The 100,973-nt window shown below is 67.4% G+C and carries 93 protein-coding genes and 2 pseudogenes; 27 read left to right on the top strand and 68 right to left on the bottom strand.

Annotated elements, in window-relative coordinates:
• Positions 1–327: 327 nt before the first annotated feature.
• Positions 328–816: an aminoacyl-tRNA deacylase gene (locus BUB20358_RS08745; RefSeq protein ID WP_006764287.1), complete on the bottom strand. Its 489-nt coding sequence runs from the start codon at positions 814–816 to the stop codon at positions 328–330.
• A gap of 430 nt (positions 817–1,246) precedes the next feature.
• Here BUB20358_RS08745 and BUB20358_RS08740 point away from each other — a divergent pair, with 430 nt between their 5' ends.
• Positions 1,247–1,534, top strand: a complete 288-nt coding sequence (locus tag BUB20358_RS08740; RefSeq protein WP_006764286.1) for a YciI-like protein — start codon at positions 1,247–1,249, stop codon at positions 1,532–1,534.
• Between the two features lie 10 nt (positions 1,535–1,544).
• On the opposite strand, the gene corA is transcribed toward BUB20358_RS08740, so the two are convergent.
• Entirely contained in the window at positions 1,545–2,522 is a 978-nt protein-coding gene (corA, locus tag BUB20358_RS08735; protein WP_006764284.1) for a magnesium/cobalt transporter CorA, read from the bottom strand.
• A gap of 179 nt (positions 2,523–2,701) precedes the next feature.
• Here corA and cydX point away from each other — a divergent pair, with 179 nt between their 5' ends.
• Positions 2,702–2,836 carry a cytochrome bd-I oxidase subunit CydX gene (gene cydX / locus BUB20358_RS08730; RefSeq protein WP_035972344.1) on the top strand — a complete coding sequence of 45 codons (135 nt, stop codon included), beginning with the start codon at positions 2,702–2,704 and terminating at the stop codon, positions 2,834–2,836.
• Positions 2,833–3,447, top strand: coding sequence for a P-loop nucleotide/nucleoside kinase family protein (locus BUB20358_RS08725; protein ID WP_035972342.1), 615 nt, complete (start codon positions 2,833–2,835; stop codon positions 3,445–3,447). The genes cydX and BUB20358_RS08725 overlap by 4 nt, the downstream gene beginning before the upstream one ends.
• A gap of 95 nt (positions 3,448–3,542) precedes the next feature.
• Here BUB20358_RS08725 and BUB20358_RS08720 read toward each other — a convergent pair whose 3' ends face one another.
• Positions 3,543–4,643 (bottom strand): saccharopine dehydrogenase family protein, encoded by a 1,101-nt coding sequence (locus BUB20358_RS08720; protein WP_035972340.1) that lies wholly within the window; start codon positions 4,641–4,643, stop codon positions 3,543–3,545.
• A gap of 506 nt (positions 4,644–5,149) precedes the next feature.
• Positions 5,150–5,614, bottom strand: coding sequence for an Lrp/AsnC family transcriptional regulator (locus BUB20358_RS08715; RefSeq protein WP_035972336.1), 465 nt, complete (start codon positions 5,612–5,614; stop codon positions 5,150–5,152).
• Positions 5,615–5,926: 312 nt separating this feature from the next.
• Between BUB20358_RS08715 and BUB20358_RS08710 the strand changes: the two genes are divergently transcribed.
• Both BUB20358_RS08710 and BUB20358_RS08705 read left to right on the top strand, forming a co-directional pair.
• Entirely contained in the window at positions 5,927–6,475 is a 549-nt protein-coding gene (locus BUB20358_RS08710; protein ID WP_035972334.1) for a Spy/CpxP family protein refolding chaperone, read from the top strand.
• A 119-nt stretch (positions 6,476–6,594) separates the two neighbouring features.
• Positions 6,595–7,026 carry a PGDYG domain-containing protein gene (locus BUB20358_RS08705; RefSeq protein ID WP_006764280.1) on the top strand — a complete coding sequence of 144 codons (432 nt, stop codon included), beginning with the start codon at positions 6,595–6,597 and terminating at the stop codon, positions 7,024–7,026.
• Positions 7,027–7,066: 40 nt separating this feature from the next.
• On the opposite strand, the gene BUB20358_RS08700 is transcribed toward BUB20358_RS08705, so the two are convergent.
• From BUB20358_RS08700 to BUB20358_RS08665, 8 genes are all read right to left on the bottom strand, one after another.
• Complete coding sequence (locus BUB20358_RS08700) at positions 7,067–7,429, bottom strand: DUF3022 domain-containing protein (protein WP_006764279.1); 363 nt, start codon at positions 7,427–7,429, stop codon at positions 7,067–7,069.
• A 13-nt stretch (positions 7,430–7,442) separates the two neighbouring features.
• Entirely contained in the window at positions 7,443–8,231 is a 789-nt protein-coding gene (locus tag BUB20358_RS08695) for a YhfC family intramembrane metalloprotease (RefSeq protein WP_035972332.1), read from the bottom strand.
• Positions 8,232–8,285: 54 nt separating this feature from the next.
• Positions 8,286–9,329 carry a LacI family DNA-binding transcriptional regulator gene (locus BUB20358_RS08690; RefSeq protein WP_006764277.1) on the bottom strand — a complete coding sequence of 348 codons (1,044 nt, stop codon included), beginning with the start codon at positions 9,327–9,329 and terminating at the stop codon, positions 8,286–8,288.
• A gap of 341 nt (positions 9,330–9,670) precedes the next feature.
• Positions 9,671–10,636, bottom strand: coding sequence for a 2-hydroxyacid dehydrogenase (locus BUB20358_RS08685; protein WP_006764276.1), 966 nt, complete (start codon positions 10,634–10,636; stop codon positions 9,671–9,673).
• Positions 10,637–10,640: 4 nt separating this feature from the next.
• Positions 10,641–11,921 (bottom strand): MFS transporter, encoded by a 1,281-nt coding sequence (locus BUB20358_RS08680; RefSeq protein ID WP_006764275.1) that lies wholly within the window; start codon positions 11,919–11,921, stop codon positions 10,641–10,643.
• A gap of 161 nt (positions 11,922–12,082) precedes the next feature.
• Positions 12,083–13,075, bottom strand: coding sequence for a sugar kinase (locus tag BUB20358_RS08675; RefSeq protein WP_006764274.1), 993 nt, complete (start codon positions 13,073–13,075; stop codon positions 12,083–12,085).
• Positions 13,076–13,112: 37 nt separating this feature from the next.
• On the bottom strand, positions 13,113–13,877 hold the full coding sequence (locus BUB20358_RS08670; RefSeq protein WP_035972331.1) for a TIM barrel protein: 765 nt from the start codon (positions 13,875–13,877) through the stop codon (positions 13,113–13,115).
• 158 nt (positions 13,878–14,035) lie between these two features.
• Positions 14,036–14,929, bottom strand: a complete 894-nt coding sequence (locus tag BUB20358_RS08665) for a LysR family transcriptional regulator (RefSeq protein ID WP_006764272.1) — start codon at positions 14,927–14,929, stop codon at positions 14,036–14,038.
• A 111-nt stretch (positions 14,930–15,040) separates the two neighbouring features.
• On the opposite strand from BUB20358_RS08665, the gene BUB20358_RS08660 reads away from it, so the two are divergent.
• Both BUB20358_RS08660 and BUB20358_RS08655 read left to right on the top strand, forming a co-directional pair.
• A complete protein-coding gene (locus tag BUB20358_RS08660) occupies positions 15,041–16,114 on the top strand; it encodes a YeiH family protein (RefSeq protein ID WP_006764271.1) in 1,074 nt (357 codons plus the stop codon).
• Positions 16,115–16,217: 103 nt separating this feature from the next.
• The gene (locus BUB20358_RS08655) at positions 16,218–17,951 is read left to right on the top strand and encodes a ClcB-like voltage-gated chloride channel protein (RefSeq protein ID WP_035972330.1); all 1,734 of its coding nucleotides are present in this window, start codon (positions 16,218–16,220) and stop codon (positions 17,949–17,951) included.
• A 19-nt stretch (positions 17,952–17,970) separates the two neighbouring features.
• Here BUB20358_RS08655 and BUB20358_RS08650 read toward each other — a convergent pair whose 3' ends face one another.
• Positions 17,971–18,591 (bottom strand): TetR/AcrR family transcriptional regulator, encoded by a 621-nt coding sequence (locus BUB20358_RS08650; protein WP_006764269.1) that lies wholly within the window; start codon positions 18,589–18,591, stop codon positions 17,971–17,973.
• Between the two features lie 187 nt (positions 18,592–18,778).
• Between BUB20358_RS08650 and BUB20358_RS08645 the strand changes: the two genes are divergently transcribed.
• The 4 genes from BUB20358_RS08645 (at position 18,779) to BUB20358_RS08630 (ending at position 25,723) form a co-directional block, all read left to right on the top strand.
• Entirely contained in the window at positions 18,779–19,888 is a 1,110-nt protein-coding gene (locus tag BUB20358_RS08645; protein ID WP_035972328.1) for an efflux RND transporter periplasmic adaptor subunit, read from the top strand.
• Positions 19,885–23,037 carry an efflux RND transporter permease subunit gene (locus BUB20358_RS08640; protein WP_006764268.1) on the top strand — a complete coding sequence of 1,051 codons (3,153 nt, stop codon included), beginning with the start codon at positions 19,885–19,887 and terminating at the stop codon, positions 23,035–23,037. The genes BUB20358_RS08645 and BUB20358_RS08640 overlap by 4 nt, the downstream gene beginning before the upstream one ends.
• Positions 23,038–23,039: 2 nt before the next feature.
• Positions 23,040–24,575: an efflux transporter outer membrane subunit gene (locus BUB20358_RS08635; RefSeq protein WP_035972327.1), complete on the top strand. Its 1,536-nt coding sequence runs from the start codon at positions 23,040–23,042 to the stop codon at positions 24,573–24,575.
• 119 nt (positions 24,576–24,694) lie between these two features.
• Positions 24,695–25,723 carry a MerR family transcriptional regulator gene (locus BUB20358_RS08630; protein ID WP_006764267.1) on the top strand — a complete coding sequence of 343 codons (1,029 nt, stop codon included), beginning with the start codon at positions 24,695–24,697 and terminating at the stop codon, positions 25,721–25,723.
• Between the two features lie 216 nt (positions 25,724–25,939).
• Here BUB20358_RS08630 and BUB20358_RS08625 read toward each other — a convergent pair whose 3' ends face one another.
• The 4 genes from BUB20358_RS08625 to BUB20358_RS08610 form a co-directional block, all read right to left on the bottom strand.
• Complete coding sequence (locus BUB20358_RS08625) at positions 25,940–26,641, bottom strand: hypothetical protein (protein WP_035972326.1); 702 nt, start codon at positions 26,639–26,641, stop codon at positions 25,940–25,942.
• A complete protein-coding gene (locus BUB20358_RS08620; protein ID WP_035972324.1) occupies positions 26,619–26,840 on the bottom strand; it encodes a helix-turn-helix domain-containing protein in 222 nt (73 codons plus the stop codon). Before BUB20358_RS08620 ends, BUB20358_RS08625 begins: the two co-directional genes overlap by 23 nt.
• Positions 26,841–26,848: 8 nt before the next feature.
• Positions 26,849–27,412, bottom strand: coding sequence for a DUF2975 domain-containing protein (locus tag BUB20358_RS08615; protein ID WP_006764265.1), 564 nt, complete (start codon positions 27,410–27,412; stop codon positions 26,849–26,851).
• A gap of 64 nt (positions 27,413–27,476) precedes the next feature.
• Entirely contained in the window at positions 27,477–28,883 is a 1,407-nt protein-coding gene (locus BUB20358_RS08610) for a sigma-54 interaction domain-containing protein (RefSeq protein WP_035972321.1), read from the bottom strand.
• 237 nt (positions 28,884–29,120) lie between these two features.
• Between BUB20358_RS08610 and BUB20358_RS08605 the strand changes: the two genes are divergently transcribed.
• The 4 genes and pseudogenes from BUB20358_RS08605 to BUB20358_RS08595 all read left to right on the top strand — a co-directional run bounded on the left by BUB20358_RS08605 (position 29,121) and on the right by BUB20358_RS08595 (position 32,536).
• The gene (locus BUB20358_RS08605) at positions 29,121–30,005 is read left to right on the top strand and encodes an MBL fold metallo-hydrolase (protein ID WP_006764264.1); all 885 of its coding nucleotides are present in this window, start codon (positions 29,121–29,123) and stop codon (positions 30,003–30,005) included.
• Positions 30,006–30,033: 28 nt separating this feature from the next.
• Positions 30,034–30,364 (top strand): annotated as a pseudogene (locus BUB20358_RS28765) (protein tyrosine phosphatase family protein); the annotation flags it as partial.
• Between the two features lie 104 nt (positions 30,365–30,468).
• Positions 30,469–31,725 (top strand): annotated as a pseudogene (locus BUB20358_RS08600) (NAD(P)/FAD-dependent oxidoreductase); the annotation flags it as partial.
• A gap of 4 nt (positions 31,726–31,729) precedes the next feature.
• Positions 31,730–32,536: a sulfite exporter TauE/SafE family protein gene (locus tag BUB20358_RS08595; protein WP_035972317.1), complete on the top strand. Its 807-nt coding sequence runs from the start codon at positions 31,730–31,732 to the stop codon at positions 32,534–32,536.
• A 153-nt stretch (positions 32,537–32,689) separates the two neighbouring features.
• Here the strand turns inward: BUB20358_RS08595 and BUB20358_RS08590 are convergent, their stop codons facing one another.
• From BUB20358_RS08590 to BUB20358_RS08575, 4 genes are all read right to left on the bottom strand, one after another.
• Positions 32,690–33,511 carry an ABC transporter permease subunit gene (locus tag BUB20358_RS08590; RefSeq protein WP_006764261.1) on the bottom strand — a complete coding sequence of 274 codons (822 nt, stop codon included), beginning with the start codon at positions 33,509–33,511 and terminating at the stop codon, positions 32,690–32,692.
• A complete protein-coding gene (locus BUB20358_RS08585; protein WP_006764260.1) occupies positions 33,508–34,437 on the bottom strand; it encodes an ABC transporter permease subunit in 930 nt (309 codons plus the stop codon). The genes BUB20358_RS08590 and BUB20358_RS08585 overlap by 4 nt, the downstream gene beginning before the upstream one ends.
• Entirely contained in the window at positions 34,434–35,594 is a 1,161-nt protein-coding gene (locus BUB20358_RS08580) for an ABC transporter ATP-binding protein (protein WP_006764259.1), read from the bottom strand. Before BUB20358_RS08580 ends, BUB20358_RS08585 begins: the two co-directional genes overlap by 4 nt.
• Before the next feature lie 87 nt (positions 35,595–35,681).
• Complete coding sequence (locus BUB20358_RS08575; protein ID WP_006764258.1) at positions 35,682–36,776, bottom strand: polyamine ABC transporter substrate-binding protein; 1,095 nt, start codon at positions 36,774–36,776, stop codon at positions 35,682–35,684.
• Between the two features lie 407 nt (positions 36,777–37,183).
• On the opposite strand from BUB20358_RS08575, the gene BUB20358_RS08570 reads away from it, so the two are divergent.
• Complete coding sequence (locus BUB20358_RS08570; protein ID WP_035972316.1) at positions 37,184–37,387, top strand: DUF1289 domain-containing protein; 204 nt, start codon at positions 37,184–37,186, stop codon at positions 37,385–37,387.
• A gap of 75 nt (positions 37,388–37,462) precedes the next feature.
• Here BUB20358_RS08570 and BUB20358_RS08565 read toward each other — a convergent pair whose 3' ends face one another.
• Together BUB20358_RS08565 and BUB20358_RS08560 are read right to left on the bottom strand one after the other, a co-directional pair.
• The gene (locus BUB20358_RS08565; protein ID WP_006764256.1) at positions 37,463–38,104 is read right to left on the bottom strand and encodes an OmpW/AlkL family protein; all 642 of its coding nucleotides are present in this window, start codon (positions 38,102–38,104) and stop codon (positions 37,463–37,465) included.
• 65 nt (positions 38,105–38,169) lie between these two features.
• Positions 38,170–39,360 carry an NAD(P)H-dependent flavin oxidoreductase gene (locus BUB20358_RS08560; RefSeq protein ID WP_035972315.1) on the bottom strand — a complete coding sequence of 397 codons (1,191 nt, stop codon included), beginning with the start codon at positions 39,358–39,360 and terminating at the stop codon, positions 38,170–38,172.
• Between the two features lie 409 nt (positions 39,361–39,769).
• Here BUB20358_RS08560 and BUB20358_RS08555 point away from each other — a divergent pair, with 409 nt between their 5' ends.
• Complete coding sequence (locus tag BUB20358_RS08555; protein ID WP_035972313.1) at positions 39,770–40,135, top strand: hypothetical protein; 366 nt, start codon at positions 39,770–39,772, stop codon at positions 40,133–40,135.
• A 278-nt stretch (positions 40,136–40,413) separates the two neighbouring features.
• Here the strand turns inward: BUB20358_RS08555 and BUB20358_RS08550 are convergent, their stop codons facing one another.
• Positions 40,414–42,006: an ABC-F family ATPase gene (locus BUB20358_RS08550; RefSeq protein WP_035972312.1), complete on the bottom strand. Its 1,593-nt coding sequence runs from the start codon at positions 42,004–42,006 to the stop codon at positions 40,414–40,416.
• A 178-nt stretch (positions 42,007–42,184) separates the two neighbouring features.
• Between BUB20358_RS08550 and BUB20358_RS08545 the strand changes: the two genes are divergently transcribed.
• Positions 42,185–42,637: a lipocalin-like domain-containing protein gene (locus BUB20358_RS08545; RefSeq protein WP_006764252.1), complete on the top strand. Its 453-nt coding sequence runs from the start codon at positions 42,185–42,187 to the stop codon at positions 42,635–42,637.
• 130 nt (positions 42,638–42,767) lie between these two features.
• On the opposite strand, the gene BUB20358_RS08540 is transcribed toward BUB20358_RS08545, so the two are convergent.
• Entirely contained in the window at positions 42,768–45,098 is a 2,331-nt protein-coding gene (locus tag BUB20358_RS08540; RefSeq protein WP_035972310.1) for an AsmA family protein, read from the bottom strand.
• A 154-nt stretch (positions 45,099–45,252) separates the two neighbouring features.
• Here BUB20358_RS08540 and BUB20358_RS08535 point away from each other — a divergent pair, with 154 nt between their 5' ends.
• Complete coding sequence (locus tag BUB20358_RS08535) at positions 45,253–45,954, top strand: ABC transporter ATP-binding protein (protein ID WP_035972308.1); 702 nt, start codon at positions 45,253–45,255, stop codon at positions 45,952–45,954.
• A complete protein-coding gene (locus BUB20358_RS08530) occupies positions 45,951–46,754 on the top strand; it encodes an ABC transporter permease (protein WP_035972306.1) in 804 nt (267 codons plus the stop codon). Before BUB20358_RS08535 ends, BUB20358_RS08530 begins: the two co-directional genes overlap by 4 nt.
• Positions 46,755–46,791: 37 nt before the next feature.
• On the opposite strand, the gene BUB20358_RS08525 is transcribed toward BUB20358_RS08530, so the two are convergent.
• The 3 genes from BUB20358_RS08525 to BUB20358_RS08515 form a co-directional block, all read right to left on the bottom strand.
• The gene (locus BUB20358_RS08525; protein ID WP_035972304.1) at positions 46,792–47,265 is read right to left on the bottom strand and encodes a PliI family lysozyme inhibitor of I-type lysozyme; all 474 of its coding nucleotides are present in this window, start codon (positions 47,263–47,265) and stop codon (positions 46,792–46,794) included.
• 264 nt (positions 47,266–47,529) lie between these two features.
• Positions 47,530–48,081, bottom strand: coding sequence for a DUF6013 family protein (locus BUB20358_RS08520; protein WP_035972300.1), 552 nt, complete (start codon positions 48,079–48,081; stop codon positions 47,530–47,532).
• Between the two features lie 163 nt (positions 48,082–48,244).
• Complete coding sequence (locus BUB20358_RS08515) at positions 48,245–49,261, bottom strand: zinc-binding alcohol dehydrogenase family protein (RefSeq protein ID WP_006764246.1); 1,017 nt, start codon at positions 49,259–49,261, stop codon at positions 48,245–48,247.
• Positions 49,262–49,383: 122 nt separating this feature from the next.
• Here BUB20358_RS08515 and BUB20358_RS08510 point away from each other — a divergent pair, with 122 nt between their 5' ends.
• A complete protein-coding gene (locus BUB20358_RS08510) occupies positions 49,384–50,319 on the top strand; it encodes a LysR family transcriptional regulator (protein ID WP_035972298.1) in 936 nt (311 codons plus the stop codon).
• Between the two features lie 188 nt (positions 50,320–50,507).
• Complete coding sequence (serB, locus tag BUB20358_RS08505) at positions 50,508–51,353, top strand: phosphoserine phosphatase SerB (RefSeq protein ID WP_006764244.1); 846 nt, start codon at positions 50,508–50,510, stop codon at positions 51,351–51,353.
• Positions 51,354–51,452: 99 nt separating this feature from the next.
• Here serB and BUB20358_RS08500 read toward each other — a convergent pair whose 3' ends face one another.
• From BUB20358_RS08500 to rimO, 4 genes are all read right to left on the bottom strand, one after another.
• On the bottom strand, positions 51,453–52,634 hold the full coding sequence (locus tag BUB20358_RS08500; protein WP_006764243.1) for a cystathionine beta-lyase: 1,182 nt from the start codon (positions 52,632–52,634) through the stop codon (positions 51,453–51,455).
• A gap of 103 nt (positions 52,635–52,737) precedes the next feature.
• Positions 52,738–53,280 (bottom strand): hypothetical protein, encoded by a 543-nt coding sequence (locus BUB20358_RS08495; protein WP_035973346.1) that lies wholly within the window; start codon positions 53,278–53,280, stop codon positions 52,738–52,740.
• A 411-nt stretch (positions 53,281–53,691) separates the two neighbouring features.
• Complete coding sequence (locus BUB20358_RS08490; protein WP_006764241.1) at positions 53,692–54,618, bottom strand: sugar kinase; 927 nt, start codon at positions 54,616–54,618, stop codon at positions 53,692–53,694.
• 3 nt (positions 54,619–54,621) lie between these two features.
• Complete coding sequence (rimO, locus tag BUB20358_RS08485; RefSeq protein ID WP_006764240.1) at positions 54,622–55,983, bottom strand: 30S ribosomal protein S12 methylthiotransferase RimO; 1,362 nt, start codon at positions 55,981–55,983, stop codon at positions 54,622–54,624.
• A gap of 585 nt (positions 55,984–56,568) precedes the next feature.
• On the opposite strand from rimO, the gene BUB20358_RS08480 reads away from it, so the two are divergent.
• Positions 56,569–56,826 carry a hypothetical protein gene (locus tag BUB20358_RS08480; protein WP_006764239.1) on the top strand — a complete coding sequence of 86 codons (258 nt, stop codon included), beginning with the start codon at positions 56,569–56,571 and terminating at the stop codon, positions 56,824–56,826.
• 298 nt (positions 56,827–57,124) lie between these two features.
• Here BUB20358_RS08480 and phaR read toward each other — a convergent pair whose 3' ends face one another.
• From phaR to BUB20358_RS08450, 6 genes are all read right to left on the bottom strand, one after another.
• The gene (gene phaR, locus BUB20358_RS08475; protein WP_006764238.1) at positions 57,125–57,694 is read right to left on the bottom strand and encodes a polyhydroxyalkanoate synthesis repressor PhaR; all 570 of its coding nucleotides are present in this window, start codon (positions 57,692–57,694) and stop codon (positions 57,125–57,127) included.
• A gap of 117 nt (positions 57,695–57,811) precedes the next feature.
• Positions 57,812–58,552 carry a 3-ketoacyl-ACP reductase gene (locus BUB20358_RS08470; RefSeq protein ID WP_035972296.1) on the bottom strand — a complete coding sequence of 247 codons (741 nt, stop codon included), beginning with the start codon at positions 58,550–58,552 and terminating at the stop codon, positions 57,812–57,814.
• Between the two features lie 117 nt (positions 58,553–58,669).
• Positions 58,670–59,851 (bottom strand): acetyl-CoA C-acetyltransferase, encoded by a 1,182-nt coding sequence (locus BUB20358_RS08465; RefSeq protein ID WP_006764236.1) that lies wholly within the window; start codon positions 59,849–59,851, stop codon positions 58,670–58,672.
• A 99-nt stretch (positions 59,852–59,950) separates the two neighbouring features.
• On the bottom strand, positions 59,951–61,825 hold the full coding sequence (phaC, locus tag BUB20358_RS08460; protein ID WP_006764235.1) for a class I poly(R)-hydroxyalkanoic acid synthase: 1,875 nt from the start codon (positions 61,823–61,825) through the stop codon (positions 59,951–59,953).
• Positions 61,826–62,186: 361 nt separating this feature from the next.
• Positions 62,187–63,026, bottom strand: coding sequence for a peptidoglycan editing factor PgeF (gene pgeF / locus BUB20358_RS08455; protein WP_035973345.1), 840 nt, complete (start codon positions 63,024–63,026; stop codon positions 62,187–62,189).
• A 6-nt stretch (positions 63,027–63,032) separates the two neighbouring features.
• Positions 63,033–64,235 (bottom strand): RluA family pseudouridine synthase, encoded by a 1,203-nt coding sequence (locus tag BUB20358_RS08450; protein WP_006764232.1) that lies wholly within the window; start codon positions 64,233–64,235, stop codon positions 63,033–63,035.
• Between the two features lie 41 nt (positions 64,236–64,276).
• On the opposite strand from BUB20358_RS08450, the gene BUB20358_RS08445 reads away from it, so the two are divergent.
• Positions 64,277–65,101 carry an outer membrane protein assembly factor BamD gene (locus tag BUB20358_RS08445; protein ID WP_035972293.1) on the top strand — a complete coding sequence of 275 codons (825 nt, stop codon included), beginning with the start codon at positions 64,277–64,279 and terminating at the stop codon, positions 65,099–65,101.
• A 113-nt stretch (positions 65,102–65,214) separates the two neighbouring features.
• On the opposite strand, the gene yoaA is transcribed toward BUB20358_RS08445, so the two are convergent.
• The 3 genes from yoaA to BUB20358_RS08430 all read right to left on the bottom strand — a co-directional run bounded on the left by yoaA (position 65,215) and on the right by BUB20358_RS08430 (position 68,561).
• The gene (yoaA, locus tag BUB20358_RS08440) at positions 65,215–67,461 is read right to left on the bottom strand and encodes a DNA repair helicase YoaA (RefSeq protein ID WP_006764231.1); all 2,247 of its coding nucleotides are present in this window, start codon (positions 67,459–67,461) and stop codon (positions 65,215–65,217) included.
• Between the two features lie 55 nt (positions 67,462–67,516).
• Positions 67,517–67,732 carry an HP1242/YdcH family protein gene (locus BUB20358_RS08435; RefSeq protein WP_006764230.1) on the bottom strand — a complete coding sequence of 72 codons (216 nt, stop codon included), beginning with the start codon at positions 67,730–67,732 and terminating at the stop codon, positions 67,517–67,519.
• A 76-nt stretch (positions 67,733–67,808) separates the two neighbouring features.
• On the bottom strand, positions 67,809–68,561 hold the full coding sequence (locus BUB20358_RS08430) for a hypothetical protein (RefSeq protein ID WP_006764228.1): 753 nt from the start codon (positions 68,559–68,561) through the stop codon (positions 67,809–67,811).
• A 160-nt stretch (positions 68,562–68,721) separates the two neighbouring features.
• Here BUB20358_RS08430 and BUB20358_RS08425 point away from each other — a divergent pair, with 160 nt between their 5' ends.
• Complete coding sequence (locus BUB20358_RS08425) at positions 68,722–71,046, top strand: Tex family protein (protein ID WP_035972291.1); 2,325 nt, start codon at positions 68,722–68,724, stop codon at positions 71,044–71,046.
• Positions 71,047–71,175: 129 nt separating this feature from the next.
• On the opposite strand, the gene BUB20358_RS08420 is transcribed toward BUB20358_RS08425, so the two are convergent.
• The 17 genes from BUB20358_RS08420 to ndk all read right to left on the bottom strand — a co-directional run bounded on the left by BUB20358_RS08420 (position 71,176) and on the right by ndk (position 89,863).
• The gene (locus BUB20358_RS08420; protein WP_006764227.1) at positions 71,176–73,089 is read right to left on the bottom strand and encodes a potassium transporter Kup; all 1,914 of its coding nucleotides are present in this window, start codon (positions 73,087–73,089) and stop codon (positions 71,176–71,178) included.
• A gap of 270 nt (positions 73,090–73,359) precedes the next feature.
• A complete protein-coding gene (locus BUB20358_RS08415; protein ID WP_006764226.1) occupies positions 73,360–73,956 on the bottom strand; it encodes a phosphoribosyltransferase in 597 nt (198 codons plus the stop codon).
• Between the two features lie 5 nt (positions 73,957–73,961).
• Complete coding sequence (locus BUB20358_RS08410; protein ID WP_006764225.1) at positions 73,962–75,308, bottom strand: adenylosuccinate synthase; 1,347 nt, start codon at positions 75,306–75,308, stop codon at positions 73,962–73,964.
• A gap of 113 nt (positions 75,309–75,421) precedes the next feature.
• A complete protein-coding gene (locus BUB20358_RS08405) occupies positions 75,422–76,570 on the bottom strand; it encodes an ATP phosphoribosyltransferase regulatory subunit (RefSeq protein WP_035972289.1) in 1,149 nt (382 codons plus the stop codon).
• Between the two features lie 99 nt (positions 76,571–76,669).
• Positions 76,670–76,861 carry a DUF2065 domain-containing protein gene (locus BUB20358_RS08400; protein ID WP_006764223.1) on the bottom strand — a complete coding sequence of 64 codons (192 nt, stop codon included), beginning with the start codon at positions 76,859–76,861 and terminating at the stop codon, positions 76,670–76,672.
• 36 nt (positions 76,862–76,897) lie between these two features.
• A complete protein-coding gene (gene hflC, locus BUB20358_RS08395) occupies positions 76,898–77,797 on the bottom strand; it encodes a protease modulator HflC (protein ID WP_006764222.1) in 900 nt (299 codons plus the stop codon).
• A gap of 15 nt (positions 77,798–77,812) precedes the next feature.
• On the bottom strand, positions 77,813–79,147 hold the full coding sequence (gene hflK / locus BUB20358_RS08390) for an FtsH protease activity modulator HflK (RefSeq protein WP_006764221.1): 1,335 nt from the start codon (positions 79,145–79,147) through the stop codon (positions 77,813–77,815).
• Between the two features lie 47 nt (positions 79,148–79,194).
• Positions 79,195–80,370 (bottom strand): GTPase HflX, encoded by a 1,176-nt coding sequence (hflX, locus tag BUB20358_RS08385; RefSeq protein ID WP_006764220.1) that lies wholly within the window; start codon positions 80,368–80,370, stop codon positions 79,195–79,197.
• A 72-nt stretch (positions 80,371–80,442) separates the two neighbouring features.
• Positions 80,443–80,682 carry an RNA chaperone Hfq gene (gene hfq / locus BUB20358_RS08380; protein WP_006399927.1) on the bottom strand — a complete coding sequence of 80 codons (240 nt, stop codon included), beginning with the start codon at positions 80,680–80,682 and terminating at the stop codon, positions 80,443–80,445.
• Between the two features lie 140 nt (positions 80,683–80,822).
• Positions 80,823–82,160, bottom strand: a complete 1,338-nt coding sequence (gene der, locus BUB20358_RS08375) for a ribosome biogenesis GTPase Der (RefSeq protein WP_006764219.1) — start codon at positions 82,158–82,160, stop codon at positions 80,823–80,825.
• 247 nt (positions 82,161–82,407) lie between these two features.
• A complete protein-coding gene (gene bamB / locus BUB20358_RS08370; protein ID WP_006764218.1) occupies positions 82,408–83,553 on the bottom strand; it encodes an outer membrane protein assembly factor BamB in 1,146 nt (381 codons plus the stop codon).
• A gap of 41 nt (positions 83,554–83,594) precedes the next feature.
• The gene (locus BUB20358_RS08365; protein WP_006764217.1) at positions 83,595–84,224 is read right to left on the bottom strand and encodes a tetratricopeptide repeat protein; all 630 of its coding nucleotides are present in this window, start codon (positions 84,222–84,224) and stop codon (positions 83,595–83,597) included.
• Positions 84,225–84,279: 55 nt separating this feature from the next.
• On the bottom strand, positions 84,280–85,620 hold the full coding sequence (hisS, locus tag BUB20358_RS08360; protein WP_035972286.1) for a histidine--tRNA ligase: 1,341 nt from the start codon (positions 85,618–85,620) through the stop codon (positions 84,280–84,282).
• Between the two features lie 16 nt (positions 85,621–85,636).
• The gene (gene ispG, locus BUB20358_RS08355; protein ID WP_035973344.1) at positions 85,637–86,941 is read right to left on the bottom strand and encodes a flavodoxin-dependent (E)-4-hydroxy-3-methylbut-2-enyl-diphosphate synthase; all 1,305 of its coding nucleotides are present in this window, start codon (positions 86,939–86,941) and stop codon (positions 85,637–85,639) included.
• A gap of 121 nt (positions 86,942–87,062) precedes the next feature.
• On the bottom strand, positions 87,063–88,079 hold the full coding sequence (locus BUB20358_RS08350; protein ID WP_006764214.1) for a helix-turn-helix domain-containing protein: 1,017 nt from the start codon (positions 88,077–88,079) through the stop codon (positions 87,063–87,065).
• A 164-nt stretch (positions 88,080–88,243) separates the two neighbouring features.
• Positions 88,244–89,383, bottom strand: coding sequence for a dual-specificity RNA methyltransferase RlmN (gene rlmN / locus BUB20358_RS08345; RefSeq protein WP_006764213.1), 1,140 nt, complete (start codon positions 89,381–89,383; stop codon positions 88,244–88,246).
• A gap of 54 nt (positions 89,384–89,437) precedes the next feature.
• Entirely contained in the window at positions 89,438–89,863 is a 426-nt protein-coding gene (gene ndk, locus BUB20358_RS08340; protein WP_006764212.1) for a nucleoside-diphosphate kinase, read from the bottom strand.
• A 250-nt stretch (positions 89,864–90,113) separates the two neighbouring features.
• Between ndk and BUB20358_RS08335 the strand changes: the two genes are divergently transcribed.
• Complete coding sequence (locus BUB20358_RS08335) at positions 90,114–90,812, top strand: Bax inhibitor-1/YccA family protein (protein WP_035972285.1); 699 nt, start codon at positions 90,114–90,116, stop codon at positions 90,810–90,812.
• A gap of 65 nt (positions 90,813–90,877) precedes the next feature.
• Here the strand turns inward: BUB20358_RS08335 and rlmD are convergent, their stop codons facing one another.
• Positions 90,878–92,182, bottom strand: coding sequence for a 23S rRNA (uracil(1939)-C(5))-methyltransferase RlmD (gene rlmD / locus BUB20358_RS08330; protein WP_249181736.1), 1,305 nt, complete (start codon positions 92,180–92,182; stop codon positions 90,878–90,880).
• Positions 92,183–92,463: 281 nt separating this feature from the next.
• Here rlmD and BUB20358_RS08325 point away from each other — a divergent pair, with 281 nt between their 5' ends.
• A complete protein-coding gene (locus tag BUB20358_RS08325; protein WP_035972284.1) occupies positions 92,464–93,318 on the top strand; it encodes an endonuclease/exonuclease/phosphatase family protein in 855 nt (284 codons plus the stop codon).
• Between the two features lie 32 nt (positions 93,319–93,350).
• On the opposite strand, the gene BUB20358_RS08320 is transcribed toward BUB20358_RS08325, so the two are convergent.
• The 9 genes from BUB20358_RS08320 to BUB20358_RS08280 form a co-directional block, all read right to left on the bottom strand.
• Complete coding sequence (locus BUB20358_RS08320; RefSeq protein ID WP_006764208.1) at positions 93,351–94,127, bottom strand: 3'-5' exonuclease; 777 nt, start codon at positions 94,125–94,127, stop codon at positions 93,351–93,353.
• Between the two features lie 3 nt (positions 94,128–94,130).
• Positions 94,131–95,216, bottom strand: coding sequence for an RNA polymerase sigma factor RpoS (gene rpoS / locus BUB20358_RS08315; RefSeq protein ID WP_006764207.1), 1,086 nt, complete (start codon positions 95,214–95,216; stop codon positions 94,131–94,133).
• A gap of 11 nt (positions 95,217–95,227) precedes the next feature.
• Entirely contained in the window at positions 95,228–96,109 is an 882-nt protein-coding gene (locus tag BUB20358_RS08310) for a peptidoglycan DD-metalloendopeptidase family protein (protein WP_006764206.1), read from the bottom strand.
• Positions 96,110–96,114: 5 nt separating this feature from the next.
• On the bottom strand, positions 96,115–97,038 hold the full coding sequence (locus BUB20358_RS08305; protein ID WP_035972282.1) for a protein-L-isoaspartate(D-aspartate) O-methyltransferase: 924 nt from the start codon (positions 97,036–97,038) through the stop codon (positions 96,115–96,117).
• Positions 97,035–97,796, bottom strand: a complete 762-nt coding sequence (surE, locus tag BUB20358_RS08300; protein ID WP_006764204.1) for a 5'/3'-nucleotidase SurE — start codon at positions 97,794–97,796, stop codon at positions 97,035–97,037. Before surE ends, BUB20358_RS08305 begins: the two co-directional genes overlap by 4 nt.
• 115 nt (positions 97,797–97,911) lie before the next feature.
• On the bottom strand, positions 97,912–99,117 hold the full coding sequence (locus tag BUB20358_RS08295) for a CaiB/BaiF CoA transferase family protein (RefSeq protein WP_035972281.1): 1,206 nt from the start codon (positions 99,115–99,117) through the stop codon (positions 97,912–97,914).
• A 47-nt stretch (positions 99,118–99,164) separates the two neighbouring features.
• Complete coding sequence (gene recR, locus BUB20358_RS08290) at positions 99,165–99,761, bottom strand: recombination mediator RecR (RefSeq protein ID WP_006764202.1); 597 nt, start codon at positions 99,759–99,761, stop codon at positions 99,165–99,167.
• 31 nt (positions 99,762–99,792) lie between these two features.
• A complete protein-coding gene (locus tag BUB20358_RS08285) occupies positions 99,793–100,119 on the bottom strand; it encodes a YbaB/EbfC family nucleoid-associated protein (protein ID WP_006399891.1) in 327 nt (108 codons plus the stop codon).
• A 94-nt stretch (positions 100,120–100,213) separates the two neighbouring features.
• On the bottom strand, positions 100,214–100,973 hold a 760-nt coding region (locus tag BUB20358_RS08280; RefSeq protein WP_174905062.1), incomplete at its 5' end, for a DNA polymerase III subunit gamma/tau C-terminal domain-containing protein.

Here is a 100,973-nt window from a genome sequence, read left to right as displayed (position 1 = left end):
CGGTCGGATAGCTTACGCGGCACAAAAGCGGACATTTCTATGTAGCTAAAAGCGGACATTACTATCTAGCCACTACAATCGTTTCTGGCGATAATGATGATTATGTAAAATACGATTCACCGGAAACCATCATGAGCCCAACGGCTTCCTTCCCGTTTTCGCAGGCTCGCTCTCGCCGACGATCTACCCACGCAGCCCGAATCTCGTCGCCGCAAGACCGACCTCAGTCGATCCGTCATCCCGCCAACGTGCAGCAGCCGCCCCGGCAACCGCCGTCGGCGGCTGCCGTCGCGAATTCGAACCGCCGCGCGTTCGCGTCGGGACAAGTCAGGACAACATCATCCCTTGCATCCGATGCGAAAAATGCGCGCGCTCGGCCGTCTCCATCAGCGACAAAAACTCGTCCTGCGTCATGTGAATCAGCGCTTCGTGATCGCCGGCCTCGAAATAGACTTCCGGTTGCTGCGCGAGACGTTCCTCGAGAAACGTCTTCATCCCGTACGCCATGCAGACCGGCGGCAACGCGCCCATGTCGCAGTCCTTGAACAGTTCGCGCAACTCGACCTCTTTCGCGAGCACGAGATGGCGTCCGGTCTTGACCCAAAGGTCCGACAGTCGAATGGCGTGCGTCGTCGGCAACACGGCGGCGACGTAACCTTCGTCGTCCTCGAGCAACACCGTTTTCGCAAGACGGTCGCCCGGAATGTGTGCGGCTGCGGCCGTCTCCATGCTCGTATGGCTGTACGGGTGATACACGACTTCGTATCGCGATGACTTCTGGCGCAGGCAATCCTGCAGGGTGGCTGACACTGGCATGGCACACCTCGTCTGGACTGAACAAACCGGCGAACGAAGTTCGCTCCGGATTCGTTCAGCATAGGTCGCATTCCGGTCGATGGAAATGGCGTCGCGCGAAGTCGGCGCGCGCACGGCCATCGTCGCGCTCCGATCCCTTTTCCGGGTCCAGCCGCCCTCTTGCCGCCCGTAAAATCGGACGTCTCGACGTGCTAGAAGAACCGCTTTCTTGCAGACAAATTGGTGTTGTAGCGCAGCAGAGAGGGCTGAACGGGAGCGCCCATGTCGGCGGATCGAGAATCAGACCGTTAGTTGCGAAGAAAGAGAAGAGCTATCGGCATGGGAGAAGCGCGTGCCGAACTCGCGGATACGAACAATCGGCTTGGCAAGACCTCCGGCGACGCGTCGGTGACCTATACTGAGCCGGCCACCGACTCATGGAGCGATCGTCATGCACTACCAGCTGATCTACGAACTCGTCGACGACTACCTGTCCCGGCGCGAACAGTACCGCGCCGAGCATCTGGCGCTCGCGCAGGCGGCGACCCAGCGCGGCGAACTCGTGCTCGCCGGCGCGCTGGCAGAGCCGGCCGATCAGGCCGTGCTCGTGTTCGAAGCCGATTCGCCGGAGATTGCGGAATCGTTTGCGCGTGCGGATCCGTATGTACAGAACGGCCTCGTCAAATCGTGGCGCGTCCGTCCGTGGCGCGTCGTGGTCGGCAAGCACGCGCCGCGCTAGCCGCGCGGCGTCACAGCCACCCTGCCCGCTTGAACCGCCACCACAACGCGAGGTCGGCGACGACCATCACGCCGATGCAGCCGTAGAAGCCGTACTTGAGGTGCAGTTCCGGCATGTTCGCGAAGTTCATCCCGTAAATGCCGGCGATCATCGTCGGAATCGCGAACAGCGCGGCGAACGAGCCGAGCCGCTTGGTGACCTCGTTCTCCGCGAGCGAAATCATCCCGAGGTTGACCTGGATCGCCGTCACGACCATCTCGCGGCGCCCTTCGATCGTCTTCACGATCCGCTGCAGATGGTCGTATACGTCGCGGAAGTAATGCTCCATCCCGCTGCAAATCTGCGGGATGCGCCCGCCGGTCAGCTTCGCGAGCGGTTCGATCAGCGGCGCGGTGTGCTGGTACAGCATCACGAGCCGTCGCTTCAGCGAGTACAGATCCTCGATGATCGCGCGCGACGATGCGGGCGTCGCCTTCGCGAAGATGCGGTCTTCGAGCGCCTCGAGCTCGTTGCCGAGCGTCTCGAGGATCGGGAAATAGCGGTCGACGACCTGATCCATCAGCGCATAGAACACGAACGCCGAGCCCTCCTGCAGCAGATGCGGCTCGCGCTCGCAGCGCTGGCGCACCGCACGGAAGTCCTGTTCGGTATGGTTGCGGATCGACAGCACGTAGTTCGGGGCGACGAACACGTTCAGCTCGCCGACCTTGAATTCGCCGTCCTCGTCGAGCTCGACCGTATGCAGCACCGCAAACAGCGAGTCGCCGTACTCCTCGATCTTCGGGCGCTGATGCCCTTTGCGGGCGTCCTCGAGCGCGAGCTCGTGCAGTCCGAATTCCTCGCCCATCAGCGCGATTTCGTCGGGCGTCGGGTCCTTCAGCGCGACCCACACGAAGCACTCGGGTTTCGACACATAGTCGCTGATGGCGTCGACGTCGATGTCGGCCAGCTTGCGGCCGTCCTGGTATGCAGCGCAGTTGATCAGCATGTTGTCCATGAGAGTGCCGTTTGCGCGTCAGTTTACCGGTTTGCCGGCCGCGCGCGGCGGCTTGCGCGGCACGCCGATATTGGTCATGATCGGGCTGCTCGCGGCGCAGCATGCTGCGCCGAGCATGTCGACGGGCGCGGCGCGAGCGCCGCCCGCCCAACCGTCAAGGAGGCAGACCCATGTGGTATTTCTCGTGGATGCTCGGCATCGGCGTGGCGCTGGGCTTCGGCATCATCAACGCGATGTGGCTCGAAGCCGAAGTGTTCTCGCGCAGCGACAGCGCGCGCAAACGTTCGGGGAGCGAGCGTCCGTGACGCACCTGGTGTTCTTCTGCGGTCACGCCGGCACCGGCAAGACCACGCTCGCGAAACGGCTCGTCGGGCCGCTGATGCGCGCGACCGGCGCCGCGTTCTGCCTGCTCGACAAGGATACGATGTACGGCCGCTACAGCTCGGCCGCGATGGGCGCGCTGACCGCCGATCCGAACGACCGCGACAGCCCGCTGTATCTGAAGCATTTGCGCGATCCCGAATACCAGGGCCTGCTCGACACCGCGCGTGAAAATCTCGCGCTCGGCATCAGCGCAATCGTCGTCGCGCCGCTGTCGCGCGAAGTGCGCAACCGACGCATCGTCGATCGCGGCTGGCTCGGGATCGCGCCCGACGTCGCGTTGACGGTCGTCTGGGTCCATACGGCGGAAGACGTCGCACGCGAGCGGATCGTCGCGCGCGGCAACCCGAACGACGCGTACAAGCTCGCGCACTGGGACGAATACCGGCAGCGCCGCTTCGTGCCGACCGGCGACGAATGCAACGGCATCGTGATGTTCGACAACACCGCGCCGACGGACGCCGACATCGACGCGCTGCTGTACCGGATCGTGCCGCCGCCGCAGGCGGCGATCGTCCCGCCGCTGCCTGCCTGAGCGGCACACCGCCCTCTTCTTCTGCGCAAAAAACGACGCCGGCAGCGCGGCTGCGCTCCCGGCGTCGGCACGGCCCTCGTGCGGCGGATGCGTCGTCAGGCGAGCGCGTGCATGCGCTCCATCGTGCCGCCGTCGTACAGCTTGCCGAAGCGGTTCGCGAGGAACGCCTTCAGCGACACTTTCTCCTGCGGGATGAAACCGCTCTGCGGCAGCTTTTTCTCGCGGAACAGATCGAGCACCGCGCACATCGCGCCGGCCGTCGTGATCTGAATCGCGCTCATGTGCATCCCGCACACGTCCTTCGCGAAGATCTTGCGCGTGAACACGTCCTGCACCAGTTGGCCATCCTTTACGCCCGTCACCGTCACGAACACGAGCACGACGTCCTGTTTCGTCGACGGCACCGCGCGGCGCATGATCGACTTCAGCGTGTCGCGGTCGCTCGACAGACGCAGATCCTCGAGCAGGAAGCGGACGAGCTCGCGATGGCCCGGATAGCGCACCGACTTGTAGTCGAGCGTTTCGACCTTGCCCGACAGCGTTTCGCACAGCGTGCCGAGGCCGCCCGACGTGTTGAACGCCTCGTATTCGGTGCCGTCGAGCGAGAAATGCTCGAGGCCCTCGAGCGGCTGTACCCATTGCTTGCGGCCGTCGCGGATCGCTTCGCACGGCTGGCAGTATTCGTTGATGAGACCGTCGACGCTCCACGTGAGGTTGTATTTCAACGCATTGGTCGGATACTCGGGCAGCGCGCCGACGCGCATCTTCACGTCGCGCACTTCGCTGAAGCCGTTCACGAGCTCGTGCGCGGCGATCCCGATGAAGCCCGGGGCAAGACCGCACTGCGGCATGAACGCGTGATCCGAGCCGTCGGCCAGTTCACGGATCGCGTGCGTCGCACGCACGTCCTCGGTGAGATCGAAGTAATGGACGCCGGCCGCCTTCGCGGCCGCCGCGACGTTCACCGCGAGGTAGTACGGCAGCGCGTTGACGAGCGCATCGCAGCCCTTCACGGCTTCGCGAATCGCGGTGGCGTCGGCCGAATCGACACGTTGCGTCGCGATGCCTTCGCGCGACAGCTTCGCGAGCGCGTCCGCATCGCGGTCGAACGCGACGACTTCGTAGTCGCCGGTTTCGCGCAGCATGTGAGCAATGGTGTGGCCGATCAGACCTGCGCCGACGATGGCGATTTTCATGCGCTTATCTCCTGATGATGGGTGGGTGTTGTACGCGTCGAACGGTGGACACAGTGTAGGGACGCCTAAAATCAGTTCCAAGACGAAGAATGATGCGAAACGACCGATAAATTCGACAAAATGACGATCGTTTTCGCCGCAACGACCAAATTTGTCGAAATTGTGCAGGCGAAGCGGCGCACCGCGACATGCGCAGCGGGCGGGCAACGCGCAGAGGCAGGTCAAAGCGCGACGGACATGCAAAACCGGCGTTGCGAGGCGCGCGACCGGCGTGTCGGAAGCGCACGAAATCGGATCGACGCGAAATCGGCGTGCTGACGAGAATGAATCGAGTGAAATGCATGCCATCCCGAGCGCGGCGAGCGCGTGAAGGGATGAGCGCATGCCTTGCCGCGCAACGGCGCGATAAACCGAAGCCGATTCAGTGACTCAGCGACGCAGTGACGAAGCGCGATCGGAATATCGACGCACGCCCCGATCGCGCGCGCGCCGCCGCTCGACGCGCGTCAGCCGCCGATCGTCCCGCGATCGATCTTGCGCGACAGGATGATCGACGTGGTCGTGCGCTCGACGCCTTCGAGCGTACCGATCTGGTCGAGCAGGTCGTTGAGCCGCTCCGGCGAATCGGCGCGCAGCCACGCGACGTAGTCGTACTCGCCGCTCACCGCGCACAGCAGTTGTACTTCGGGCATCCGGTCGAGCTTGCGCAGCACGTCCTTGCCGAACTTCGGCGTCAGGATGATGCCGACATACGCGTAGATGCTCGCATCGAGCACGTCCTGGCCGAGCCGCACGCTGTAGCCGGCGATCACGTTGGTCCGCTCGAGCCGCGCGATGCGCGCGACGATCGTCGTGCGCGCGACATCGAGCTGGCGCGCGAGATCGGCGACGCTCGCGCGCGCATTGGCTTGCAGCAGCGCGACGAGTTGCCGGTCGAGGTCGTCGAGCTGATCGAGGCGGGGTGGACGCATGAGGCGGTGTCGGCGCGCAGCGCGCCGGCGAAATGAAGGTGACGCGATGATAGCGCCGAACGCGCGTACGCCCAAACGACATCGGGCGCATCGACGACGGCCCGCGTGAACCGCCGGCGTTCGCGAAGCGTGCGGCCGGCAAGCCGCCGCGCGCCGCCCGCGCGGCGTCCGATTTCGATTCGTTTCGGATGTAAGCAAGTGTCGCATTCGCTTTCCTGTCGCGCACGACGTGCTACTAATAGCGGGCGATGCGAGCGACGTGCACGCGGCCGTTGCCGCCCCGCTCGCAGCACACCACCCGGAGAGCCAACCATGAAGAAAATCTCGCTCACCCTCGCTACGCTCGCGGTTGCAGCCAGCGCGTTCGCGCAAACGCAAACGCAGACACCGGCATCGGCCACCGCGGCGGCCGCCGCATCGGCGCCGAGCGCCGAGCAGCGCGCGGCACGCCGCGAAGCGCACATCGAGCAGCGCATCAAGTATCTGCACGACCAGTTGAAGATCACGTCGGCGCAGGAGCCGCAATGGAAGACCTTTGCCGATACGATGCGCGAGAACGGCGAAACGATGGGCCGCCTCTATCGCGCGCGGATCGAAAGCCGCAACGTGTCGGCCGTCGACGACATGAAGCAGTACGCGGAGCTCGCGCAGGCGAACGCCGACGGCGCGAAGAAACTGGCCGACGCGTTCGCGCCGCTCTACGACAGCTTCCCGGCCGAACAGAAGGCGCTGGCCGACACGACGTTCCGCAACTGGCTGCATCACGGCGGCGAACATCGCGGCAAGGGCAAGTCGGCCAGGAACAAGGACGGCAAGGCGGCAGCCGCCGACTCCGCCGCAAGCGCGCCCACCCAACCCTGACGCCCTTTGCCCTCTACCGGCGCGGGCCGTCGTCCGCGCCGCGCGTCAGCCGGCGAACGCGCGCCACACGGCGCGCTAATTTCGGGATAAGCTCGCGGCTTTTCCCGCCCTTCCCCGCCATGCTCGAACTCAAGCACATCGACCTGCGTACCGATCCGCAGGCCCGCCGCGTCGTCAAGGACGAAACCGTCACAGTTGCGTTCGCGGCCGCCGACGGCGAACTGATGAGCCTCGAAGGCCCGAACCGTTACGTCGCGGGCGACGCGCTGATCACCGGCTCGACCGGCGACCAATGGGTCGTGTCGCGCGCGCGCTTCGATGCGAAGTACGTGCCCGCCGATCCGGCGCTCGCGCACGGCGCGCCGGGCGCATACCGGAACCTGCCGTCCGTCGTGCTCGCGCGCCGGATGGACGAGCCGTTTACGATCGCGCGCTCGGAAAACGGCGACACGCTGCGCGGCGCCGCCGGCGACTGGGTGATGCAGTATGCGCCGGGCGACTACGGCGTCGTGCAGGCGCAGCGCTTCGCGCAGGTCTATCGCGACGCATGAAACGCGCGCGCCGGCATGACGCCGGCGTAGCCGCTCGCGGTCACGCGAAGTCGTCGTCGAGCTCGAGTTCCGCTTCGCGCTCGATCGCCTCGCCGGCCGCGTGCCGCTCTTCGAGCGAACCGAGCATCGCCTCCGTATACGCATGCAGCACCGCATGGCTGCGCGCGCGCTGCATCGGCTTGAGCGCCAGATAACGCGCGAGCGCGGCCGGCGCGATGCGCACGTCGAGCGTCATCCGCTTCGGCGTCGCACCGAAACGCATCGCGAGCCACTGCACCGACAGGAAGCGTCCGCGCGCATCGCTGTGTTCGACGAAGCGCGTCTGCTCCGGAAAGAGATCGCAGATCACGCGGGCGAGCGCATCGAATTCGGCGCTCGGGCATTCGATCAGATAGTCGTCCATCGCACTCCTCCGGTCAGGCCGCCGCGCGCGACGGCCGGCACGTCTTCGCGAGCACGGCGACCAGGACCGCGGCCAGCACGACGTACACGGCCTCGACCGCGCCGGCCGGCAGCACACGCAACTGGTACAGCAACGCTGGCACCGCGGCCAGCGCATGCAGCACGATCGCGACCGGCAGCACGCGCGCACGCCCGGCGCGTACGCCGCGCCACATCAGTACCGACAACGCGAGCTGCACAGCGAACGCCGCGCAGCGTTCGATCAGCAGCAGCACGATCGACGGCACCGACAGCGTCGCGAGCATCACGTGCAGCCGCACGACGGTGTCGCCGGGCAGGCCGGCGAGCTGCGCTTCGAGCTGGCCGCGGGTCGACAGCCACGCGAGATACGACCACTGGCCCCATACGAGCACGCCGACGAACCACGCTTCGGCGCCGCCGTGCCCGATCCCGTAGCCGATCGCGCGGCCGTCGCCGGCCGACGCGCCGTAGCGGCGATTCAGAAAACGCATCCCGAGATAGCGGCCGACTTCCTCGAATACGGCGGTCGCGAGCGCGCTGTACGCGACGAACGCGAGCGGCTGCGTGAGCCAGCCGCCGGCCGGCGTGCGGCTCAGCACGAGGCCGTGGAATGCGCGTTCGACGATCATCGCGAACAGCGTGAAGACGGCGACGCCGACGATCGTGTCGCGGCGGTCGAGCACAAGCGGCTTGCGCAGGTAACGGCAGACAACGAGCGGCAGCAGCGCGATGATCAGCGTGGCGGCGATCAGTACCGCCAGCGTGACGGGGGCGACGATCATGTATTTCCTTGTTCGGCCGCGGCGCACCGGCGCGCCGCGTGCCCCGCATGATACTCAGCTTGCGGTCGACGCGCGCGCGATCAGTTCGCCGGGCAGCATCGCGACGCGCGCGTCGCCGGCGTCGCCGTCGATCCGCTCGTGCACGAACTCGACGGCCTTGTAGCCGATTTCGTAGGTCGGCTGGCGGATCGTCGTGATGCCGATCAGCTCGGCCCACTCCGGATCGTCGATCGACAGCAGCGCGGCCTTCGCCTGCCATTGCGCGCCGAAACGCGCGCGCAGATGGCGCGCGATCGCGAGCGCGACCGGCGCGTTCGCCGCGAACAGCGCCGCGCGTACGCCGCGCCGCGCGGCGTCGTCGATACGCGCGTCGACGTCGGCGAGCGCGGCCGCAAGCGCGTCGGGCGCGTTCAGGTCGAGCACGATCGTCGCGGGCACCGGCAGCCCGCGCGCGGCGAGCGCCGCGCGAAACGCGGCTTCGCGCAGCCGCCGCGAGCTCACGTGCTCGAACGGCTGCACGACGAAGTGGATCGCATCGAAGCCGCGCTCGATCAGGTGCGCGAGCGCCGTTTCGATCGCGTCCGCGTTGTCGAGACCGATCAGGTCGGCTTCGAAGCCCTCGACCGTGCGGTCGACGAGCACGGCCGGAATCCCGCCGCCGCGCAGCGGGCGCAGCACGTCCTCTTCGGCGCCGAGCGCGTTGACGATCAGCCCTTCGACGCGATAGGTCGTGAGCAGCTGCAGGAAGCGGCGCTCCATCTCGACTTCGTTCGCGGCGTGGCAGATCAGCGGCATGTAGCCGAGCGCGTGGCACGCAGCCTCGACGCCCTGCAGCACTTCGACGGTATACGGATTGGTGAGGTCGGCCGCCAGCATCCCGAGCAGCCGGTTGCGGCCGCGCTTGAGCCCGCGCGCCATCTGGTTCGGCCGATAGTTGAGCCGCGCGATCGCGGCCTCGATCCGCTGACGCAGATCGGCGGACAGCACGTGCGTCTCGCCGTTCAGATAGCGCGACACGCTGGTCTTGCCGGTGCCGGCCTCGCGCGCGACGTCGCTGATCGTCGCCGGACGCGGCGTGGAAGGTTGCGAATCGGTCACTGTCGTGCCTCGCGACGTACGATCCGCGCCGCATCCGCAGCGGACGGATCTTTGTTGTTGGATACGAAAGCCATCCGGCGGACTCCCCTTTCGGTCGGCGCTGGCGCGTCGGCGCCCGCCCCGGTTATCTGCAGCGGCAGTCGGCCGCGCCGGACCCGGCCCGGAGGATGCGCGCCGTCGGACGCCGCCGGCAACGTTGCCGAATCGCCGATGCGACGAGCCGGCGATCATAACGCAGCCTGCGGTCCGGTACCAAGACCGCCGACTCTAACGGCGACGGCCGACCGCCGCTCCGAGCGCGCGCCGCGCTGCGCCGCCCTGTGCCACCTCGGCCGCGCGCGTCACCCGCGCGCGAGCGCGTCGGGATTGACGACGTTCGTGCGCAGCGTGCCGGCCAGCGCGCCGACCAGGTTTTCCGCCGCGCAGCGCGCCATCGCGTGCCGCGTTTCGTGCGTCGCCGAGCCGATATGCGGCAACGCGACGACGTTGCTCATCTGCAGCAGCGGCGAATCCGCCGACAACGGCTCGTGCTCGAACACGTCGAGCCCGGCGCCGCGGATCGTGCCCGCGCGCAGTGCGTCGATCAGCGCGGCTTCGTCGACGACGGGCCCGCGCGACGCGTTGATCAGGATCGCGCCGCGCTTCATCTTCGCGAATTCGGCTGCGCCGACCAGATGGCGCGTCTGAGGCGACAGCGGCACCTGCAGGCACACGAAATCGGATTGCGCGAGCAGTTCGTCGAGCGTCACGCGCCGTGCGCCGTACAGCGTCTCGGCCTCCGGATGCGCGGAGCGGTTCGCGTACAGCACCTGCATCCGGAAGCCGAGCGCCGCGCGGCGCGCCACCGCGCCGCCGATCCGCCCGAGCCCGACGATGCCGAGCGTCTTGCCCTGCACGTCGGTGCCGTACAGCTCGGGGCCGATGCTGCGATGCCAGCGGCCGGCCTTCACCCATTCGGCCAGTTCGACCACGCGCCGCGCGGACGCGAGGATCAGCGAGAACACCGTATCGGCGGTCGACTCGGTCAGCACGTCCGGCGTATGCGCGAGCACGATGCCGCGGCGCGTCAGATCGGCGACGTCGAAATTGTCGTAGCCGACCGAGATGGTCGACCACGCCTTCAGCCGCGGCGCGCAGTCGAGCATCTGCGCGGTCACCTTCAGGCTCGCGCCGATCGCGCCGTCGGCGTCGCCGAGCGCCGCGACGAGCGCATCGGCGCCGTCGGCCTGCACGACTTCCGCGTGCTCGCGCAGGTACGCGAGCACGTCATCGGGCAGCGGCTTGTACGCGACGATACGAGGCTTCATCGTTTCATTTTCCTTGCAGCGGCGCGGACAGCGGATGCGCTTCGCGCGCCTGGGGTTTGACGGACAGCGTGAGGATCACGGCGGCGACCAGCGCCGCGCTCATGAACGCGTACGACGCGAGCGGCGAGCCGGTCGCGCCGTTCAGATAGCCGACGAAATACGAGCCGACGAACGAGCCGAGCGCGCCCATGCTGTTGATCAGCGCCATCGCGCCGCCCGCGACGTTCTTCGGCAGCAGTTCCGGCACGATCGCGAAGAACGGGCCGTAAGGCGCATACATCGCGGCGCCCGCGATCACGAGCAGCGTGTACGAGATCCAGAAATGCGACGAACCGAGCGCATACGATGCCGCGAACGCGGCCGCGCCGACCAGCAGGAACGGCCACACGAAGCCGCGGCGCGAGCCGGCCTTGTCGGACGCCCACGACGCGACGAGCATCGCGATCGTCGCCGCGAGATACGGCAGCGCGGACAGCCAGCCGGTCGCGACCATCCCGAGCTCGGAGCCGTTCTTCACGATCGACGGCAGCCACAGCACGAAGCCGTACACGCCGATGCTCCAGCAGAAATACTGCGCGCACAGCTTGATCACCGCCGGCGAGCGGAACGCCTCGCCGTAGTTGCGCACCGGCTTGATCGCCGCCTGCTCGGCCGCGAGCACGGTGTCGAGGTCGCGTTTTTCCTGCGCGGTCAGCCACGGCGAGTCGGCCGGCTTGTCCTGCACCAGGAACCACCAGCATACGGCCCACAGGATCGCCGGCACGCCTTCCGCGATGAACATGTGGCGCCAGCCGAACTCGTGCACGAGATAGCCGGACACGACCGACATCCACAGCACGGTCACGGGGTTGCCGAGAATCAGGAACGTGTTCGCGCGCGACCGCTCGCTCTTCGTGAACCAGTTGCTGATGTAGATCAGCATCGCCGGCATCACCGCCGCCTCGACGACGCCGAGCACGAAGCGGATCGCCATCAGCGACGGAATGTTGCTGACGACGCCGGTCAGCGCCGCGCACGCGCCCCACAGCACGAGGCTGACGAACACGAGCTTCTTCACGCTGCGGCGCTCCGCGTAGATCGCGCCCGGAATCTGGAAGAAGAAGTAGCCGAGAAAGAACAGCGCACCGATCAGCGACGACAGCCCTTTGCTGATGCCGAGATCCTGGTTGATGCCCGCCGCCGCCGCGAACCCGTAGTTCGCGCGGTCGAGATAGGCAAGGCTGTACGTGATGAAGACGATCGGCATGATCGTCCACCAGCGTCGGATTGCGAGATTGGCTGCCATCACAATGTCTCCTTGTGTCGACCGGCGGTCGCGCGTTCGCGCGCTCCGGTCCCGTCCTTCGGGGAATCGACGGGCACCGGCGCGTCGGCGCCGGTCCCGGTCGGTACAACGTCGTGCATCGCGCACGACATGGGTCCGCGCATTGTGCCGTGTCCGGCATCTCATTGCGCGGTGACGGTTTCCTCGACGCAATCGGCACGATTGCCGACAGTCTCGAGCCGGTCGAGCGCCGCGCGCGTCGGCAGCCCTTCCGAGTCGCCGATCACCTGGATCGCGAGCGCGCCGATCCGGTTGCCGCGCGCGACCGCGTGCTCGACCGGCTTGCCTTCGAGCAGCGCGCTGACGACGCCGACCGCGAAGCCGTCGCCGGCGCCGACGGTGTCGACCACGTTCGCGACGCGCTCGCCGGCCACCGTGCCTTCGCGGCCGTCGGCGGTCCGGTAGTACGCGCCTTCGGCGCCGAGCTTGATCACGACGCCGCGTGCGCCCTGCTCGAGATAGAAGCGCGCAATGTCGGCCGGCGTGTCGCGGCCGGTCAGTTGCCGCCCTTCGGCGAGCCCCGGCAGCACCCAGTCGGCGAGCGCCGCGAGTGCGTTCAGCGTGTTCGCCATCGCATCGGCCGACGGCCACAGCGTCGGGCGCAGGTTCGGGTCGAACGAAATCGTCTTGCCCGCCGCGCGCATCTCGCGCGCGAGATGGAACGCGAGTTCGCACGACGTCGCCGAAATCGCCGGCGCGACGCCGGTCAGATGCAGATGGCGCGCGCCGAGCACGTAGTCGGCCACGTAGTCGTCGCGCGACAGGTGGCTCGCGGCGGAGCCCTTGCGGAAGTATTCGACGGTCGGATCGCTGCCGTCGTCGTTGCGCGACTTCAGCTGGAAGCCGGTCGGGTAGCGCGGGTCGACGCTCACGCACGATGCGTCGATCCCCTCGCGCGCGAGCGTGTCGAGCACGTAGCGGCCGAACGAATCGTTGCCGACGCGGCTCATCCAGCCGACGCGGAACCCGAGCCGCGACAGGCCGATCGCGACGTTCAGGTCCGCGCCCGCGATCCGCTTCGTGAATTGCGTCGCGTGCGCGAGCGCGCCGGGTTCGGCCGCGACGAACATCGCCATCGCCTCGCCGTAGGTCACGACATCCAGTGCTGCTTTCATCGATGAACTCCTTCTGATCCTGCTGCCGTGCGCGCCGTCATGCGGCCGCGAGCCACGCGACGCGCCGGCACGCGTCGCCCGCGAGATCGGCCACGTCGAACGGAAATTCGATTCCGCGCGGCACGTCCGGCGGCAGCGCAGCGAGCACGGCGCTCACGTGCGCGTCGTCCGGCCTGGGCGCCGCCGCGAAGCGGCGCGCGCCGTCGCCTTCGACGGCCTTGCAATGAATGTATTCGACGTGCGGCGCCAGCACGCGTGCGCAGTCGAGCGGCGCTTCGCCCGGCCACTGCCAGTTGCCGATGTCGAACGTCATCCCGAACGCGTCGGGCGTGTCCGATGCGGCCAGCGCGTCGAACAGCCCGCGGAACTGCGCGAGCGCGCCGCCGACCGGCAGCTGACCGTTTTCGACCACCACGCGGGCTCGCGCATCGCGCGACAGCGCAACGATGTCGGCAATGTGCGCGTCGCCGGAAAAACCGCCGAGCTGGAATTTCACGAAGCGCGCGCCGAGCGCATCGGCTTCGGCGAGCGCGGCACGCAACGCGTCGGCGTCCAGCGCGCCGGTGTCCGTGTACAGCGTCGCCGGCGTCGAATAGACCGACCACAGCCCGTGTCCGGTCAGCAGCGCGCCGAGTGCGGTCAGTGCGCCGGGCGACGCGTCGTCGTCCGACGCGAACAGTTCGCGCCGCACCTCGAAGCCGGCCGCGCCGGCCGCCGCCGCGGTCGCGACGAATGCGCTGTGGCCCTCCTGGCGCACGCGGTCGATCCCGAATGCGCTTGCCACGATCACGATGTCTGCCATTTTGCCCTTTATCAACGATATGGAACCGGTTCCATTTGCTTGAGACGGATGGTGCGCTTCGCTTCCCGACGATGCCATAGAGGAAATCCCTAGGCCCGAACGAGCAGCGAATGCGCGCCGCACGGCGCGCATCGCGCGTTCCCGCCGGCGTCGCCTGCTCAGCCGGCGTGCTGCGCGAGGCTCAGTTCGAGAAACTGCGCGGCGACGCGCGACGGCGCGGCGCCGTGCGGCACGAGGATCGAGAAATGACGCGTGAGCGGCACCGGCGCGAGCGAGCGCGGCACGAGCGCCGCATCGTCGTGACGCAGCGACATCGCCGATACGAAACCGACGCCCATCCCGGCGCGCACGGCCTCCTTCACCGCCTCGACGCCGGCGATCTCGAACGCGACGCGCATCGGCGCGCCGCCGTGCGCGAATGCGCGCTCGACGAGCTGCCGTACGGCCGAGCCGGCCTCGCGCAGCACGAGCGGATGCGCGGCCAGCGCGTCGAGCGTGACGCCGGATGCGTATTCGGCCGCGCCGAGCGGGTGCCCGGTCGGCACGATCGCGACGATCTCGTCCTCGTGCCATGCATGCACGGCGGTACCGGGCGGCAGCGCGTCGCCGGGCGGCCCTTCGATCATCGCGATGTCGAGCGACGGCAGCGCGGCGACCACGTCCGACGTGTTGCCGCTCATCGTCTGGATCGCCACGCGCGGCGCGCGCGGCTGGAACGCCGCGATCAGGTACGGCAGCAGATAGCTCGCCGGCGTCGTGCTCGCGCCGATCCGCAGCGTGCCGGCCTCGAGGCCGCGCACCGCGTCGCGAAACGCGCGCGCCTGCGCGAACGTGTCGCGCTGCGCGTTCGCGTATTGGGCGAGCTGCTCGCCGACGGGCGTGAGGCGGATCCCGCGCCCGTCGCGCTGATACAGCGGCTCGCCGAATTCGTCCTGCAGCAGCCGCAGCTGTCCGGACACGGCCGGCTGCGACAGATGCAGCGCGACGGCGGCGCGGCTGATGTTCAGGTGCTCGGCGACGGCCGCAAAAGTTATCAGTTGTTCCGGGGTCATGGGCATGAATTATCGGATTCCCGGATAGTTTATGTCACAAATCACAATTTTTCATATCGATATAACGAAACTAGGATTACGGCATCGCAACACGTTTCGTCACGGTGCCCCATGTCCACTGTTCCGTCCCGTCTGCCCCACGCCGCGCCGTCGATGCGCGGCCAGTTGAACGGCGTGCTGTTCGTCGCATTGTTCGCCGCCGCCGTCACGAGCCTGTCGCAGTTGCCGGCGATCGCCGGGCTCGGTCTGTCGCCGCTGATCGTCGGCATCGTCGCGGGCGCGCTGTACGGCAACGCGCTGCGCGACGGGATGCCGGCGAGCTGGGCGGCCGGCGTGAATTTCTCCGCGCGCAAGTTGCTGCGCATCGCGGTCGCGTTCTTCGGGCTGCGCGTGAGCCTGCAGGAAATCGCGCAGGTCGGGCTGCCGGGCCTCGCGGTGTCGGTGCTCGTCGTGGTGAGTACGCTCGCGATCGGCACCTGGGTCGGGATGAAGCTGATGAAGCTCGATCGCGACGCGGCGCTGCTGACCGCCGCGGGCAGCGCGATCTGCGGCGCGGCCGCCGTGCTCGCGTTCGAGTCGACGCTGCAGTCGAAGCCGCATCAGAGTGCGATGGCGGTGGGCAGCGTCGTGCTGTTCGGCACGCTGTCGATGTTCTTGTACCCGCTCGCGTATCACGCCGGGCTGCTGAATCTCGACCCGGCCGGCTTGGGCCTGTTCTTCGGCGGCACGATTCACGAGGTCGCGCAGGTGGTCGGCGCGGCAAGCGACATCAGCCCGGAAGTCGTGCACGTCGCGACGATCGTCAAGATGACGCGCGTGATGCTGCTCGTGCCGGTGCTGCTCGTGCTCGGCTGGTGGCTCGCCCGGTCCGCGCGCTCGGCGCACGCGGCGGCCGGCGGCGCACACCACGCGCACAAGGTCGCGGTCCCGTGGTTCGCACTCGGTTTTCTCGGCTTCGTGATCGTCAATTCGCTGAACGTGCTGCCCGGCAACGTCACGCACACGCTGAACGCGCTCGATACCTTCGCGCTGACGATGGCGATGACCGCGCTCGGCATCGAGACGCGCGTGTCGCAGATTCGCGAGGCCGGCCCCCGCGCGCTGACGACCGGCCTGATCCTGTACGTGTGGCTGATCGCCGGCGGTTATGCGATCACGTGGGCCGTGGAGCGCTGGCTTGGCTGAACCGCACGCCCGCCCCTCATCGCACGCCGCGCCCGACGGGAAGGTCCCGCGGGCGCGGCGCAGTGCTATCCTTCGCGTCGTTTTCCATCGCCCCCTCTCGGCCGTGCTCTCGTTCCTGCTGAAGCTGCGTACGCGCGCTCAAACGCTGTTCCGCCTGTCGGACGCCCATACGATGCTGATCTGGTCGGCGATCGTCGGCGTCGGCGGCGCGTTCGCGACCATCGCGTTCCGGGAAGGCATCGATCTGATGCAGTACGCGATCGCCGGGCACAGCGGCAGCTTCGTCCAGATGGCGCGCGGGCTGCCGTGGTACGTGCGCTTCTGGCTGCCGGCCGCCGGCGGCTTTCTCGCCGGCTGCGTGCTGCTGTTCGCGATGCGCGGCAACCGCGCGTCGGGCAACACCGACTACATGGAGGCCGTCGCGCTCGGCGACGGCATCGTGCCGGTCCGGCAAAGCCTGTGGCGCAGCGTGTCGTCGCTGCTGACGATCGGCAGCGGCGGCTCGATCGGCCGCGAAGGTCCGATGGTGCAGCTCGCGGCGCTCGCCGCCTCGCTCGTCGGCCGCTTCGTGCACTTCGATCCGCCGCGGCTGCGGCTGCTCGTCGCGTGCGGCGCCGCAGCCGGCATCACGTCCGCGTACAACGCGCCGATCGCCGGCGCGTTCTTCGTGTCGGAAATCGTGCTCGGCACGATCGCGATGGAAAGCTTCGGGCCGATGGTCGTCGCGTCGGTCGTCGCGAACATCGTGATGCGCGAGTTCGCCGGCTATCGGCCGCCGTACGAGATGCCGGTGTTCCCGGCCGTCACCGGCGCGGAGGTGCTGCCGTTCGTCGTGCTCGGCGCGCTGTGCGGCGTGCTCGCGCCGCAGTTCCTGCATCTGCTCGACGCGTCGAAGCGCCAGTTCAAGCGCTTGCCGGTGCCGCTGCCGGTGCGGCTCGCGCTCGGCGGCCTCGTCGTCGGCGTGATCTCGGTGTGGATTCCCGACGTATGGGGCAACGGCTACAGCGTCGTGAACCACATCCTGCATTCGCCGTGGACCTGGCACGCGCTCGTCGCCGTGCTCGTGTTCAAGGTGATCGCGACCGCCGCGACTGCGGGCTCCGGCGCGATCGGCGGCGTGTTCACGCCGACGCTGTTCGTCGGCGCGGTATTCGGCTCGCTGTTCGGGCTCGGGATGCAGGCGCTGTGGCCCGGCCACACGTCCGCGTACTTCGCGTACGCGATCGTCGGGATGGGCGCGTTCATGGCCGGCGCGACGCAGGCGCCGCTGATGGCGATCCTGATGATCTTCGAGATGACGCTCAGCTATCAGGTCGTGCTGCCGCTGCTGGTGTCGTGCGTGGTCGCCTATTTCGCCGCGCGCGCGACGGGCACGACGTCGATGTACGAGATCACGCTGCGTCACCATCAGGACGCGCAGGAGCGGCTGCGGCTGCGCACCACGCAGATGCGCGAGCTGATCCAGCCTGCGCAGACGGTCGTGCCGCTCACCGCGAGCGTCGCCGACATGACCCGCGTGTTTCTCGAATATCCGGTCAAGTATCTGTACGTCACCGACGACGCCGGCCGCTTTCGCGGCGCGGTCGCGCTGAAGGACATCACGTCCGACCTGCTCGATCGGCGCGACACGTCGGACAAGACCGCCGCGCACTACGCGCACACGCCGTTTCCGCTGCTCACGCCCGACATGCCGCTCGCCACGGCGCTCGAGCGCTTCATGGCGTTCCAGGGCGAGCGGCTGCCGGTGATCGAAAGCGAAGCGGAGCCGACGCTCGCGGGCGTCGTCTACAAGACGTCGCTGCTCGACGCGTATCGGCGGATGACCGGCGAACGCTGACGCAGCGACCGGGCCGCGCTCAGTCCGGCGCGCGCCCGAGCACGACGCGCGCGAAGAACCCGGCGAGCACGGCTTCGGCCGCATTGGCCGACACGTGCTGCGGATCGGCCGTGTGATACGACTGCACGCCGTCGCACAGGCACATCAGCCCGAACGCGAGCGTTTCGGCCGGCAGCAGCAGCGGCGTGCCGGCACGCTCGGCGAAGCGCTCGATGAACTCCGCCATCTGCATGCGCTTGCCGTGCAGAAACTGGTTGAAGCGGACGCGGAACTTCGCGTCGCGCGCTGCCTGCAGCTTCGCCTCGCCCCACAGCAGCGAGTATTCGTCGTCGCGAAAGAGCGTGCTGTAGTACGCGAGCGCGGTCGATTCCATCTGCTCGCGCGGCCCGCCTTCTTCGAAGATCGCCTCGAAATCGGCCCGCACCGACGCGTGGTCGCGCTCGAGCAGTTCCAGCAGCAGCTCCGACTTGCTGCGGAAATTCGAATAGAACGCGCCGCGCGTATAGCCGGCCGCCGCCGCGATGTCCTCGACGCTCGCCGCGACATAGCCCTTCTTCAGAAAAATCCTGTGCGCGGCATTCAGCAGACGTTCGCGCGTCTGGTCCCTGCTCTGCTCGCGAGTTAAGCGCTGTGTTTTCATGCCGCGCAGTCTAGCACCGTTCTCCTTTCGGATTCATCTTTGCATTCGGATACAGGTGTGTATTAGAATTCGCCACAGTTTCCGAACGGTCTCGTTCGTCTGTCCGTGCGCACCGCTGTCCGCGCCACTCGGGGCAAGCGCCGCTGCGCTTGCCGGCCTCGTTCCGCTCACCTCACCTGGGGGTTTCGTGAATCGCTCCGGTTCCCGCGCCGCGCTGCTGATCGGCGTCGCGCTCGTCGTCGCTGCCTGCCATCCGAAAGAATCCGCGCCGCCCGCGCCGCGGCCCGTCGTCGCGCTGCCCGCGCGCGCCGACGGCGCGGCCGCCGTGCGTACGCTGCCCGGCGAAATCCAGCCGCGCTACGCGACGCCGCTGTCGTTCCGCATCGCGGGCAAGATCGTCGAGCGCAAGGTGCGGCTCGGCGATACGGTGAAGGCCGGCCAGGTCGTCGCGCTGCTCGATCCGTCCGACGTCGAAAGGAACGCGGCGAGCGCGCAGGCGCAGCTCGATGCGGCCGCGCATCGCCTCGCGTTCGCGAAGCAGCAGCTCGACCGCGATCGCGCGCAGGCGCGGGAGAACCTGATCGCGACCGCGCAGCTCGAGCAGACGGAAGACAGCTACGCGTCCGCGCTCGCGCAGCGCGACCAGGCGCAGCAGCAGCTCGCGCTGGCCCGCAACCAGCTGCGCTATGCGACGCTCGTCGCCGATCATGCGGGCTACATCACCGCCGAACAGGCCGACACCGGCCAGAACGTGTCGGCCGGGCAGCCCGTCTACCAGCTCGCGTGGGCCGGCGACGTCGACGTCGTCAGCGACGTGCCCGAGGCCGCGCTCGCGTCGCTCGCGCCCGGTCGCGCCGCCACGGTCACGCTGCCGTCGCTGCCGGGCCGCCAGTTCGCGGCGAAGGTGCGCGAAGTCGCGCCGGCCGCCGATCCGCAAAGCCGCACGTACCGCGTAAAGCTCGCGCTCGCCGCGCCCGACCCGGCGATCCGCCTCGGGATGACCGCGAACGTCGCGTTCGACGGCGCGCCGGCCGACGGCGGCGCGCAGCCGATCACGCTGCCCGCGACCGCGCTGTTCCACGACGGCCCGCATCCGGCCGTGTGGGTCGTGCGCACGAAGGACGACACGCTCGAGCTGCGCCGCGTCGACGTCGCGCGCTTCAACGAGCGTACCGTGACCGTGTCGCACGGGCTGCAGCCCGGCGAGCGCGTGGTGCTGCAAGGCGTGCATACGGTCAGCGCCGGCGAGAAGGTCCGCCCGATCGCGCCGCTGCATCCGGAGGACTTCGCGTCATGAGTGCGTCCCGCGAAGAAAGCCGCTTCAACCTGTCCGCGTGGGCGCTGCGCCACCAGGCGCTGGTCGTCTATCTGATCGCGCTCGCGACGCTCGCGGGCATCCTCGCGTACACGCGCCTCGCGCAGTCCGAAGACCCGCCGTTCACGTTCCGCGTGATGGTGATCCGCACGCTGTGGCCCGGCGCGACCGCGCGGCAGGTGCAGGAGCAGGTGACCGACCGGATCGGCCGCAAGCTGCAGGAAACGCCGGCGATCGATTTCCTGCGCAGCTATTCGCGCCCCGGCGAATCGCTGATCTTCTTCACGATGAAGGATTCCGCGCCGGTCAAGGACGTGCCGGAGACCTGGTACCAGATCCGCAAGAAGGTCGGCGACATCGGCTACACGCTGCCGCCGGGCGTCCAGGGCCCGTTCTTCAACGACGAATTCGGCGACGTCTACACCAACATCTGGACGCTCGAGGGCGATGGCTTCACGCCCGCGCAGCTGCACGACTACGCGGACCAGCTGCGCACCGTGCTGCTGCGCGTGCCGGGCGTCGGCAAGGTCGACTATTTCGGCGACCCCGGCCAGCGGATCTTCATCGAGGCCGACAACGCGCAGCTCACGCGCCTCGGCATTTCGCCGCAGCAGCTCGCGCAGGCGATCAACGCGCAGAACGACGTATCGTCCGGCGGCGTGCTGACGACGGCCGACGATCGCGTATACGTGCGGCCGAGCGGCCAGTTCGACAACGTCGCCGCGATCGCCGACACGCTGATCCGCATCAACGGCCGCACGTTCCGGCTCGGCGATCTCGCGACGGTGAAGCGCGGCTACGACGATCCACAAGTCACGCAGATGCGCGCGATCGGCGCGGACGGCCGCGGCAAGGCCGTGCTCGGCATCGGCGTGACGATGCAGCCCGGCGGCGACGTGATCCGGCTCGGCAAGGCGCTCGATGCCGAATCGAAGGAGTTGCAGGCGCAACTGCCGGCCGGGCTGAAGCTGACAGAAGTGTCGAGCATGCCGCACGCCGTGTCGCATTCGGTCGACGACTTCCTCGAAGCGGTCGCCGAAGCGGTCGCGATCGTGCTGATCGTGAGCCTCGTGTCGCTCGGCCTGCGCACCGGCATGGTCGTCGTGATCTCGATCCCGGTTGTGCTCGCGGTGACGGCGCTGTTCATGTACCTGTTCGACATCGGGCTGCACAAGGTGTCGCTCGGCACGCTGGTGCTCGCGCTCGGGCTGCTCGTCGACGACGCGATCATCGCGGTCGAGATGATGGCCGTGAAGCTCGAACAGGGCTACAGCCGCGCGCGCGCCGCCGCGTTCGCGTACACCAGCACCGCGTTCCCGATGCTGACCGGCACGCTCGTCACGGTGTCGGGCTTTCTGCCGATCGCGCTCGCGAAGTCGAGCACCGGCGAATACACGCGCTCGATCTTCGAGGTGTCGGCGATCGCGCTGATCGCGTCGTGGTTCGCGGCGGTCGTGCTGATTCCGCTGCTCGGCTATCACCTGCTGCCGGAGCGCAAGAAGCACGCGCACGAAGCGCACCTGCCGGACGATCACGAGCACGACATTTACGACACGCGCTTCTACCGGCGGCTGCGCGGCTGGATCGACTGGTGCATCGAGCGGCGCTTCGTCGTGCTGCTGATCACGGTCGTGCTGTTCGTCGTCGCGATGATGGGCTTCTCGCTCGTACCGCAGCAGTTCTTCCCGAGCTCCGATCGCCCCGAGCTGCTGGTCGACCTGCGGCTGCCCGAAGGCGCGTCGTTCGCGGCGACGCTGCGCGAGACCGAGCGCGTCGAGAAGGCGCTCGACAAGCGGCCGGAGATCGACCACGTGGTGAGCTTCGTCGGCAGCGGCGCGCCGCGCTTCTATCTGCCGCTCGACCAGCAGCTGCAGTTGCCGAACTTCGCGCAGTTCGTGATCACCGCGAAGTCGGTGAAGGACCGCGAGCAGCTCGCGACGTGGCTCGAAACCACGCTGCGCGACCGGTTTCCGGCCGTGCGCTGGCGGCTGTCGCGGCTGGAAAACGGGCCGCCGGTCGGCTATCCGGTGCAGTTCCGCGTGAGCGGCGACGACATCGCGACGGTCCGCTCGATCGCCGAGAAGGTCGCGGCGACGATGCGCGGCGACGCGCGCACCGTGAACGTCCAGTTCGACTGGGACGAGCCGGCCGAGCGCTCGGTGCGCTTCGAGATCGACCAGAAGAAGGCGCGCGAGCTGAACGTCACGTCGCAGGACGTGTCGGGCTTCCTCGCGATGACGCTGTCCGGCACGACCGTCACGCAGTACCGCGAACGCGACAAGCTGATCGCGGTCGACCTGCGTGCGCCGCAGGCCGATCGCGTCGATCCGGCGAAGCTCGCGGGCCTCGCGATGCCGACGCCGAACGGCCCCGTGCCGCTCGGCTCGCTCGGCAGCTTCACGCCGGCGCTCGAATACGGCGTCGTCTGGGAGCGCGACCGCCAGCCGACGATCACCGTGCAGTCCGACGTGCGTGCGGGCGCGCAGGGCATCGACGTCACGCACGCGATCGACGGCAAGCTCGATGCGTTGCGCGCGCAACTGCCGGTCGGCTATCAGATCAACATCGGCGGGTCGGTCGAGGAAAGCGCGAAGGCGCAGACGTCGATCAACGCACAGATGCCGCTGATGGCGATCGCGGTGTTCACGCTGCTGATGATCCAGCTGCAGAGCTTCTCGCGCGTGCTGATGGTCGTGCTGACCGCGCCGCTCGGGCTGATCGGCGTCGTCGGCACGCTGCTGCTGTTCGGCCAGCCGTTCGGCTTCGTCGCGATGCTCGGCGTGATCGCGATGTTCGGGATCATCATGCGCAACTCGGTGATCCTCGTCGACCAGATCGAACAGGACATCGCAGCGGGCCACGGGCGCTTCGACGCGATCGTCGGCGCGACCGTGCGGCGCTTCCGGCCGATCACGCTGACCGCCGCGGCCGCCGTGCTCGCGCTGATTCCGCTGCTGCGCTCGAACTTCTTCGGGCCGATGGCGACCGCGCTGATGGGCGGCATCACCAGTGCGACCGTCCTGACGCTGTTCTACCTGCCCGCGCTGTACGCGACGTGGTTCCGCGTGAAGCGCGACGAGCGCGATCCGCACGACGGCGACACGCCGCCCGCCGCGCCGTCGGGAGCCTGACCATGGAATTGTCGATGAAGCTGAAAACCCGTACGCTGCGCACGCTCGCCGCGGCGAGCGTCGCCGCGCCGCTGGCCGGCTGCGCATGGTTCGCGCCGAGCGGCGAGCCGCCCGCACTGCCGTCGCCCGCGCATTACGGCGCCGCACCGCAGCTCGAGCAGACCGTTGCCGCGCACGGCGTCGCGCAACGATTCGAGGTCGGCGCGCAGCCGGTGCCCGACTGGTGGAAACAGTACCGTTCCGATGCGCTGAACGCGCTCGTCGACGAAGGGTTGCGCAACAGCCCGACGCTCGCGGCGGCCGCGCATTCGCTGGACGCCGCGCGCGAGCAGCTGCGTGCGCAGATCGGCAGCTCGCTGCTGCCGTCGATCGACGCGGGCGGCCAGGCGACGCGGCAGCGCGCGCTCGGCGTGCCGATTCCGGCGCTCGGCGCGCCGACGCTGCTGTACGACACGTTCGTCGGGCAGCTGCAGGCGAGCTACACGGTCGACCTGTTCGGCGCCGCGCGCTTCGCGAATCGCGCGCTCGGAAAACGCGTCGACGTCAGCGCGTTCCAGCTCGAATCCGCGCGCCGCGCGCTCGCCGCGAACATCGTGACCGCGTCGATCACGGTGTCGGTGCTCAACGCGCAGATCGACACGACCGAGCGGCTCGTCGCGCTCGCGAACGACCAGGCGCGCGATGCCGAACGCCGCCACGCGCTCGGCGCGGCGTCGCGCAGCGACGCGCTGAACGCGCGGCAAAGCGCCGACACGTTCGCCGCGAGCCTGCCCGCGCTGCGCCAGCAGCGCGACTCCGCGCGCCACGCGCTCGCGGTGCTGATCGGCCGCACGCCGGACCGGCCGCCGGCCGATCTCGCACTCGCCGATCTGCATCTGCCCGAGCAGGTGCCTGTCGTCGTGCCGTCCGATCTGCTGCAAAGCCGCCCCGACATCCAGGCGGCCGATGCGGGGCTGAAAGCGGCCGCAGCCGAAGTCGGCGTCGCGACCGCGCAGCTGTTCCCGCAGCTGTCGCTGTCCGCCGCGATGGGCAAAGGCGGATTCAGCTGGCCGACGATGCTGTCGGGCGCCGGCGCGATCTGGAACGTCGGCGCGTCGCTGAGCCAGCCGATCTTCCACGGCGGCGCGCTGCTCGCGCAGCGCCGCGCGGCGAAGGCGAGCTACGAAGCCGCGGTCGACCAGTACCGGCAGACGGTGCTCGCCGCGTTCCAGAACGTCGCCGACTCGCTCGCCGCGCTCGAGCACGATGCCGAAGCGCTCGACGCGTCGTCGCGGGCGGCGCTGGCCGCGCGCGGCGCGTACGACGACGCGGCCGCACGCGTGCGGCTCGGCGCGCTGCCGCCGTCCGCGGCGCGCGCGAGCGAGCTGCAGTACCGGAATGCGCGGCTCGACGAAATCCGCGCGACCGGCGCGCGGCTCGCGGACACCGCGCGGCTCTATCAGGCGATGGGCACGCCGTCGCTCGACAAGGCCGGCAACGACGCCGGCAGCCCGCAAGCCCGCGCCGCCGCGAACGGCGTCGCTGCGTCCGCGCGATGACGCGGGCTTGCGTCGGGCGCACGCGGCCTCGTCCGGTGCGCCCGACGTTCGAACTTCCGCTTGACCCTCACGTAGCGTAACGTTCGACACTCCAGTGTGCGCATCGAACGGAGGGAAACATGCGGCTGAAAGTGGGAGAACTGGCGAAACGCAGCGGGCTGACCGTCCGCACGCTTCATCACTATCACGCGATCGGCCTGCTGACGCCTTCGGCGCGCGCCGACAACGGCTACCGGCTGTACGACCGCGACGACGTCGCGCGGCTCCACCAGATCCAGGCGCTGCGTCGCTTCGGACTGTCGCTGGCCGAAATCGGCGATTACCTGAACCAGCCCGGCACCCCGCTCGTCGATCTCGTCGCGAAGCAGATCGCGTCGCTCGACCGTCAGCTCGCGCAAGCGTCGCAGTTGCGCGAGCGGCTCGTGAGCCTGCACGCGCAGCTCGCCGCGGGCACGGAGCCGGAGCTGTCCGATTGGCTCACCACACTGGAGTTGATGACCGTGTACGACAAATATTTTTCCGATGAAGAACTCGCGCGCATGCCGATGTACCGCAAGAGCCAGACCGGCGATGCGGAATGGATCGCGCTCGTCGCCGACGTGCGCGCGCTGCACGATGCGGGCGTGCCGCCGGAGGACGACCGCGTGCGCGCGCTCGCCGATCGCTGGATGACGCAGCTCGTGCGCGACACCGCCGGCGACCCGCGGCTGCTCGCGAAGCTGAACGTGATGCACGAGCGCGAGCCTTCGATGCAGACGAAGATCGGCATTTCGACCGAATTGCGCGACTACGTGCTGAAGGCCGTGGCCGAAACGAAGATGCGGATCTTCGAGAAGTATCTGAATCCGGACGAGATCCGCTTCATGCGTGCGCACTACGGGCAACGCGCGATGGAATGGCCGCAGCTGGTGGCCGACGTGCGCGATGCGCTCGAGGCCGGCAAGCAGCCCGACTCGCCGGAGGGCCGCGCGCTCGCGCAACGCTGGCTCGATCTGTTCCGCAGCTACGCGGGCGACGATCCGGCCACGCACGCGAAATTCCGCGACGCGATGGCGAACGAGCCGGCGCTGATGAAGGACGCGTGGGTCGACGACACGCTGCTCGGCTTCATGCGCGCCGCGATCGCGCAGCTCGCGCCGGTGCGCTGAGCGGTCGGCGCCGACGGCGGTGTGCGCGTCGTGACGTGCGTGCCGTGCCTGAGTTGCGTGCTGCGTGCCCTGCGCGACGTGCGCGTTGTCGTGACGTCCGTGCCGGCGGCGACGCACCGCCGTTGCGGCCGGCATGTGACGGCGGCGCGGTACGGCGCATCGGCCGGCATTCGTCGCGCGGCCCGCTTGCAAGAACGCGCAGGCGGGCCGCGCGCTTCACCACTTGCAGCCCGTATCGCGCACCGCGTCGAGCGCGAGCATCGGCAGCGCGAGCAGCCCGGCGCCCGCATACGCGTTCCGGCAATCGGCGCGCCGCGCGTTCGACATGCCGGACGCCAGCGTCGCATCGGCGGTAGGACGACGCGGTGCCGCGCTTGCCGCCGATGCGCCCAGTGCGTTCACCGTCGCCTGCGCCGCGCTGCGACCGACCGCACCCGCCCTGCCGATCGTCGCCAGATCGCGCGCCCAGTCGACATCGGGCGCAGCGCGAGCGTCGGCGCGTTGCTCGCGTCGCTCCAGCGCGGCGTTCGCGGCGTCATGCGCGCCCGTCGCATCATCGGCAAGCGAACGCGTCGTGTTACGCGCGTTCGGTGCGACCGCAGAACGTCGTGTCGATCGCGCGGTGCCGCGCGTGCTGGCGTCGGGCGCGATACGCGCGGCCGCATGCGGTAACGGCGGCGAACGCGGCGCCGGCGGCATCGCAGGAATCAACCTGACGCTCAGCGCGATCCGTGCGGACGCATCGACTTCCGGTCGAGCCGTGCCGGCCGCGCTCGACGTCCATTGCAGCACGAGCCATCCGAGCACGTGCAGCGACAGAGCCGCGACACAGGCCAGCGCGACGACGTGCGGCCGCTGCCGCCGCCGCGCTTCCCCCGCTCGCAGCGACGATGCGTCAATCCGGCTCGCCGCCGTCATCGGTGAACGCCAGCAGGTCGCCCGGCTGGCAGTCGAGATAGCGGCAGATCGCCTCGAGCGTCGCGAAGCGGATGCCCTTGACCTTCCCCTGCTTGAGCAGCGACAGATTCTGTTCGGTGATGCCGACGGCCGCCGCGAGGTCCTTCGAGCGAACCTTGCGGGTCGCGAGCATCACGTCGAGCTTGACCACGATCGTCATCGCGCGCCTCAGACGAATTGCCGATGTTCGGCGTCGAGTTCGCTCGCCTGCCGCAGGATGTGCGCGATGACCGCGATGCATGCAGCGGTAAACAGCGCGACGACGTACGGCAGCGTAAAGCCGACGCTGACGACGCGATGCCCGGCCGGCTCGCGCATCGTCGCCCAGACGGTCAGCAGCGGTTCGCACAGCACGCTGAGCAATACCCACATCCCGATCGCGCGCCCGGTCTTGCCGAGATGGCCGGCTGCCTGCGCGGAGAAATAGTCGCGGCGCGCGTACGTGCGAAACAGCTGGCGCAGATGATGAAGGCCGGTCGCGAGCGCGACGAGCGGCACGCTCGACAGCACGATGCCGACCGCCTTCTGCCACCACGGGAATGCGGCGACGTCTACCTGCAGGCCGGACATCACCGAGTCGGTCAGGCCGAACACGAAACCGGGCCCGGCATGCGTCGCGTTCAGCGACGGGAAAACCCAGCATGCGGCGTTCAACGCCAACATGCCGACGATGAACCACAACGTAACGGCAGCCATCCGCTGGCTGATGCGGGCGATGCGATCGGTGTGCATGGTTTGCCTCGACGAGCGTGGAAGATGCGCCGATTGTACGCCAAGAATTATCGTAAAACGATAATTAATTGTTGTCCCAATGTGATTTTTTATCGCCGAACGTGCTTCCAAGCGCCTTCAGCCGCCGGTAAAGCGTCCGCTCGCTGATGCCGACGCGTTCGGCGAGCGCCTTGCGCGTGCCGCCGAATTCCGCGGCGATGCGCGCGAGTTCGGCGTCCGTCGTCGCGCCGGCCGCGCGCGTGCCGTCGCGCGGTGCATCCGCGGCCGCCGCGAGTTCGGGCGGCAAGTGCTCGACGCGGATCGTGCCGTCGTCCGCGAACAGGCATGCGCGCTCGAGCACGTTGCGCAGTTCCCGGATGTTGCCGGGCCACGCATAGGCGTCGAGGCACGCGAGCGCGCGTTCGCTCAGCACGCACGGCCGCGCGCCGGCGTCCGTCGCCGCGCCGGCCCGCGCGTTCGCGATGCGCCGCAGGATCGATTCGGCGAGCAGCGCGACGTCGCCGCGCCGCTCACGCAGCGCGGGAAGCGCGATCGGAAACGCGTTGATCCGGTAATACAGATCCTGCCGGAACCGGCCGTCGGCGATCATCTCGCGCAGCGGCTTGTGCGTAGCCGCGACGAGCCGGAAATCGGCGCGCAGCGTCTCGACGCCGCCGACGCGCCGGAACGTTCCCGACTCGATCAGCCGCAGCAGCTTCACCTGCATCGGCAGCGGCACGTCGCCGATCTCGTCGAGGAACAGCGTGCCGCCCTGCGCGGTCTCGACGAGGCCCGGCTTGCGCTGGTTCGCGCCGGTGAAGGCACCCTTCTCGTAGCCGAACAGCTCGCTCTCGAACAGCGTTTCGGCGATTCCCGAACAGTCGACGACCACGAACGGGCCCATCGCGCGGCCGCTCGCCTCGTGCAGCGCGCGCGCGAACAGCTCCTTGCCGGTGCCCGATTCGCCGAGCAGCAGCACCGGCAGCGTCGACGGCGCGACGCGCTGCAACGCGCCGAGCGCCGCGTTGAACGTATCCGCGCTGCCGACGAGCCCTTCGGCGCTCGGCTGCGCGGACGCGCTGCGCACCGTCGTCAGCCGCTCGACGTACGCGATCACGTTGCCGAGCGCATCGAAGATCGGCCGCAGCTCGACGTCGACGTGCTCGGGGCCGCGCGGCGTGTGATGAATGTGCAGCACGCGGTTCAGCCCGCGCGACTCGAGCGCCTGTTTCATCGGACAGTGTTCGCCGGCCTGGTCGCACGGCACGTCGTAATGATGGGAGACCTGGAAGCAGCGCCGCCCGACGTGCTCGACGCCGGCCACGCCGAACTGGCGCCGGTACGCATCGTTCGCCGCGAGGATCCGGTAGTCGGGATCGACGACGATCGTCGGCTGCGGGTCCTGTTCGAGATAGGCGACGAGCGCGCGAACGTCGGGCGCGAGTTCGCGCGGCGGCGCGGGAACGATCGGGATGGTGTCGTGCGGATTCATCGGCGGGCTCGGTGGAGGACGGCGGATCGACTGCCAGCATGGGCTGCCAATTCTGCCACGGCACTGCCAAACGTGGCAGTTCGATCGTGCAATCGCCGCTCGGGTCGCGCCGGCGCGCACTGAAAAACCGAGCACGATCAAGCATTTGCACCGCCGATTTTGGCCGCGAACCCGATTGGCATGCTTCTTGAGAACGAAAGGTGCGATTGCAGATGCAGAACCGATCGAGGACATCCCGTGAGCCACACCTCCACGCTGTCGGTCGAAGGCTTTTTCGACCCGGCGACCCACACCGTCAGCTACCTGCTGCTCGATACGGCAAGCCGTGCGTGCGCGCTGATCGACAGCGTGCTCGACTACGACCCGAAGTCCGGCCGCACGCACACGGCGAGCGCAGACCGGCTGATCGCGCGCGTCGCCGAGCTCGGCGCGACCGTGCACTGGCTGCTGGAGACGCACGTGCATGCCGACCATCTGTCGGCCGCGCCGTATCTGAAGGCGCGCGTCGGCGGCCGGATCGCGATCGGCTCGCAGGTGCGCCGCGTGCAGCACGTGTTCGGCCGGCTGTTCAACGCGGGCCCGGGCTTCGCGCAGGACGGCAGCCAGTTCGACCGGCTGCTCGACGACGGCGACACGCTCGCGCTCGGCGCGCTGACGATCCGCGTGTTGCACACGCCCGGCCATACGCCGGCTTGCGTCACGTATTGCGTCGACGACGCGACGCAGCGCGCGGCGTTCGTCGGCGACACGCTGTTCATGCCCGACTACGGGACCGCGCGCTGCGACTTCCCCGGCGGCGATGCGCGCGCGCTATACCGGTCGATCGCGCGCGTGCTCGCGCTGCCGCCGGACACACGCGTCTATCTGTGCCACGACTATCAGCCCGGCGGACGCGACGTGCAGTTCGTGACGACGGTGGCCGAGCAGCGCCGCGCGAACGTGCACGTGAAGGACGGCGTGACGGAGGACGAATTCGTCGCGATGCGCACTGCGCGCGACGCGACGCTCGACATGCCGGTGCTGATGCTGCCGTCCGTGCAGGTCAACATGCGCGCCGGGCATCTGCCCGAGCCCGAAGACAACGGCGTGCGCTATCTGAAGATCCCGCTCGACGCGATCTGACCGACTTCCCCCGACCGGAACCTCCGACATGATCCTTCGCAAGCTGACCGACACGCTGTCGGTATCGCCGCAGATCGCGGCGGCCGACCTGCCCGCGCTTCACGCGGCCGGCATCCGCGCGATCGTCTGCAACCGGCCCGACGGCGAAAGCCGCGACCAGCCTGGCGTTGCCGAGATCCGCGCGGCCGCCGCGCCGTTCGGCATCGACGTCCATTACCTGCCGGTCGCCGCCGGCCACGTGACGGCCGAGCAGGCCGCGCAGTTCGGCGTGCTGGTCGCGTCGCTCGACGCGCCGGTGCTCGCGTACTGCCGAAGCGGCACGCGGTCGGCGACGCTGTGGACGCTGTCGCAGTCCGGCGGCCCTGCATCGCCGGGCGCCAGCACGACGGCGGCCGGAACCGGCGACAGTGCCGACGCACGCACCGCCGGCATCGCGCCAGCCGATTCGCAGCCGTTGCCCGCAGTCGACGCGCGGCACGACGTCGTGATCGTCGGCGCCGGCGCGGCCGGCATCGCGGTCGCATCGAGCCTGCTCGCGCGCGATGCGTCGCTCGACGTCGCAGTGATCGATCCCGCCGAATTCCACTACTACCAGCCGGGCTGGACGATGGTCGGCGCGGGCGTGTTCCGGCCCGAGTCGACCGAGCGCGCGATGGCCGACGTGCTGCCGCGCGGCGTGCGCCGGATCCGCGCGGCGGTCGCGCGTTTCGAGCCCGACGCGCACGCCGTCGTGCTCGAGCACGGCCGACGCATCGGCTACCGGAAGCTCGTCGTCTGTGCGGGGCTCGAGCTCGACTGGCACGCGATCGACGGCCTCGTCGACACGCTCGGCCGCCACGGCGTCACGTCGAACTACCGCTACGACCTCGCACCGTACACGTGGGAACTGGTACGCGCGTTCCGCGGCGGCCGTGCGCTGTTCACGCAGCCGCCGATGCCGATCAAGTGCGCGGGCGCGCCGCAAAAGGCGATGTATCTGTCGTGCGACCACTGGCGCCGTACCGGCCGCCTGGCAGCGGCGAACGTCGAGTTCCTGAATGCGGGCGGCGCGCTGTTCGGCGTCGCCGACTACGTGCCCGCGCTGATGGAATACGTGAAGCGCTACGGCATCGCGCTGTCGTTCGGCCACAATCTCGTCGCGATCGACGGCCCCGCGCGGCGCGCGACGTTCGTGCGCACGCTGCCGGACGGCGGCACGCAAACCGTCAAGCGCGCGTTCGACATGATCCACGTCGTGCCGCCGCAGAAGGCGCCCGGTTTCGTGCGCGCGAGCCCGCTCGCCGACGCGGCCGGCTGGATCGACGTCGATCCGGCGACGCTGCGGCACAAGCGCTTCGCGGACATCTTCGCGCTCGGCGACGTCACGAACACGACCAACGCGAAAACCGCCGCGGCCGCGCGCAAGCAGGCGCCGGTCGTCGCGCACAACGTGCTCGCATCGCTCGGCCGCGCGCACCGCGACGCCGCGTACGACGGCTACGGCTCGTGCCCGCTGACCGTCGAGCGCGGCCGGATCGTGCTCGCCGAATTCCTGTACGGCGGCAAGCTCGCGCCGACGTTCCCCGCATGGCTGATCGACGGCAAGCGCCCGTCGCGGCTCGCATGGCTGCTCAAGGCGCGCATCCTGCCGCCGCTCTACTGGAACGCGATGCTCAAGGGCCGCGAATGGCTCGCGAAGCCGGCGATTCGCGCAGCGGGCGCCGAGCGCTCGGCCGGGTGACGCGATGCTGATCTCCGTCGTACTGGGCGGCTTCGTCGGCGCGGTGCTCGGCCTCACGGGCGCCGGCGGCGGGATTCTCGCGGTGCCGGCGCTCGTCGTCGGGATGGGCTGGCCGATGCAGCAGGCGACGCCGGTCGCGCTCGTCGCGGTCGCCGGCAGCGCGGCGCTCGGCGCGCTCGAAGGTTTTCGTCGCAGGCTCGTCCGCTATCGCGCGGCACTGCTGATGGCGGCGGCCGGCGTGCCGCTCACGACGCTCGGTGCGCGGCTCGCGCACGTGCTGCCGCAACGCGTGCTGCTCGCGCTGTTCGCGCTGACGATGCTCGTCGTCGCCGCGCGGCTGCTGCGGCAGGCGTTGCGGCGCGCGTGCGCCGGCTCCGACACGTCGCCGCTGTGCGTCGGCCGCGTGAATCCCGATACGGGCCGGCTCGTGTGGTCGTGGCCGGCCGCGCTCGCGCTCGCATCGACCGGCGCGGTAACGGGCCTGATGACCGGGCTGCTCGGCGTCGGCGGCGGCTTCGTGATCGTGCCGATGCTGCGCAGGTTCACGAACGTGTCGATGCACGGCATCGTCGCGACGTCGCTGATGGTGATCGCGCTGGTCGGCACCGGCGGCGTGTTCGCGACGCTCGTGTCGGGCACGCGCGCGCCGCTCGACGTGATGCTGTGGTTCACGGCCGCGACCGCGCTCGGGATGGCGGCCGGACGCGGCGCATCGCGGCGCCTGTCGGCGCGGCACGTGCAGGCCGGCTTCGCGGCCGTGCTCGTGTGCGTGGCGCTCGGCCTGCTCGCGAAGGCGGCGTTCGGCGCATGAGCCGCGTCCGATAGCGGGCCGACGTGCGCAGCCGACGCACGCGGCCACCGGCGAACGCGCCGGCGCACGGCCGCGCCGCCTCAAACGAAACGCCCGGCGCGACTCGTCGTCGGCACCGGGCGCTTTGTCGTTGCGGCAGCGTGTTCGTGCGCGTCAGCCCGCGAACGCCGCGGTCCGCTTGCGCTCCTGGCGCAGCATCACGAAGTTCGCGACCACGACGCCGACCGTCACCGCGATGATGAACAGCGTCGCGAGCGCATTCATCTCCGGGTTCAGGCCGAGGCGCACGCGCGAGAACACGACGAGCGGCAGCGTCGTCGAGCCGGGGCCCGACAGGAACGCGGACAGCACGAGATCGTCGATCGACAGCGTGAACGACAGCAGCCAGCCGGCGATCAACGCCTGCGAGATCAGCGGCAGCGTGATCGTGAAGAACACCTTCAGCGGCGTCGCGCCGAGATCGAGCGCGGCCTCCTCGAGCGACGGGTTCAGCTCGCGCACGCGCGACTGCACGATGATCGCGACGTACGAGATGCACAGCATCACGTGGCCGAGCCAGATCGTGAAGATCCCGCGTTCGGCCGGCCAGCCGATCCATTTCGCGAGCTCGATGAACAGCAGCAGCAGCGAAATCCCCTGGATGACTTCCGGAATCACGAGCGGCGCGTTGATCATCCCGCTGAACAGCGCGAAGCCGCGAAAGCGCCCCATCCGCGCGAGCACGAAGCCGGCCCACGTACCGATGAACACCGACGCGAATGCGGTCAGCACGCCGATCTTCAGCGACAGCCACGCGGCGCTCAGCAGTTCGTCGTCGTCGACGAGCGCCGCATACCAGCGGAACGAGAAACCGGACCACACGGTGACGAGCTTCGACTCGTTGAACGAATAGACGATCAGGCTGACGATCGGGATGTACAGGAACGCGAAGCCGGCGAACAGCGCCGCGAACTGCAGATAACGATTCGGCTTCATCGGCGGCGGCCCTCCTGCTCCTTCGCCTGGAAGTGCTGGAACATCGCCATCGGCACGAGCAGCAGCAGCACCATCGCACAGGTCACGGCCGACGCCATCGGCCAGTCGGCGTTGTTGAAGAACTCATTCCACATCACGCGGCCGATCATCAGCGTATTCGCGCCGCCGAGCAGTTCGGGAATCACGTACTCGCCCACCGCCGGGATGAACACGAGCAGGCAGCCGGCGATGATCCCGTTCTTCGACAGCGGCAGCGTGATCCGCACGAATGCGGTCCACGGCTTGGCGCCGAGGTCGTACGCGGCCTCGAGCAGCCGCAGGTCCATCTTCACGAGGTGCGCATAGAGCGGCATCACGAGGAACGGCAGGTACGAATACACCATCCCGATGTACACCGCGTAGTTCGTGCGGTACAGCTCGATCGGCGTATGGATCAGGCCGATCCACATCAGGAAGTTGTTCAGCAGGCCGTTGTTCTTCAGGATCCCGATCCACGCATACACGCGGATCAGGAACGACGTCCAGAACGGCAGCATCACGCCCATCATCAGCAGGTTGCGGGTCGCCGGGTTCGAGCGCGCGATGTAGTACGCCATCGGATAGCCGATCAGCAGACACAGCAGCGTCGTGATCGCGGCGACCAGCACCGAGTTCACGTAGGTCGCGAAATACAGGCTGTCCGAGAACAGGAACGCGTAGTGCGACAGGTTCAGCGCGATGTGCACGACACCGTCCGCGTACGACACGAGCTCCGAATACGGCGGAATGCCGAGCTGCAGCTCCGCGAAGCTGATCTTCACGACCAGCACGAACGGCACGAGGAAGAACAGCACGAGCCACGTGAACGGCCCGGCGACGACCGCGGTGCCGCCCGTCAGGTTGAAGCGCCGCGCCGGCCACGCGAGCAGGGACTTGAGCGCGCTCATGACGTCAGCACCACGCCCGCCGTCGCGCTCCAGCGCACGTAGATCTCGTCGCCGAGCGCGGGCGTCTCGAGCTCCGAGATCGCGAGGCTCGACACGTTCGCGATCACCGTCTTGCCGCCGTCGAGCTTCACGTGATACAGCGAGTAGCCGCCCATGTACGCGACGTTCGTGATCCGGCCGCGCGCCCAGTTGAACGCGCCTTCGGGCGGCTTGCGCGTGAGCGCGATCCGCTCCGGGCGCACCGACACCGTGACCGGCATCCCGAGCGGGCCCGTGATCCCGTGGCTCACGTACAGGCGGCTCGGCAGCTGCGGCGACTCGATGTACACGTGATCGGGTTCGTCCTCGACGGTCACGCCGTCGAACAGGTTCGTCGAGCCGATGAACTCGGCCGAGAAGCGGCTGTTCGGGTATTCGTACACTTCGTTCGGCGAGCCGGTCTGCACGATCTGCCCTTCGCTCATCACCGCGAGCCGATGCGCCATCGTCATCGCTTCTTCCTGATCGTGCGTGACCATGATGCAGGTCACGCCGACCTTGCTCAGGATGTTGACGAGCTCGATCTGCGTGCGCTGGCGGATCTGCTTGTCGAGCGCGGACATCGGCTCGTCGAGCAGCAGCAGCTTCGGCCGCTTGACGAGCGAGCGCGCGAGCGCGACGCGCTGCTGCTGGCCGCCGGACAATTGATGCGGCTTGCGCTTCGCGTACTTGCCCATCTGCACGAGCTCGAGCGCCGCGGCGACGCGCTCCTTCAGTTCGGCCTTCGGCGTGCCCTCCTGCTTCAGGCCGAACGCGACGTTCGACTCGACCGACATGTGCGGGAACAGCGCATACGACTGGAACATCATGTTCACCGGCCGCTTGTACGGCGGCATGTGCGCGAGGTCCTCGCCGTCGATCAGGATCTTGCCCGACGTGATCGTCTCGAAGCCCGCGAGCATGCGCAACAGCGTCGACTTGCCGGAGCCCGAGCTGCCGAGCAGCGCGAACAGCTCGCCCTGACGCACCGTGAGGTTCACGTTGCGCACGACTTCGGTCTCGCCGAATTTCTTGACGACGTCGACGATCTGGACAAAGTTCTCCGCGCGCGCGCCGGCGCCGGACGAGGAAACGAAGGACGGCGCGCCCGCGACCGGCGCACCCGACTGGCTATTCATGATGTGCTGCTTCTCTCCTGCGTTTGACGAACAAAGCCCCCGGGGACACCAGGGGCTTCATGACTGCTGGCTACACTTCGGCTCGCGTCAGCGTCCCGACTTCAGCTCGGTCCACAGACGCGTCTGCAGGCGCTGGATCTCGGGCGGCAGCGGCTTGAGCAGGAACAGCGTCTTCACGACGTCGGCCGGCGGATAGACGGCCGGGTCGTTCGCGACGTCGGGCCGCACGTACTTGCGGGACTCGGCGTTCGCGCTCGGGTAGTACACGGCGTTCGTGATCGCCGCGTGCACCTTCGGATCCTCGATGTAGTTGATCCACTGCAGCGCGGCGTCCTTGTTCTTCGCGTCCTTCGGAATCGCCATCACGTCGAACCACACCGGCGCGCCGCCCTTCGGAATGTAGTACTCGATCTTGTACGGCTTCTTCGCCTCGATCGCGCGATGCTTCGCGATCACGACGTCGCCCGACCAGCCGAACGCGAAGCAGATGTCGCCGCCGACCAGATCGTTGATGTAGCCCGACGAGTTGAACTGCGTGATGTACGGACGGATCTTCTTCAGCACGTCCATCGCGGCCTTGTAGTCGGCCGGGTTCGTGCTCATCGGATCCTTGCCGATGTAGTGCAGCGTCGCCGCGAACATCTGGTCGGGCGCGTCGAGCACCGACACGCCGCAGGCCTTCAGCTTCGAGATGTTTTCCGGCTTGAACAGGATGTCCCAGCTGTCGAGCGGCACCTTGCCGAGCGCCTGCTGCGCCTTCGCCACGTTGTATGCGAGGCCGGTCGTGCCGTATGCCCACGGCACCGTGTACTTGTTGCCCGGATCCGCGCCGGCGACGAGCGCCATCAGCTGCGGATCGAGATACTTGAGGTTCGGGAGCTTCGACTTGTCGAGCGGCGTGAAGATGCCGGCCGCGATCTGCTTGCCTGCGTAGTTGCTGGTCGGCACGACGATGTCGTAGCCGGAGCTGCCGGTCAGCAGCTTCGCCTGCAGCGTGTCGTCGCTGTCGTAGTTGTCGTAGCGGACCTTGACGCCCGTCTGCTTCTCGAAGTTCGGGATCGTGTCCTTCGCAATGTAGTCGGACCAGTTATAGACATTGAGCTGCGTATCCTTCGCCGCTGCCGCCGATGCACCCACGCACAGCGCGAGCGCTGCGAACCGGCCCACCACCTTTGCTTTCATCCCGCTCTCCCTCCGGCCGGACCGCTTGTCCGGCTGCCGTCTGCCCCGTCATGGCGGCGCGTTTCGGCGCACCGCCCCTCGAAAACCCCGAACGCTACCATCATTCGCGCTCCGTCACAAAAAAATCATGCCGGTGTCGCGCAAACGGAACAGATTCCCGTCGCGAGCGCGACGGGGCCGCCGCCGAGGCGCGCGTTCCGGGGGCAATTCTATCGGGTAATCGACGGCTGTCCATCCGGAAAAGAACCGCGCGTCGCGGCATCCGCGCGTACCGGCGGTACGCGGCTTGCCGGCTCGACCGTCGCCGCGGCAACGCGCGGCCGGCGCGGGCGCCGATGCGTGCCAAGGCCGCGCGTGCCGATGCATTAAAATGGCGCGCTGACGATCCGACTGCGCGAACCCTGACGATGGCCTCCAATCTCCACGACCTGCCCGACAGCCCCTGTATCGGCGTGTGCTCGACCCTCTTCGACGAAGTCTGCAAGGGTTGCGGCCGCACGGCCGCCGAAGTGTCGAACTGGGTGTTCCTGAGCGACGAAGAAAAGCGTGCGGTGTGGGAGCGCATCCGGCACGAAGGCACCGCGATGCGCTTCCAGCACGACAAGCTGTAAATCCGCCGCACAAAAAAAGAGCGGCATGCAGACCGCCATGCCGCCAACCCCAACTCCGCTGTTCCTGCCGCGCGTCTAGAACTTCATCCCGACACCGACGCCGACGATCAGCGGATCGATGTGCAGCGTGCCGATGCCGTTGCCGCCGAGCGTCGCATCGGTACTCATCCAGATCTTCTTCACGTCGACGTTCACGAACATCTTCTTGCTGACCTGCACGTCGACGCCGAACTGCAGCGCGGGGCCGAAACTGCTCTTGTCGATCGACACGCCCTGCCCGCCGACGTTGAGCCCGTTGTTGTAGAAGTACGTGTAGTTCAGCCCCGCGCCGACGTACGGCCGCACCTTGCCCGCATGGTTGAAGTGGTACTGCAGCAGCAGCGTCGGCGGCAGCACGTTGACGCCGCCGAGATGGCCGACGCTCGACGTCACCTGGTGCCGCGACGTGCCGAGAATCAGCTCGATGCCCAGGTAGTCGCGGATCATGTACGTGAAATCGAGCTCCGGCACGATCGCGTTGTTCACGCCGGTGTGGAGCGCGCCGAGCGTGTCGCTGCCGCGCTCGTTCGGCTGGATGCTGATCGCGCGCACGCGGGCCAGCACGTCGCCCTGATAAATGCCGTCGCCGGGCGACGCCGCCAGCGACGGCGCGGCGATCGCGGCAAGACTCGCCGCCACGGCGGCAACGGTGATACGACTTCTGATCGTTCGATGCATGGTACGGACCCCCAAAGAATGGTTTCCATTCTCCCTATAGGGTCTTTCGGCCGTCTTGACGTTCGTCAAGCCAGCGTAAACGTGGGGCGGTTTGCCGCAGGCTCGCGTGCGCGGCCGGTCAGCAGCAGGTCGAGCAAGTCGCGCACGCTGCGGATCGCACGGCCGAACGGCAGCGGCTCGCGGCCGCGGAAGAACAGTCCGTTCGCGACGTCGCCGCGCAGCGCGGCCGCAAGGCGCGTATCGATGCAGAAATGGCCGAACTTTTCGATGCCGTCGCGCAGCCCGCACACGCTCAGGCATTCGAGCGCGGTCGGGCAGCGCTGCTTCAGCGCGCCGAGCTTGTCGCGAATGCGCGTCTCGTTGCGCAGGTAGCGATCGAGCCACGGCGTTCTGACCGCGCGCGCCGGCAGCCCGGTCACGCTGACGAATTCGACGATGTCGTCGGGCGACGCATCCGCGAGCACGCGCTTGAAATTCGGATGCGCGTCGCCCTCCTCGGTCACCGCGAACGGCGTGCCGACCTGCACGCCGTTCGCGCCGGCCGCCAGCGCCGCGCGCACCGCGTCGTGACTGTTGATTCCGCCCGCGACGATCAGCGGAACGGCGTCGCGCGCGACGCCGAGCGACGCCATCGTCCGTGCGGCGTCGTCCAGCACGCGCGCGAAATCGAAGCGCGCGTCGTGCATGTCGTCGAGTTGCGTGACGCCCAGATGGCCGCCCGCATGCGCGGGATGCTCGATCACGATCGCGTCGGGCAGCCGCCCTTTCTTCATCCATTTCTTCAGCACGAGCGCGATGCCGCGGCCGTCCGACAGGATCGGGATCAGCGCGACGTCGCGGCCGTGCGTGAGATCGGGCAGATCGAGCGGCAGACCGGCGCCCATCACGATCGCGTCCGCGCCTTCGTCGCACGCGACGCGCACGTAGTCCGCATGCGCGCTCACCGCCTTCATCACGTTGACGGCGATCATTCCGCGCCCTTCGCCGTACGCCTTCGCGAGGCGGATCTCGCGGGCGAGCGCGTCGAGGTTCGCGGCTTCCAGCGTCGCGCGATCGGGGTGCGCGCGACAGCGTGCGAGCAGGTCCGCATGGTGGTGGCGCAGATCGATGCTCGCGATCGTGCCGAGCGCGCCTTCGCGCGCGACGCTGCCCGCGAGGCGGTGCGCGGAAATCCCGACACCCATGCCGCCCTGCACGACGGGCAGCAACGTGCGGCCGCGGATTATCAGCGGCGGAAAGGAAGTGCGTACGGTCATCGGTCGTCTCGTCGAAACATCGGAAACCGCGATGATCGGCGATCGCGCGGCGCGCACGTTGACGGCCGTCAACAAAAACGGCATGTGAGCGTGCTGCGGAAGATTCGTCCGGCGGCGCGATTCAGTCCGGCCGGCTTACGCCGCCTTCGGTCGATGGAGAATCGGCGCAGATTCGAGCTGCCGCGTCCGATCTACCGGGAGCGGCAATTCGAGCGGATATGCGCAAGGCGGCAAAGCCCGGCAACCGGACGAAATGCCCGAACGGTGTGCGGCCCGGTCGATTTTGCGGGCTGCGGCGTCCGCGCGACGCGCGTGCGCGGTGTGGCGCGCATCGTGCTATGTTTTTACTATCGGCGCCGGCCGCTGCAGCCCGCGCCACCCGGAATCGATGCCTTTCGTGAGCGCTGCCATGACCGACGCATCCCCTACCCTCGGCTCGCACGACCGCCTGGAACTGCTTTGCTGGCTCACCTGCGGCAACCTCGGCGCGTTTTACCTGAACGAATCCTGGCCGGACGCCGCGTTCCAGGTCCAGGCCGCCCACCGCTGGCTCGACCGTCATCACCGGCAGGCCGACTGGCTAACCATCGCAAAGCTGGCCGCGCTCGCGCAGGACATCGCGAAGCGGCACGCCGGATTCGTCGATGCGTCATGGGCGCGCGACGCGGTCGAGGAAATCGTCGACACCGACGATCTCGACTACCGCGCGAAGCTCGTCCAATGGGTGTACGACGACTGCTGCAAAGCGCTCGCGGACAAGCGGCTCGCGGATTGACGCGGGCGGAACGGCCGGCGCGGGCCGTCGCGCTGCGCGAATCGATGATCGCGTCGTCCGCTGCACGGCGGACGTGCCGAATGCGTCGGTCCTGACGAATCGCCTTCATCTGCGCGCCGGGCGGCCACGATCGCATCGCGGCGATCGCCGCGCGCACCCTCCCTGCGCTACCGCTCGCTCGCCTGACAACAAGCATGCGTGCGGACGCAAAAAAGCCCGCCAGGCATCGGCCTTGGCGGGCTTCCGGGTCGCTCAGCCCCGCCGCAGCGGGCCGGGCATCACTCCTGTCCCTGGCTCGCCAGGAAATCCTCGTAATTGCCGCCGAAGTCGACGAGCGTGCCGTCCGTGCGCACTTCGATGATCCGGTTCGCGAGGCCGCTGACGAACTCACGGTCGTGCGACACGAAGATCAGCGTGCCTTCGAACTTCTCGAGCGCGATCTGCAGCGATTCGATCGACTCCATGTCCATGTGGTTCGTCGGCTCGTCCATCAGCAGCACGTTGTGGCGGCCGAGCATCAGCTTGCCCCAGATCATGCGGCCCTTCTCGCCGCCCGACAGCACCTTCACCGACTTCTTGATGTCGTCGGCCGAGAACAGCAGGCGGCCGAGCGTGCCGCGCACCATCGTCTCGTCGTCGCCGTCCTTCCGGTACTGGTCGATCCAGTCCATCAGCGTGACGTCGTCCGGGAACTCCTCGTACGTGTCCTGCGGCATATAGCCGACGTTCGCGTTCTCGGCCCACTTGACCGTGCCGCCGTCGAGCTGCAGGCTGCCGTGCAGCGCACGCAGCAGCGTCGTCTTGCCCGCGCCGTTCTCGCCGATGATCGCGATACGCTCGCCGGGCTGCACCGACAGATTGAAGTTCTCGAAGATCGTGCGGTCGTATTTCTTCGTGATGCCTTCCGCGACCACTGCGATGTTGTGCAGCTTCTTCTCGAACTCGAAGCGGATGAACGGGTTCTGGCGCGACGAAGGCTTGAATTCCTCGATCTTGATCTTGTCGATCTGCTTCGCGCGACTCGTCGCCTGGCGCGCCTTCGACTTGTTCGCCGAGAAACGGCGCACGAAGTCCTGCAGCTCGGCGACGCGCTCCTTCGCCCGCGCATTGGCCGCGGCCTGACGCTCGCGCGCCTGCGCGGATGCGAGCATGTAGTCGTCGTAGTTGCCCGGCCAGACCTTCAGCGTGCCGTAGTCCATGTCGGCCATGTGCGTGCACACCGAGTTCAGGAAGTGACGATCGTGCGAGATGATGATCATCGTCGAGTTGTACTCGTTGAGCGTGTGCTCGAGCCAACGGATCGAGTTGATGTCGAGGTTGTTGGTCGGTTCGTCGAGCAGCAGCACGTCGGGCTTCGAGAACAGCGCCTGCGCGAGCAGCACGCGCAGCTTCCAGCCTGGCGCGACGTCGCGCATCGGACCGTTGTGGAACTTCTCGTCGATGCCGATGCCGAGCAGCAGCGCGCCGGCGCGCGCTTCGGCGTCGTAGCCGCCGTACTCGGCGAACTTGCCCTCGAGCTCCGCTGCGTGCATGTAGTCGTCGTCGGTGGCGTCCGGATTCGCGTAGATCGCGTCGCGCTCGGTCATCGCGGCCCACATCTCGGTGTGGCCCATCATCACGACGTCGAGCACGCGCACGTCTTCGTACGCGAACTGATCCTGGCGCAGCTTGCCGAGACGGATGTTCGGCTCGAGCGCGACGTTGCCGGCGCTCGGCTCGAGATCGCCGCCGAGGATCTTCATGAACGTCGACTTGCCGCAGCCGTTTGCGCCGATCAGACCATAGCGGTTGCCCTCGCCGAATTTGACCGAGATGTTCTCGAACAGGGGCTTCGGCCCGAATTGCATCGTGATGTTGGCAGTAGAAAGCACGGCAGGTCCCGTTAGGAGATAAATCGACGGAAAACCGTGTATTTTAGCAGGTGTCGGAGAAACTGCCGACCACCCGCCCACGCGCCGTTTCGATTCCGCCGTTGCGGACTCCGGCTGCGCGTCGGGCGGCCCGCCAACCCGACGGCACGCGCGCCATCGCCGTCCTACCGGAATCCCCATGACTGCCAGCCAGCTTCGCGAACAACTCGTCGGCGCATGGCGCCTCGTGTCCTACGAAGTCCGCCCGCGCGACGGCGGCACCGTCACCTATCCGCTCGGCCGCGACGCGCGCGGCTGGATCCTGTATACGCCCGACGGCTACATGTCGGCGCAGCTGATGGCCGCCGGCCGGCCGCCGTACGCGGACGGCGACCTGCAGGGCGGCACCGTCGAAGAACGCGCGGCCGCGGCCCGCGGCTATATCGCGTATTCGGGCCCGTACCGCGTCGACGACGACGGCACGCTGACGCACGAAATGGACGTGAGCCTTTATCCGAACTGGATCGGCAACGTGCAGCAGCGCGCGGTTCACGTCGACGGCGACCGGCTGCAGCTCGGCACCGCCGAGCCGGTACGCGTCGACGGCCGGGAAGTCGACGCGGTGCTCGTGTGGGCGCGCGCGTCGCGCTGATCGGCACGCACGGGCGACGCACACCCGCCGGCCATGGCCGCCGGTCGGCCGCAGCAGCCGGATGCGACGCGGTCGCGGCCGGCGACGCGGCCGCCGCCCGACGTCGACCGCCGCCGTACCGCGCTACGCGTCACTTCGCCGCATTCGCCGGCTTCTGCGGCGCCTTCGCCTTCATCTGCGCGAACAGCTGCGAACACGGCACGTCCTTGTTGTTGCTCGGCGCGATCAACGGAATCAGCGCCGCGAACGGATTGATCAGGCCGAGCCCGACCGCGGCGCCCGCGCGCAGCGCGAGCGCGCCCGCCTCGACGCCGACTTTCGGATTCTTGAACGTGCCCTTCGCGTACAGCGGCGAGCGCAGCGAGAAGATCCGGAATCCCTTCGTATGCGGATGGATCTTCAGGTCGAGCGTTTCGTCGCGCAGGTTGATCGGGCCGTCGATGTTGATCAGCGCATCGTCGGTGTCGAACGCGAATACCTTCGTGTCGAGGATCCCGTCGGTCGCGACGAAGTCGATCGCCGCGCAGTTGATCTTCACGTCGCGATTGCCGAACAGCTTCTCGTAGACGACGTTCGCGACGTTCAACCCGGCCGCCTCCATCAGCAGCAGGCTGATGCGGCCGTCCGTCACGAGCGCCTTCACTTCGCCGTTCGAGGTCGCCGCGAGCGCCGCCGGCGAATTGCCGGTCGCGGACAGCGACGCGTCGCCGTTGATCTCGCCGAGCGCCGATTGCATCACCTTCTGCGTCGGGAACAGCTGCTTGAGCTTCAGATGCCGCGCGGCGATCGTGAAGCGCCCTTTCAGCGGCGTGCGGCTGCCGTCCAGATGCGCGTTCGTCGACAACGTGCCGCCCGCGACGCCGAATTGCAGCGGTTCGAGCGACAGCACGCCGTCCTGCATCACGATGTGCGTATAGAGGTTCGTGATCGGCAGATTCGCGCTCTTGATCAGCTTGCGGCCGGTGAACTTGACGTCCGCGTCGAGCGCGCGCCAGCGCTCGGTGCGGAACGTCTCGACCGGCAGCACGCGCTCGGGCGGCTGCCGCGTCGTGTCGCCGCGTTTCGCCTTGCTCGCGGCCGTGTCCGCGCCGATCACCGGCGCGAGATCGGAGAACTGCAGCAGGTTCGACACGAGTTCGCCGGACAGCTTCGGGCGCGGCTCGCGCTGCGCGTACGTCAGCGTGCCGGCCAGATCGCTGCCGCCGACGCGGCCGTGGAAATTCTCGTAGCGGAACGTGCTCGCGTTCTGCCTGATGTTGCCGATCAGATGCCCGTCGGTCGCGTACGGCGGCGTGTCGGGCAGCGTGATGCCGGTGAGCTGGTAGAGATGCGACATCGACGTGCCCTGCAGCCACAGCCGCAGATCGAGCGCGGCCAGATGCATCGGATCGGTCAGCGTACCGACGATCGCGAGCCGCGTGTCGCCGGCCTTCACGTCCGCATGCAGCGGGAACGGTTGCGACGTGTTCTGGATCGCCAGCACGCCGCCGACCTTGCCGGTGCCGTCGATCGGCACACCCTTGTAGCGGCCGTTGAACTTCAGCCCTAACGCGTACGTCGGGTCGTTCGCCTTCGCCTTCGCGGGCGCCGCAGTGCCGGATGCGCCGGAGACGGGCGCGGCCGTCGATGCGGAAGATGCGGAAGACGTTGAAGACGCGAACGATGCCGAAGACGCACCGGCGCCAGTCGGCACGGACCCCGACGAAGCAGCCGCCGCACCGGAAGACGCCGCCGCGCTCCCGCTGCGCGCGGCGGAAGCGCCCGAACCCGCGTTCGCGCGCGCATTCGCGCCCGCGCCGAGCTGCGCGGCACCGCGCTTGCCGACCCGCTCGGTCGACGCCGCGAGCGATTTTCGTTCCTGCTCCTTCAGCACGTCGCCGAGCGGAATCGGTTGGCCGAGCGTGTCGATCGCGATCGTCAGATCGGCCTTCGTGATCGCGTCGCGATACGTGACGGTGCCCTTCGCGAAGCCGAAGCTGTCGAGCCGCACCTTCCATCGCGAAGGCTGCGCGCCGTGCCTGAACTGGAACGTCCACGTGTTGCGGCCGTCGGCGAGCCGCTCGAGGTCGACCGTCGGATTGACGACGTCGATCGACGGAATCACGATCTCGTGCGCAAGCAGCGGCAGGATCGCGACATCGAAATGCGCGGCGTCGAGCGTGACGAATTTGGGCGCCTTCGCCCAGTCGGGATTGCCGATTTCGAGCTGCGTGGCCGAGAGCCGCGGCCACGGCAGCCATGCGCGCCAGCCCGTTTCGCCGGCCGGCCGCCGCCAGTCGACCTTCAGATCGCCGTTGATGGCGAATGGACGGCCGAGCGCTTCACTCACCTGTTCGTTGACCCACGGCTTCGCGCGGTTCCAGTCGAACGTGACGAGAAAGACGACGGCCGCCGCGATGATCACCGCGACGATACCGACGATCCATGCAGCCGATTTGCCGATGGCTCGGGTTAGCGTCATGGCCGTTCCGTGTTGTTGTTCTGCAGTGTAGCCGCGCGATGCCGGGCCGCTTGCGTAACCCATGGCGCACGGCGCGCGCGAGCTTTTCAGTCGGTATTATGGCGCACGCCATCGCGCCGCCCCGGCGCCATTAACGCTTTTTTTCACTTTTGACATGACCGTCCCCACCGGCCTCATCGACGCGCAGCAGATCGCGCGACGCGACGCGAGCAGCGGCAAGACGCTGCTCGCGCCGACCGACTTCAGCGTCGCGGCAGGATCGCGAATTGCTATCACCGGACCGTCCGGATCGGGCAAGAGCGTGCTGTTGCGCGCGCTCGCGCTGCTCGATCCGCTTGACGGCGGCCGGATCCTGTGGCGCGGGCAGCGCATCCGCCGCAGCGCGATTCCGCGCTACCGGCGCAGCGTCGCGTACGTGCGTCAGCGGCCCGCGCAGATGGACGGCACCGTCGAAGCGCAGCTGCGCTATCCGTATTCGCTGGCCGTCTATCGCGACGTCGCGTTCGATCGCGCACGCGCGGAAACGCTCGCCGCACGCGCGGGCCGCGGCACCGATTTTCTCGACAAGCGTGCGAGCGAGCTGTCGGGCGGCGAAGCGCAGATCGCCGCGCTGTTGCGCGTGCTGCAGCTCGATCCGGACGTGCTGCTGCTCGACGAGCCGACGTCCGCGCTCGACCCCGAGTCGACGCGCGCGATCGAAGCGCTCGTCGACGCATGGTTCGATGCGGCGCCGGACGCACGCGCGTACATGTGGATCTCGCACGACCCGGAACAGGCGGCGCGCATTTCGACGACGCGGTTCGTCATGCAGGCCGGCGTGCTGCGCGCGGCCGGCCCGGCGGAGACCGTGCAATGAGCCCCGCACTGCAGGACCTGAGCCTCGTCGACGTCGGCATCGCCGCCGCGCTCGTCGCGATCAACGGCGCGATCTCGGCCGCGTTGTCGCTCGGTCTCGGCCGCAAGCTCGCGCTCGCGGCCGCACGGACCGTCGTTCAGCTGCTCGCGATCGGCTACGTGCTCGGCTGGGTGTTCGGTCATCCGCACTGGTATGTCGTGCTGCCGCTCACCGCGCTGATGACGCTGATCGCCGGCTTCGCAGGCGCGGCGCGCGGCAAGCGCACGTACCGCGGGCAGCGGGTCGACAGCATCGCGTCGATCTGGTTCAGCAGCTGGGTCGTCGCGGCGATCGGCCTGTTCGTCGTGATCCGCATTCATCCGTGGTTCGAGCCGCAGTATGCGATCCCGATTCTCGGGATGATTCTCGGCAATACGCTGACCGGCGTGTCGCTCGGCGTCGAGCGGATGATGGAGGAACTCACCGCGCGCCGCGACCGCGTCGAGACGGCGCTCGCGCTCGGCGCGACGCGCTGGGAAGCCGCGCAGGATGCCGCGCGCCAGGCCGTGCGCGCGGGCATGGTGCCGACGCTGAACCAGATGGCGGTCGTCGGCGTCGTCAGCCTGCCGGGCATGATGACCGGTCAGGTGCTGGCCGGGCAGTCGCCGCTGCAGGCCGTGCGCTACCAGATCGTGATCATGTTCCTGATCGCGGCGGCGTCCGCGCTCGGCACCGTCGGTGCGGTGCTGATGACCTATCGGCGACTGTTCTCCGCCGATCACCGCTTTCTCGCGTCGCGGCTCGAAGAGCGCGCGCGTTGACGCGCGCCGTGCGCGTGCGCGAACCGGTCGCGCGCAATCAGCGGGCCGTGCGACGCTTGACGATCGCCTGCCGCAGCGCGGCGACGACGTCCGCGTCGGGCGCGAGCCCGTCGACGGACGCGACGAGCGTCACGGCGCGCGGCGTCGTCACGTACGCCTGCGCGCCGACATAGCCGCCGCTGCCGGCCGAGCGCGTCGTCACGACGAGCGCCTGCGACGCGCGCGGGCCGAGGTCGGCGACGAACGCATCGCTCACGGTGCCGTCGCGCGCATGCAGTACGCCGGTCACGTAATCGTCCGTATCGAAGCCTGGGCCGGTGTCCGCCGTCGAGTACATGCGCACCGCATAGCTGCCGATCGAACACGGTTCGAGCGCGCCGCTCGACACGACGATCGCCTGGCGCCGCGACGGCAGATCGACTTTCTTCACGAAGCTGCAGTCGTCGGCCGCCTGTGCGTGCGCGGCGACGAACGCAGCGGCCAACAGCAACGCGCGCAGTCGATGTTTCATCGGGATGTCTTTCCGGGAAGGTGGACGATGTCGGAGAGGATAGCGTGACGTCGGCACGACGTCACGCGCAATGCCGCACGCTTGCGATGCGCTCGCGGCTGCAATGCGGCTGCGCGGCGACGGCGATCGGGCTTCGGAAAAAGCGCGATGAACGCGGCGCGCCCCGCCGCACGTGTTTCGGGCAGGCGACGCGAATTCGCGCCGCCGCGCCACGCGAGCAATCCGTTGCGCACGCACCGGACGGCGTGCGGGCGCGCGCAGCGTTCAGTGCTTGATCGATACCGTGACCTTCGTGCCGTCGCTCATCGTGACGGACTTCGATCCGCCGTTGGTCGGAATCGATACCCACTTCACCTGGCTCACGGACACGACGTCCGGGCATTGCAGCGTCTTGCCGCCGGCCGTCACGCTGCGCGCGCCTTTCGGCGCGGCCGCCTGGAAGCTCATCTGCACGTTCGCAGTGCCTTTCGCGTCGACGGACGGCGCGAGCCGCACCTGCGTCTGACGCACCATCGCGCCGTTCGCGTCGCGCGGCAGGTTGTCGGCGTTCGGGCAGCCGTCCGGCATCGCGATCGCGCCGCTCGGCGGCACCGACTTCCAGTTGAAGTCGTCCGTCTCGCCCGAGCGGATCTTGCGGGTTTCCTGCATGGCGCCGAAGGTCTTCGAATCGACCTTGACCGTGTATTCGAGCTGCCCCGTGCCGCCGCCCTTCAGGCTCCCCTTGACCGGCGGCGCCGCGAATGCGCCGGCACTGATGCATGCCGCCGCGAACACGGCCGACCACGATACGGCGACTGACAGACTGCGTTGGCTCATGCTGACCTCCTTGTATGCGGCGGCACGCGCATGCCGCGCGGTTTTCGATGCATGATGCGCTGCCAGTCTACCGCCAAGCGGCACGCAATGCGTCGCGAACGCATCGGGTGTTACCCCGCTTGCGCTCGCGATGCCGCGGCCGTTACGCGCGACGCGGGCCGGCTCAGAAGCCGCTCAGCACCAGCTTGCCGATCGCACGGCCGCCTTCGAGCAGTTGGTGCGCACGCCGCACGTTCGCGGCGTTGATCGTGCCGAGCTGCTCGCCGACCGTCGTGCGCAGCGTGCCGCCGTCGACGAGCCGTGCGACCTCCGTCAGAATCCGGTGCTGCTCGATCATGTCGAGCGTCTCGAACATTGCACGCGTGAACATGAATTCCCAGTGAAACGCCGCGCTCTTCGCCTTCAGCAGTTCGACGGGCACCGGCTTCGCATTCTCGACGATCGTGCAGATGCCGCCCTGCGGCCGGATCACTTCGGCTGCCGCCGGGAAATGATGGTCGGTGTCGTTGAAGATCAGCACGTAGTCGACGTTCGCATGGCCGGCGTCGCGCAGCTGCGCAGGCAGATCGCCGAAATGGTCGACCACCTGGTCCGCGCCGAGCGAGCGCACCCATTCCGCCGACGCCGGACGCGACGCGGTCGCGATCACGTGCAGCTTGCCGAGCGTCTTCGCGAGCTGGATCGCGATCGAGCCGACGCCGCCCGCACCGCCGATGATCAGCACCGACTTGCCGGCGTCCGCGCCCTGCGGCGACACGCGCAGCCGGTCGAACAGCGCTTCCCATGCGGTCAGCGCGGTCAGCGGCAGCGCGGCCGATGCGGCGAAGTCGAGCGTACGCGGCTTCAGCGCGGCGATGCGCTCGTCGACCGTATGGAATTCGCTGTTCGCGCCCGGGCGCGTGATGCTGCCCGCGTAGAACACTTCGTCGCCGGGCCGGAACAGCGTGACCTCGGCGCCGACCGCGACGACCGTGCCGGCCGCATCCCAGCCGAGCACACGCGGCGTGTCCTCGACCTGCGGCTTCGGCGCGCGCACTTTCGTGTCGACCGGATTCACGGAAATCGCCTCGACCTTCACGAGCAGATCGTGCGGGCCCGGCACCGGCTGCGGCAGGTCCACGTCGAGCAACGCTTGCGGATCGTCGATCGGCAGATAGCGGGTCAATCCAACGGCTTTCATCGTCACACTCCTTACTGGAAATCGGCGGGCCGCGGCGCGGCCCTGCGAACGTCATCGTAGGTCGCCCGATCTTTTCAGAAAACCGCTATATTTCCTGAAACATTTTCAGGAATTCCCAAACAATGCGCTCCGATCCGGCTCCCGACAAGCCGCTCGATTTGCTCGACGTCGCGCTGTTCGTCCGCGCGGCGCTGCTCGCGAACGTCAGCGCGGCCGGGCGCGAATTCGGCGTATCGGCCGCGGTCGCGAGCGCGCGCATCGCGCAGCTCGAGCGCCAGCTCGGTGCGCGGCTGCTGCACCGCACCACCCGCCGCATCAGCCTCACGCAGGACGGCGAAGTGTTCATCGCGCGCGCCGAAGCGCTGCTGTCCGCCGCGGACGCCGCGCGCGCATCGGTCGGTCATGGACGCACGGAGCCGTACGGCAAGCTGAAGGTGTCGATGTCGTCGTCGTTCGGCCGCCAGCACGTCGCGCCCGTGATTCCCGCGTTCCTGCGCCGGTATCCGTCCGTGTCGCTCGATCTGCGGCTGTCCGACGAGATCGTCGATCTCGTCGACGAAGGCTACGACGTCGCGATCCGCCTCGGCGCGCTGAAGGACTCGACGCTCGTCGCGCGCAAGCTCGCGGCCAACCGCCGCGTCGTCTGCTGCTCGCCCGCGTATCTCGCGAAACACGGCGCGCCGCGCCATCCGGCCGATCTCGCGCAGCACGAATGCGTGATCCTCGGCGATCAGCGCGACTGGTCGTTCGTGACGCCGCAAGGGCCGCTGACGATACGCGTCGGCGGCCGGCTCGTCGCGAGCAACGGCGAGGCGATCCGCGAAGCGCTCGTCGACGGCTTCGGCATCGCGATCAAGTCGACGTGGGACGTCGGTCCGCTGCTCGCGACCGGCGAGCTCGTCCCGGTGCTCGCCGACTATCCGCTCGCGGACGACGTCGCGATCTGGGCCGTCTATCCGAGCCGCGCGCACGTGCCGCTGAAGACGCTCGCGTTCATCTCGTTTCTGGCCGAACACTTCGGCGATCCGCCGTATTGGGATCGCACGGACGGCCGCTAGCGCGCGTCGCCGGCAACGGCGAGCGCCGAGTCGGCTTGCCGTTTCGTACCGCCGCTGCCCGCCGCACGCGGCCGACCGGCTACAATGGCGCGTTCGCGACGCGCGGGCCCGACGCCGCACCGGGCCCGCGCGCGCAGGCGGCCGCATGCCGCCGCCCATGCGTTTCATTCGCTTCCAGCCATCCCGTCATGACCCAGAACCTCGTCATCCAGAGCCTCGCGCCGCTGTCGGACGCGCATCACAAACCGCTGCTCGCGCTGTCGCGCGGCACCCGTATCGTGCAGACCGACGCGCACGCGCTGCGCATCGAGAACGCGAACCCGGCACAGCGCGCCGACATCGACGCCTACTGCGGCACGCATGCGCTCGATTTCGGGTTCGTCGACGCCGGCCTCACGCTCGGCGACTTCGGACTCGTCGTCATGGACATGGATTCGACACTGATCACGATCGAGTGCATCGACGAAATCGCGGACTTCTGCGGGCTGAAGACGCAGGTCGCCGAGATCACCGAAGCCGCGATGCGCGGCGAAATCCGCGACTTCAACGAGAGCCTCACGCGCCGCGTCGCGCTGCTCGCCGGCCTCGATGCGCAGGCGCTCGAGCGCGTGTACGACGAGCGGCTGCAGCTGTCGCCGGGCGCGGAGACGATGCTCGCCGCCGTGAAAGCTGCCGGGCTGAAAACGCTGCTCGTGTCGGGCGGCTTCACGTTCTTCGCCGAGCGGCTGAAGGCGCGCCTCGGGCTCGACTACGCGCATGCCAATACGCTTGAAATCGTCGACGGCAAGCTGACCGGCCGCGTACTCGGCGAAATCGTCAACGGCGACGTGAAGGCGCGGCTGCTGCGCGACACGTGCGCATCGCTCGGCATCGCGCCGAACCGCGCGATCGCGATGGGCGACGGCTCGAACGATCTGAAGATGATGGCGCAAGCCGGATTGTCGGTCGCCTATCACGCGAAGCCCGTCGTGCGCGACGGCGCGACGGTCGCGTTCGACCACGTCGGCCTCGACGGGCTGCTGCGGCTGTTCTGACGCGCAGGACGAACGCACGAGCCGCGCACGAAAAAACGCCGGCGCGATCCGCATCGCGCCGGCGTTTCGTTTTTTCGGGAATGCGTTCCGCCTGAGCGATCAGCCGAGCGCCGCCTGCATCGCGCGTTCGATGTCCGCGCGCAGGTCGGCTTCGTCCTCGAGACCGACGTAGAAGCGCACCAGCGTGCCGCGATGCGGCCAGTTCGGACGCATCGACGCAACGTCGTAAGGCATCGCGAGACTGCATGCGCCGCCCCAGCTCCAGCCGATCGCGAACAGTTCGAGCGCCTCGACGAAGCGGTCGACCTGCTCCGCGCTGTAGCGCGCGTCGAACACCACCGAGAACAGCCCGCCCGCGCCGGTGAAGTCGCGGACGAACGACGCGTGCCCCGGACAATCGGGCAGCTGCGGATGCAGCACCGCCGCGATTTCGGGCCGCGTCTTCAACCATTGCGCGAGTGCGAGTGCGCTCTTGCTGTGCGCGTCGAAGCGCACCTGCATGGTCGGCAGGCTGCGCAGCACGAGCGAGCAATCGTCGACCGACACGCCGATCCCGCAACGCATCCGCGCGAGCTTCAGTTGCGCATGCAGATCGGCGTTCGCGGTGATCGTCGCGCCCATCAGCAGATCGCTGCCGCCGGACTGGTATTTGGTCAGCGCCTGTACCGAGATGTCGACGCCATGCTCGAACGGCTTGAACGCGAGCCCGGCCGAATACGTATTGTCGATCGCCGTGACGATCCCGCGCGCACGCGCGGCCGCCGTGATCGCACGCACGTCGGGCACTTCCATCGTGACCGAGCCGGGCGCCTCGAGCCAGATCAATCGCGTATTCGGCTGGATCAGCGCGTCGATGTCCGCGCCGACGAGCGGATCGTAGAAACGCGCGGTGATGCCGAAATCCTTCGCGAGCCAGTTGCCGAAATCGGCGTTCGGTCCGTAGACGTTGTGCGGAATCAGCACGTCGTCGCCCGCTTTCACGACGCCGAAGTACACGTTCATGATCGCCGCGAGGCCCGACGGCTGCAGCAGCGCGTGCGTGCCGCCCTCGATGTCGGCGAGCCGCTGCGCGAGCGCGAGCGACGTCGGCGTCGCGTGCAGCCCGTAGCGCCACTGGTTGTCGTTGCGCCAGTCGAGCCGGCGCATCGTCGCGAGATCGGGGAACACGACCGTCGACGCGCGCGCGACCGGCGGCACGAACGAGCGAAAGCCTTCCGGAATCGCGTCGTCGGGTTGAACAATGCGGGTTTGCAGTGCGCGCTTGGAACGGGATGCAGTCATGACAGGAAAGGCCGTACGGTTGCGGAATATGTCGGTAGATTAGCCAAATTCGGCGCGTGTGGCCCGGTACAATGCGCGCCGCGCACACCGAGCCAGCACGCGCTCAATTTTCGGTACGCAGATTCACGATGCCGCCGACCGTCTCGATCTCCTGCACGCGGCCGTCGCGCACCTGCAGCGCCGCGCGCGTGCCCGGCGCGACGCGCAGCACGACGGGCTGCGGATCCGACTCGTCCGCGTTCATCCGGTCCGCCTTCAGGTCGCCCGTTGCGTCGAAGCGGCCGATCCACACGCCGGTGATGTTGGTCCCGTCGTTCGATTCCTCGATCTCGAGCGTGTCGCCGTCGCGATCGCCGGCGAGCAGCACCACTTCGCCGGTATCCGCGAACTGGTATTCGCCGTGCACGCCTTCTTCGTCGGTTTTTGGACCGAGATGCACGACGATCGGCCGATCGCCGAGCGTGCCTTCGTAACGCGGCAGCTGCGCGAATTCCGGATTCGGGCGCAGCGGCCGCGCGGGCGCCGGTTCGTCTTCCTGCTGCACACCTGCCGCCGGCTGCGCGACGACCGCGCGCGGCATCGCGATGCCCGCCGTCAGCGCGCATCCGACGACCAGCGCGCGCTGCCATTCCGAATATCGACCCACGTGCATTGCTCCTTGCTTCAGATCCGTTCCGACAATCGCGGCGAACGATGCGTCGACCGCCGCGGATGCATATCGTCACGCGCGCATGACGCGTGCATAACGCGCGGCCGACGCGCTGCGGTGCGGGCGACGCGTCGACCGCGATCGGCGCGCCGCTCATGTCGCGTCGACCGGTCGGTCGACCGAAACGTCGCCGCCGTGCGGGTTCGCGTTGTCGGGCCGCGCCGGGTTCCTGCGATGCCGCGCCCGGTGCGCGGCCAATGAACGCTTCTTCACGCCGACAGCGACTCGTCGGCCCTGCTCGCTTGCGCGTCGCGCGTCGTAACCGATGCGCCGCAGCTACAACGTACGCCGGACCGACGCCGTCGAGTGTGCAGCGACACGCGGCGACACGATTCGCACGCGTCCGCGTCAGCCGCGCAACAACCGCTCGACCGCATCGCGGTGCGGAATCGGCGCGACCGCACCGTAGCCGGTCGTCGACAATGCGGCGGCCGCGTTCGCATAACGCGCGGCCGTGAACGGATCGTCTCCGGCGACGATCCGCGCGACGAACGCGCCGCCGAAACAGTCGCCGGCACCCGTCGCGTCGACGGCCTCGACCGCGAAGCCCGGCACGACGCGCCGCTCGTTCGGCGTCGCGACGTACGCGCCTTCCTTGCCGAGCTTCAGTGCGACGATCTGCGGCCCGTGTTCGAGCATCGCGTCGACGATCGCATCGCGATCGTTCGCGCCGGTGAGCGCCGTCACGTCGTCCCAGCTCGGCAGGCAGATGTCGGTCTGGCGCAGCGCTTCGCGCATCACGGCTCGCGCGCGCGGCAGCGGCCACAGCTTGAGCCGCAGGTTCGTATCGAACGTGACCTTCGCGCCGTGGCGGCGCGCGTGATCGATCGCCGCGAACGCGGCATCGCATGCAGCCGTGCTGATCGCGACGCTGATGCCCGATAGATGCACGGCCTTCGCAGCGGCCAGCGCGTCGAGCGGCAGGTCGGCCGTCGAATAGCGGCTCGCCGCGGAACCGGCGCGCAGATAGTCGAACTGATGACCCTGCGGACCGTGCGTGACGAAATACACGCCGGTCGGCGCGCAGCGGTCGATCCGCACGTAGGTCGTGTCGACGCGTTCGGCGGTCCACATGTCGATCAGCAGCCGGCCGAACGGATCGTCGCCGATCGCCGACACGAAGCCGGTCGCCGCGCCCTGACGCGCAGCGGCGATGCAGAAGTTCGACGTGTCGCCGCCGAAGCCCTGCAGGAATTCCGGACGGCCCGGCTGCGACTGATTGAACTCGATCATCGCCTCGCCGAGCGCGAGGATGTCCGGAAAGGCTGCACGCATCGCTTAGACCTCGCCCCACAGATCGTGGCCGTCGGCGCCGGTGATCTTCACCGACACGAAATCGCCGACCTTGTAGCGCTTCGACGCCTTGGCCGCCGGCTCGACGTAGACGACGCCGTCGATTTCCGGCGCGTCCGCCGCCGTGCGCCCGATGCCGCCTTCGTCGCCGACCTCGTCGATCAGCACCTTCAGCGTCTTGCCGACCTTGCGCTGGATGCGCTTCGCCGACACTTCCTCGGCTACTTCCATGAAGCGTGCGCGTCGCGCTTCGCGAACCTCGTCCGGCAGCGCGCCGTCCAGCTCGTTCGCGGTTGCGCCTTCGACCGGCGAGTACGCGAAGCAGCCGACGCGATCGAGTTCCGCTTCGCGGATGAAGTCGAGCAGCGTGTCGAACTGCGCTTCCGTTTCGCCCGGGAAGCCGGCGATGAACGTGCTGCGGATCGTCAGGTCCGGACAGATCTCGCGCCACTTCTGCACGCGCTCGAGCACCTTCTCGGCGTTCGCCGGACGCTTCATCCGCTTCAGCACTTCGGGATGCGCGTGCTGGAACGGCACGTCGAGATACGGCAGTACGTGGCCCTTGAACGGGCCTTCCGCCATCAGCGGGATGACTTCGTCCACGCTCGGATACGGATACACGTAGTGCAGGCGCACCCACGCGCCGTACTGCGCGGCCAGCTCGCCGAGCGCGGCGACCAGGTCCGTCATGCGCGTCTTGATCGGCTTGCCGTTCCAGAAACCCGTGCGGTACTTCACGTCGACGCCGTACGCGCTCGTGTCCTGCGAGATCACGAGCAGTTCCTTCACGCCCGACTTGAACAGGTTCTCGGCTTCGAGCATCACTTCGGCGACCGGACGCGACACGAGATCGCCGCGCATCGACGGGATGATGCAGAACGTGCAGCGGTGGTTGCAGCCTTCGGAGATTTTCAGGTACGCGTAGTGGCGCGGCGTGAGCTTGATGCCGGCGGCCGGCACGAGGTCGACGAACGGATCGTGCGGCTTCGGCAGATGCGAGTGCACCGCCTGCATCACTTCGCCGACCGCATGCGGGCCGGTAACCGCGAGCACCTTCGGATGCACTTCCTCGATCAGGCCCGAGCCGCTCGCACTCTTCTTCGCGCCGAGACAGCCGGTGACGATCACCTTGCCGTTTTCGGTCAGCGCTTCGCCGATCGCATCGAGGCTCTCCTGTACGGCCTCGTCGATGAAGCCGCAGGTGTTGACGACGACGAGGTCGGCGCCGTCGTAGGTGCCGGAAATTTCATAACCTTCGGCGCGCAGCTGGGTGATGATCTGTTCGGAGTCGACGAGCGCTTTCGGGCAACCGAGCGAAACGAACCCTACTTTCGGGGATTGGGACATCGGGAATGGGGGGCGTGGCAGCAAAAGCGTGAGTTTACAGCCATTTATGGGTCGGGGAGGCAAAAAACGGCTGACGCCGCCGTGCGGACGCGGCGTGATGAGCGCCCGCCGCATATGCTCCGTGACCGGAGCGCGACGCTTCCCGTGTTGCCCGCGCACGGACACGGCAAGCCGCGGCCGTCCGGGCTGCCGTCACGTCCGCCGACATGTACGCTCACGCGGCACACCCACACCGTCATTCGGCCGGATCAAACGGACTGCTTCAGCCCGGCCCCGTATACACGCTGCGCGCGAACGAAAAGGCCCGACGATCCCGCCCCGAAACGAAAATAGCCCGCTCGCGCAGAACGCGAGCGGGCACGAACGCCAGACAGTCGAGGCACGAGGTCTGTCCTCAGGCGATAACGGCAGCGGATCCGCGAACCTTAGCCGTCCGGCGACGAAATCTGCAGCCGCCCCGCTTTCGCGACGACGGCGCCGCTCGCCTGACGCAATCCCGCGAGCGGGAATCACGATGACGCGGGCGGCCGCTATGCGAGAATCGACGCCTGCACTCTTCTCTTCCATCCATTCGACGGGGCCCGCATGACCACCCACATCACGATCGAGTTCACCGAGCACGCTGCAGAAGTCATCGACGAGCAAACCAGTACGAGCTTTTCGTACGACCAGGGCGCGCACGTGCCGCAGCCCGGCGACTTCGTCGAGCTCGAGAATGCGCGTCAGACGTTTCTCGTGATCGGCCGCGTGTTTTCGCTGAAGGCGAACTACAGCGCGGTCAAGCTCGTCCTTGACCTGCCGCCTCCGGACGATTATCCGCAGGACATCAGCTCGGAACCGTGAAAGGGGAAACGCGGCTGACACGAACCCGCCGCGTGCGGGGCGGCACGCGCGATATGTGCCGCACTTCGTTCGTACGTGGAGCGGATATCGAACGCTCGGGCGACGCGTCGCCCGCATTGTCGAGCGTCGCGACGCTCGACGCCGATGATCATGAACGATCTTGAGCCGACGGTTTCGGACAAGTCGCGGCCGCACGCACCGTGCTCGAACGCACGGCCGGCCGCATCGCATTGCATGCGCGTCGCGGCGGCGCTCGGCCGGCGTCGCAGCCCGCGACGGCCGGCCCGCCGCAAGACGGTTACTTCTTCTCGGGCTCCGACGACGCGCCCGGCTGCTTGAACGGGAACGTGCTGAACATCGACTTCGCCTGGTTCTGCATCTGCTCCTGCATCTGCACGAACATGTTCTTCGATTGCTCGATGTAGCTCGTCATCATCCCTTGCATCATCGGCGCCTGCATGTTCATGAACTGCGACCAGATCTCCGGATTCATCGCATTGTTCTCGTACAGGTTCTTCGATTGATCCGCGAGCTTGTTCTGGATGTCGATGAACGCCTGGATGTTCTTTTCCAGATACGTGCCCATCATCCCCTGCATCGCATGACCGTAGAAACGGATGATCTGCGACAGCATCGACGACGAGAACATCGGCACGCCGCCGCTTTCCTCTTCGAGAATGATCTGCAGGAGAATGCTGCGCGTCAGGTCTTCGTTGGATTTCGCATCGACGACCTTGAAGTCCTCCTGTTCCAGCACGAGCTGCTTTACGTCGGTCAGCGTAATGTACGTGCTCGTCTCGGTATCGTAGAGCCGGCGGTTCGGGTACTTCTTGATGAGCCGTTCGGCCGTCTTCTTTGTAGTAGTCATGTAACGCCTTTGAGTGCAGCGTAGCGCAAGTGACGAACCCCGCCGCCCGGCTCCGGGCGGCGGGGGCCTTCGGACACGCCCGGCCGTGCGGGCCGCGAGGCCCGCGCAGCCCGGCGTTCAGCCCATGTGCAGGCCGCCGTTCAGCGAGAAGTCGGCACCCGTCGCGAAGCCCGAATCGTTCGATGCGAGCCATGCGACGATCGAGCCGATTTCTTCCGGCGTGCCGAGACGTCGCACCGGAATCGTCGCGACGATCTTCTCGAGCACGTCCGGACGGATCGCCTTCACCATGTCCGTGCCGATGTAGCCCGGCGACACGGTATTGACCGTCACGCCCTTCGTCGCGACTTCCTGCGCGAGCGCCATCGTGAAGCCGTGGATGCCGGCCTTCGCGGTCGAGTAGTTGGTCTGGCCGAACTGGCCTTTCTGGCCGTTCACCGACGAAATGTTGATGATTCGGCCCCAGCCGCGCTCCACCATTCCGTCGATCACCTGCTTCGTCACGTTGAACAGGCTCGTCAGGTTGGTGTCGATCACGGCGGTCCAGTCCTCGTGCGTCATCTTGCGGAACACGACGTCGCGCGTGATGCCCGCGTTGTTGACCAGCACGTCGATCTCGCCGACTTCGGCCTTGACCTTGTCGAAGGCTGCCTTGGTCGAGTCCCAGTCGCCGACGTTGCCTTCAGACGCGATGAAGTCGTACCCGAGCGCTTTCTGCTCCTCGAGCCATTTCGCGCGGCGCGGCGAGTTCGGGCCGCAGCCTGCGACCACCTTGAAGCCGTCTTTCGACAGACGCTGGCAGATGCTGGTGCCGATGCCGCCCATCCCGCCCGTTACGTACGCAATTCGCTGAGACATAAATCTCACTCCATTTTTGATTTCGAGGGCTACCGGCAGCCCTCCGACTTCACGCGCGCCGGCCGAAGCCGCCATCGGCCGGCGCCGGATCGTGCTTCGGCGACGGTCGAGCGTCGCTTACGGACGCTCGACCGCCAGCGCGACGCCCATCCCGCCGCCGATGCACAGCGACGCCAGCCCGCGCTTCGCATCGCGCCTGGCCATCTCGTGCAGCAGCGTCACCAAAATCCGGCAGCCCGACGCGCCGATCGGATGACCGATCGCGATCGCGCCGCCGTTCACGTTCACCTTCGACGTGTCCCAGCCCATCTGCTTGTGCACCGCCAGCGCCTGCGCGGCGAACGCCTCGTTGATCTCCATCAGGTCCAGATCGCCCGGCGTCCAGCCCGCGCGCTCCAGACAGCGCCGCGACGCCGGCACCGGACCCATGCCCATCACGCTCGGATCCACGCCCGCGTTCGCGTACGCCTTGATCCGCGCAAGCGGCGTGAGCCCGAGCGCCGCGGCCTTCTGCGCCGACATCACCAGCACCGCCGCCGCACCGTCGTTGATCCCCGACGCGTTCGCCGCCGTCACCGTGCCGTCCTTCGCGAACGCCGGCTTCAGCCCCGCGAGCGACTCGGCCGTCACGCCGTGACGCACGAACTCGTCGGTCGCGAACTGCACCGGCTCGCCCTTGCGCTGCGGAATCGACACCGGCACGATTTCGTCGGCGAAGCGGCCCGCCTTCTGTGCGGCTTCCGCCTTGTTCTGCGACAGCGCCGCGAACGCGTCCTGCTCTTCGCGCGTAATTCCGTATTCCTTCGCGACGTTCTCCGCGGTGATCCCCATGTGGTACTGGTTGTACACGTCCCACAGCCCGTCGACGATCATCGTGTCGACCAGCTTCGCGTCGCCCATCCGGAACCCGTCGCGCGAGCCCGGCAGCACGTGCGGCGTCGCGCTCATGTTCTCCTGGCCGCCGGCCACGACGATCTCCGCGTCGCCCGCGACGATCGCGTTGGCCGCCAGCATCACCGCCTTGAGCCCCGAGCCGCACACCTTGTTGATCGTCATCCCCGGCACCGCGCTCGGCAGCCCGGCCTTGATCAGCGACTGGCGCGCCGGGTTCTGCCCTGAGCCGGCCGTCAGCACCTGCCCCATGATCACTTCGCTGACCTGATCGGGCTGCACGCCCGCACGCTCCAGCACCGCGCGGATCACCGTCGCGCCAAGCTCGGGCGCCGCGATCTTCGCGAGCGAGCCGCCGAATTTGCCGACCGCGGTCCGCGCGGCCGATACGATCACTACATCCGTCATTTCCGTTTCCTCCGGGCCCGCACGACACGGCGCGCCGTTACCGGCCCTGTTAAAAAAACTGCGGTGCGGCGGACAGCGTGCGCCGCTGTCCGGTTTTCGTCAATCGCGCTGCAACACGTAGCGGCCCGGCGCCGGCTCGATCACCGGGAACTGCGCGGAACCCGGCTGCGCCGGCGGCGCGACCTTGCGGCCGCCGTACTGGTCGAGCCACTCGACCCACGTCGGCCACCAGCTGCCCGGCTGCTCGGTTGCGCCCGCGAACCAGTCGTCCGCCGATTCGGGCAGATCGTTCTCGTTGACCCAGTAGCTGCGCTTCTTCTTCGCGGGCGGATTGATCACGCCCGCGATGTGGCCCGACGCGCCGAGCACGAACTTCAGCGGGCCCGTCAGGATCGACGTCGACGCGTAAGCCGTCTGCCACGGCACGATGTGATCCTCGCGCGAGCCGTAGATGAAGGTCGGCACGTCGATGCGCGACAGGTCGACCGGCTCGCCGCACACGGTCAGCGCGCCCGGCTCGCGCAGCTTGTTCTCGAGATACGTATTGCGCAGATACCACGCGTACATCGGCCCCGGCAGGCTCGTCGAGTCGCTGTTCCAGTACAGCAGATCGAACGGCGCAGGCGTGCGGCCCTTCAGGTAGTTGTCGACGACGTAGTTCCACACGAGATCGTTCGGCCGCAGGAACGAGAACGTGTTCGCGAACTCGACGCCGCGCATCAGCCCCGGCGGCGAGCCGTTCTTGCCGCCGATCGTCTGCTCGCGCATCTGCACGTGCGCCTCGTCGACGAACACGTCGAGAATCCCCGTATCCGAGAAATCGAGCATCGCGGTGAGCAGCGTCATCGATGCGGCCGGATGCTCGCCGCGCGCGGCCAGCACCGCGAGCGCGGTCGCGAGCATCGTGCCGCCGACGCAGAAGCCGAGCGTGTTGATCTGCTCGCGGCCGCTGATCTGCTGTACCGCGTCGATCGCGGCGAGCAGCCCTTCGTTCATGTAGTCGTCCCACGTCTTGTGCGCGACCGATGCGTCCGCGTTGCGCCACGACACGAGGAACACCTGATGACCGTTCGACAGCGCATGCGCGACGAGCGAGTTTTCCGGCTGCAGATCGAGGATGTAGAACTTGTTGATGCACGGCGGCACGATCAGCAGCGGCCGCTCGAACACCTTGTCCGTCTTCGGCGCGTACTGGATCAGCTGGATCAGGTCGTTCTCGTAGACCACCGCGCCTTCGGTACAGCCGAGATTCTTGCCGACGACGAACTGCGATTCGTCGGTCTGCGAAATCTTGCCGCGCTGCAGATCGCCGAGCAGGTTCATCATCCCCTGACGCAGGCTTTCGCCCTGCGTGTCGAGAATCGATTTCTGCGCGTCCGGATTGAGTGCGAGGAAGTTGCTCGGCGCGGCCGCGGCCGTCCATTGCTGCACCGTGAAACGGATCCGCTCGCGCGTCTTCGGATCGGTTTCGAGCGCGTCGGCCAGTTCCTGGAGATAGCGCGCGTTCAGCAGATACCACGCGGCCGCGAATGCGTGCGCGGGCGACGACTTCCACGCGTCGCCGCTGAAACGGCGGTCCTTCAGTTCGGGAGATTCGAGCTTCGCGGCGGTGGCCTGCTGCATCAGCGCGATGCAGTCGCGCGCATAGTCGGCCTGCAGCGCTTGAAGCCGTTCGGGCGGAATCGCGGCGACGGGCAGCTTCAGCCCGGCGAACGGCGACGCGACGCCGCCGAAGTCCGGCATCGCCGGCATCTGAAACGGAAACGACTGCGGAAACTGGAACGTCGCGAATGGATTCACCGCAGCCGGCGCAGTCGCGGCGCGCGCCGGGTCCGCGAAACCGCGCCACGCGTTCAGCCATGCGTCGAACATCTGCTGCAATTGCTGCATCGGCTGGGCAGCGGGACCGGATCCGGCACTGCCCGCGGAAGTGCCCGCCTGAGCGGACGTCGACGAATTTTTCGATGCTGTCATTACCTGCCTTACCGGTGATTCCTGAGCGTCAATCGTGAAATCCTGCTCGCGGCGCGGCATGCCGGCAGCGAGCCGGGCCGTCATGCTCTGGAGAAGCGTCTCCAGATTCTGCCGCAGTGCGGTATTTTTATCATTATCGTTTTCCCCATGTGAAGCGCAGCGTCAAACGCCTGATCATTTCGACGCGGCAATAATCGGCGCGCGACAGGCGGGACAAGGCTTTCGGCGAAACATAAAACATTTCGATCAGCTTGACTTCGCAATATTTCATTCGAATGCGCATACCGCGCGGCATTGCCGTCCGAATATCGGGATAACTCGATTTTGCAGGACAGCAAACCGCGTCGGCATGCACGCGGCATCAGTCGGCGAGCCAGATCGCCGCCGCCATCCGGCCTGTCACGCGGTCGCGCCGGTACGAGTAGAAACGCGCCGGGTCGCTGACCGTGCACGCATCGCCGCCGCGGATGTGCGTGACGCCCGCACGCGCGAGACGCAGGCGCGCGAGCGCAGCGAGATCGGCGAAAAACTTGCCGGGCGCGCCGTCGACCGCGACGAACGCGCGCCGCGTGTCATCATGCTCCGACTGTTCGGCCGTGTCGAGGAACGCGTCCAGCACGTCGGCGCCGACCTCGAACGCCGTCGGGCCGATCGCCGGCCCGAGGAACGCACGCAGCTCCGTCGTCGCCGCACCGGCGAGCGCGGCGACGCGCGCCGCCGTCTGCTCGACGATGCCGGCCGCGAGCCCGCGCCAGCCCGCATGCGCAGCGCCGACCGCGCGACCGTGCGCATCGCACAGCAGCACAGGCATGCAGTCGGCGACCATCACGACGCAAACGGCGCCGGCCCGATCCGTGACGCTCGCGTCGGCCCGCACCGGCCCGGTGGCGGCGGGCGCCGCCGCAATGACTTCGTCCGCGCGCACGATGTGCGCGCCGTGAACCTGCTCGAGCCACGCCGCGCTTCGCTGCCCCGCGAGCGCAAGCAATCGCGCGCGGTTCTCGGCCACGTGTGCGGGATCGTCGCCGGTATGCAGGCCGAGGTTCATCCCGCCAGGCAGCGTCTCGCCGTCGTGCCAGCGTCCGTACGGCCCTTCGCTCACGCCGCCGTTGCGCGTCGTCACGAGCGCGCGCACGCGCGGCGACACGTGCCAGTCGGGCCGCACGCAGTCGTGCCAGCTCAATGGCGCCGGATTCGTCATCGACACTTACTCCTCCTCGTCATCCAGGTACTGCGCATCGTGATAGTCGCCGCCGAAATCGTCATCGTCGTAGACATCGTCCTCGTCGTCGAATTCATCGTCGCCCTGCCCGAAGCCGAGCGCCGCGACGAGCGCATTCATGTCGTCCGGCAGCGGGCAGCGCCACTGCATCGCCTTGCCGGTGACCGGATGGACCAGCCCGAGCCGCCATGCGTGCAGCGCCTGCCGAGCGAACCCGTCCGGCAGCGGCGTGACCGAACGCTTGCCGCGCGCACGCCCGTACACGGGATCGCCGAGCAACGGATGGCCGACATGCGAACAGTGCACGCGGATCTGGTGCGTGCGGCCCGTTTCGAGATCGCACTGGATCGCCGACACCGGCTGACGTTGCCACACGCATGTGTCGACGGTGCGGAAGTGCGTACGCGCGGGCTTGCCCGACGCCCCCGTGACGACGGCCATGCGCGTACGCTCGCGCGGATCGCGGCCGATCGGCGCATCGATCGTCCCCGCTTCGGGCATCGTGCCCCACACGAGCGCGAAATAGCGGCGCTTCACGGTGCGCGCCTGCAGCTGCCGCACGAGATCGGTCTGCGCGGCGAGCGTGCGCGCGACGACCATCAGCCCCGACGTCTCCTTGTCGAGCCGATGGACGATCCCCGCGCGCGGCAGCCCGGCTGCCGCGTCGCCGTAGCGATGCAGCAGCCCGTTGAGGATCGTGCCGCTCCAGTTGCCGGCCGCCGGATGCACGACGACGCCGGCCGGCTTGTTGATCACGACGAGCGCGTCGTCCTCGTACACGACGTCGAGCGGCACCGGCTCCGGCGTGAACGCGAGCTGTTCGGGCAGCAAGTCGGGCACGAGCTCGATCGTCGCACCGAGCGGCACCGGCTGGCGGATCTTCGCCGGCGCGCCGTCGATGCGCACGCGCTGCGCGTCGATCCAGCTCTGCAGACGACTGCGGGAAAATTCGGGAAAGAGTTGCGCGAGCGCCTTGTCGAGGCGCTCGCCGGCGAGCGAGGCAGGTACGGCGACGATGCGCGGCGCGTCGTCGCCCGCGGCCGGCTTCGCGGGCGGCTGCAACGCGTCGGCAGTGAGATCGTCGTCGAGGGAATCCCCGGGGGCAGCGTCGGCGGGCCGATCGCTTGGGCTATAATCTTCGCGATTTGACTTGCCCGGCTGGGCATTCTGCGAACTTGAACGGGTCATTTAGACTGGGTCACCGAGACTTGAAGCTAGGACATGCGAGCATGATGAATTCGACCACACGTACGGCCAGAACCGTCGCCGCCCGGGCTGCGGCGGTAGCGGCCGCGGCCCTCATCGCCGGCTGCCACGGCTTGCCGCAGAAGCAGGACGAGACGGCTACCTGGTCGAACAACAAATTATACTCAGAGGCCCAGGACGCCCTGTCCGGCGGCGACTGGGGCAAGTGCGCGAAATATTTCGAAGCGCTGCAGGGCCGCGATCCGTTCGGCCACTTCGCGCAGCAGGCGCAGATCAACGTCGCGTACTGCAACTGGAAGGACAACGAGATCGCCGCCGCCGATCAGGCCGTCGACCGCTTCATCCAGCTTCACCCCGATCATCCCGATATCGCATACGCGTACTACCTGAAGGGGATGATCCACTTCAACGACGATCTCGGCCTGTTCGGCCGCTTCTCCGGCCAGGACATGAGCGAGCGCGATCCGCAGGCGCTGCGCGAGTCGTACGACGCGTTCAAGGTCGTGGTCGACCGCTACCCGAAGAGCAAGTACGCGCCCGACGCCGCAGCGCGGATGCGCTACATCGTGAACGCGCTCGCATCGCACGAAGTGCATGCGGCCGACTACTACTATCGGCGCGGCGCATATGTCGCAGCGATCAACCGCGCGCAGCTCGCGATCAAGGACTACAAGGGCGCGCCCGCGATCGAGGATGCGCTGCACATCATGGTCCTGTCGTACGGCAAGCTGAATCAGCCGCAGCTCGCCGAAGACACGAAGCGCGTGCTGGCAGGCACGTTCCCCGACAGCCCGTACATCACCGGGCACGCGCGTCCGGGCACGAAGAAGTCGTGGTGGCAGTTCTGAACGACGCGTCCGCGCACCAATGAAAAAAAACCCGGCCATCGAGCCGGGTTTTTTGTCGACGCCGCAACCGGCGAGCACCGCGTGCAGTCGTGCGGCGCGAGCCGCACTCGCGGTCATGCGCGCTTTGCCGCTCGATGTTCGTCGAAGAAATCCTGCACGACCGCGATCTCGCGCGTGCGCTTGAACGGCGGCAGGCTCTGCCAGATCCGCCGCCCGTAAGGCTTGTCGACGAGCCGCGTGTCGCAGATCATCAGCACGCCGCGATCCGTCTCCGCGCGGATCAGCCGTCCGGCGCCCTGCTTCAGCGTGATCACCGCCTGCGGCAGCTGATGGACGGCGAACGGGCTCAGCCCCTTCTTCGCCAGCGCGTCGAGGCGCGCGGCCAGCACCGGATCGTCGGGCGGCGCGAACGGCAGCTTGTCGATCACGACGAGCGACAGCGCGTCGCCGCGCACGTCGACGCCCTCCCAGAAACTCTGGCTGCCGACCAGGATCGCGTTGCCGTACGCGCGGAAGCGATCCAGCAGTTCGGTGCGGCTCGCATCGCCCTGCACGAGCAGCGGCGTGTTCCAGCCGCGCGACTCGATCACGTCGCGCAGCTTCGATGCGATCCGGTCGACCGCGCGCAGCGTCGTGCACAGCATGAACACGCCGCCGCCCGATGCCTCGATCGCCGGCAGCGCGGCTTCGAACACCGCATCGGTAAACGCCGGCGACGACGGCTGCGGCAGGTTGCGCGGCACGTACAGCAGCCCTTGCGTCTGATAGTCGAACGGACTGGCGAGCGTCATCGAGCGGCGCGAACTGAGCCCCATCTGCGCCGCGTAGTGCGTGAAATCGCCGCGCACCGACAGCGTCGCCGACGTAAACACCCATGCGCGCGGCACGCCTGCGCGCTGCTTCGCGAAGATCGGCGCGACCGACAGCGGCGTCTCGTGCAGTTGAACCGTGTGTGCGAACACCTCGACCCAGCGTACTTTCTCGTTCGCGTCGTCGGACGCCGGCTGGTCGCCGGACGCCTCGGCGTCCGCTTGCCGCGCCGCTTCGGCCGCGCCGAGCGCGACCCAGCCGGCCAGCAGATCCTGCAGTTCGCGCGCGCGGCGCAGACACGCACCGAGCGATTCCGCGCGCTCCGCCTGGCTGGCGAGCGCCGACGCCAGCGCATCGAGCGCGCCTTCGAGCGCGTCCAGCGCGCCGAACAGCGGATGATCGTCGCCGAGCTGCGCGAGCGACATGCGCACGGTCTGATCGTCCGCGAACGCGAGTCGCACGTCGCGCGCAGCACGCTCGAGCGCACCGCCGAGCTTCACCCACTCGACTGCGTCGCGCGCGTGGCTCAAGCCTTCGGCGACCGTGTCGCGCGCGAGTTCGAGAATCTGCGTGGTGGAGAGCGTCTCGCCGAAGAACAGCGTCGCGGTCTCGGGAAGCTGATGCGCTTCGTCGAAGATCACCGTGTTCGCGTTCGGCAGCAGCTCGGCCATCCCGGTGTCGCGCAGCATGATGTCCGCGAAGAACAGGTGGTGGTTCACGACGACGATGTCGGCCTGCTGCGCTTCGCGTCGCGCCTGCATCACGAAGCATTCCTTGTAGTGCGGGCATTCCTGGCCGAGGCAGTTGTCGCGCGTCGACGTGACCATCGACCACACCGGCGCCGTCTCCGGCACGCTCGCGAGCTCGGCCTTGTCGCCGCTCTTCGTGATCTTCGCGAAACGGACGATCTCCTGCAGGTACGCCGTGTCCTGCCGCGACGGCAGTCGGCCGTTGTCCGCCGTACGCTGCAGATAGTAGTGGCACAGATAGTTCGCGCGCCCCTTCAGCATCGCGACGGTCACCGGCACGGCGAGCGCGTTGCGCACGGTCGGGATGTCGCGCAGGAACAGCTGATCCTGCAGGTGCTTCGTGCCGGTCGACACGATCACCTTGCCGCCCCACAGCATCGCCGGCACGAGATACGCATAGGTCTTGCCGGTGCCCGTGCCAGCCTCGACGATCAACGTGTTGTCGCCGGCGTCCGGATCGGCGTCGGCCGACGCCGCGGCATCCGCGCTGGTTTCGGCCGCCTTGTCGCCATCGCCCAGGCGCCGCGCGGGCCGCTTGCGGGTTTCGAATATCTCGGGGTCCGGCATCCGGCGTGCGGACGCCTCCATCGCGGACGCGACCGCGCGCGCCATCTCGATCTGCGACGCGCGCGGACGGTAGCCGTCGAGCGCGCGCGCAAGCAGCCCGCCTTCGCCGAAGATCGTGTCGAGCTCGTCGACGCGCTTGCGACTCAGCTCGAACGTGCGTTCGGGCGCGCGGGCGCTCCCGGCGGACGATGCGTCGCGCCGGGCAGCGAGGTTGTCTTCAAGCGGTGAATTCAAGGCAAGCGTTCCTGTTCCAGCACCCGGGCGGCGCCCGGCGCTTGCCAGGCCGCGCTCAGGCGCGCTTATCCGGTTCCAGCTGCGATTGCAGCATGATGATCTTGTCTTTGGCGAGCAGCTTTTCCTTCTTCAGCCTTTGCAGCGCGAGGTCGTCGATATCGGAATGCCCTTCTTTCAGCTCGATCTCCCGAGCGAGTTGCTGGTGCTGTTCCTGCAATGCAGCCAAACGGTTGTGCAATTCCTGCTGCTGTGCCGCGTGACGGTTTTGCATATTCGCCTCCTCATCGAAGCAGCGCGCCGGCTGGCGTGCCGACGCGCACGACTGCTTTCCGGATCAATCGAACACGTTACTGCCCCTGCTGCTGTTGCTGCCTGGCCTTCTCGGCCGCTTCCTGCTGACGCCGCTCGACATCGGCCTTGTGCTGCGCCGCCTCCCGTTGCTTCTGCTCGTAGCGCGCGGCGTTTTCCGCGCGCTCCTGCGCCTTTTGCGCAGCCTCGCGGTGCGCTTCGTCGAGCTTGCGCTGGAAGTCGGCCTGCTTCTGGTCGTATGCCTGCTTGTTGGCCGCGCGCTGCGGGCCCTCCGCACCGCGCTGCGCCTGCTTCAGTGCATTCTGCTCCTGCTTGTCGCGGAACGCTGCGGCGTTCGCCGCCTCGTTCGCCGCGCGCTGCGGCGCTTCGGCCTCGTTCTGCGCCTGCTTCAACGCGATCTGCCGGTCGCGCTGCTGCGCGCGCACCGCACGCTGCTCATCGTCGAGCGCCAGCTGCTCCTGGCGAATGCTCGCCCGCTCTTCGCGCATCCGGTCGCGCGCCTTGCCGAGACAGTGATTGACGAAGAACTTGCTGTAGCAATCGTGTTCGGCCACCGCATAACGATAATCGTTTTCCGCGGAGCGTTGATTGAGCACTTTTTGACGGGCATCGAAATCGAGTGCGGCGGAAGCGGCCACCGGCGCCGCGTCGGCAGCATCCGGCACGGCGGCCGCCGACGCCTGCGCGTACGCGCCGGAAGGCGCGACGGACAAAACGGCGGCAAGCGCTGCGCCAAGCGCGACGAGAGAAATGCGGGAAGTTTGCAACGTCGTAGGAAAGCTGCGGGACATGCGTCAAATTCTATCACCCCCCGGCTGGACGCTCCGCCATTTATGGCAAAATGCCCCGCTTCACTCACCCGCGGCATCGGCTTGCGCGGGCCCGTCGCGCGGCCCGCCGCTGCGGGCCTCGCGCCCGCGCCGCGATTTCAGCAGGCAGATCATCCACGACATGACGGAAACCGTAGCACTCAAGATCGTACAGCGCATCGCCACCGAACTGTCCGTCCAGCCGCGCCAGGTCGCGGCGGCAGTGCAACTTCTCGACGAAGGCTCGACCGTTCCGTTCATTGCCCGATACCGCAAGGAAGCGACTGGCAACCTGGACGACACGCAGCTGCGCCAGCTCGAGGAACGTCTCCTGTATCTGCGCGAGCTCGAGGATCGCCGCGCGGCGATCGTCGCGAGCATCGACGAACAGGGCAAGCTGACCGACGAACTGCGCGCCGCGATCGATGCGGCCGACAGCAAACAGGTGCTCGAAGACCTTTACCTGCCGTACAAGCCGAAGCGCCGCACGCGCGCGCAGATCGCGCGCGAAGCCGGGCTCGAACCGCTCGCGCATGCGCTGCTCGCGAATCCGCTGCTCGACCCGCAAGCCGAAGCCGCCGCATACGTCGACGCCGACAAGGGCGTCGCCGACGTGAAGGCCGCACTCGACGGCGCGCGCGACATCCTGTCCGAGCAATTCGGCGAAACCGCCGAGCTGCTCGGCAAGCTGCGCGACTATCTGTACAACCAGGGCGTCGTGTCGTCGGCGGTCGTCGACGGCAAGGAAAGCGAGGAAGGCGAGAAATTCCGCGACTATTACGATTACGCGGAAACGATCAAGACCGTGCCGTCGCACCGCGCGCTCGCGCTGTTCCGCGGCCGCAACGCCGGCGTGCTGACGATCCGGCTCGGGCTCGGCGACGAGCTCGATGCACAGGTGCCGCATCCCGGCGAGGCGATGATCGCGCGCCATTTCGGCATCTCGAACCAGAACCGGCCGGCCGACAAGTGGCTGTCCGACGTGTGTCGCTGGTGCTGGCGCGTGAAGGTGCAGCCGCACATCGAGAACGAACTGCTCACGCAACTGCGCGACACGGCCGAAGCCGAGGCGATCCGCGTGTTCGCGCGCAATCTGAAGGATCTGCTGCTCGCGGCGCCGGCCGGCCCGAAAGCCGTGATCGGCCTCGATCCGGGGCTGCGCACCGGCGTGAAGGTCGCGGTCGTCGATCGCACCGGCAAGCTGCTCGCAACCGACACGATCTACCCGCACGAGCCGCGGCGCGACTGGGACGGTTCGATCGCGAAGCTCGCGCGCCTCGCCGCGCAGACGCAGGCCGAGCTGATCAGCATCGGCAACGGCACCGCGTCGCGCGAGACCGACAAGCTCGCGAGCGAGCTGATCGCGAAGCATCCGGAGCTGCGCCTGCAGAAGATCGTCGTGTCGGAGGCCGGCGCGTCGGTCTACTCGGCGTCCGAGCTCGCCGCGAAGGAATTCCCGGAACTCGACGTGTCGCTGCGCGGCGCCGTGTCGATCGCGCGTCGTCTGCAGGATCCGCTCGCGGAACTCGTGAAGATCGAGCCGAAGGCGATCGGTGTCGGCCAGTACCAACATGACGTGAACCAGCGCGAACTCGCGCGCTCGCTCGATGCGGTCGTCGAAGACTGCGTGAACGCGGTCGGCGTCGACGCGAATACCGCATCGGTCGCGCTGCTCGCGCGCGTGTCGGGCCTGAACGCGACGCTCGCGCGCAACATCGTCGACTATCGGGACGCGAACGGTCCGTTCCCGTCCCGCGAGCATCTGCGCAAGGTGCCGCGCCTCGGCGACAAGACGTTCGAGCAGGCGGCCGGCTTCCTGCGCATCAACGGCGGCGAGAATCCGCTCGATCGGTCGTCGGTGCACCCGGAAGCGTATCCGGTCGTCGAACGGATCCTCGCGAAGATCAGCAAGCGCATCGACGACGTGCTCGGCAATCGCGACGCGCTGGCCGGGCTGTCACCGGCCGAATTCGTCGACGAACGTTTCGGCTTGCCGACCGTGCGCGACATTCTGGCCGAGCTCGAGAAGCCGGGCCGCGATCCGCGTCCCGAGTTCAAGACCGCGACGTTCCGTGAAGGCGTCGAGAAGGTGTCCGACCTCGTGCCCGGCATGCTGCTCGAAGGCGTCGTGACGAACGTTGCCGCGTTCGGCGCGTTCGTCGACATCGGCGTGCATCAGGACGGGCTCGTGCACGTGTCCGCGATGTCGACGAAGTTCATCAAGGATCCGCACGAGGTCGTGAAGGCCGGGCAAGTCGTCAAGGTGAAGGTGCTCGACGTCGACGTGAAGCGGCAGCGCATTTCGCTAACGATGCGGCTCGACGACGAAGCGGCGCCCGGCGTGTCGCAACGCGGCGGCCAGGACCGCGGCAATGCCGGCCGCGGCGCCGCGCGTCCGCAGCGCTCGCGCGAGCCGGAACCGGCCGGCGCGATGGCCGCCGCGTTCGCGAAGCTCAAGCAGCGCTGAGCGCGACGGTCGTTCGCGTCTTCGCGACAGGAAAAAGCCCGCCTGACGGCGGGCTTTTTTCATTTCGACGACGCCGTTCGACGTCGCGGCGCAGAGCGGCGCAGCGCGCCGTCTTCGTTGCGGTCGTCGTCAAATCTCGATCTTCGTGCCGAGTTCGACGACGCGGTTCGCCGGAATCGCAAAGAAGTCGGTCGGCTTCGCGGCGTTCTGATGCATCCACGCGAACACGCGTTCGCGCCAGATCGACATGCCGGGCAGATGCGTCGGCACGACCGTCTCGCGCGCAAGGAAGAACGACGTATCCATCAGCTCGAACGTCATGTCGTGCGTGCGGCCGAATTCCTCGAGCACCGCTTTGACGTCCGGCGTCTCGTTGAAGCCGTACTCGGCCTTGGCGATGTACAGCCCGCCGCCCGCGTCGCGTGCGCTCAGGCGCTTGTCGTCGCGCACATACGGGATGTCGCGCGTGACGAACGTCAGGAAGATCGTCCGTTCGTGCAGCACCTTGTTGTGCTTCAGGTTGTGCAGCAGGCTGACGGGCACCAGCTTGTCGTTGCCGGTCAGATAGATCGCGGTGCCCGACACGCGATGCGGCGGATGCGCAAGCAAGCCCTGCAGGAACGGCTCGAGCGGAATGCCGTCGGCGGCCGTGCGCTCCTTGACGATGTGCCGCCCCTTGTACCAGGTCATCAGCAGGAAGAACAGCAGCGCGCCGATGCCGAGCGGCAGCCAGCCGCCCTGCGCGACCTTCAGCAGGTTCGCGCCGAAGAAGCCGAGGTCGATCGCGAGGAACACCGTGATTATCGCGCCGACCAGCAGCCGGTTCCAGTTCCATACGTTCACCATCACGACGCACGCGAGCACCGTCGTGATCACCATCGTCGCGGTCACGGCGATCCCGTACGCGGCGGCGAGATTGTCGGAGCTCTTGAAGCCGATCACGATGCAGAGAATCACGAACAGCAGCAGCCAGTTCACGACCGGCACGTAGATCTGACCGATCGCGAGCTCGGACGTGTGCAGCACCTTCATGCGCGGCACGTAGCCGAGCTGGATCGCCTGCGACGTCAGCGAATACGCGCCGGAGATCACCGCCTGCGACGCGATCACGGTCGCGACCGTCGACAGCACGACGAGCGGCAGCAGCGCCCATTCGGGCGCCAACAGGAAGAACGGGTTTTCGATCGCCTTCGGGTTCTGGATCAGCAGCGCGCCCTGACCGAAGTAGTTCAGCACCAGCGACGGCATCACCAAGGTGTACGCAGCAAACCGGATCGGCTTCGCGCCGAAGTGCCCCATGTCCGCGTACAGCGCTTCCGCACCGGTCAGCACCAGCACGACCGAACCGAGTACGACGTACGCCTGCAGCAGGTGCTCGGACATGAACGACGCTGCGTAATAGGGATTGATCGCCGCAATGATGCCGGGCACGCGCACGATGTGATAGACGCCGAGCGCCGCGATCGCGACGAACCACAGCACCATGATCGGCCCGAACAGCTTGCCGACGGTCGCGGTGCCGTGACGCTGGATCCAGAACAGTGCGATCAGGATCACGATCGTGATCGGCAATACGAGATGGGACAGATGCGGCGTCGCGATTTCGAGACCTTCGACGGCCGACATCACCGAGATCGCGGGCGTGATCACCGCGTCCCCGTAGAACATGCACGCGCCGAATATGCCGAGCGCCATCAGCGCGCCGGTGAGGCGGGTCTTCGAATCGAGCGGGCGCAGCGACAGCGCCATCAGCGCGAGCACGCCGCCTTCGCCGTTGTTGTCCGCGCGCATCACGAACAGCAGGTACTTGACGCCGACCACCAGGATGATCGCCCAGAACAGCAGCGAGATCACGCCGAGAATCGAGCTTTCGGTGAGCGGAATGCCGTGCGCGGGACTGAATGCCTCCTTCAGCGAATACAGCGGGCTCGTGCCGATGTCGCCGAACACGACGCCGATAGCCGCTATCGCGAGCGAGCGCATCGAATGTTGGTGCGTCGAATGCGCGTGGGCGGCGTCGGTCGCGTGGATCGTGTCGTTCATATAAAGCGTAATAATCGGGTCCGGATTCGGACAAAACGAGCGCTATTCTACTCGCGCACCCGTGAAACACCGCCCTGCGCTGTTGCCGTGAAGCCACGTGATCCACGCTGCACATGCAATCCGCCGCGAGCTGTGGCAGGGCCATCATAGCCGGGGCCGGGCCGGCTGCCTACGGGCACACCGGCCATCGCGCCGAGCAAGCCGGCGCACCAACGAAAAACGGCGCCGCAAGCGGCGCCGTAGCAGGCTTTCCGTCGATCGGCCGGCCGCTTACGCGCCCGAGCCGTCGCGCTGCGCGCGACCGCGCTTGATCCACGCCTCGAGGTTGTGCGGACGTACGGTGTCCCACTCCTCGAACGGCTGATGAATCCACGGGTTCGTCGGCAGGAACTGCGTGTGATAGTCGGGCTTGACCTTCGAGCAGGCCTTGTACCAGAGCACGGCCGAGCGCACGGCCGTGACGGCCGGATAACGCTCCTTCAGGTGCTCCTGCACGCGCGCGAGCGTGACGCCCGAGTCGACGAGATCGTCGACGAGCAGCACGTTGCCCGCGAGATTGCCGCGCGTCATCGTGATGTACTGCGCGATGTCGAGCTCGCCCTGTTCGCGGCCGGCAGCTTCCCGGTACGAACTCGTCGCGAGGATCGCGAGCGGCACGTCGTAGATGCGCGACAGCTGGTCGCCGACCCGCAGGCCGCCGCGCGCGAGGCACAGGATCTGGTCGAACTTCCAGCCCGACGCATGCACCTGCAGCGCGAGCAGTTCGATCAGGCGGTGGTATTCGTCCCAGCCCACCCACAGGTTCTTGTCGTCGTTGCGCGGATCGGTCATCAGGTCTGCCGCCGTCATCGTGATTTGCTGCGTCATCGACATTACACCTTGAACGGATGGCGGAGCAGGATCGTTTCGTCGCGGTCCGGACCGGTCGACACCATGTCGATCGGCACGCCGGCCACTTCCTGCACGCGGCTCAGATAGGCCTGCGCGTTCGCCGGCAGCCCGTCCCATGTCTTGATGCCGACCGTGCTTTCCTTCCAGCCGCCGAACGTCTCGTACACCGGTTCGCAACGGGCCACGTCGGCTGCGCCGCGCGGCAGGATGTCGACGTCCTTGCCGTCGATCTTGTAGCCGACGCACAGCTTCACTTCGTCGAGGCCGTCCAGCACGTCGAGCTTCGTCATGCACAGGCCCGACACGCCGTTGATCTGGATCGAGCGGCGCAACGCGGCCGCATCGAGCCAGCCGGTGCGGCGCGGACGGCCCGTGACCGAACCGAACTCCTTGCCGACGTTCGCGAGCGTGACGCCCACCTGATCCTGACGCTTCGGGTTGTCCGCATCGTACAGCTCGCTCGGGAACGGGCCCGAGCCGACGCGCGTGCAGTATGCCTTCGTGATGCCGAGAATGTAGTTCAGCTTCTGCGGACCGACGCCCGCGCCGGCCGCTGCCGCACCGGCGACGCAGTTGCTCGACGTGACGAATGGATAGGTGCCGTGGTCGATGTCGAGCAGCGTGCCTTGCGCGCCTTCGAACAGCAGGTTCTGGCCCGCGTTGTTCGCGTCGTACAGACGACGCGACACGTCGGCCACCATCGGCTTCAGGCGATCGGCATAGCCGAGCATCGTATCGAGCGTCGCCTGGAAATCGACGGCTGCGCCGCCCAGGTACTGGGTCAGCACGAAATTGTGGAAATCGAGGTTTTCGCGCAGGCGGTCGGCGAACGTCTTCGCATCGAACAGGTCCTGCACGCGCAGCGCGCGGCGGCCGACCTTGTCTTCGTATGCAGGGCCGATGCCGCGGCCCGTCGTGCCGATCTTGCCGGCGCCCTTGCGCGCTTCGCGCGCCTGGTCGATCGCGATGTGGTACGGCAGGATCAGCGTCGTCGCTTCGGAAATGAACAGCCGGTCACGCACGTTCACGCCGGCTTCTTCGAGTTCGCCGATTTCCTTGAACAGTGCCTCCGGGGACAGCACGACGCCGTTGCCGATGTAGCAGGCGACGCCTTCACGCATGATGCCCGACGGAATGAGGCGCAAGATCGTCTTCTTGCCGCCGATGATGAGGGTGTGGCCGGCGTTGTGACCGCCCTGGAAACGCACGACGCCCTGAGCGTGGTCCGTCAGCCAGTCGACGATCTTGCCCTTGCCTTCATCACCCCATTGAGTCCCCACGACGACGACGTTGCGCCCGGGAGTCACGTTCACTGCGCTGGCAGACATGTTGATTCGTTAGCTGGTTAAAAACGTATTTTACCTATGTTCGCGGGCGATTCCGAATTTTTCCGTTTCGCTTCAACGATATGCATGCCGAAGCACGCACCGCGAACGCCTGTTTAACGGGGCTCGACCACCCACGCGCCGTTGCGCTCGACAAGCGAACGGTCGCACGCGAATTCGTCCAGCACGTGGTCATGCCCGGGCAGCGCCTGGATCACGACCTCGCCCGCATCGCGCAGCGCGGCGACCGCCGCGCGCAGCGCGCCGTCCTGCGCCCACGGCGCGAGAATCGCGGTGCCGCGCGCCTCGACCGGCGAAATCCGGGCGAGCTCGCGCAGATCCAGCGAGAAACCGGTCGCCGGGCGCGCGCGGCCGTATGCCTGGCCGACGTGGTCGTAACGGCCGCCGCGTGCGATCGCGTTCGGCACGCCGTCAATGTACGCGGTGAACATCGCGCCGCTGTGATACGCGTAACCACGCAGATCGGCGAGATCGATCGCCACTTCGGCGCCTTCGGCCTGCGCGGCCAGCTGCGCGAGATCGTCCAGGGCGCGCGTGATTTCGGGCAGCACCGGCAGCCGCGCACGCGCGTCGTCGAGCACGCTCGCGTCGCCGTACAGTTGCGGCAGCGCGCGCAACGCAGCGCGCGTGTCCGCACCGAGATCGTCGGTCAGCTCGTTCAGCAGCGGCACGTCCTTGCCCGACAGCGCGTCGTACAGCGCCTCGCCGCGCTCCGCGGCCTGCGCATCGCGCGCGAGCAACGCAGCCAGCACGCCGGCGTGGCAGAGATCCAGGCGGACGCGCGACAGGCCCGCGAGCCTCAGCGCGTCGAGCATCAGCTGCTGGATCTCGAGATCGGCTTCCAGCCCCGCATGCCCGTAGATTTCGGCGCCGATCTGGATCTGCTCGCGCGTCGCGTGCAACCCGCGCGGACGCGTATGCATCACGTGGCCCGCATAGCAGAGACGCGTGACGCCCTGCCGGTTCAGCAGATGTGCATCGATCCGCGCGACCTGCGGCGTGATGTCCGCGCGCAGGCCGAGCGTGCGGCCCGACAGCTGGTCGACCAGCTTGAACGTGCGCAGGCGCAGATCGGCACCGCCGCTCGTCAGCAGTGACTCGAGATACTCGAGCAGCGGCGGCATCACCATTTCGTAGCCGTACGAACGGAAGCGGTCGAGCAGCCTGCGGCGCAGCTCCTCGATCTTGCGCGCTTCCGACGGCAGTACGTCGGCGATATTCTCGGGAAGTAACCAGGTCGACATCGGTACGGTCCTACGACGGAAAACGGCGCGCGACACGCGCGCCGCGAATGAATCGGAAATCGGAATCGGGCGGGACGAACGGCCGGTGCGCCGTCCGGATCAAGTGGCGAGCAGCAGCAGCACGAGCCCGAGCGCCATCACGATCAGCCCGCCGACCCGGATATGATGCGGCGGCCGCTCCGCTATTCTACGAAACGTGTCGCGCCAGGCGACGGGAAACACGAAGGGAAACGCTCCCTCGATGATCAGCATCAGCGCTACTGCGAGCAACAACGAGCCAGCCAGGTCCATGCGAGCGACGGCGCCGCCGGACGCGGCGCCCCAAGGTCAGTGTTTGCGGGGAGCGGGCGCCGTCGGTGCGGCGCCGCCCGTCGGGCTGCGCATGAAGCGGAAGAACTCGCTGTCGGGGTCGACGACGATGATGTCGTTGCGCTTGAAGGTATTCCGGTAGGCCTGCAGGCTCGCGTAGAACTGATAGAACTGCGGGTCGCGGCCGTACGCATCGGCGGCGATCGTCGCGGCCTTCGCGTCGCCCTCGCCCTTGATCGTCTGCGCGGACTTGTACGCGTTCGCGAGGATCGCCTGCTGCTCGCGCTCGGCATCGGCCTTGATCCGCTCGACGTCGGCCGCGCTTTCGGCGCGTACCTGCGCGGCCTGATCGCGCAGTGCGGCAATCATCCGTTGGTAGACGGCATCGGTCTGCGCGGCCGGCAAGTCGACGCGCGTCAGCTGTACGTCGACCAGCTCGACGCCGAACGCGGACGCCTGCGCCTGTGCCGCGGCGCGGGCCGCATCGGCAATCTCGCGTTGGCCGCCGAGCGCATCGTCGAGTGCACGCTTGGCGAACGCATCGCCGAGCGCGGCTTTCAGCGCACCGGCGAGACGATCGGCAGCCGCAGCCGGATCGCCGCCCGTTGCCGTGAAGTACTTCATCGGGTCGCTGACGCGGTACTTGGCCGCGTACGCGACGAGCAGATCGTGTTTGTCTTCGGTCGCCAGTTGCAGCGGATCGGGCGACTCGAACGACTGCACGCGCGTATCGATCAGCGTGGCCGTCTGCAACGGCGGCGGCAGCTTGAAATGGATGCCGGGGCCCGCGAGTTCGGGCTGGCCGCCGTCGCGACCGGACAGCACGGCCGTATGCCGCGGATCGACGGACAGGATCGTCGACGATGCCGCAAACGCGACGATCACGATTGCGACGACGAGCGCAATGATTCGGTTCATGTTCGGCGCTCTCCGTTACTTCGTATCGTCTTCGCGCGACCGGCTGCGGAACGCTTCGCGCGATCGCAGCACGTCGCTGCCCGGTGCCGGCGTCGCTGCGGCCGATGCCGCGCTCGCCGGTGCGCTCGCTGCCGCACCGGCCGTTGCCGCCGACGCCGCGTCGGGCGCCGACGCGCCGGCCGCCGCCGCACTTTGCCGCCCCTGCTCGACGAGCTTGTCGAGCGGCAGATACACGACGTTGCTGCCGCCGTTGCTGCCGACGAACACCTTCGTCGCCTTCGAATAGATTTCCTGCATCGTCTGCAGGTACATGCGCTCGCGGATCACGGCCGGCGCTTTCGAATACTGCGCGTACACCTGTTTGAAACGATCGGCGTCGCCTTCGGCCTCCGTCACCACGCGATCGGCGTATGCCTTCGCTTCGTCGACGAGTTTCGCGGCGTCGCCCTGCGCCTTCGGCAGCAGGTCGTTCGCATACGCCTGGGCGGCGCGTTTCGCGGCCTCGCGTTCGTCGCGCGCCTTCGCGACTTCGGCATATGCCGCTTGCGTCTGCTCGGGCGCCGCGATGCTCTGCATCGTGACGGCCGTCACTTCGAGCCCCGACCGATAGCGATCGAGATCGCGCTGGATTGCCGCGGAAATCTGCTCGCGCAGCGCGTCGCGGTCCTGGCTCAGGATATCGGCTGCGCTGCGCGTGCCGACGATCGCGCGCACGGCCGCCTGCGCGGCCTGCGACACGCTGCGCTCGGGATCGACGCTGCGGAACAGGTAGTCGGTGGCGGAACGGATCCGGTAGCGAACGATGAAGCGCACGTCGACGATGTCGGCGTCACGCGTGAGCATCGCGGCTTCTTTCACGTTTGCGAGACGCACGACGTTGTTGCGGCCGACTTCGATCGAACGGACCTGCGACGTATCGACGATCTCGTGCGATGCGAACGGATACGGCGGACGCCAGTGCACGCCCTGGCCGACCGTGCCCGCGAGCTTGCCGAGCTGCAGCACGACGCCGGTCTGGCCCTCCTGCACGACGAACAGCCCGCTGCCCGCGTAGATCGCGACGAGCACACCGATCACGATACCGACGCCGACCCGCGCCGCGCGGCCGTTGTCGGGCCGCAGCCCGTTGCCGCCTCGGCCGCCGAACAGGCCGCTCAGACGCCGGTTGAAATTGCGCCACATCTCGTCGAGATCGGGCGGACCGTCACCGTCGCCGCCGGGCGGACGCTTCGATTCGTTTACACGGGGACGGGAACCGCCATTGCCTTCGCCGCGTCCCCAGCGGGGATCGTTGATCGACAGCAAGGCGCGCATCCGTCGCCAGGTACTCCGCTCGTTGTATTCGTTCACCAGAGTTTGTTCACCAGATTGGACGCCGGCTAACCGGCCGGGACCGGTTAGCGCCCGTGTTCGGAAATCGTGCGGTCTTCGTGTGGTTCAGTGGACGCGCCGTCGAGCGCACCGTTCGGTAACGTCGCGCCGGAAAGATGTTCCGCGGAGGCGATCTCGGCAATGGCGGCACGCAACGCGTCGAGTCCCTGACCGGTGCGCGCGCTCAAAAAGACGCGCGAAATATTACCATACTCGTCCCGCTCGACCGCGTCGCCGCGGGCCGCCAGCTCAGGTACCGCATCGATCTTGTTGAACACCAGCACCTGGCGGATCGTGTCCGCGCCGATCTCGTGCAGCACGCCGTTGACCTGCTCGATCTGCTCGAGCCGCACTGCGCTCGACGCATCGACCACATGCAGCAGCAGATCCGCGTGGATCGTTTCCTCGAGGGTCGCGCGAAACGCGGCGACCAGTTGGTGAGGCAGCTCGCGGATGAATCCGACCGTGTCCGACACGACGATCTGCCCGACTTCGTCGCCGAGATACACGCGCCGCGACGTCGTATCGAGCGTCGCGAACAACTGGTCGGCCGCGTAGGCCTGCGCTTTCGTCAGCGCATTGAACAGCGTCGACTTGCCGGCGTTCGTATAGCCGACGAGCGACACCGACATCGTGCCGCTGCGCGCACGCTGCCGGCGTTGCGTGCTGTGCTGACGACGCAGCCGATCGAGCCGCGACTTCAGCATCTTGATGCGCTCGCCGATCAGCCGACGGTCGGTTTCCAGCTGCGTTTCGCCGGGGCCGCGCAGACCGATACCGCCCTTTTGCCGTTCGAGGTGAGTCCACGCGCGGATCAGCCGAGTCGACAGATATTGCAGCTGCGCGAGCTCGACCTGCAGCTTGCCTTCATGGCTGCGCGCGCGTTGCGCGAAGATATCGAGGATCAGGCTCGTGCGATCGACCACGCGCCTGTTAAGCGCACGCTCCAGATTGCGTTGCTGGGCCGGCGCAAGCGCGTGGTTGAAGATGACGATTTCGACGTTGTGCGCGTCGCACGCAAGCCGCAGTTCGTCGGCTTTGCCGCTGCCGATGAACATCGCGGCATCGGGACTGGAACGGCGGCCCGTGAGAGTGACGGCGGGATGAGCCCCCGCGCTGGAGGCGAGAAGACTGAGTTCTTCGAGACTGGCTTCGAAATCGGTCTTGCCGAAATCGATGCCGACGAGCGCTGCGTTGATCAAATTATCGGGTGTCAAGATAAGGCGGCTGGCATCGGTCGCTCGCGGCGACCGGATGCCGGCCGCAGCAATGGGTTAGGACGAGGCTTCCGCGTCCGGATGGAAATTCACCGGGCGCGCCGGCACGACCGTCGAGATGGCGTGCTTGTAAACCATCTGGGTCACCGTATTACGGAGCAACACGACGTACTGGTCGAACGATTCGATGTTCCCTTGGAGCTTGATGCCGTTCACGAGGTAGATCGAAACGGGAACGTGCTCCTTGCGCAGTGCGTTCAAAAACGGGTCTTGTAACAATTGCCCTTTGTTGCTCATGGCGTACTCCATCTTTTTTTGCAGGTTGATCTGGATTGGCGACGAAGAAAAAGAGATCCGCCGCCAATCGCTACACTATAGCCGATTTTGCCTGCCTCGCCCGGCCATAGGCCATGCGGCAGGCCGTTGCGCGACGGGCTTCAGCCCTTGTCCGCGTACGGATTGTTCGACGAACGGAACTCTATGCGCAATGGAGTCCCGGTCAGGGAGAAAGTTTCGCGGAATCGGTTTTCCAGGTAACGCTTGTACGTTTCCGTCACCGCGTCGAGCGCGTTGCCGTGGATCACGATGATCGGCGGATTTTGTCCGCCCTGATGCGCGTAGCGCAGCTTCGGACGCACCGGACCGCGGCGGCGCGGCTGCTGGAACTCGACCGCCTCGATCAGCGCGCGCGTGAGCTTCGGTGTCGGCAGCTTCGCCATCGCGGCCGCGTACGCGTCGTCGACCGAGCGCATCAGCGCGCCGATGCCCGTCTTCTTCGCCGCCGAAATGAAGTGCGACTTCGCGAAGTCGAGGAACTTCAGCTTGCGGGTCAAATCCGCTTTCGCGCGTTCGCGCGCATGCTCGTCGAGCCCGTCCCACTTGTTCACGCCGATCACGAGCGCGCGGCCCTGCTCGACGACGAAGCCGGCGATATGCGCGTCCTGATCGGAAATGTCCTGCTGCGCATCCAGCAGAAGAATGACGACGTTCGCATCGGCGATCGACTGCAGCGTCTTCACGACCGAGAACTTTTCGATGGCTTCGAACACCTTGCCGCGCCGCCGCAGGCCCGCGGTATCGATCAACGTGTACTTCTTGCCGTTGCGCTCGAAGTCGACGTAGATCGAATCGCGTGTCGTGCCGGGCATGTCGAACGCGATCACGCGATCCTCGCCGATCAGCGCGTTCACGAGCGTCGACTTGCCGACGTTCGGCCGGCCGACGATCGCGATCTTGACGCCGCGCGACGGATCGTTGTCGTCCTCTTCCTCCGGCTGGTCCGCATACGCGACTTCCAGCGCCTCGTTGATCATGTCGGTCACGCCGTCGCCGTGCGCGGCCGAGATCGCGCGCGGATCGCCGAGCCCGAGTTCGTAGAAATCGGTTGCGACCGCCGTGTACTTCATCCCCTCGGCCTTGTTGACGACGAGGAAAATCGGCCGGCCCGTCTTGCGCAGATAGTCGGCGATCGACTTGTCCTGCGGCGCGAGCCCGTTGCGGCCGTCGACGATGAACACGACGACGTCGGCTTCCTCGACGGCTTGCCGCGTCTGGCGTGCCATCTCGTGAAGGATGCCGTCCTTCGCGACCGGCTCGAAACCGCCGGTGTCGACGACGAGGTACGGCCGCGCGCCGACCCGTCCTTCGCCGTAATGGCGATCGCGCGTCAGGCCGGGCAAGTCGGCCACCAGCGCATCGCGCGAGCGCGTGAGCCGGTTGAACAGCGTGGATTTCCCCACATTGGGGCGCCCAACGAGGGCAATGACCGGTTTCATCTGTGTTTTCTACGGTGAGGCGCAGCAGCGGGAGGCCCGCTGCTGCGGGCGGCTGCGCTGAATGAAAATATCACGAATTCGCGCCGCGCCTGACGCGCGCGCCGGGCGCGCGTTGCACGCCGTCGTCTTTCGTCTCGTACTGCGTTTCAAATACCGAGCGGCCGGATACACCGGCCGCTTCGTTTCGTGCGGCCGCGGCGCGCGGGACGAACCCGCTCGCGCCGTTGCCGCGCCTGTCGATTGCGCGTCAGCGCGGACGGAAGCCGTACAGGCCGCCGTCCTTCGTCTGCACGACGAGCGTATTGCCGGCCAGAACCGGCGCCGCGGTGATCGCGCTGCCGTCGGTCTTCATCCGTGCGATGAAGCTGCCGTCTTCGCGCGACAGGAAGTGCACGTAGCCCTGGTAGTCGCCCATCACGACCGCATGGCCGAGCAGGTACGGCACGCCGACGTCGCGGCTCTTCAGCTTGTCGTTGCGCCACAGCTGATTGCCGGTGGCCGCGTCGTACGCGGTCACGATCGACCAGTCATCGCCGCCGGTCACGACCGAATCGTCCTGTGCGAGACCGCTGCGGCTCGAGAACGGTTTTTCCCACAACGGACGGCCGGAGTTCGCATCGAAGCACCCGAGCTGACCCTGGAACGTCACCGCGCAGGTTTCCGCGCCGACGAGCGTCGGCGGACCGCTGACGTCGTTGATGCGCTCGACTTCCGTCACGCCCTTCGGGAACGACACGGGCGTCTGCCAGAACGGCTCGCCCGTCTGCAGGTTGATCGCGACGAGCCCGCCGCCGGGGAAGCCGGCCAGCACCGCCGCGTCGCCTGCGAACGTCATGCCGGCCGATACGCGCAGATTCAGCGGGACCGCGCGATTGCGATAGTTCCACTTCTGCTCGCCCGTCTGCGCGTTGAACGCGATCACCTGTCCGTCGATCGTGCGGACGATCACGAGGCCGTTGCCGACGAGCGGCGGCGAGAAGATTTCGCCCTGCACGGTCGTCTTCCACAATTGCTTGCCATCCGGGCCGAGCACGAACACGCCGCCCTTCAGCGCGCCGACCGCGGTCAGGTTGCCGTCGCTGCCGACACCGGCGGACAGATCGGAGCCGACCTTCGTGCGCCAGACCGTCTGGCCCGTCTTCGCGTCGATCTTCTCGACCGTCCCGTTCTCGCCGGCCGCATAGACGGCGTCGCCCACGGCCACCGGCGAGAACAGATAGCGTCCGCCCTTGCCGACGCTCGCCTTCCAGACCTGTTGCACGTCCATCACGGGCTTGAACTCGGTGAGCGGCGTCGGCACGCGGCGCGCGTCCTTCGACGACGAGCAGGCCGCCAATGCGAGGACAGCCGCCGCGCAGGCAACGGGCACAGCGTAACGTTTCAGCAAATTCATCGGTTAGCGAAGCAGAGTTAAGAGGTTGAGGGGGCCGGGATTCAGCCGCCGAGCGCGTCCAGCTTGAACTGCACGAGCTGGCGCGCGGACTGGTCGTCCTTCGGCAGGCCGTCGAGCGCGAGCTTGTACGCGGCGCGCGCATCGTCGGTCTTGCCTTGCGCGGCAAGCAGGTCGCCGCGGCGATCGGCGACGAGGCCCTTGAATGCGTCGACCGGCGTGCCGGACAGCAGCGCGAGACCCGCGTCGTACGCCTTCTCGTCGAGCAGCAGCGACGCAAGGCGCAGCTTCGCGATCTGCTTGTACTCGTCGTCCTTCGCGTGGTCGACGGCCCATTGCAGCTGCGCCTTCGCGCCGGCGGAATCGCCGGCCGCATACAGCACCTTCGCGGCCGCAAGCGCCGTCATCTGCGCATACGCGGTGCTGCCGTACTTGTCTTCCATGTCGGCGGCCGCGCGGGCCATCGTCGTCTTGTCGTTCGCGGCCGCAGCCTTCTGGACCTGCTCGTACAGCCCGGACGCCTCCGCGGCCTGACGGCGCTGCCAATAGTTCCAGCCGTTGAAACCGGCCGCGACGACGAGCGCCGCGAGCACGATCCACGTGGTGAGGTTGCCCCAGCGCGCCCACCACGCCTTGAGACTTTCAATCGATTCTTGTTCGTCGTGATAACTCATCGGCGAGCGATTCCTTCCTTTTCAGGCTTTTCTTGTCGAGCGAATGCCAGCGCGATCAGTCGTCGCCGTCTTCGGCGGATGCAACCATCGCATTGATTAGGAATTCGGTCAAGCTTTCGACCGGTACGGTCTGCTGAACGTTCTTTTCCCCTTCGTCGCCGGTTCCGCGCAGCGCTTTCACGCCTGCCGTGCCGTTCGCGACCTCTTCTTCGCCGAAGATCACCGCGAACGCGGCGCCGCTTGCATCGGCCCGCTTCATCTGCGACTTGAAGCTCGCCGGCGCGCCGTCGGCGCTGCAGTGGAAGATCACATCGAGGCCCGTGTCGCGCAGGCGCTCGGCTGCGATGAACGCCTGTTCGCGTGCCGCTTCGCCCTGGTGCACCACGTACACGTCGACGCCTTCCTGCTCGGGCGCGAGATCCTCTTCCTTCAGCAGCTCGAGGATCCGCTCGATTCCCATCGCCCAGCCGCACGCGGCAGTCGGCTTGCCGCCGAGCTGCTCGATCAGCGGATCGTAGCGGCCGCCGGCCGCGACGGTGCCCTGCGCGCCGAGCTTGTCCGTCACCCACTCGAACACGGTCAGGTTGTAGTAGTCGAGGCCGCGCACGAGACGCGGATTGATCTTGAACGGAACGTTGTTCGCGAGCAGCAGGCGCTGCAGTCCTTCGAAGTGCGCGCGCGATTGATCGCCGAGAAAATCGATCAGCTTCGGCGCGTTCTGCGCGATCTCCTGCAACGCGGGATTCTTCGTGTCGAGCACGCGCAGCGGGTTCGTATACAGACGACGCTTCGCGTCCTCGTCGAGCACGTCGACGTGCTGCTCGAGGTACTTGATCAGTTCGACGCGGTGCGCGGCGCGTTCCTCCGCGAGGCCCAACGAGTTGATCTCGAGCTTGATGCCGGTCAGGCCGAGATCGTCCCACAGGCGCTGACACATCATGATGATCTCGGCGTCCGCATCCGGGCCGGCGAAGCCGAGCGCCTCGACGCCGACCTGGTGGAACTGGCGATAGCGCCCGCGCTGCGGACGCTCGTGACGGAACATCGGACCGATGTACCACAGACGCTTCGGGCCGTCGTACAGCATGTTGTGCTCGATCGCCGCGCGCACGACCGCCGCGGTGTTCTCCGGACGCATCGTCAGGTGCTCGCCGTTCAGCGCATCGGTGAAGCTGTACATCTCCTTCTCGACGATGTCGGTCACTTCGCCGATTCCGCGCGTAAACAGCTGTGTATGCTCGACGATCGGCGTACGGATGTTCTGGTAACCGTACGCGCGCAGCAGCGACTTCACGGTGGCTTCGAAGAACTCCCACAGCGCGGCATCCTGCGGCAGGATGTCGTTCATGCCCTTGACGCCCGTGAGCTTCTCGATCTTGCGTTTCTGTTCAGTCATCGTGTATCTGGACGAATTAATTCGCGGCCGTCGCGCGGCCGTAGTTGCGTGCGACGTAGTCGCTGACGATCTGCTGGAATTCCTCGGCGATCCGCTCGCCGCGCAGCGTCCTGACCTTCTCTCCGTCGATGAAGACGGGTGCCGCCGGGTTTTCGCCCGAACCCGGCAGACTGATGCCGATGTTCGCGTGCTTCGACTCGCCCGGCCCGTTGACGATGCAGCCCATCACGGCCACGTTCATCTTCTCGACGCCCGGATATTCCTTGCGCCACACCGGCATCTGCTCGCGCAGATACGTCTGGATCTGCATCGCGAGTTCCTGGAACAGCGTGCTCGTCGTGCGGCCGCAGCCCGGGCATGCAATCACCATCGGCGCGAACGAACGCAGGCCCATCGTCTGCAGGATCTCCTGGCCGACCACCACTTCGCCGGTACGCGGTGCACCGGGCTCGGGCGTGAGCGAAATGCGGATCGTGTCGCCGATCCCTTCCTGCAGCAGCACGCCGAGCGCGGCCGTCGACGCGACGATGCCCTTCGATCCCATCCCGGCCTCGGTCAGACCGAGGTGCAGCGCGAAGCCGCAACGGCGCGCGAGCTCGCGATACACCGCGATCAGGTCCTGCACGCCGCTGACCTTGCACGACAGCACAATGCGGTTGCGGCCCAGGCCCAGTTCGACCGCGCGCTCGGCCGAGCCGATCGCCGACTGAATCAGCGCTTCGTACATCACGCTCTGCGCATCCCACGGCTGCGAGCGCGCGGCGTTCTCGTCCATCATCCGTGCGAGCAGATCCTGGTCGAGGCTGCCCCAGTTCACGCCGATGCGCACGGGCTTGTCGTACTTGATCGCCGCCTCGATCATCTGCGCGAACTGCGTATCGCGCTTCGCGCCTTGACCGACGTTGCCCGGATTGATCCGGTACTTCGACAGCGCCTCCGCACAAGCCGGATAGTCGCGCAGCAACAAGTGGCCGTTGTAATGGAAATCGCCGACGAGCGGCACGGTCACACCCATGCGGTCGAGTTGCTCGCGGATCGCCGGCACGGCGGCCGCGGCCTCCGGCGTGTTGACCGTGATGCGCACCAGTTCGGAGCCCGCATTCGCGAGTTCCTTGATCTGGATCGCGGTGCCGATCGCGTCGGCCGTATCGGTATTCGTCATCGACTGCACGCGCACCGGCGCATCGCCGCCGATCGTCACGAGCTGCCCGCCCCAACGGACATCCACCGCATGCGACGCACGGCGCGGCGCATGCCCGCCGAACACCGGCTCGGTTGAACAAATCTGACTGCTGCGTGGGGATTGAGCTTCGGATTGCATCGATAGATCCATTTACGCGGAATGCGCCGCGAAGCGGCGCACGAATTGAAAAAGCGCCGTGTTGCCACGAACCGCCGACCCCGAACGGATCGACGGCAAGGACGCCCCACGGCGCTTGACGTCAGGGCAACGTGAACCGCGCCACATTGCCCCGCGCTGCCGAATATTTTGCCGGATCGACGGGTTTTCCGTCGAACGCGATCGCGTCGAGGCCGGCCTTGTTGCCGATCGTGACCTTGAACGGCCCGTCGCCGGCGACCTGCTTCGTCTCGCCGGCCCGCACCAGCGCGGAGAACAGCTCCTTGCCATTCTTGTCACGCACGCTGAACCAGCAGTCCTGTTTGACTTTCAGTTCGATCATCGACTGGCCCGCCGCAACGACGACGCTCGCAGGCTCGGCCGGTGCAGCCGCGCTCGCAGCGGCCGCCGCCGCGACCGACTGCGATGCCGTCGACGGCGCGCCCGAAGCCGCTGGCGCAGGCGGAGTCGCCGCAACTGCTTGCGGCGCCACGGCGGACGCGGCAGCCGAAGCCGAGACGTCATTGCCGGCGTCGGCCGACGTGCCGCTCGCCGCGGCCTCTTCGACGGCCGAAGCGGCCGGTGCTGCGCTCGCAGCCGACGCATGGCCGGTGTCCGCGCCCTTGAAACGCGCGAGCCAGCTCGACGAATCGCCGCCAGTGTGCCACATGAGCGCCGCGATCACCGCGATGACGACGATCGCCGTTCCCCACAGCCATGGATGATGATGCGACGAACCGCCGAGCGGAATCGACACGCGACCGCGCGGCAGATCCGTCCCCGACGATGCGGGCATCGACAGGTCGACCTCCGGCACGCCGCGCTCGCGACGCATCGCCTGTGCAAACGGCTCCGGATCGACGCCGAGCATTTTCGCGTAGCTGCGCACGACGCCGAGCGCAAACGTCACACCGGGCAAATGGCTGATGTCGCCGCCCTCGAGCGCCCGCAGCTTCTGCGGTGCGACCTTCAGCCGCGCCGATACGTCGTCGACCGTCCAACCCTTCGCTTCCCGGAGCTGCGCCAGCCGGCTGCCTACCGCCGCCAGCGATTCCAGTCCGGCCGATGCCGGCTTTGCGGCATTCGTCTCTGCGCCGTTTGACGGCTGCGGCTCACTCATCCTTGTCCTCGCGTCGATTCTTCTTCACTGGCGGACGCCGCCGGCTCCTGCCGGCCAGCCCCCGCAACTTTCCATGCCATGCGCGACGCCGAGGCGCCGCGACCGATCGCTATTCGCGTGTTGTACCGCCAGGAGGTTCGAGCATCCCCGGCTCGGCGCCCCGTTCAAACCGCCCGAACTTCGATGATTTTTCCTGCTGCACCCGTTCGCTCCGCAAGCCGCGTGCGATCCTTCACCGCGCCGGCCAGCTGACCGCAGGCGGCATCGATGTCGTCGCCGCGCGTCTTGCGCACGGTCGTGACGATACCCGCATCGATGAGGATTTGCGCAAAGCGCTTGATCTGCTCCGGCTTCGAGCGGATGAGGCCCGACTCCGGAAACGGATTGAACGGAATCAGATTGAACTTGCACGGCACGTCACGCGTGACGGCCAGCAGTTCGCGCGCATGCGCTTCGGTGTCGTTGACGCCGTCGAGCATGCAGTATTCGAAAGTGATGAAATCACGCGGCGCGACTTTCAGATAGCGCTGACATGCCGCCATCAGTTCGCGAAGCGGATGCTTCTTATTCAGCGGCACCAGCTCGTCGCGCAGCGCATCGTTCGGCGCATGCAGCGAGACGGCGAGCGCCACCGGCAGCTCGGCACCGAGACGGTCCATCATCGGCACCACGCCCGAAGTGGACAGCGTGACGCGACGGCGCGACAGCCCGTACGCGTTGTCGTCGAGCATCAGCCGCATTGCGGGCACGACCGCGTTGTAATTGAGCAGCGGCTCGCCCATGCCCATCATCACCACGTTGGTGACGACCCGCTCGGCCTTGCCGTTCGGGCCCGGCGCGCGGCCGAGCGACGCGCGCAGCGCAAACTCGGCCATCCGGAGCTGACCGATGATTTCACCGGTCGACAGATTGCGGGAGAACCCCTGCTTGCCCGTCGAGCAGAAGCGGCAGTTCACCGCGCACCCGGCCTGCGACGACACGCACAGCGTGCCGCGCGTCCCTTCCGGGATGAACACGGTTTCGACCGCATTGCCGTTTCCGACGTCGATCAGCCACTTGCGCGTGCCGTCCGCGGAAACGTGATCGCTGACGATATCGGGCATCGCGATCGACGCTCGACCCTTGAGCTTCTCCCTCAAGGATTTCGCGAGATCGGTCATGCCGTCGAAATCGCTGGCGTTGTACTGGTGGATCCAGCGCTGCAACTGCTTGGCGCGGAACGGCTTCTCGCCGAGGCTGCCGCAATATGCGACAAGCCCCTCGGCGTCGAAGTCGAGAAGATTGACGGAAGTTTCGCTCGTCATGATGTGCTGCCTTGCCGCGTGCGCTGAACCCTGCCTGTTTGCTGCGAGCCCGGACTAGCGCGAGTAGACGTTCATTTCCGGGAAGAAGAACGCGATTTCCACGCGTGCCGTTTCCGGAGCGTCGGAGCCGTGCACGGCGTTCGCGTCGATGCTGTCGGCGAAGTCGGCGCGGATCGTGCCTTTTTCAGCCTTCTTCGGATCCGTTGCACCCATCAGGTCGCGGTTCTTCAGGATCGCGCCTTCGCCTTCGAGAACCTGGATCATCACCGGGCCCGAGATCATGAAATCGACGAGGTCCTTGAAGAACGGGCGCGAAGCGTGCACCGCGTAGAACTTCTCGGCGTCGGCACGCGACAGGTGCGCCATGCGCGCTGCGACGATCTTCAGGCCGGCGCCTTCGAAACGGCTGTAGATCTGGCCGATCACGTTCTTTGCCACCGCATCCGGCTTGATGATCGACAGGGTGCGCTCGATTGCCATAAAAACTCCAAAAAATTAAGAAGTTACAAGTTCAAATGAATCCGCTATTGTAGCATGATCCCGTGTATCATTGCGATTGAACCCTTACACGAGTGAAAGGTTCCAAATCGATATGTTTTGCGCGGCCCGGCCCATTGAAACCTCCGGGCGCGGAACGTATCTTAGCCATAGCTGCTCCGGTTTGCTGCGCCGCACACCGCGTGCGCCGAACCGGGCCCGGACGCCCTTGCGTTCAATGTTAGGAGAAACCATGAACGACTATCCGTACAATTTCGGCCGCGGCGGCTCCGTCAGCACCGCCGAGGTTCGCAACCGCGTGCTGCGGAACACGTACTGGCTGCTCGCGCTGTCGATGGTGCCGACGGTGCTCGGAGCGTGGGTCGGTGTCGCGACGGGCTTCTCGCTGTTCGCGGCCACGAGCCCGATGATGAGCCTCATCGCATTCTTCGCGATCGCGTTCGGCTTCATGTTCGCGATCGAGCGCACGAAAAACAGCGCAGCCGGCGTGTTCGTGCTGCTCGGCTTCACGTTCTTCATGGGCCTGATGCTGTCGCGTCTGCTGAGCTTCATCCTCGGCTTCTCGAACGGTCCGTCGCTGATCATGCTCGCGTTCGGCGGCACCGGGATCATCTTCGCCGCGATGGCGACGATCGCCACCGTCAGCAAGCGCGATTTTTCGGGCCTCGGCAAGTGGCTGTTCATGGGCGTGATCGTGATCCTGCTCGCGTCGGTCGCCAACATCTTCCTGCAGCTGCCGGCGCTGATGCTGACCGTGTCGGTGCTCGCGATCGCGATCTTCTCGGCGTACATGCTGTTCGACGTGCAGCGTGTCGTGAACGGCGGCGAGACGAACTACATCACCGCCACGCTCGCGATCTACCTCGATCTGTACAACGTGTTTACGAACCTGCTCGCGCTGCTCGGCATCTTCGGCGGCAACCGCAACTGACGTTCGTCGCACCCCACGAAAAACCGGCCCTCGGGCCGGTTTTTTCATGCGCGTCGCACGGGCATTCAGTCGCGCTCGAACAGTGCGATCGATTCGACGTGCGACGTATGCGGAAACATGTTCACAACGCCCGCGCCCTTCAGCCGATAGCCGGCCTCGTGCACGAGCAGGCCCGCGTCGCGCGCGAGCGTCGACGGATTGCACGACACGTAGACGATGCGCATCGGCAGCGGTCCTTCGCCGCTCTGCGCAATCTCGGCCAGCGCCTTCGACACCGCGAGCGCGCCCTCGCGCGGCGGATCGATCAGGAATTTGTCGAAAGCGCCGAGCGCGCGAATGTCGTCGGCGGTCACTTCGAACAGGTTCCGGCACGCAAACGTCGTGTGACCGTCGACACCGTTCTCGCGCGCGTTCGCCAGTGCGCGCGTGGTCAGCGTCTCGCTGCCTTCGATGCCCATCACTTCGCGCGCCAGCCGCGCGAGCGGCAGCGTGAAGTTGCCGATTCCGCAGAACAGATCGAGCACGCGATCGTCGCGCGACGGTGCAAGCAGACGCAGCGCGCGGCCCACCAGCACGCGGTTGATCTGATGGTTGACCTGCGTGAAGTCGGTCGGCTTGAACGGCATGCGAATGCCGAACTCCGGCAGCGTATAGTCGAGCGATACGTCGAGCGGATAGAACGGCGTCACCGTGTCCGGGCCCTTCGGCTGCAGCCAGAATTGCACCTGATGCTCGTCCGCGAACGCACGCAGCAGCGCTTCGTCCGCCGCGTTGATCGGCTCCAGCACGCGCAGCACGAGCGCCGTGACCGATGAACCGACCGCCAGTTCGATTTGCGGCATGCGATCGCGGATCGACAGCGCCTCGACGAGCCGGCGCAGCGGCACCAGCATCGCCGACACGTGCGGCGGCAGCACTTCGCAGCTCGTCATGTCGGCGACATAGCTGCTCTTCTTTTCGTGGAAGCCGACCAGCACGCCGCCCTTCTTCACGACATTGCGTACGGTCAGGCGCGCGCGGTAACGATAACCCCATGACGGACCGTGGATCGGCGCGAACATCGTTTCCGCGCGCAGCTTGGCCAGATGCCACAGGTTGTCTTCCAGCACACGCTGCTTGATCGCGACTTGCGCGCGCATGTCGAGATGCTGCATCGAGCAACCGCCGCACGTGCCGAAGAACGTGCATTTCGGCTGCGTGCGCATCACGCTCGGACGCAGGATATCGACGACGGTCGCCTGCTCGTAGCTCGGCTTGCGGCGGTAGCTCGAATACGTGACGCGCTCGCCGGGCAGCGCACCCTCGACGAACACGACCTTGCCCGGCTCGCCGTCATCGGTCGTCATGCGGCCGACACCGCGCGCTTCCATGTCGAGCGATTCGATCTCGAGAACCGGCGCGTTACCGGGCGCGGCAGGCGCGCTTTTCGATTTGCGCGCAGAAGTGGGGACGGCTTCGGACACCAGCTTTTCCTGACAAACGTTGAAGAAGGCGAGATTGTAGACGACCGGGAACCCGATCGCGTGCTTTGCCCGAACGCGGAGCGGGCGGATGCGCGCGACGCGGCGGCGTCGATGCGACCGCATCACGTTCGCGCACGCGGACAGAGCGGATATCGACGTGCACAATCCGCATGACAGGAGGGCCCACCATGCGACTGATCGACTGGAACATTCAATGGGGTCGGGACGCCGACGGCATCGTCGACCTCTCCCGGACCGTCGCCGACGCGCGCCGCCTCGGCGACTTCGACGTGCTGTGCCTGCAGGAAGTCACACGCGGCTTCGGCTCGCTACCCGGCGGGCCGGGCGCGGATCAGTTCGCGGAACTGGCCGCGCTGCTTCCCGGCTATACAATCATCGACGCGATCGGCGCCGATCTGCCGGGTGCGGAGCCCGGCGCCCCGCGACGCCAGTTCGGCAATGCAATCGCAACCCGGCTGCCGGTTGCGCGCGTGCTGCGTCAATTGCTGCCGTGGCCGGCCGACGCCGATACGCCGTCGATGCCGCGCGTGGCGCTCGACGTCGAGTTGCATACCGCGTCGGGTCCGCTAAGGGTCGTGACTACGCATCTCGAGTTCTATTCGGCTCGTCAGCGCATTGCGCAAGTCGACACGCTACGTGAACGGCACCGCGAAGCTTGCGCGCATGCGGCACGACCGGCGCCCGCCGAAAATGCGGACGGACCGTTCATCGCAACCGGTCAGCCGCGCGATGCGATCGTATGCGGCGACTTCAACAGCGCATTCGGCAGCGACGCCTATCGACGCTTCCTTGAACCGATCGCCGACGCGCCGCGCTTCGTCGATGCGTGGGTCGCGTGCCATGCGGGACATACGCCGCCGCCGACGGCCGGCGTCTACGACACGGCGCAATGGTCGGACGGGCCGCTCGCGTGCGACTTCGTGTTCGTGACCGACACACTGTTGTCGCGCGTGAAGCGATGCGAGATCGACGGCGACGTGCGCGCGTCCGATCATCAGCCGATCGTGCTCGAACTCGACTGACGCCCGCGCGCTGCAGTTGCGCGCGCGCCGCGTCACGCGTCGAATGCGGCCAGGTATTCGGCCCAATGCGGGGCCGGCTCCTGTGCGAGCGCGTTCTTCACGAGCAGGATCTCATCCGCATACTCGTTCGCGGTCAGGCCGCCGCGCATCAGCTGAAACCGGCAATACAGCAGATAGGTGTTCACGACGTCGGTTTCGCAATAGTTGCGGATTTCGTCGAGCCGCCCTTCCTGGAACGCCAACCACACCTGACTGCCATCCATCCCGAGCTTGCCGGGAAAGCCGCACAGCTTCGCGAGCGCGTCGAGCGGCGCATTCGCGCGCGCCTGATACATCGCGAGCACGTCCATCAGATCCGTATGCCGCGAGTGATAGCGCGAGATGTAATTGTTCCACTTGAAGTCGCGGTCGTCCTCGCCGAGATCCCAGTAGCGCGGCGCGGCAATCCCGTGCACGAGCGCACGATAATGGAGCACCGGCAGATCGAAGCCGCCGCCGTTCCACGACACGAGCTGCGGCGTGTATTTCTCGATCACGCGGTAGAACGACTGGATCAGCGTCGCTTCGTTGTCCTGCGGTGTGCCGAGCGAGCGAACGCGAAAACCGTTGTTGTCGCGGAACACGCACGAGATCGCCGCAACGCGCTGCAGGTGGTGCGGCAGGAAATCGCTGCCGGTCTTTTCGCGGCGCGCGGCGAACGCATGTTCGGCCACCGCGGCATCGTCGAGCGTCGCGGGCAGGTCTTCCAGACGGCGAATGCCGTCGACATCGGGAATCGTCTCGATGTCAAAAACGAGAATCGGTGTCATCAGTTACAGAACGGCGTCCTTGCGTACGCCGTTGGAGGCGAAGAACCGCTTGAGGCGCACCAGCGCTTCCTGCTGGATCTGCCGCACGCGCTCGCGCGTGAGTCCCATCTCGTCGGCCAGTTCCTCGAGCGTCGCCGGTTCGATGTGGTTCAGGCCGAAGCGGCGCTCGATCACGTGCCGATGCTTGTCGGACAGGCGCGACAGCCACGCGCGCGTGAGCGTCTCGAGTTCGCGATGCTGCACTTCGGCGTCGGGCGACTGACTTTGATCGTCGGGCAGCAGGTCGAGCAGGCTGCTCGCGGGATCGAGGTCGAGCGGCGCGTCGAGCGACGCGGTATGTTCGTTGAGCGCGAGGATGTCGGTGACTTCCTCGGCGGTCTTGCCGGTGAGATAGGCGATGTCGTCGATGCTGGCCTCGCGGCGCTCGGCCGCGTCGCCAGTCGACATCGAATTCTTTTCGAGGTGGCGCTTCGCGCGCAGCACCTGATTCAGCTCGCGGATCACGTGCACCGGCAGGCGCACCGTGCGCGCCTGGTTCATGATCGCCCGCTCGATGCTCTGCCGAATCCACCAGGTCGCATACGTCGAGAAACGGAAGCCGCGCGTCGGATCGAACTTTTCGATCGCGTGCATCAGCCCGAGATTGCCTTCCTCGATCAGATCGAGCAGCGGCACGCCGCGGTTCAGATATCCCTTTGCGATGCTGACGACGAGACGCAGGTTGCGCTCGATCATCACCTGCCGCGCCTCGAACTCGCCGGCTTTCGCGAGACGCGAATAGCGCTGCTCTTCCTCGACGGTCAGCAGCGGCTTCACGCTGATGCGGTTCAGGTAATGCTGGATCGTGTCGGCCGTGAGCTCGGCCTGCAGCAGCGCGCGGAAATCGTCGACATCGGGCGCGGCGTCGGGGCGATCTTCGCGTTCGTCGTCGCCGTCGGATTCGGCGTCGCGCGCCTCGAGATCGCGTTCGTTTTCGACGACGTCGTCTTCGTCGTCCGTCGAAGCGCCAGCTCGCTCCACCGATGCTTGCGTGGCTCGACTGATCTTCTCAGACTCGGCTTGCGGCTCGTGGCGCTTCGATTTCGGCATGGTCGTCTCGGTTATTGAGGCGGCAAATACTTCAGCGGATCGACAGGCTTGCCCTGCCGGCGAACCTCGAAATGCAGCATCACGCGGTCGGCATCGCTGTTACCCATCTCGGCGATCTTCTGCCCTTTCGTGACCGCGTCCCCCTCTTTTACCATCAAAGCGCGATTGTGTGCATACGCCGTGAGGTAAGTTGCGTCGTGCTTGATGATAATGAGGTTGCCGTAGCCGCGCAGCCCGTTGCCCGCGTAGACGACGCGGCCGTCGGCCGCCGCCTTCACCGCTTCGCCGGCCGTCCCGCCGATATTGACGCCCTTGTTCTTCGCGTCGTCGAAGCCGTTCAGCACCGGGCCGCGCACCGGCCATGCGAACGTCACGGGGCCGCTCGGTGCGGCGGCCGTATCGCTCGACGCGGCCGCAGGCGGCGTCGCGGCGGCGGACGACGTGCCGGCAGCCGGCGTCGCGGGCCCGCTGCTGAGCGGTGCCGTCGCGACGGCCGCACCGCCGATCGGCGCGGCAACCGGTGCGCCGGCTGTCGCAGTGCCGCCCGGCGGCGCGACACGCAGCAGTTGATCGACTTCGATCTGGTTCGGGTTCGCGAGATTGTTCCACGCGGCGATGTCGCGATAGTTCTGCCCGTTCTCGAGCGCGATCCGATACAGCGTGTCGCCCGGCTTCACGCGATAGTAGCCCGGCGGCGGCGGGCCGAGCGGTACGGCGGGTTGTGCGGCGGCGGTCGTGCCGAACGAACCGGAGCGGTCGACGACGGGCGCGTTGTCGAGCCGCGTCGCACAGGCGGCCAGCAGCGTGGAGAATGCAGCCACACAGATCGCGCGCTGGGCGAACGTGAGCGGTTCCCTGGAACGGTTGTTTTGCATCGCGCGCAACATACTCATCGGTTTCAAATCACTCCGGATTTTAAAGGGACAAAGAAAACGCGATCAAGCCGCGACTCTCGCCATTGCGCGTGTGCGACGCGCTCGATGAGCGTGAGCACCTGAGGCTGCCCGCTCTGTGCGCCGACCGGCGCGACGAGCCGCCCGCCGATCGCAAGCTGTTCGAGCAGCGCCTGCGGCACGTCGAGTCCCGCCGCTGCAATGACGATTGCGTCGAACGGCGCAGCGGAAGGCAGCCCGATACGCCCGTCGCCGTAATGCAAACGGATGTTCGGCACGCGTAGCGGCCGCAGGTTCAGCTTCGCGCGCTCGTAGAGCGGCTTGATGCGTTCAATCGAATAGACGTCGCGCGCGACGTGGCTCAGCACGGCGGCCTGATAGCCGCAGCCGGTGCCGATTTCGAGTACGCGCTCGACGGAGCGGCCGGCCATCGCGAGCTCGATCATGCGCGCGACTACCGACGGCTTTGAAATCGTCTGCTGGTGACCGATGGGCAACGCCGAATCCTCGTACGCCTGCGTCGCGAGGCCGGGATCCACGAACATGTGGCGCGGCACGGCAGCCATCGCGTTCAGCACGCGGGCGTCGGTCACGCCGTTCGCGCGCAGCCGTTCGACCATGCGCTCGCGCACGCGTTCCGACGTGAGCGCGAACGCGCCGGGCGATGCGACACTCGGCACCGCCGGCTTCGGCAGCGCGGGTTTCAGCGCGGTCGGCTTCGGTGCGGTTGCCGGTTTCGCGCCGGCCGGCCCGGACGACGCCGCACGGGGCGCGCCCGGTTTCGCGGCGACCGGCTTCAGCACGACGGCGGGTTTGTCGGCAGCCTTCGGCGTCGCATGGCGTTCGCCGGCTCTGCCTTCGGATTTGCGTGGCGCTCGCTTGAGATCTTCGAGCGCGAGCGGGAACCGCTTCGCGCGCTCGCCGCTCATGAAGCCCGCCCTCCGGCGCGCACCCATTCGCGCGTCGCGGGCAGCATCTGCGTGTGCGTCAGGTCGAGTTGCAGCGGCGTGATCGACACGAAACCGTTTGCGACTGCGTGGAAGTCGGTGCCCTCGCTCGCGTCGAGCGCTGCGCCGGCCGCGCCGATCCAGTAGACGGGCTCGCCGCGCGGGTCGGTCTGGCGAATCACTGGTTGCGACGGATGACGCTTGCCGAGGCGCGTGACCTTCCAGCCCTTCAGCGCGTCGTACGGCAGGTTCGGAATATTGACGTTCAGCAGCGGATGACCGGGCAGCGGATGCGCGAGATAGTGTTCGACGATTTCCGCTGCGACGCGTGCGGCGTCCGCGAGATGCGCCCAGCCCTTGTCGGCGAGCGAGAACGCGATGGCCGGCACGCCGAACATGATGCCTTCGGTGGCCGCTGCAACTGTCCCCGAATAGAGCGTGTCTTCGCCCATGTTCTGGCCGTTGTTGATACCGGACACGACGAGGTCCGGCTTCGTGTCGACCATACCCGTCAACGCGACGTGCACCGAATCGGTCGGCGTGCCGTTCACGTAGAAGAAACCCGTACCCGCTGCACGCTGCACCGACAGCGGCCGCCACAGCGTCAGGGAATTCGACGCGCCGCTGCAGTTCTGCTCGGGTGCGATCACCGTGAGTTCGGCCAGCGGCTGCAGCGCCTCGCCGAGCGCGGCGAGACCGGGGGCGAGATAGCCGTCGTCGTTGCTGAGTAGGATTCGCATGCGGCGATTGTAACCGAGGAAAGATGGCGCGAGAGCGACAGTCCGGCAGCGCCCGGGCGTGGACGCATGCGGGCGTGCACGGTGCGCCGCCGCATCGCGCGGCGGCGTTCCTCGATCAGATCGCGCCCGCTTCGCGCAGTGTGGCAATCGCCTGTGCGTCGTAGCCGAGGCCGCGCAACACGTCGTCGGTATGCTCGCCGAGCTCGGGGCCGAGCCAGCGCGTTTCGCCGGGCGTGTCCGACAGCTTCGGCGTGATGTTCGGCAACGGAATGTCGGTGCCGTCCGCGAGCTTGAAGCGCTGGATCATCTGCCGCGCGACGAACTGCGGATCGGTGAACATGTCCGCGACGCTATAGATGCGTCCGGCCGGCACATCGGCCGCGTTCAGCACGGCGAGCGCGTCGTCGATCGTGCGCGGCGCGAGCCACGCGGCAATCGCATCGTCGATTTCCTGCGTGCGCGGCACGCGCCCGTCGTTCTGGGCGAGAGCCGGATCGTCGGCGAGATCGTCGCGCTCGATCGCCTTCATCAGCCGCTTGAAGATCGGATCGCTGTTGCCGCCGATCACGATGCTGCCGTCGCGGCACGCATACGTGTTCGACGGCACGATGCCCGGCAGCGACGCACCGGTGCGCTCGCGCACCATCCCGTACACGCCGTATTCGGGCACGACGCTTTCCATCATGTTGAACACGGCTTCATATAGTGCGACGTCGACGACCTGCCCGGCGCCGCCGTTCACGTTCCGGTGATGCAGCGCCATCAGCGCACCGATCACGCCGTGCAGCGCGGCGATCGAATCGCCGATCGAGATGCCGATGCGCGGCGGCGGCAACTCCGGATAGCCGGTGATGTGGCGCAGCCCGCCCATCGATTCGGCGATCGCGCCGAAGCCGGGCCGGTCGCGATACGGGCCGGTCTGCCCGTAGCCGGACAGGCGCACCATCACGAGCCCCGGGTTGTCGGCGGACAGCACGTCGTAACCGAGCCCGAGCTTCTCGAGCAGGCCCGGGCGGAAGTTCTCGATCACGATGTCGGCCTCGCTCGCGAGCTGGCGCGCGATCGTCTTGCCGGCGTCGGACTTCAGGTTCAGCGTGACCGATTTCTTGTTGCGCGCCTGCACCGACCACCACAGCGACGTGCCGCCCTGCTCCGGATACAGCTTGCGCCACTTGCGCAGCGGATCGCCGCCTTTCGGATCCTCGATCTTGATCACTTCCGCGCCGAATTCGGCGAACAGCCGCGACGCGAACGGCCCCGCGATCAGCGTTCCGAATTCGAGCACTTTGACGCCCGCAAGCGGGCCCTGGCTGGTGCTCATGTGTCTCCCTGACATGACGAAGGCGCCGCGTGCGCGTGACGCCCGGCTTACATCGTGCGGCGATCGAGCATCGCGCGCGCGATGGTGCCCGCGTCGACGTATTCGAGTTCGCCGCCGACCGGCACGCCGCGCGCGAGCCGCGTGACGGCGAGGCCGCGCGCCTTCAGCGTCTGGCCGAGGTAATGCGCGGTGGCTTCGCCTTCGTTCGTGAAGTTGGTCGCCAGCACGACTTCCTTGACGATCCCGTCGGACGCGCGCCGCACGAGGCGATCGAAATGGATTTCCTTCGGGCCGATCCCGTCGAGCGGACTCAATCGCCCCATCAGCACGAAATACAGCCCGCGGTACGTCATCGTCTGCTCGAGCATGATCTGATCGGCCGGCGTCTCGACGACGCACAGCAGCGTCGGATCACGCTCGTCGTCGCTGCAGAGCTCGCAGATCGGCGCTTCGGTGAACGTATTGCACTTCTCGCAGTGCTGCAGATGCTCGGTGGCGAACAGCAGCGACCGGCCGAGCCGCTCCGCGCCCTCCCGATCGTGCTGCATCAGGTGGTACGCCATGCGCTGCGCGGATTTCGGCCCGACGCCGGGCAGCACGCGCAGCGCTTCGACGAGCGCGGACAGGGCGGACGGCTGTTTCATACGGCGGCAAAAAGCGGAACGGGCACTGCGTTCAGAACGGCAGCTTGAAGCCTGGGGGCAGCGGCAGACCCGACGTCATGCCGCTCATCTTTTCCTGCGACGTCGCTTCGGCCTTGCGCACGGCGTCGTTGAACGCGGCGGCGACGAGATCTTCGAGCATGTCCTTGTCGTCCGCGAGCAGGCTCGGGTCGATCGACACGCGGCGCACTTCGTTGCGACACGTCATCGTCACCTTGACGAGGCCGGCGCCCGACTGCCCTTCGACTTCGATCTGCGCAAGCTGCTCCTGCATCTTCTTCATGTTTTCCTGCATTTGCTGCGCTTGCTTCATCAGTCCGGCGAGGTTGCCTTTCAGCATGGGAATACTCCTTGTCGATCGTGTGAAAACCGGCACGCGATGCGTGCCGGTCGATATGTGCGGGCGTGATTGTGCCTGTTGCGCGGCGATCCGTTCAATGCAGCGTCGGCGACGTGCCGTCCGACGGCGGGTCGGCGAGCGGCCGCACCGAACCGTCGACGATGCGCGCGTCGAAATCGCGCATCAGCTGCTGCACGAACGGATCCGCGTGAATCTCCTGCTCGGCCTCGCGCTGGCGCGCGGCGCGCGCGGCTGCGTCGAGCGCCGCGGCGGTGCGGCGCGCGGGACCGACCTCGACCGCGACCTCGACCGGCTTGCCTAGCGCGTCGGCCAGCGCGGCCTTCAACTTCGCGACCTGTGCGGCGTCCGCGTACTGCGGCACCGGCACCGAGAGTTTCAACGTCGTCGCGTCGACCGCGGTCAGTTCGCTGTTGAACGCGAGCTGATACGCGACGCCCTTGAGCGGCAACTGCGCGGCGAGCGTCGGCCATTCGCCGTCGAAGCCGATCGGATCGAGCGCGATCGCGGGCGGCAGCGGGCGCGTATCGACCGGCACGGGCGCGCGCAACTCGGCCGGCTTCGACGCGACGCGCACGTCGTCGGGGCCGCTGTCGAACATCGGCACGAAGCCGTCGTCGGCCGGGCCGCCGAACATCTCGTCGGCGCTCAGCGGCACGTACTCGTCGGGCGGAATGTCTTCCCACGGCGGCGGCGCCTGACGCGTGTCGCCGGCTTGCGGCGCACGGGCCGCAGCGCGCGGCGTGGGCACCTGCACCGCAGGGCGCGCCGCGGCCGGCTTTTCGGCAGCGGGCTGGGGCGCGGGCTTCGCCGCGCCCGTCCGCGCGCGGTCGGAC

This window comes from Burkholderia dolosa, assembly GCF_902499135.1.
GTDB lineage: Bacteria > Pseudomonadota > Gammaproteobacteria > Burkholderiales > Burkholderiaceae > Burkholderia > Burkholderia dolosa.
This window is presented reverse-complemented; position numbering and strand designations above follow the sequence as displayed.

Coding starts and splice junctions, on each gene's coding strand:
- BUB20358_RS08570 (WP_035972316.1), top strand. CDS start 37,184: ATGGCCTCCAATCTCCACGACCTGCCCGACAGCCCCTGTATCGGCGTG.
- BUB20358_RS08590 (WP_006764261.1), bottom strand. CDS start 33,511: ATGAAGCCGAATCGTTATCTGCAGTTCGCGGCGCTGTTCGCCGGCTTC.
- BUB20358_RS08575 (WP_006764258.1), bottom strand. CDS start 36,776: ATGAAAGCAAAGGTGGTGGGCCGGTTCGCAGCGCTCGCGCTGTGCGTG.
- BUB20358_RS08470 (WP_035972296.1), bottom strand. CDS start 58,552: ATGTCTCAGCGAATTGCGTACGTAACGGGCGGGATGGGCGGCATCGGC.
- BUB20358_RS08425 (WP_035972291.1), top strand. CDS start 68,722: ATGACGGAAACCGTAGCACTCAAGATCGTACAGCGCATCGCCACCGAA.
- BUB20358_RS08720 (WP_035972340.1), bottom strand. CDS start 4,643: ATGAAAATCGCCATCGTCGGCGCAGGTCTGATCGGCCACACCATTGCT.
- BUB20358_RS08530 (WP_035972306.1), top strand. CDS start 45,951: ATGAGCCCCGCACTGCAGGACCTGAGCCTCGTCGACGTCGGCATCGCC.
- BUB20358_RS08465 (WP_006764236.1), bottom strand. CDS start 59,851: ATGACGGATGTAGTGATCGTATCGGCCGCGCGGACCGCGGTCGGCAAA.
- BUB20358_RS08615 (WP_006764265.1), bottom strand. CDS start 27,412: ATGCACACCGATCGCATCGCCCGCATCAGCCAGCGGATGGCTGCCGTT.
- recR (WP_006764202.1), bottom strand. CDS start 99,761: ATGAAACAGCCGTCCGCCCTGTCCGCGCTCGTCGAAGCGCTGCGCGTG.
- BUB20358_RS08625 (WP_035972326.1), bottom strand. CDS start 26,641: ATGACGGCGGCGAGCCGGATTGACGCATCGTCGCTGCGAGCGGGGGAA.
- phaR (WP_006764238.1), bottom strand. CDS start 57,694: ATGACTACTACAAAGAAGACGGCCGAACGGCTCATCAAGAAGTACCCG.
- BUB20358_RS08595 (WP_035972317.1), top strand. CDS start 31,730: ATGCTGATCTCCGTCGTACTGGGCGGCTTCGTCGGCGCGGTGCTCGGC.
- pgeF (WP_035973345.1), bottom strand. CDS start 63,026: ATGACGAATCCGGCGCCATTGAGCTGGCACGACTGCGTGCGGCCCGAC.
- BUB20358_RS08445 (WP_035972293.1), top strand. CDS start 64,277: ATGATGAATTCGACCACACGTACGGCCAGAACCGTCGCCGCCCGGGCT.
- BUB20358_RS08430 (WP_006764228.1), bottom strand. CDS start 68,561: ATGTCCCGCAGCTTTCCTACGACGTTGCAAACTTCCCGCATTTCTCTC.
- der (WP_006764219.1), bottom strand. CDS start 82,160: ATGAAACCGGTCATTGCCCTCGTTGGGCGCCCCAATGTGGGGAAATCC.
- BUB20358_RS08670 (WP_035972331.1), bottom strand. CDS start 13,877: ATGGCAGACATCGTGATCGTGGCAAGCGCATTCGGGATCGACCGCGTG.
- BUB20358_RS08745 (WP_006764287.1), bottom strand. CDS start 816: ATGCCAGTGTCAGCCACCCTGCAGGATTGCCTGCGCCAGAAGTCATCG.
- BUB20358_RS08310 (WP_006764206.1), bottom strand. CDS start 96,109: ATGAGTATGTTGCGCGCGATGCAAAACAACCGTTCCAGGGAACCGCTC.
- BUB20358_RS08410 (WP_006764225.1), bottom strand. CDS start 75,308: ATGTCTGCCAGCGCAGTGAACGTGACTCCCGGGCGCAACGTCGTCGTC.
- BUB20358_RS08705 (WP_006764280.1), top strand. CDS start 6,595: ATGCTCGAACTCAAGCACATCGACCTGCGTACCGATCCGCAGGCCCGC.
- BUB20358_RS08695 (WP_035972332.1), bottom strand. CDS start 8,231: ATGATCGTCGCCCCCGTCACGCTGGCGGTACTGATCGCCGCCACGCTG.
- BUB20358_RS08585 (WP_006764260.1), bottom strand. CDS start 34,437: ATGAGCGCGCTCAAGTCCCTGCTCGCGTGGCCGGCGCGGCGCTTCAAC.
- BUB20358_RS08560 (WP_035972315.1), bottom strand. CDS start 39,360: ATGACCGTACGCACTTCCTTTCCGCCGCTGATAATCCGCGGCCGCACG.
- BUB20358_RS08435 (WP_006764230.1), bottom strand. CDS start 67,732: ATGCAAAACCGTCACGCGGCACAGCAGCAGGAATTGCACAACCGTTTG.
- BUB20358_RS08510 (WP_035972298.1), top strand. CDS start 49,384: ATGCGCTCCGATCCGGCTCCCGACAAGCCGCTCGATTTGCTCGACGTC.
- BUB20358_RS08365 (WP_006764217.1), bottom strand. CDS start 84,224: ATGAGTTATCACGACGAACAAGAATCGATTGAAAGTCTCAAGGCGTGG.
- BUB20358_RS08545 (WP_006764252.1), top strand. CDS start 42,185: ATGACTGCCAGCCAGCTTCGCGAACAACTCGTCGGCGCATGGCGCCTC.
- BUB20358_RS08285 (WP_006399891.1), bottom strand. CDS start 100,119: ATGCTGAAAGGCAACCTCGCCGGACTGATGAAGCAAGCGCAGCAAATG.
- BUB20358_RS08480 (WP_006764239.1), top strand. CDS start 56,569: ATGACCACCCACATCACGATCGAGTTCACCGAGCACGCTGCAGAAGTC.
- BUB20358_RS08660 (WP_006764271.1), top strand. CDS start 15,041: ATGTCCACTGTTCCGTCCCGTCTGCCCCACGCCGCGCCGTCGATGCGC.
- BUB20358_RS08680 (WP_006764275.1), bottom strand. CDS start 11,921: ATGGCAGCCAATCTCGCAATCCGACGCTGGTGGACGATCATGCCGATC.
- BUB20358_RS08580 (WP_006764259.1), bottom strand. CDS start 35,594: ATGAATAGCCAGTCGGGTGCGCCGGTCGCGGGCGCGCCGTCCTTCGTT.
- hfq (WP_006399927.1), bottom strand. CDS start 80,682: ATGAGCAACAAAGGGCAATTGTTACAAGACCCGTTTTTGAACGCACTG.
- BUB20358_RS08640 (WP_006764268.1), top strand. CDS start 19,885: ATGAGTGCGTCCCGCGAAGAAAGCCGCTTCAACCTGTCCGCGTGGGCG.
- cydX (WP_035972344.1), top strand. CDS start 2,702: ATGTGGTATTTCTCGTGGATGCTCGGCATCGGCGTGGCGCTGGGCTTC.
- rimO (WP_006764240.1), bottom strand. CDS start 55,983: ATGTCCCAATCCCCGAAAGTAGGGTTCGTTTCGCTCGGTTGCCCGAAA.
- BUB20358_RS08335 (WP_035972285.1), top strand. CDS start 90,114: ATGAACGACTATCCGTACAATTTCGGCCGCGGCGGCTCCGTCAGCACC.
- BUB20358_RS08610 (WP_035972321.1), bottom strand. CDS start 28,883: ATGAATCCGCACGACACCATCCCGATCGTTCCCGCGCCGCCGCGCGAA.
- BUB20358_RS08320 (WP_006764208.1), bottom strand. CDS start 94,127: ATGACACCGATTCTCGTTTTTGACATCGAGACGATTCCCGATGTCGAC.
- ndk (WP_006764212.1), bottom strand. CDS start 89,863: ATGGCAATCGAGCGCACCCTGTCGATCATCAAGCCGGATGCGGTGGCA.
- BUB20358_RS08500 (WP_006764243.1), bottom strand. CDS start 52,634: ATGACTGCATCCCGTTCCAAGCGCGCACTGCAAACCCGCATTGTTCAA.
- BUB20358_RS08715 (WP_035972336.1), bottom strand. CDS start 5,614: ATGCGTCCACCCCGCCTCGATCAGCTCGACGACCTCGACCGGCAACTC.
- BUB20358_RS08420 (WP_006764227.1), bottom strand. CDS start 73,089: ATGAACGACACGATCCACGCGACCGACGCCGCCCACGCGCATTCGACG.
- BUB20358_RS08325 (WP_035972284.1), top strand. CDS start 92,464: ATGCGACTGATCGACTGGAACATTCAATGGGGTCGGGACGCCGACGGC.
- bamB (WP_006764218.1), bottom strand. CDS start 83,553: ATGAATTTGCTGAAACGTTACGCTGTGCCCGTTGCCTGCGCGGCGGCT.
- BUB20358_RS08415 (WP_006764226.1), bottom strand. CDS start 73,956: ATGACGCAGCAAATCACGATGACGGCGGCAGACCTGATGACCGATCCG.
- BUB20358_RS08665 (WP_006764272.1), bottom strand. CDS start 14,929: ATGACCCCGGAACAACTGATAACTTTTGCGGCCGTCGCCGAGCACCTG.
- BUB20358_RS08700 (WP_006764279.1), bottom strand. CDS start 7,429: ATGGACGACTATCTGATCGAATGCCCGAGCGCCGAATTCGATGCGCTC.
- ispG (WP_035973344.1), bottom strand. CDS start 86,941: ATGCAATCCGAAGCTCAATCCCCACGCAGCAGTCAGATTTGTTCAACC.
- BUB20358_RS08630 (WP_006764267.1), top strand. CDS start 24,695: ATGCGGCTGAAAGTGGGAGAACTGGCGAAACGCAGCGGGCTGACCGTC.
- BUB20358_RS08450 (WP_006764232.1), bottom strand. CDS start 64,235: ATGACCCGTTCAAGTTCGCAGAATGCCCAGCCGGGCAAGTCAAATCGC.
- BUB20358_RS08620 (WP_035972324.1), bottom strand. CDS start 26,840: ATGACGATCGTGGTCAAGCTCGACGTGATGCTCGCGACCCGCAAGGTT.
- BUB20358_RS08305 (WP_035972282.1), bottom strand. CDS start 97,038: ATGAGCGGCGAGCGCGCGAAGCGGTTCCCGCTCGCGCTCGAAGATCTC.
- BUB20358_RS08405 (WP_035972289.1), bottom strand. CDS start 76,570: ATGTCGACCTGGTTACTTCCCGAGAATATCGCCGACGTACTGCCGTCG.
- BUB20358_RS08525 (WP_035972304.1), bottom strand. CDS start 47,265: ATGAAACATCGACTGCGCGCGTTGCTGTTGGCCGCTGCGTTCGTCGCC.
- BUB20358_RS08350 (WP_006764214.1), bottom strand. CDS start 88,079: ATGAGTGAGCCGCAGCCGTCAAACGGCGCAGAGACGAATGCCGCAAAG.
- BUB20358_RS08535 (WP_035972308.1), top strand. CDS start 45,253: ATGACCGTCCCCACCGGCCTCATCGACGCGCAGCAGATCGCGCGACGC.
- BUB20358_RS08295 (WP_035972281.1), bottom strand. CDS start 99,117: ATGAGCACCAGCCAGGGCCCGCTTGCGGGCGTCAAAGTGCTCGAATTC.
- serB (WP_006764244.1), top strand. CDS start 50,508: ATGACCCAGAACCTCGTCATCCAGAGCCTCGCGCCGCTGTCGGACGCG.
- rlmD (WP_249181736.1), bottom strand. CDS start 92,182: ATGGAAGCGCGCGGTGTCGGCCGCATGACGACCGATGACGGCGAGCCG.
- BUB20358_RS08675 (WP_006764274.1), bottom strand. CDS start 13,075: ATGAAAGCAGCACTGGATGTCGTGACCTACGGCGAGGCGATGGCGATG.
- BUB20358_RS08635 (WP_035972327.1), top strand. CDS start 23,040: ATGGAATTGTCGATGAAGCTGAAAACCCGTACGCTGCGCACGCTCGCC.
- BUB20358_RS08555 (WP_035972313.1), top strand. CDS start 39,770: ATGACCGACGCATCCCCTACCCTCGGCTCGCACGACCGCCTGGAACTG.
- surE (WP_006764204.1), bottom strand. CDS start 97,796: ATGCGAATCCTACTCAGCAACGACGACGGCTATCTCGCCCCCGGTCTC.
- BUB20358_RS08515 (WP_006764246.1), bottom strand. CDS start 49,261: ATGAAAGCCGTTGGATTGACCCGCTATCTGCCGATCGACGATCCGCAA.
- rlmN (WP_006764213.1), bottom strand. CDS start 89,383: ATGACGAGCGAAACTTCCGTCAATCTTCTCGACTTCGACGCCGAGGGG.
- corA (WP_006764284.1), bottom strand. CDS start 2,522: ATGCTGATCAACTGCGCTGCATACCAGGACGGCCGCAAGCTGGCCGAC.
- hisS (WP_035972286.1), bottom strand. CDS start 85,620: ATGACTGAACAGAAACGCAAGATCGAGAAGCTCACGGGCGTCAAGGGC.
- BUB20358_RS08710 (WP_035972334.1), top strand. CDS start 5,927: ATGAAGAAAATCTCGCTCACCCTCGCTACGCTCGCGGTTGCAGCCAGC.
- BUB20358_RS08650 (WP_006764269.1), bottom strand. CDS start 18,591: ATGAAAACACAGCGCTTAACTCGCGAGCAGAGCAGGGACCAGACGCGC.
- phaC (WP_006764235.1), bottom strand. CDS start 61,825: ATGACAGCATCGAAAAATTCGTCGACGTCCGCTCAGGCGGGCACTTCC.
- BUB20358_RS08740 (WP_006764286.1), top strand. CDS start 1,247: ATGCACTACCAGCTGATCTACGAACTCGTCGACGACTACCTGTCCCGG.
- BUB20358_RS08540 (WP_035972310.1), bottom strand. CDS start 45,098: ATGACGCTAACCCGAGCCATCGGCAAATCGGCTGCATGGATCGTCGGT.
- rpoS (WP_006764207.1), bottom strand. CDS start 95,216: ATGCCGAAATCGAAGCGCCACGAGCCGCAAGCCGAGTCTGAGAAGATC.
- BUB20358_RS08520 (WP_035972300.1), bottom strand. CDS start 48,081: ATGAGCCAACGCAGTCTGTCAGTCGCCGTATCGTGGTCGGCCGTGTTC.
- hflC (WP_006764222.1), bottom strand. CDS start 77,797: ATGAACCGAATCATTGCGCTCGTCGTCGCAATCGTGATCGTCGCGTTT.
- BUB20358_RS08565 (WP_006764256.1), bottom strand. CDS start 38,104: ATGCATCGAACGATCAGAAGTCGTATCACCGTTGCCGCCGTGGCGGCG.
- BUB20358_RS08400 (WP_006764223.1), bottom strand. CDS start 76,861: ATGGACCTGGCTGGCTCGTTGTTGCTCGCAGTAGCGCTGATGCTGATC.
- BUB20358_RS08490 (WP_006764241.1), bottom strand. CDS start 54,618: ATGCGTGCAGCCTTTCCGGACATCCTCGCGCTCGGCGAGGCGATGATC.
- BUB20358_RS08685 (WP_006764276.1), bottom strand. CDS start 10,636: ATGAAGCCTCGTATCGTCGCGTACAAGCCGCTGCCCGATGACGTGCTC.